This is a genomic window from Bacillus sp. UNC41MFS5 (assembly GCF_000686805.1).
In genome coordinates, this window is the sequence record NZ_JMLP01000012.1 from 1 (window position 1) to 115,343 (window position 115,343).

The following is a 115,343-nucleotide window of genomic DNA, read 5'->3' on the forward strand; positions in this document are numbered from 1 at the left end:
CACCAACTAGCTAATGCGCCGCGGGCCCATCTGTAAGTGTCAGCCGAAACCGACTTTCAGCTTTTCCTCATGAGAGGAAAAGGATTATCCGGTATTAGCACCGGTTTCCCGGTGTTATCCCAGTCTTACAGGCAGGTTGCCCACGTGTTACTCACCCGTCCGCCGCTAGACTCCGAAGAGTCTCGCTCGACTTGCATGTATTAGGCACGCCGCCAGCGTTCGTCCTGAGCCAGGATCAAACTCTCCAAGAAAGTTGATTAGCTCATAAAAGTTACGTTGGCTTAGTTTCATTTCTGAAACTAAAATTTATTGTTTGTTTGCACGATTTTGTTTGTTTAGTTTTCAAAGAACAATTTTACCGTCGCCCAGAAGCGACTTTATTAATATAACATAAGACATTAAATACTGTCAACATTTTTTAACCGTCACTCACGAAAACAATTTTTCAATGTCTCGCAGCGACGGTTATTAATATACCAAGTAATCCTTAAAAGGTCAATACGTTTTTATTGTTTTTACAATAATTTTTTATTAAGACGATAACCTCTATGAAAAACGCCCTGGCCTTTTGTTTCTATATTCACTACATCGATTAAATGTTTTTCAATTAAATATTCAAGCAATACTCCTAGGTCAACTGAGTATGGGATCAATTCTTGTTCACTCATAATTTCATTGAATAACCAAACTTCCCTGCTGCTTAGTACTTCTAAAAAATGACCTGTCCCCATTTTAGTTCTTGAATGAATCATAAACTCGCTTGCAAGGAACAATAGTTCTAGTCTTTTTTCAAGCGTTTCTTCACTATACACGAGCTCCTCGTATAATTTATAAATTTCAGGCTCTATCTGTTTCACTTGATTCCAAACAGTTAACTCTGGATGAAGCCCATTTTCTAACACGGCTAATCTTGCAAGATGATGCAGGGAATGAACAACATAATTGTATGCATCTAAAAACTGATGACCTTCAAATAAAGCTTTTCCATCCACATAGCGTCGAATCAATTTTGCAAATTCTAAACCTATTTTTATTTTGCGCCCATTAAAAGGGAAATCACGCAATTCTGTTTTTAAATTGGCTACATATTCGTTCCGGTCAAAAATGATTTTAGCTTCATACAGCCATTCAAATATTTTTCGATTCGATCCTAATAATATCCATTCATTCAACTGCTCTTCCGTGATGATATGCATGGCTGCCTTTTTATCGTGGTAGGTATAGTGCTTAATAAATAGGGGCTGCTCTGCTTCTTTGACAAGGACTAACAGGATTACATCAAATGAATCTGTTATATGACTTAACTTTTGTTTTTTTTGTACCATCAATACTCCTAGAGTATTCAATTGGCTCGCCCGTTCTTGATAAATAGGCCGAAGGATGTCTTCCATCTATCATTCCTCCATTTTTTTCAGGTAGCAATATAACTTCGACAATGAAAACAAATCTCCTTCTTTCTTCGGAGACAAATTTCGACATTCTTCATCCATGCTTTTTTCCTTCTTACCATAATTATGGTATAGTTTCTCTAGGAGGGAGTAACATGGCAAGATATTCGAGTAAAATAAATAAAATTCGTACCTTTGCATTATCATTAATTTTTATTGGTTTCATTGTTATGTATGGTGGGATCTTTTTTCGATCTTCTCCACTTATTATGACCATTTTTATGATTTTGGGCCTTCTTTTTATTATAGCAAGTACCATTGTTTATTTTTGGATCGGTATGCTATCAACAAAATCAATCCAAGTAACATGCCCTAGCTGCGGAAAGCATACGAAAATGCTTGGTCGAGTGGATATGTGTATGTATTGTCGTGAACCATTAACCCTTGATCCAAATCTAGTAGGCAAGGAATTTGACGAGTCATATAATAAAAAATAAGAAAATTAAAAGAGGAAGACTTAAACCATTTTGCTAAAAAGCTACTGTGGTTTGAGCCTTCCTTCTTTATTCTCAAATTATTTGCTACTTTCAGGTTAATGTACCTCTTTACTTGCACATTCCGGACAGGAACCATAGATTTCCATACGGTGATTTTCAACTTTGAAACCTGTTACATGGGAAGCTAAGTGCTCCACTTCATCTAAGCCTGGATATAGAAAGTCAACTATTTTTCCACACTTTTCACAGATGACATGATAGTGATGGGATGTAACGAAATCAAATCGGCTTGAGGCATCCCCAAATGTCAGTTCCTTTACAAGACCTACTTCACGAAATACTCGTAAATTATTGTAAACCGTCGCCACACTCATATTCGGAAATTTCCCTTCAAGGGCTTTATAAATATCATCTGCAGTAGGATGTGACATCGAGTTTATTAAATATTCAAGTATCGCATGACGTTGTGGAGTAATGCGTACCCCTGTTTCTTTTAAGGTATCCAACGCTTCTTTTAACTGATTCATCGCCATGCACCTTCTTTCTAAAAGATATTCTTACTTTATAATTGTTATAATTAATTTTACTAAGGAAAATGTACTTTTGTCAATATTGTTATCTTATTAACAAATAATGATTATTATCCTTTTCCATGTAAAGTCTTTTCAGGTGCCCTTAATTGAAAATTCACATAGCGTGAGGTCACAAACAATAAGTCGGAAAGTCGATTTAAATAAGCTAATACAAGTGGATTTATATCTTCACCTAATCCAACAGCACATCTTTCTGCCCTCCTTGCTGTTGTTCGCGCCACATGAAAAGCAGCACCTGCTGGATGTCCCCCTGGCAAGATAAAATTTGTTAACTCTGGAATTGCCTCATTCCATTCATCAATCTGTTTTTCCAATTCTTCAACATCTGATAATGCTAGTGCCCACTTTACTTCCATTCCTTTTGGTGTGGCCAGTTCTGCACCAACATGAAAGAGATTTGTTTGTATTTTATGATATATAGTATCAATTATTTCTTTTCCTTGAAAATTTTCCTTATATAAATAGCTAAGTGCAAGGCCAATCATTGAATTGGTTTCATCACAAGTTCCATATGCTTCCACACGTAAATCGTTTTTCGCTACTCTTTTTCCGTAAATTAGTGAAGTTGTTCCTTTATCACCGGTTTTAGTATAAATTTTCATTTATTTATCCCCCTGTTAATAACCGCGACTACAAGTCATTATTATTATGCAAGCATTTTTTTCATCATAGCACCTGTTAATATATTTAGAATACTCAAAAATATAGAAATTTTATTTAACTCCATAAAAAAAGGGGCCACTATGGACCCAAAATTTATCTGAGGAGGTATGCCCTAATAAAAGGATATTCAATCTCACGTTTCTTGCATTGGACAAATGCCTTCCCTTAACAAAATAGGCTTCCGTAAAAAATTAGCCCAACTGCTCTTTTATGTATGTTAACGCCTCATCCACATGGCCTTTAACTTTGACATTTCTCCATTCTTTAACAAGTTTGCCTTCCTTATCAATAATGAACGTAGACCTTTCGATCCCCATATATTCTTTACCAAAGTTTTTCTTTAACTTCCAAACTCCAAAAACATCCGCTAACTGATGTTCTGTATCTGCTAGAAGAAGAAAAGGCAATCCATATTTCTCGACAAATTTTTGATGACGTTCAACTGGGTCTGGACTTACCCCCAAAATAACGGCATCCACTTCAGTAAATTGTTGAATTTGATCTCGAAAATCGCATGCTTCCGTAGTACATCCAGGGGTCATATCTTTTGGATAAAAATACAAAACAACATTAGTGCCTCGGAAATTTGATAGATTTACTGTCTCACCATTATTGGCCTTCAACTCAAAATTAGGTACTTGCATTCCAATTTCAACCGTCATCTTTTACCACTCCCATGTAATAATTCCTTGAGGTAAGCGTAACAAAATTCCCCCATATAAAACAACTTTCCTGCATCGCTTATAATGTTTCCCGGTCGAACATAACTCGAGCTACAAACGCTGCTGGTAATGTATAACCAATCAACGCCTCTGTAACAGTAATAATCCTGCCTATCCCATGTGGAATGACATCACCATTTCCGACTGAAAATAAAGTCATCGCACTAAAATAAAAACTAGTTTCAAAAATATTCCTGTTAGCCTGATTATTAACTTCCATCAGTAAGGGCATGCCGATTAACTCAAAAAGTAAATAAATAAGTCCAAAGCCAAGAATGACAGTCAAATAAACAGAGCCTAAATACAAAAAATTATCAATTGATACTAACTTACCTTTAACTGTATTGGGAATAAAAAGCGTTCTTAAACTCATGAAGATGCAAAAAATAACGATTGGAAGTAGGAAAAAAAACACAATAAACCACCTCAAATTTAACTTCTGGTAGTTTATTTCTATGCTTGCTTGGACAATAAAATATCTGAAATAGCTAATTCCCTGCTCCTCTATATTTCTTAACACCTTGATTCCATATCATAACGGCAATCACGAAGAAAATAACACCGATTACAGGTGTTAAAAATGAATACCAAAACCATTCCTTTTTTCCAAGGAAAAAGGCAGCGGGGTAAACACCAACAAAAGCAAATGGCAGCACCCAGGTTAATACAAAGCGAATGAGTTTATTGTAAATATTTACTGGGTACCTGCCATAATTGCTAATATTGTACATCATCGGCATTAGCGACGTACGCGCGTCTGCCCAAAAACTAATGCAGGCAATCAAGATGAAAACTCCTCCATAAACAAGTGCCCCGCCGATGACAAAAAGGATAAAAAGAAATGGATCAAACCAATGCAATGAAAGGTCCAATCGGTTTCCAGCATAAAACATCACAGCAAGTCCAGTAACGGCTCCCAATAAAGACTCTAGTTCAAGCCTCTCAAGGATGATTTGAAAGAGGCTATGGATAGGTCTGGTTAGGATTCGATCCAATTCCCCCTTAACGATATACCGTTCATTAAAATCCCAAATATTAAAAAAAGCAGAAAAGACAGCAGATGGGACGAGAAAAAACCCATAAATAAAGATGATTTCATCCCGGCTCCAGCCATTTAGTAAATTGGTATGACCAAATACAACTAATATAAAAATAAAATTTATCGCTTGTGATAATAGATCTGAGAAAAATTCAACAAAAATATCGGCTCGATATTGAAGTCTCGTTTTTAAATACTGTGATAGGTATTGAAAAAACATCGAAATATAGAACAACTCTTACCCCCCTTGAATAATCAGTTGTTTCTTTGCCAAGGACCATAGAATTTGGATTGGAAAAAATAACAGGATTACCCAAATAAATTGTTGAGTGATTGCATCGATTGCCTGTGATTGAGAAAAGCCTTTGGTCACAATCATACTCGGAAAATAACTAATTCCTTGAAAGGGAAGATATTTCATCACATCTTGGGCCCAGCCTGGAAAAAAGCTAATCGGCAGTAACAACCCAGAAAACAGATCAATGACAACACGTTTGGCTCGAATCAGCCCAGAGTTATTATATATGAAGAAAGTAGTAATCCCTGTTAATAAATTCAACTCCGTATTAATAAAGAAACTCAACAAAATGGAAATGGCAAACAATCCCCAAACACTGAGATCCCACGTAAATTTAACAGGAAAGACAAAATAAACGATAATCAGCCCTGGAGCAGAAAAAAAGAATAGCCTGAAAATCCCTTCCCCTAGCCCTTGCATCACTTTCATCCCTAGGTAATTGTAAGGCCTAATTAATTCAACCGCTACTTTACCCTCCATAATTTCCAGGGCCATTTCACGATCAAGGTTGTTAAAATAAAATGCACGCGCCATCCAGGAAACAGCAACATAGGTAGTCATTTGTGTAACTGAAAGACCAACAATTTGCTCTTTATTCCCGTAAATCGCAGACCATAGAAAATAATATGCACCAATATTAATACTATAGATTAGAATTCCTGTGTAATAGTTGGTCCGGTATGCCAGCATCATTAGAAAGCGGATTCTAATCATCTCAAGATATTTGTCCACTTATACCGCACCCTTTTCATAAATATTTCTAATGATTTCTTCCGTCGATGTTTCATTTATTTTAATATCTTTTATTTTAATTGCAGCTACCACTTTAGCAATGACTTGAGAAATAAGTTCATCGTTATCTTCCATTGTAGCCGTAAAAATTTGCTCCTTTTCATCCAAATCCCATTTAATAGGAATATCACTAGTAAGGTTATGCACAACAGACATTTCGACATGTTCAAGAAACTGAAATTTAATTTCTTTCCCTTCCCCCCATTTCTCCTGAAGATTCTTTAATGCTCCATCATAAATGACCTTTCCTTCATCTAACATGATTACTCGCTCGCACAATGCCTCAATATCCGTTAAATCGTGTGTAGTTAAAAGTATCGTAGTTTGATATTTCTCGTTAATTTCTTTTAAAAAGTCACGAATCTTCAACTTTACGAGCACATCTAATCCAATCGTTGGTTCATCCAAAAATAATAATGGCGGATTGTGAATGAGCGCAGCAGCAAGTTCGCATCTCATTCTCTGTCCTAGCGATAATTTTCTTACAGGTTTATCTAGTAGCGGTTCAATATCTAATGTGTTAATTACATGATTCATGTGGCTGTTATAATCTTCATCGGACACCTTGTACACTTTTTTCAAGAGGCGGAATGATTCCTGAACGGCGATATCCCACCACAATTGGGAACGTTGTCCAAACACAACCCCAATTGTTTGGACAAATTTTTCCCGTTCTTTATGCGGGTTCATCCCGTTTACCATGATTTCTCCAGATGACGGCGTTAAAATTCCGGTCAGCATTTTAATGGTTGTTGATTTTCCTGCTCCATTCTCACCGATATAACCTACCATTTCGCCTTTTTTTACAGAGAAATTAATATCATTAACTGCAGGTACAATTTTATAATTTCTTGTTAATAAATCCCTAAATGCCCCTTTTAAACCTGTTCGGCTGGAATATGCCTTAAATTCTTTTCGCAAATTATTAACTTCTATTACACTTTTCATTTTCTCCCCCCGAAACAATGACCTAGAGATTTAGTTTAGCCAAATAAGGTTGATAAAACAACAAGCACGCTTTCATGAAAAATCCGAATAGTTAATCAGACAAAAATTAGCTAAAAAAGTGCTAAAATGGGATAGAAATGATTGAAGGAGGGAAATATATGAAATTTATTAATTCAGAAAGATTACATAATGAAGCACTTGAACATATTGTAGGCGGAGTAAACAGTCCATCACGTTCCTATAAAGCCGTTGGCGGTGGAGCACCCGTGGTAATGGAACGGGCTAAAGGGGCATACTTTTGGGATGTAGACGGAAACCAATATATTGACTATCTAGCTGCCTATGGGCCAATTATCACTGGTCATGCCCACCCTCACATTACTGAAGCAATTAAACACGCAGCAGAAAGTGGTGTCCTATATGGAACACCAACACCACATGAAGTTAAATTTGCAAAGATGTTGAAAGAAGCCATTCCATCGATGGAAAAAGTTCGGTTTGTAAACTCTGGTACAGAAGCTGTCATGACAACAATACGCGTTGCCCGTGCTTATACAGGCAGAGATAAAATCATTAAATTCGCAGGCTGTTATCATGGTCACTCTGACCTTGTCCTTGTTGCGGCAGGCTCCGGTCCATCTACATTAGGTACACCAGATTCTGCAGGCGTTCCAAAAAGTATCGCACAAGAAGTAATAACAGTACCTTTTAATGATATTGAACCATTTAAAGAAGCATTAACGAAATGGGGAGATCAAATCGCTGCTGTATTAGTGGAGCCCATTGTCGGAAACTTCGGGATCGTCGAACCAAACCCTGGTTTTCTGCAGCAGGTCAATGACTTAACCCATGATGCAGGTGCATTGGTCATTTATGATGAGGTCATTACAGCGTTTCGGTTTATGTACGGTGGTGCCCAAAATTTATTAGGAATCGAACCTGATTTAACCGTCCTCGGAAAAATCATTGGCGGCGGCCTTCCAATTGGCGCCTATGGTGGACGGAAGGAAATTATGGAAACAGTTGCCCCACTAGGCCCTGCCTATCAAGCAGGAACAATGGCAGGAAATCCAGCATCTATCCTATCTGGAATTGCCTGTCTCGAAGTCCTAAAACAAGAAGGAATTTATGATTACCTAGACCGTTTAGGTGCCATTCTTGAGAATGGGATTTTAGAGGCTGCTAAAGAAAATAATATCGACATAACAATCAATCGATTGAAAGGTGCTCTAACTATTTATTTTACAAAGGAAAAAATTGAAAACTATGTTCAAGCAGAAAACACAGACGGCGAAACATTTGCAAAGTTCTTTAAGCATATGCTCCATCAAGGAATAAATCTTGCTCCATCCAAATATGAAGCATGGTTTTTGACAATCGCACATACAGTTGAGGATATTGAGGCTACTTTACATGCAGTAAAAAACGCATTTTCTTTACTTTCGAACGAATAAATATACAATTTTTATGCACAAAAGGAAGTGGAAATCACTTCCTTTTATTTTTTAAAAGTCTTTGAAAACGTTTACATTAACATGTTCCCTCATTTATCCAACGCTTATTATCCACTATTTTCTTATCCAAAATAATGTATATTTATTTGATTTCTGAAAATTCTTATGATACTATTAAATTATTATTTTTTATATTTATCCTTTAACAATATACCCCGTTAAAGTGACAAACGAATAACAACCACGATGATATACTTAAACTTTTAGTTTCATAGGAGGTGAATGGCCTTAGCAGATTACTGCTAAAGCCTAATATGATGACACAAAAATGGACCCCTTCCCTATTCAAAGATTTCCACAAACAAGAACATGATGCTTGCGGAATCGTCGCATGTCTTGAAAAATCTAAGCGTCCAACTAGAAAAAATATTTTTGATTGTATAAACGCGCTTGTGACGATGAATCATCGCGCTGGTTTTATAAATGGTGAAGGCGACGGTGTCGGCATTCATACCGATATCCCAGTTGCGCTTTGGAAAGAAAAGTTGCTTCAGGCAGGCCAAGAACCAACGATTGCTGAAAAAGAAGAATTTGCTGTTGGCCATGTTTTTATTAGTCAAAAAGTAAACTGGAAAACTACCAAACAGGAATTACTTAATAAATTAGAGAAATACGGCTTTGATGTAGTATTTGAATCAGATCAAGTAACGGATTCTTCTGCACTTGGCCCAATCGCCATCCAAGAAAACCCTGTTTTCTGGCAATTTGCTTGTCTTTCTTCAAAAACTGGCCAAGAATTAACCAAGAGCCTTTTCGAAGTATTAATTGATTTTGAATCAAATGATCAAGTTCATGTTGCTTCATTAAGCCACAACCATGTCGTTTACAAGGTAATGGGTGCAGGAGATATTCTCCCGCGTTACTACCATGACCTTGCAAATCCACTTGTTGCTTCAACTATGACACTTGGACATAATCGTTATTCTACAAATACTTTATCAAGCTTTTTCAGAGTACAGCCTTTTAGTGTTCTTGGGCACAATGGAGAAATTAATACCATTGCCAAACTTCGTGATGAAGCAAGAATGATTGGTGTTCCACTCGTCAAAGATGGCAGTGACTCTCAAGATTTAAGCCGGACAATGGAAACATTAATTTGCCGCGAAGGTTTTTCATTATTTGAAGCAATCGATGTTTTATTCCCGCCAATCATCAATGAAATTAAGGCATATCCTGAAAATCTTCAAGATCTATATACCTATCTTAGAGAAGCTTGGGGGCATTTTGCTCAAGGTCCTGCAGGTATTATCTCAAGGTATGGTGATGAAGCGGTATTTAGTGTTGATGCACTAGGACTCCGTCCGCTATGGATGCTCGAGACAGAAAGCTCATATTTATTTTCATCTGAACCAGGAATTATCTCTTCGAGTGAATATGTTAATGAACCAAAGCCATTGGCACCAGGTGAAAAGGTTGGCTTCAAATGGAATGGTGAAACGCTGGAAGTTTATGAGCAAGATCGTTTTCAAACTGAAGTATATTCCCGTTTTTCTGAAAAGTTAAATATTAGTGAAGTTAGGGCTCGTTTGCTTCCTCCTTCATTAGGAAAAACAGTTACGATGACATATCCTGACAAAATCCATAATGGACAATATAAAGCTTTTGGCTGGGAACGAGATCATATTCAATTAATCGAACAAATGGCGGAAAAAGGTGTGGAACCAATTCGTTCTCTTGGTCATGATGCACCACTAGCTGCACTTAATCCAGAAAGAAAAAATATTGCTGATTATTTTAAAGAAAGTGTAGCAGTTGTAACGAATCCTGCCATTGACAGGGATCGTGAGACTGAGCATTTTTCAACACGTGTCATCATTGGAAAGCGTCCAACTCTATTCAATAAAATAAATAATGAAACTGTAATTGAGTTAACTACTCCTTTATTATTGGAAGGGAAAGCAGGCTTTGACTTATCTGAGAGTTTAGGTCAGCCAAGTTTTGATCAAGTTGTCTCCCATTTTCAGGCGCAAAAGCTTGTAACCTTTATTTCTGCTACCTTCAGCAAAGAAGAAAAGTTCGAGCAAGCGTTAGAAAGACTTGCAAATGAAGCCGTTCAGGCGGTTCAAGCAGGTAAAACTTTACTTATACTTGATGATGCAAAAGCACATCAAGAAGATTTCTATTGGATTGATCCGCATTTAGTAACATCAGTCATTGATCAAGCACTTGTTAAAGCAGAAATAAGAAGAGACTGTTCTCTAGTTCTACGTTCTGCTGCAATTCGTTCACTTCATGACATCATTACTGCATTTGGATTAGGAGCAGACTTAATCAGCCCTTACTATATGTTCCTAACGGTTCTTGACGAGACGTCAAAGCCTTTAACAAACCTATTTAGTGCTCTTACAAAAGGACTGGAAAAAGTAATCTCAACAATTGGTATTCATGAACTACGAGGCTACGGCCGCCTTTTCTCAAGTATCGGCTTACATGAGGATATTGCCAATCTATTAAACATTGTTAACTTTTTTGGTTCGAAAGAACTTGAAACTGATTTTGAAGCAATGAAACTTGATGCTTTATCAAGAGCCGAAGATTACCACAATGAAAAGGAAAGAGTCGGTAAGACTTTCCATCTCTTCCCACGGATTTGGAAGGCGATTGGTGAAATAGCAGCTACTGGTGATTACAATGTTTATCGTGATAAAATCACCGAACAAGAAACAGAGAATCCAACAACGATCCGTCATTTAATTCAGCTTAAACAAAGTAATAAACAGTTAGTACCAGCAGATGTCGACCTTCGTGTCGGTGACCATGATTTACCGTTCATTATTTCTTCCATGTCCTTTGGTTCACAGAATGAAACTGCATTTAGGGCCTATGCCGAAGGTGCAGACCGTTTAAATATGGTCAGCTTAAATGGTGAAGGCGGAGAAATTAAAGATATGCTCGGTAAGTATCCAAAAACTAGAGGACAGCAGATTGCCTCTGGAAGGTTTGGAGTCAATGCGGAACTACTTAACTCATCAAATCTATTAGAAATTAAAATTGGTCAGGGTGCAAAGCCTGGTGAAGGCGGCCATTTACCTGGTTCAAAGGTTACGGCAAAGGTTGCCGAAGCACGTAATGCAACCCTTGGATCAGATTTAATCTCACCATCAAATAACCATGATATCTACTCAATCGAAGATTTAGCTCAAATGATCCTGGAATTGAAAACAGCTAATGATCAAGCAAAAATCGCAGTTAAGGTTCCAGTTGTACCGAATATCGGAACAATTGCTGTAGGGATTGCTAAAGCGGGTGCTGATATTATCACTTTGAGCGGCTTCGACGGCGGCACAGGTGCTGCAAGAATTCACGCGCTTCAACATGTTGGATTACCGGTTGAAATTGGCGTAAAAGCTGCCCATAATGCCCTGCTAGAAAGCGGCCTTCGCCACAAAGTAGAACTCTGGGCTGACGGCGGTATGAAAAGTGCAATGGACGTTCTGAAAATTATGCTTCTTGGTGCTAACCGTGTTGGCTTTGGGACATTATCGATGCTTGCCATTGGTTGTACCACCTGCCGTGGCTGCCATTTAGATACTTGTCATGTTGGTATAGCAACTCAAATTGAATCAGAAGCTCAGGCGAAAGAGCACGGTCTAAGACGTTTTGTGCCTCGCCAATTGGACTTAGCAGTACAAGGTATTATGAATCTCTTTACTGCATTTGCAACAGAATTAAAGGATCTTTCAGCTTCAATTGGAATTCGCAATCTGCAAGATGCAGTAGGTCGCTCTGATTTATTAGAGCAAGTGAAAGGCCAGGGTCAACTAAGCCTCTCCTATTTGCTGAAACCATTAGAAATCAGTCAATTTGCAAAAACCGAAGCATCAAAATCAATTGAAGAAGTTCAAATGCAAGTTGCTGTCGGGGCGGAGTACCTTGATGGCAGTGTAGATCAATTACACTCTTCTCGTGAATTCACAAGTGTCACTTCTGAACAGCGTGTGCTAGGAAGCCGTGTATCTTGTCACCGTGTCCGCGGCAGACTTGATGGCTCATATAAGCAATTACCATCCGTCCAACTAAAATATAAAGACGGTTCCATTCCTGGAAACGGCTTAGGCGCGTATAATAGTGAAGGAATCGAAATCACCGTTAATGGTGGCGGTCAAGACGGCGTCGGAAAAACATCCTTTGGTGGAAATATCCAGATATTAAAATCCAAAGGAAAGAATGGTCATTATTATAATGGTTCCGTAGGGAAAGGTTTTGGCTATGGAGCTCAAAAAGGACTTCTTATCGCCCAAGGAAATGCAGATGCAAGAGCAGGAATTCGTCTTTCTGGGGCCGATTTAATCATCGGAGGCACTGTTAAAAAACCACTTCCGGAAAATGAAGCGGGTAATATCGGTTCAAATGCAAATATCAAAGGGTTTGCCTTTGAATATATGACAAATGGCCGCGGCCTTGTGTTAGGAGACCCAGGTCCATGGATTTGTGCCGGAATGACAGGCGGGGTTGTTTATATTCGTCAACAGCCTGAGATGAGATTAACGAAAGAAGCAATTCAAAAAAGAATTGCTAAAGGCGCAAAGGTTTCCGTGGTTGACTTAAATGAGAAAGGCAAACAGGATATTAACGAGCTATTAAGTCAATATACTGATTTGCTTGAACAGAATGGTCAGGCTGAAGAAGCACAGCAACTTCGCGCACTACTAACAAATGTAGAAAATCACTTCGTGCAAGTTATTCCTGTCAAAGAACAAGCTGATCCATCTGTATCTACAGAATGATTTATAAATAATAAGTTTAACGACGTCCGCTGTTTTAGCGGACGTTTTTTATTCCAACTTTTTCTTAAAAAATATCAGAAAAATTCATATGATATCTCTTGATAATATGGGTTAATCCATGTATAGTAAAATTTTGCTTAAGAAAACCTTTTGAAAGGAAACCAATTAGAATGAAGTTAGGTGCCCGCATATTAAAAACGGGAATTGCTATTGTACTCTCACTTTACTTGGGTCAGTTGTTACACTCTCCCTCTCCGGTATTCGCTGGCATTGCAGCCATATTTGCGATTCAACCAACCATTTATCGTTCCTATTTAACGATTATTGAACAAATTCAAGGAAATCTTATTGGGGCATTGCTTGCAGTCGTTTTTGTTCTTCTCTTAGGAAATCACATTATTGTCATTGGATTAGCAGCCATTATTGTCATTGCCATTAATTTAAAGCTTAAACTCGAAAATACAATTGGATTATCGCTTGTTACATTAATTTCGATAATGGAAACCCCTGGCGGGAATTTCATTCCATTTGCTGGGATCCGCTTTTCTACTATTATGATTGGGGTATTTTCTGCTTTTTTAGTCAATCTTGTGTTTATGCCGCCAAGGTATGAAAACAAACTTTACTTCAAAATGACGAGCACGACTGAAGAAATCATTAGATGGATTCGGTTAAGCACACGTCATGACTTCGATCATAATCTTCTAAAAACAGATATTGTTAAATTAAAAGAGAATATCATTCAAATGGGCCTGTTCTACACGATGTATAAAGAAGAACGCAGCTATTTTAAGAAGAAAAGCTTAGAAAAATCGCGTAAGCTTGTTATTTATAGACAAATGCATTCAGCTGCCAAAAAGGCTCTTGATACATTAAAACGACTTCACCGTTTTGAGAATGAATTATTACATCTTCCAGAGTCTCTTCAGCAGGCCATTCAGGAACAATTGGATTGTCTCATCTATCATCATGAACAACTTATGCTTAGATTCATTGGTAAAATTCCAACTCCTCCTACTGATTCGGAAAATAGTGTTTGTTTAAATAAAAAGCAATTATTTGATTTGTTTTTACTCCACCAGCAAGAATTCACTGGGCGTGACCACCCGCATGTATACCATACAATGCAAATCATAGCCTCGATTATCGATTATGGTGAACAGGTTGAGCACTTAGATACTTTGATCACAAGTTTTCATTCGTATCATCATAATGAAGTCTCAATTGAGGAAGACATTTCATAAAAAAACCGAAACAGATTATTCTGCTTCGGTTTCTTTTTTATAGAATCAAGATATATTTTTTGAACTACGTTAGCATTCTAGCTCCAGAGTCCAGCGGCTAGTGGACTTCGCTCTTCTCCCTCGATAAGTCAACATCGAATCGCTATCGCTCTCCGTGTTTCCTTTATCTTAGTCGAAGCGCTCCAGTCCATACGCCGCTAAACGGACTCTTCCGCTTTATTTTCTAATTGCTGGACTTGAAAAAGTTTATAGTAATTCCCTTGTTTCGCCATTAACTCGTCATGTGTCCCTATTTCTACGATTTGACCATGTTCAATCAGGACAATTCGATTGGCATGAGTTATGGTTGACAATCGATGTGCAACGATAAAGGTGGTTCTATCCTTAGCTAACGCTTCAAGTGATTCTTGAATTGCATGCTCACTCTCCAAATCCAGGGCCGATGTTGCCTCGTCAAGTATTAAGATAGGCGGATTTTTTAAGAAGACACGGGCAATCGCAACTCGTTGTTTCTGCCCTCCTGAAAGCTTAACTCCTCGTTCGCCGACCCTGGTATTGTACCCTTCTGACAAGTTCAAGATAAACTCATCAGCATTAGCAGCTTTTGCAGCCATATAGACCTCTTCTTCAGATGCATCTGGCTTCGCCAATAAAATATTATCCATTACCGATTCACTAAATAAGATATTATCCTGAAAAACCACACCAATTTTGTCCCGTAAAGATTGAACCTTAAAGTTTCTGATATCTACCCCATCTAATGTGATTCTTCCATTTGTCACATCGTAAAAACGGGGAATCAAACTAACAAGTGTCGACTTTCCTCCGCCGCTCATCCCTACTAGGGCAATCGTTTCTCCTTTTTTTACATGTAAAGTAATATCTTTCAAGACTCTCTCTTCGTCGGCTTCGTAGCTAAAAGACACATTTTCAAATGAAATGTCACCATGTACTTGACTACACAGTTGTGCATCTGGAGTGTCAACGATATCATACTTCTCATCTAAAAATTCAAACACTCGGTCCATCGATGCAAATGATTGAGTAATCGTTGTAGAGGAATTAACCAATCTTCGCAGCGGATTGTAAAGCTTATCAATATAGGCAAAAAAGGCAACCATCGTTCCGAGGGATAGCTGGTCCTGAATGACAAGATAGGCAGAATAGCCAATAACTATTAAAGGGGCAATATCCGTAATGGTATTAACCGCGGAAAAAGCCTTGGCATTCCAGCTAGTGTGCTGTAAGGCCTTTTCTAAAAAGTTTTTATTCTGTTTATCAAATTGACCCTGCTCAAAATCTTCTATTGCAAAACTTTTTATTACTGGCATGCCTTGTACACGCTCATGTAAATAGCTTTGAACCTCAGCTAGTGCTTGTGACCGTTTCCGTGTTAGATTTCGTAAATTCCCGAAGAAATATCTAATCGAAAAGGCGTAAAGCGGAAATAACAATACCGATACAAAAGTTAGTTTAACACTCATTGAAAACATTAGAATAATTGCTATGATGATTGTGACAATATCGAGCCAAAGATTCATTAATCCGGAGATGACAAATGTTTTCGTTTGTTCAACATCATTAATCACACGTGAGATTATTTCCCCTGCACGATTATTTGAAAAATATTTAAAACTTAATTTTTGAATGTGAGTATACATCGTATCACGAATATCATAAAGAATTTTACTTGAAGTCCACTGGGCAAAATATTGACGGTAATATTCGATCGGCGGCCTGAGGATGACAAAAACAACAAGCATAATTACTAGAATGAATAAGAGCTTTTCAATCTTCTCGTCATGAGATAGAGTATGACTGCCAACAATGTCATCAACAACATATTTAATCAATAGTGGAATCATAAGCGGAATAGAAAATTTAATTACCCCAATGATGATTGTCCCTATCACCTGAAACCGATACGGTTTTACAAATTGCAGATACCTTAGAATACTGCTCAAAATAGCCCTCCTTTCAAAAAATAATAAGAAGCCAGTGATACAATTAATTAGTTTCTTACTATAATAAAATCACATAGTTTGCTTCCTTTCCACAAAAGCAAATAAAAACCTGTTGATTACATCAACAGGCGCGTAATATCCTCTTTCCCCATCTAACGTCTGTATGTTAAATAACGTTCATACCAAATATCAATAAAATCTGGTGCAAATGGGCCATTCCGTTGGCGAATCCATTGAATCAGTTTTTCCACATTCCTTTTTAGGATATGATCAATTGGATCCGGATAATTCATTTCACGGCGATGACGTTCATACTCATCTTCGTCTAGTAAATTAAAAGTCATATCTGGAAACACCTTAATATCTAGGTCATAATCAATATACTTTAGTGCTTCGCCATCAAAAATAAAAGGGGAACTGATATTACAGTAGTAATAAATACCATCCTCACGAATCATTCCAATTACGTTAAACCAGTATTGTGAATGGAAATAACAAATGGCTGGTTCTCTTGTTATCCACGTTCTGCCATCTGATTCTGTCACTAGTGTTCGGTCATTGCCTCCAATAACCAAATTCTGTGTCCCTTTTAATACAGTTGTTTCTTCCCAGACGCGATGGATGTGCCCATTATGCTTATAGCTATGTATTTGCATTGGTTCACCTTCGATGGGTACGCCCATGTTTCTCCCCTACCTTCATTCCTGAACGCTTTGTAACCCTATTTTAAACCGTTAGCTAAATAATGACAAAAGGTAACAAAGTACAATTCCTATTTATTACTATTATTATAACGGTTGAGAACAGATTTTAAAACAAAAGAGCCATATTTCGATGGCTCTTTGTAAAAATTTGCGAATTTTTTAAGAAGATTCTTTGTTTTTCCACCTAAAAGGAAGGTGTTAAGTTCATTTCCCGATAAGAATTGATTACTTCTTCTGTCTGCTTTTCAAAAGTGGACTGGATCTCTTTTAACTCATCTTTCATCAGCCGAATCTCTGATTGTATACTTTCAAGATCCGTTGACTTCTGCAACATTTGAAGCTCTACTTCGATTTGTTGACAACGCTCAAGTTCTCCTTGAAGATATAATAATTTCTCCATCGTCACCAATTGTTCGGAAACTAATCTGTTAAAATGATCCATTTCCCTCACCGCCTTCTTATTAGTTCCTAATATGTATTCTTGAACAAGTCGTATTCTCCTTTGAAAATTAATGTAGACATTAGAGAAGTTTTGTCGAAACAGCAGAAAGAAGACACTCTATTCGAATCTAGAGTGTCTTCTTTTTGTTAAGTATAATTAGCTTTGACCAAATTGGCCATTGCCTTGGTTTTTACGTGCTTGAGATTGTTGGTTTTGTTGTCTTACTTCAGCAGCATTAGTTTCACTCGCAAATTCAGTTCCGAATGAGCCAGCAGCAGCCGAAGAGCTTGCAGCAGCCGAAGAGCTTGCAGCACCTGCTGCACCAGAAGCAGATTGAGCATTTTGAGCTCTTACTTCAGCAGCATTTGTCTCGCTCGCAAATTCAGTTCCATATGAGCCTTGAGACCCAGATTGAGATTGAGCGTTTTGTTGTCTTACTTCCTGGATGTTAGTTCCAGCTGAAGTTTTGTTTGGCTGTTGATTGAATTTTGCCATGTTAATCACCTCCACGAATATAATGTATCCATGCTTCGTGGAGATTATCCGCAAAAAATATTATTTAAAAATAATTAAACGAGTAATGAAATTCCACCATCAATAATGATGGTCTGCCCCCTAATCATGCTCGATTCATCTGATAAAAGGAACATAACACAATTTACCATATCCTCAATTTCCACCATTCGTCCTGCAGGAGTTTTTTCTTTGGCCTCTTGAAGCAGTTCTTCACGATTTGGAAAATGCTTTAATGCTTCCGTATCGACTGCGCCTCCTGAAACTGCATTAACGACGATATTTTTAGGAGCTAATTCAACCGCCAAATATCTAGTTAGTGCTTCTAAAGCCGCCTTAGAAACGCCAACGACTGTATAATTTTCTAAATAGCGGATAGAACCCAGGGAACTAATGCTAACAATTTTTCCACCGCCAGTTCGTTCCATTAATTTTGCAGCTTCCTGGGCACAAAACAGCAAGGCTTTGCTATTAATATTTAAAGTCCAATCCCAGTGATTTTCCTCAAGCTCCATTACTGGTCGTTGTACGCCAGAGGCTGCATTATTTACAAACACATCCAGACGTCCGAATTCTGCATCAATTTGGGTGAACATATCTTTTATTTTCGCTACGTCGCCTACATTTGCTTTAACAACGAGTACTTTTCTGCCTAATGCCTCTATTTGCTCCGCTGTCTCTAGAGCTGATTTTTTACTTCTAGCGTAATTAATGACAATATCATATCCTGCTTCAGCTAATCGAAGAGCAGTCGCCTTACCTATTCCCCTGCTGCTTCCAGTGATGAGTGCTACTTTTTGAGTCATCAAACTATTCCCTTCTTTGTTATATATATTTGATCAATGTCTAGCTTCATCGCCCAACGGCTAGTGGACTTCGCTCTTTTCCCTACGATAAGTCAAAGGGCTCCAGTCCATACGCCGCTAAACGGGCGCCTGCGCTTTTCTATTTATTTTATCTTTTCCACGAATAGAAGACAATTAATATTAAACAATAAGAGTAAATAACCTTGGAAAGGAAGAAGTGCTAATGTATGTAGGACGTGATATGACCGAACTGTCGATGATGTCGAAATCGGATTGGAAAAGCAGTGAACTTGCTTTTTTCCACCACTCTTTGCAGCAAATTGCCCCCTATTTAAATAGTGAGGGACAAACAATCCATCGTGAAATTATTGAGGAAATCGAAAGCCGGGGAGGCATGAATAGACAAGAGGCAGATTATACCCATGGGACAAAAACAGTATACGATTGAAAAAACGCCGCAGCCCTGCGGCGTTCATTCCTATTGGCGTTCTAAATAAAGCTTAAGCATTTTTTGGTAGGATACAGGGAAGGCAAATTCTTTCATTTCTTCTAATGAAACAAACTTCCACTCGTCACTTTCCTGAAAATCAGATTGGAACGCACCCGTATATACATTAATATTCCAGACCAAATGGGAAAAAACATGTTCAAGCTGCCCAATAATTTTTTCAAGTTTTACTTTTATTTTTAGGGTATGCTCAAATAATTCAACAATCTGCTCCCGATCATTTTGTAAGGGGTGATGAATTTCAACATTAGGGAACTCCCATAAATTTGCAAGCAAACCTGTTGCCGGCCGCTTGTGGATTAATACTTTTCCATTACCATCTAAAAGGATTGCGGCAGCGAGTTGAACATCTCGTGTCTTGGTCTTTTTTGTCTTTATCGGAAGTTCGTTTTGAACTCCCTCTTCGAATGCTTGGCAATGATCTCGAACAGGACACAATAAGCACGAAGGAGAGGTTGGCGTACAGATTAACGCTCCCAATTCCATTAAAGCTTGATTAAAAGAGGATGGGTCTTCATGCGAAATTAATTCTCGTACTGCTTTTTCAAATATTTTTCGTGAGGATGATTTTGCAATATCTTCCCATATTGAAAGAACTCTTGAAAACACCCTCATTACATTTCCGTCTACGGCAGGTTCAGGGATCCCGTAAGCGATACTTAATATCGCCCCTGCAGTATAGGGGCCAACTCCTTTTAGCCCGGCGATTTGCTCAGGACTGTTTGGTACAATTCCGCTATACTTCTCATATACTTCCTTAACTGCTGATTGTAAGTTTCGAACCCTAGAATAATATCCAAGCCCTTCCCATGCCTTCAATACTTTATCTTCCTCTGCATCTGCAAGATCTTCTATAGTAGGAAACCACTCAATAAAACGATTAAAATATGGAATGACCGTATCCACTCTTGTTTGCTGCAGCATAATTTCTGAAACCCATATTTTATATGGGTCTTGGTCTTTTCGCCAAGGTAAATCACGTTGTTCGTGTTTAAACCAGGTAATTAAATCTGATTGAAAAGCAGATTTGTTGATTTTCTCTATATTCTTTAGTTCAATAATCATAACTTTTGTTCCTCCAGATGTAGTTAAACTGTGTGAAAAAAGGCATTATAATAAGTAATGTATTTGTTTTACGATAAATCACTGGAGCATGTTTGACAAGAATTATATTTGAAGGAGGATTTCCTTTTGGATACAGGAACACACGTTGTTATGGGTATTGCTATTGGTGGTTTAGCAACTCTTGACCCTGTAGTCGCTAGCAGCCATGCCACCACTACTAGCGTCTTAATTGCTACGATTGCCGGATCTCAAATACCTGATATTGATACGGTTTTAAAGTTAAAGAATAATGCCATTTACATTCGCAATCATCGGGGCGTTACCCATTCCATTCCAGCTGTGATTTTGTGGCCGCTTCTCTTAGTAGCCGTTATTTATCCGTTTTTCACTGGAGCTAATCTATTTCATTTATGGGCTTGGACATTTGCAGCGGTCTTTATTCATGTATTTGTTGATATATTTAATGCTTACGGAACACAGGCTCTCAGACCCTTCTCGTCAAAATGGGTCGCACTGGGAGTCATCAATACCTTTGACCCGATTATCTTTGGAATTCATATTCTTGGGATTATTATTTGGGTATTAGGAGCTGATCCCGGCTATACCTTCTTGGTCATGTATGCCATTATTGTCGGATATTATATCATGCGCTTTAAGGCAAAACATCGTGTAATGGCTGAGATAAGAAAAAAAATACCAGATGCAACGGAAATAATTGTCGCACCAACAATGAGGTTCCATCAATGGAGAATTGCTGCCATGAATACCAAACAGTTCTTTGTAGGCAAGGCTATTAATAATGAAGTCGAGATCTTAGATCACTTTAACCGAATACCCGTCCCTAAAACTCCAGTAATTGAGGCAGCAAAGAAGGATAAGAATCTGTCAGCATTTTTATCTTTTTCGCCAGTCTATCGGTGGGAAGTGGATGAATATTCAGATTTTTACGAAGTGCGCTTTATTGATTTACGTTACCGGAGCAATGGCCATTATCCGTTTGTTGCTGTCGTTCAATTAGATTGTGACTTGAAACCGATTAGTTCATATACTGGCTGGGTATTTAGTGAGAAGAAATTACGAAAAAAATTGAGCATCATTCCAAGTTAAAAAAGCGCAAGCGCCCTGGTCAGCGGCGTATGGCCTGGAGCGCTCCAACCGAGATAAAGGAAACACGAAGAGCCGGAGGTGATTCGATGTTGACTTATCGTAGGGCGGAGAGCGAAGGACACTAGCCGCTAGGGCGCTGGAGCTAGACAGTAATCTAAGTTCAAAAATTAATACTTTCTTATCAGTTAAAAAAAAGCGGTGACGAAAAGTCACTCGCTTTTTCTAGTTTAAGCTATTTTTTTCTTGCTTTAGAAAATCCTTGTATTTAGGGTTGGTTGCCACAAATTCGTGTAGCTTTTCCCCATAGTTTTCAATCCATTGCTTGACAATTCTCTCAGTCATGTCACTGCCCTTATATTCTCTGCCTGCTTTTGCGTAGGTGGTTTCAAAATCTTCCCAAAGAAGTTCAACCCATGTTCTGGCTTGGTTATAGCTTAGTTGGTTATTTTTACTTAATAGCAGATTTGCTAATTCATCATGGTAACTGTTCATGTGCACACCTCATTGCCAATTTCTTTTAACATAACCTAAATTAATAACGCAAATACTATCGTTACGTGGAAAGCATTGAGAATGCTTTGCTTTCCACGTGCTATCATTCCCTTTTGGAGGTATATCATGAGAAATAAAGAAACTGGATTCCCAAATCAAAATAACAATAAGTTCGAGGGAGAACCACGGGCTAAAGCAGAATATGCATCAAAAAGAGCAGATGGCACGATTAATACTCACCCACAAGAGCGCATGCGTGCATCTGGAGAGCGCGACGATGAATCGCCGCAAGTATATAAGTAGATAGCCTTAACGACCTTAAAAAAGACAAGCCAGAGGTTTGCTCTCTGGTTTGTCTGTCCTAGCATTATTACTACTTTTTTAGCAAAGAAATTGGTAAGGCCTCTTCATGACCATCCCCCTTGAGACGATAACCCCATGCAAACACACCGTTTAAATAGTCAATTTTAAAATATTGGCCTGGGTTCCCTTCTAATTCATAAAGCTCACCTGGTTTAAACTCATTCGGGTCCATTAGGTATGCTTTTGCCATTTGTACCTTTCGTTCAAGGACGGCAAACTCACTCACCATCCCCATTTGTTCTGCTTTTCTTGCTTGCTCTTGAAGGATGCCAATTTCCTGCCGTAATTCATGTTCTGTCATTGTACTATAGCGTTTATCCTGCTGCATTGTTCATTCACTCCCTCTTAATCCCTTTATTTTAGTATAGTAATTTTTATATAATTAATAAAGGTTGAAATTAATGAAGGAGATTATATATGAAAACAATCATTATTACAGGGGCTGGTTCTGGGTTAGGCAAAGAATTGGCACACCTCTTTTCACAGAAAGGGTATCATCTTTTGCTTACCGGGAGGACTGTTGATAAATTAACAACTTCAAGGGATGAAATTATTTCTCTCGGAGGAAAAGCTGATATCCTGCCATTAGATATTCAAAACGCAGATGATGTTTCGAAAAAGATAGAAGATATCAGCGATACATATACTTTGTGCGGATTAGTCAATAATGCAGGGGTAGGACATTTTGGTCCCTTTGTTGATATCGGTGAACAGCAGATTACGGAAATGATAACTACAAATGTTCTTGGGACTATTTTGATGACAAAAGCAATATTACCTCATATTCTTAAGTCACCTGATGGGAGAATAATGAATATTATTTCTACAGCTGGTTTGCGTGGAAAAGTCAATGAAGCGGTCTATGCAGCCAGTAAATTTGCGGTAAGAGGTTTCACTGAAAGTTTGCAAAAGGAATATGAAAATCACAGCATTAAAATAAATGCCGTTTATATGGGCGGTATGGACACTCCATTTTGGGATTATACCAACCATGTCAAAGACACATCCCGTTTCCGCACCCCAAGACAAGTGGCTGAAATTATTATGGAACAAATTGATCAAGACACCATTATTATCGAGAGTAAAAAATCATGACCGATTGGGTCATGATTTTTCTAATTCTGCTAAATATGCTTCAATGAGTTCTATTGGGAAACCTTTTCGATATAAGGCTTGCTTCATCTTTTGGTGAAATTCAAAGCCACTGTATTTACTGTATTTGCGGGCTGCCTTCTCACCTTGAAATCTGATGGCATCCATATCCTCATCACCATCGTTGTTTACTGAAACTTCATTAACGGCAATATTAATGATATCGTAAGAATAACCTTTTCTAAGAAGCAGGTTCTCCAGCTTTTGTTTTTGGATTTTTAATGATTCTTTAGCGCTCTTTTCGTAAAACTTTTCGCTTATTTTTGCGGCTTTTTCAATTTGCTGCTCTAAAGGATATTCCTCTAAGGCAAGCATGAGTGTTCGCATGTCAATTCCTTTTTCCTTTAATTCCATTTTAATTACAGTTGGACCTTTATCAGTGGTATTGGCTTGGGTTCGCACGTAAGCCAAGGCAAATTCTTCATCATTTATGTATTTTTGGGCAGTTAGTTTATGGATAATTTCATTAATGACTGGTTCTTCTATTTCCTTTGAAAAAAGGTAATCCTTGATTTCTTTTTCCGACCTCATCCTTCTGGATAAATAATGAATGGCCTTGTTGTAAGCTTTACGAATGTCATCTTGATACTGAATTTCAATTAAGGAGAAATTGTCCAGTTCCATTCCTTTTTTCAATTGAAATTTAATAAGAACATTACTGTCGACACTGAAGGCGTATTCCTCGCCTTTTCCCTGTCCATAATCCATAAATATATTGAAGCGGTCCTGATTTTTCTGCTGTGTGGTGATCTTTGTAATAATAGCCATGTCATTCACCTCAACAATACTTTACCATATTCCTGATAAAATATTGTAAGATAAAACGTATTAAGGGGGCGAAAAAATTGAAAATTACCATTGCGGGTGGAACAGGCTTTGTGGGGAAAGCTCTTATGAACCATTTGTTGACATACAATCATGAGGTAATTATTTTAACTAGAAATGTAAAAAACACAAATGGAAACAATCGAATTCGTTATGTTCAATGGCTAAGTGAAAATTCAAGCCCTTTACAAGCACTTGAAGGTACTGATATTTTTATTAATCTTGCCGGTGAATCGATTAATAGTGGCCGTTGGACAGAACAAAGAAAAGAAAAAATTTTATCCAGTCGTTTAGAATCTGTTAACGCACTGCTAGACATCATTTCTAAATTAAACATTAAACCAAGAGCACTGATTAATGCGAGCGCCATTGGCATTTATGGAACATCTTTTGAAAAAACCTTTACGGAAAAAGAAACCCATGGATTTGGGAACGATTTTTTGTCAAAAACAGTTCAGCAATGGGAAAACGAGGCGAGCAAAGCTTCTCAATTAGGAATACGCACCGTTTTTTGCAGGTTTGGAATCATCCTGGATAAACACAACGGTGCCCTTCCTAAAATAGCCTTTCCTTATCAATCATTTTTTGGCGGGCCAATCGGGAATGGACAGCAATGGATGTCATGGATTCACATTGAGGATGTAATTAATGGAATATGGTTTATTATCGAAAAGGAACAAATAGAAGGTCCCATTAATTTTACCGCACCATCTCCAGTAACAATGTCTGAATTCGGAAAAACACTATCAAACGTATTACACCGTCCCCACTGGCTTCCTGTCCCTAGTATTGCCCTTCGACTGCTTCTTGGTGAAATGAGTACATTGGTTGTGGATGGGCAAAAAGTATTACCAGAAAAGCTTTTAGAAAATGGCTATCCATTTAAGTATTCAAATCTAAAATTGGCATTAAAAAATATATTTTCTTAAAAACCGTATCATTCCTTTCTTAAAAGGTAAAAATGGAAATAAGTACATAAAGTGCTTCTATTTTTTACCACATAGCTTGATGACGATTAACTAAAAAACGTTGAAAGGAATGAGCAAAATGGCGGAAAAGAAGAAAAAGGATAAGGACCGCGGAAAATACTCTCTAACAAGTATGCAAGAGGTATCTTATCAAAGAGAATTTAAAATGGCAGATCGTGCTGGCGGGTTTCACGACAAGAAAACGAGACTATAGTTATCGAAAGGTTCTGCTGAAGTATTTTCCATTCATGGTTCCCTTTTAAGTTGTAAATCATAGTAAAGGGAGCAATTCTGCTCCTTGGATGTTAACAATGAAAGGGGTTTTTAGTAATGGGCCGTATGCATAATGGAACTGGTAATAGTAACAAAAGTTCACTTCCACAAACACCTAAGAACCTAAAAATAACAGATGGAAATGACGTAGAATACTCTGCAGAATTTGCAGACCATGCAGATCTTGAGGCACAGGCACGTGCTAATGCTGCGAATCAGCGTGTACAATCAAAAAGCAATAAATAATTCTTTACGTAAATGAATCAAAAAAGGAGCAGGGCATCCTGCTTCTTTTTTGATGATTAAAGGGAAAAAGCTTTATATCGAATTCTGCAAATCCTCATTATTTTTAGACACTAATGTTTCGAAGTCATCTGTAAAGGAGATTATTTCTCCCCATTCCATTAGTTCCTTATCGGAAATTTTCCACGTATGTTTTTCGGCATCATTTCTAATAACCGCAAAATGAAAACGGTCAGTTGAATAGACCTTAAACCCTTTCTCCTTACATTGTTCAATGAAAAAGAAATCCTCAGCTCGATTAACTTTTTCAAATGGAACTAGTTGACAGACATCTTTTCTAAACATTAATGTCGCTCCAGCAACAGTTTCTGTGATTGAATTCTCATTACCTGGTACATGGATCAGCGCTTTTTTATTTTTAAAATAGATATATAAAGAGTTTTTTCCGATAATAGAAATATCTTTATTTTTAAAAGCAGCCATCGAACTTTTAATGTAGTCAGGCCCATAATAGTCATCGTCATCAAATTTTGCAATAATATCATAATTTGATTTCATGATCCCAAAATTTAAGCAGTCACCTAATGTTGCATTTTCGTGTAGTTGATAAATCTGGACATTACGATATTTCCTAGCCTTAGTAATCCATCTATCCATATTCATAGAATCCTTATTTAGGATAATGATAAGCTCTTTATTCTTCCAGGATTGCTGTTTATAATTTTTAAAAACATTATTGATATTCTCTTCTCTTATAGTACAAGTAATAATGGAAACCACACTCTCACTCCTTTAGCTTGGAGAATTATTTTATGAGTTCATGACCTTTTCTAAAAGGGAGGTTAAATTAGTAAACTTTTTAAGAGTTTTAATAGAATTAATTTCTTCTTGAAGCTCTTTTATGTCGTAAGAGCCAAAGCCTGCAGCTCCTAAGATATTTATGTGACGAATGTCGATTTGAAGTAAAAGGACAATTGTTTCAAGAATGTGCATGAATTTTTCTTGGAAATTTTGAAATTGCTCTGGATATGATTGAATGAGTAATTTATACTCGCTTAATACCTTACTCATCGTTAATAAATCTGCAAGACCTGAAATCTCTAATCCGAGAACAAGAACATCGATGTCATGATGCTTTGAAATAAACAGCCCAAGGTTGTTAATTGCCTCTTTCCATTTGCTTTCGCCTATAGGGTGTTCTTGATGATACGTGATCAAATCATTTCTAGCAATATATGTGGCACCCATTTTATATAAACGATATCCTAGTTCCCAATCTTCGTAACCGTACTTGACAAAGTCTTCATCGAACAATCCTGCCTGGGTAATAAACTCTTTTTGAATGGAAACATTCCCTGTAAGAAATGCCATCCATGGAAAGGAAAACCCTTCTAAGTCAGCAGCAAAATTGTCGGTTATCGATTGGAACCATGGGTATGTTACAACTCCTATATCCTTGAAAGCTTTTCTTGCAATATCGCTTTTTCCCAATAACGGGTACGGTTGTTCAATTGGATTTTTAAATTTTTTAAACCTAGAATTAAGCAAATTATCTTTTTTTGCTAAAGTTGCAATTGTGCTTATTTTCTCTGGAGTAAATTCAGGAAAGATACATGAATATATGACTTTTGAATGCATTGCCCCTGACAAAATATGCTTATTTTTTGATTGGTGGAATTTATGATGTTTTTCAACAAAATCAGGTTCCGTTATCATTTCTGCATCAAGAAAAATAAGAGTGCTCCCTCTTGCTTCACGAATGCCTAAATTTCGAGCCTTCGCTCTTCCTAGGTTCTTTTCATTACGTATATATTTGAAATGATAGGGAGGCTTATAGACTTTTATCTTTTCTTCCGTTGGGTCAGTTGAAGCATCATCTATAAAGATAACTTCCATTTTTGAAGGATTGAATGTTTGATTTTCAAGTGAGAAAAGAGTCAGGAGATTTAGTGGATATTTATTTAGGGAAGGAATAATAATACTGACTTCAATACCTTGGCTATTATTTACTTGGGTTTCTTTATTAAGTTTCTCTTTAGAGCTTGTGTCCTTGTTATTTTGGGACTTATTGGTTTTTGGATTTACCTTCTGCGGTTCTTGTTCATTGACAGTCAGAGTTAGCCAAACACCGTATAGCCCTTTCTCGTTTCCTGTAAGCTTTTTATTCAAAAAATTATTAAAATCTTGTTCAGTCCGGCAATGATCCCAAAGTCTAATTTCGTAAATATTACCATTAAAGAATAGACCTGGCAGCCCTCCAATCATCCCAGATGGGTAGACATCGTTTTCAGGGCTTCTTTCACCTTTTTTTACAAACTTCCCATTAATGAATAGCTGCGGCTCTCTTTCATCATAGACAACAGCAATGTGAATGAGATCATTAATACTGGCTTCATAGACTAACACCGCATATATATTCTCGTTAGTATGCTCATAAACCGTTATTCCATTTAGTCCAACTGAAACACTAACCCCAGCATCATGATCGGACATCCCCTGTCCGGGCCCAATCAAATAATTTTTTCCATATCCATCAACTGCCTTATCCCGAGATTGTTTATCGATATGATGAACATTTTCAGGTAATACCCAAAACTCATAGGTAAATGTATTTTTCAGATTCGTTAATAAACGTCCATTTAAACTATTCCAAAACATGACGCACCTCTTCTTTACTTTTATGAATAACTAGTCCATTTAGTTAGCTTTTACACAATATGAATCCTATTTGATTTTGACTAAACTCATCCCCATTTATTGGTTATTTTATTTACTTTTTTCAAAGAAAACTATAAATACTTCCACTTAGGAGAGTGATATTTTCATACAAAAAAAAAGAGCACTTGAATGCTCTTTTTGGGACTGGATAACATATTTCTTGATTACAGGACAGCAAAAGTAATATCATCATTTTTAAAGGCTGTTTCATGTTCCCCTAATATTTGAAAGTAACACGTTGCTTTCTGTTGATTAATTAACTTTTCAACTTCTTCCCTTGTTGCTTGGATAATTGCTGTCTCCTCAGTAGCATTAGATACAAATATAATCGAAGGGTTTTTATAGTTCTTGGAGAGACCCTGAATTAACCAAAACTCTTTAACCTCTTCTTGTTTCTCTTTAGAAAAGGCTGCAGCTGTTGTCAATTTGAGATTTTTATTTGTGGGCTGATTTTGACAGACAAAGACCAAATCTTCAATCACTGCACTTGCAGTTGGAAACATTCCAGCACCTGGTCCTTGTAAAGTAATACTACCAACAATATCTGAATGGACATTTACTGCATTCTCTACGCCTTCAATAGCATAAAAAGGATGAGACTTTCCAACAAGGACTGGTCTAACGGCTGCGATAATTTGACCACCTATCCTACTAATCCTGGCAATATGTTTAAATCTATAACCAAGTTTATCAGCTGCTTCGATTAACTCACTTGTAATTGATGTAATCCCTTCTCGTTCAACCTCCTCCCAATTTGGTTCCTCTCCAAAAGCAATTCTGCTAAGAATCATTGTTTTATAAAAGGCATCAAAGCCTTCCACATCATTAGTTGGATCAGCTTCGGCAAAACCCTTCGCTTGCGCTAAACTTAAGGCTGAAGCAAAGGACTGCTTTTTCTCACGCATTTCCGTTAAGATGAAATTCGATGTCCCATTTAGAATACCTTGAACGTGACGAACACGATTAACATTTAATAACTGCCTTAAGGTTTGAATAACAGGTATACCACCCGCAACAGTTGCTTCGTAACCTACCGAAACATTATGCTTCTCCGCTAACCCAAGCAACTCATTTCCGTGATGTGCAAACATTTCTTTATTTGCTGTAATGACGTGACAACGGTTTTGAATTGCTTGTTTTAAATATGTAAAGGGGGGTTCTTTGTCAACGATTGCTTCTACAATCACATCAAGTTGAGGAAGGCTTAAAATTTCATTGAAATCCGAAGTAATTAAAACATCTTTATCTATATTTCTCTTTTTCTGCTTATTTCTAATAAGGACGGCTGCAACCTCGACCTTTCTCCCTAACACTCCCTCAAGCTCTTCCGCATGGGATTGTATCGTTTTATACACACCTTCTCCGACTGTTCCAAAACCTAGAATTGCTACTTTAATAACAGACATGTTGATCCACCCTTCATTAAATTAGTCACGACCAAATAGTAAAAACCCTCTTCATAAGAAGAGGGTTAGATTCCTCCTCTTATCTGTCAGGTTAAACTACCTGCAGGAATTAGCACCTTTTCAAGAAATACCTTGATGGTTGCCGGGCTTCATCGGGCCTAGTCCCTCCGCCGCTCTGGATAAGAGTTTTATATAATTGTTTCATTAAATTTCCAAGTTATAAAAAGTATTTTAGTTGAATCCTTTGTAATTGTCAATATTATTAGAAATTTCTTTTTTTACAACGGTAATAAGGATACCTTCTCTTTGTCCCCCAAACGGTCTATCATTTCTAACCACTCCTCCGGTTTATTTGAAAGAATGGAATAATAGGTCGTAAGGAAATCCTTTACAAGATTAGTTGGTAGAGAATTAAGCTCATCGTCTAAAGGCATGAAACATAAATCAAGCCCTTTTACAGCTTCCCCATTATTTTCCCAGGAAGGATGAACATATGAAAAATCTATCCGCTTGTAACCCAGATGTGAAAGCACTTCACGTCGCACATAAGGATCCATAACCTTTACGCCGCCAAATTCGTGATGTTCAACTCTGTACGGGTCGTATATTTCTGCAAACATTCCGTATAGCTCATTTCCATTTTCATTGGCTAATTGTTGTAAATCCTTTAACCGGTTTTGAGCTAAAAATCGACCAAGGCTTAGGCCAGGTTTACTTATAATCGTAAAATCTGTCATGGCAATATTCCAATCAGGATAGTACCGGTATTCAGTTGCACCTAAGACCTTATCACCATCGACTGCTACAAATACGCGAATACTAGGATCTTCTAATGGCTCTTTCCATAGTTCATACTCCAGCACTTCTTCAGGAGGGAAAATTTCTCCCATTAAGTTATGAAGCTTTCTAAAATTTGGATCATCTATACTTGTGATTCTAATATAATCCATTAAGATTTACCTCCTGTATATATAAAAGGATTTTTCCATTCCATTAATGCCGCATAATTGCAGGATTCTTCATCCTCGAGATAGTTTTCTACAACCCCTACTGGCACACGGCCACAGCGCAGTAAGAAAGTAATAACAGGATCCTTTAAATCACCTTTAATGGTTGATGCTAAATATAGCTCTGGTGTCATGTGATTGGCTGCTTTATGATATCCTGGCATTCTTCCGCCACCTAATAATCGTTCTAAACCTTTCTCGATCACTACATGGTACATCGCATGCATCATCAATTTTCCTAACCCTAATTTGCGGTACCTAGGGCGGACACTGATATCAACGATATACAAGGTATTTCCCCTTGGGTTATGGTTTCGGATGTATCCATGGTCAGTGATTTCTTCCCACGTATGGTGGTTTATATCGCTTGGATCAAATTCGATAGTTAAGCCTGTTAACGATCCTGCTAATTCACCATCCACCTCCACACATAGTGCACCATCTGGAAACAGGGACACATGATTGGTTAATTGCTCTTTATTCCACCATAATTCGGATGGAAAAGGAGGTGGGAAGCACTCGGATTGAATCTTGATAAGATCGTCAAAATCCTGTTTTGTATAATTGCGAATGATAACAGGCACTGGCCGTTCTTGGTCATAGACGTAAAATTTGCTTCGATACATACATAACCCAGCCCTTCTGTTTACTTTTCCCAGTCTGTGTATAAATCCGTTCTGCGATCACGCCAGGTTGTAACCGATCCTCGTTCTCTTACTTCATATAACAAATTTAAATCCAGGTCGCCTGTCACAATCATGTCATCGTTAATTTCACCTTCAACCAATATGCCTTTTGGAGGAAATGGAATATCGTTTGGAGTAATGATTACCGCTTGACCAAAATTAGCGCGCATAAAGTCAACGGTCGGAAGTGAACCAACTGTTCCTGTTAAGACCACATATATTTGATTCTCGATTGCACGTGCATGGCTGGTATAGCGAACACGGTGAAAACCATGCCGATCATCTGTACAAGATGGACAGAAAATGACATCAGCACCTTTGGCCTTTGCCATCCGCACGATTTCAGGGAATTCAATATCATAACAAGTTAGGAGGGCGATTTTTCCTTTTTCTGTTTCAAAGATTTGAAAGGAATCCCCTGGTGCCATATTCCATTCATTGACTTCGGTCGGTGTAATATGGAGTTTTGCCTGCTCACCAATCCTCCCATTTGGATAAAATAAATGAGCGGTATTATACAGCTTGCCATCCTTTTCAATCACGTGCGTTCCCGCAATAATATGCATGTTTGTATTTTTAGCAAAATTAGAAAATAGCTCTCTATATTGTTCAGTAAATCTCGGCAGATCATTGATGCTTAGACTTTGTCCTTGTCCATTCCCAATCGATAATAGCTGGGTAGTAAAGAACTCTGGAAAAAGAACAAACTCTGCCCCAAATTCCTCCGCAGTTTTTATATAATGTTCACATTGTGATGCGAATTCTTCAAAGGATTGAATCGTATGTAGGTGGTATTGCACGACAGATACACGAATTTTCATCATTTCCCTCCACTCAATTGTAAAAATTTCTCATAAAGAGATTATCTAATAATTTCGATATAAATACAATTTATTCAAACTAAAAGCCTGCCAAATGGCAGGCTTCTAGAATTTCATCTTTATCGCTGCAGTTTTCCCTCTGCAAGCTTGATTTGTTTCTCAACTTGCTCTGGTGATGTTCCACCAAAGCTATTTCGAACTGCCACCACATGCTCTGGAGCCAATACCACATAAATATCTTCCTCAAATAAAGGACTAAATTCTTGATATTCTTCGAAACTCAAATCGAGCAAAAATTTGTTATTCTGGATGGCATATAAAACAATCTTTCCGATTACTTCATGAGCATCACGGAAAGGCAGACCTTTTCTCACCAAGTAATCAGCAATATCTGTAGCATTAGAAAAATCATTGTTAATTGCCTTACGCATTATATCTTTATTAACGGTCATGGTTTCAATCATCGGCGCTAGCAACATTAAAGAACCTTCAAGCGTTTCAACTGTATCAAACATACCTTCCTTATCTTCTTGTAAATCCTTGTTATAAGCGAGAGGTAAGCCTTTAAGAACGGTCAGCAAGCCGATTAAATTACCATAGGTCCGGCCTGTTTTTCCACGGAGCAGCTCAGGAACATCTGGGTTTTTCTTTTGCGGCATAATACTTGAACCTGTGCAGAACGAATCGTCAAGTTCCACAAACTGAAACTCCTGACTTGACCAAATGACAAGTTCTTCTGATAATCTGGAAATATGAGTCATGATAATCGAACCGATTGATAAAAATTCAAGAATAAAGTCACGATCACTAACAGCATCCATACTGTTTGGATAAACCGTTTCAAACCCTAACAATTCAGCGACACGTTCGCGGTTAATCGGAAAGGTTGTTCCTGCCAATGCCCCTGAACCAAGCGGGAGCCAATTGATGCGCTTCAAACTATCAATCAATCGCTCTTTATCACGTTCAAACATCCAAAAATACGCCATTAAATGATGGGCGAATGAGACAGGCTGGGCCCGCTGCAGGTGTGTATATCCAGGTATTAAGGTTTGGACATTCTCTTTCGCCTGCTTAATTAATGCCTGTTGAACATCTTCCACTAACTTAATAATTTCCGTCGTTTTTGTTCTTAAATACAGATGCATGTCGGTAGCCACCTGATCATTACGACTGCGCCCGGTGTGAAGTTTCCCACCGACCGGACCGATTTTTTCAATTAATAGTTTTTCAATATTCATATGGATATCTTCGTCTTCTACTAAAAATTCAACCTGATTATTATCAACCAGCTTTTTTATGGTGAGAAGACCATCCTTAATTTTCTCGGAATCTTCAACGGGAATGATGCCACACTCCCCCAGCATTTGCACATGAGCGAGGCTTCCAGCGATATCCTCCTTGGCTAGCTTTTGATCAAAGGATATTGAGGCTGTGAATTCCTCTACTAGCTTATTGGTTTCTTTTGTAAAACGGCCGCCCCATAACTTCGACATATAGTGTTCCTCCTTACCCCTAACAACAGTGCCCTCGAAAAGGACTCGAGGGCAATCCGAATTATTTTAAAATTGATTCCTTTTTATTTACTTCTGAATTGACCTTTGTCGGTAAACCCCAAATTTTAATAAATCCTACGGCTGCATTATGATCAAACGCATCGCCTTTAGAATAAGTTGCAAGTTCCTCATTGTACAGGCTGAATGGAGACTTTCTGCCAACAACCGTATGATTCCCTTTATGAAGCTTGACGCGAATGGTACCTGTAACCGTCTTTTGCGTTTCATTAATAAACGCATCAAGTGCTGGTTTGATAGGAGAATACCAAAGTCCTTCATAAATGATCTTAGCCATTTGCTGTTCAACTTGTGTTTTAAATTGAGAAACCTCACGAGTTAAGGTTAAAAACTCTAATTCTTTATGAGCATTGATTAAAATGAGTGCAGCAGGATTTTCATAGACTTCACGAGATTTAATCCCTACTAATCTATTTTCAATATGGTCGATACGGCCTACACCGTGTTTTCCGCCAAGGGCATTGATAGTTTCAATTAATTGTACAAGCGGAAGTTTTTCACCGTTAAGAGCAACCGGGACGCCCTGTTCAAATTCTATTTCAACATATTCAGCCGCATCAGGAGTTAACTCGATCGGATTCGTCCAATCGAAGGCTGCTTCTGGTGCCTCAGCCCACGGATCTTCCAGCACTCCTGCCTCACATGCACGGCCCCAAATGTTGGCATCAATTGAAAACGGGTTATCTAAATCAACGGGAATTGGAATACCGTTTTCCTCAGCATATTTGATTTCTTCGTCACGAGTCATTCCCCATTCACGAACAGGAGCAACGACCTTTAGACTTGGGTTTAAAGCTTGAATGGAAACTTCAAAACGGACCTGGTCATTTCCTTTCCCTGTGCAGCCATGGGCAACAGCAGTTGCTCCCTCTTTTTCTGCTACCTCCACTAGTAATTTAGAGATTAATGGGCGAGAAAGAGCTGATGATAATGGATATTTTCCTTCATATAAGCAATTAGCTTTTAAGGCTGGTAAAATATATTCCTTGGCTAATAATTCCTTTGCATCGATCATATAAGCTTTTACCGCACCAACATTTAGTGCTTTATTTTTAATTGCTTCTAGATCTTTACCTTCACCGACATCTAGACCCAATGCAATCACATCGTAACCATATTTTTCTTGAATCCATTTTACTGAAACAGATGTATCTAAACCGCCTGAATAGGCTAGAACGATTTTTTCTTTTGTCATTTTTATAATTCTCCTCTTACTATCACTGTATTTTTATCCAACCGATAGAATTATTATACAACAAGTTCCATAAAAAGTGAAACTATTATTCTAGTAAAAGTTTTAAAATTGCTTTTTGTGCATGTAAACGGTTCTCAGCTTCATCAAAAACAACTGATTGAGGACCATCAATGACCTCTGCTGTTACTTCTTCGCCACGGTGTGCCGGCAAACAATGTAAAAAGATAAAATCATCTTTTGCAAACTTGCACAGTTCTTTATTTACTTGGAAACCTTGGAATGCTTTCAATCTCTTTTCCGTTTCTTCTTCCTGCCCCATGCTGGTCCAGACATCTGTTACGACGACATCTGCGCCTTTGATAGCTTCTTGCGGATCATTTGTAATTATAAGGGAACATCCAGTTTGTTTTCCCACTTTGATGGCATTTTCGGTTATTTTACCATTAGGCAAATAGCCTGCTGGACTAGCAATGCTAATATCCATGCCGACTTTCATGGCACCCTCCATTAAGGAATGGGCCATATTGTTATTGCCGTCCCCGATATAGCATAACTTTAAGCCAGCCAATTTCCCTTTATGCTCTAATATTGTTAATAAATCTGCTAACACTTGAGTGGGATGCTGAAGGTCGGTTAAGCCATTAATAACCCGTACTGTTGCATGTTCAGCCAATTCCTCTACTGAATCATGTGAAAAAGTTCGAATCATTAATCCATCCACATAACGGGATAACACTTTAGCCGTATCTGATATGCTTTCTCCTCTTCCTAATTGAATATCCTTTGAACTTAGGAATATCGCATGGCCACCGAGCTGCAGCATTCCTACTTCAAACGATACTCTTGTACGGGTTGAGGATTTTTCAAAAATCATTCCTAAAACCTTTCCGGCTAAATACGGATGTGGTTTGCCTTGTTTCTGGAGTTTCTTCATCTCTACCGCTTCGTTTAAAAGATAGAGGATTTGATTTGTACTGAAATCAGAAAGCTGTAGGAAATCTTTTCCCTTCAGCTTCTGCACAGTTTTATTACTAACATCAAATAAATTAATAGCCTCACCCATGAACGGCACCTCTCTCTTCCAACTTGTAATATTCATTCACAGATCGTACCCCATAATCGGATTGCACCTCTTTTTCAAGGCCAATGATTGCTTCAATTGTATCTAAGTGTGTATATACGGGTACCTTGTAGCGAACAGCATGTTCGCGAATCTGGAAACCAAATTTAATTTTATTCCGACCTTGATTCGGTATGTTAATAACAGCTTTCATGGACTGGTTCCGGAAAAGATTAAGGACCTCATCATCGCCCTTAATTACTTTTTCAACAGGAATTCCCTTGTCTTGAAAATAGGCAGCTGTCCCTTCTGTTGCAGCAATCTTGTATTGTTTTTTTACAAGTTGTTGCATGATTGGAAGTGACGCTTGCTTATCTCGATCGGCGATGGAACAAAAAAGATAATTTTCCTCTGACTGACCACCTAGGGATGGAATAGATTTTTCAAGAGCCTCTTGATAGGTTACTCCCATACCAAGTGCCTCACCTGTAGATTTCATTTCAGGTCCGAGCACATGGTCAACACCTTTAAGTTTACTAGATGAAAACACAGGTGATTTAACCGAAAAATAATCAGGTTCATCCATTAGTCCCTTTGTTGTACATAAATCGGTGAGCGTTTCTCCTAATTGAACACGCGTTGCCCATTCGATCATCGGTATTCCTGTGACCTTGCTCATAATTGGTACCGTTCTGGATGAACGAGGATTGACTTCAAGTACATTAACCTGTTCTTGATAGATGACAAATTGAATGTTCATGATTCCAATTACCGGTGCAGAGTTAGCGATTTTCCCGGCGTAATCAATTAATGTTTCTTTCACTTTATCTGAAAGTGATACCGGCGGAAACACTGAGATACTGTCACCTGAATGGACACCAGCTTTTTCTATATGTTCAAAAATTCCTGGTACGACGATATTTTCCCCATCACAGATGGCATCAATCTCGCATTCTAGTCCAGGTAAATATTTATCTACTAATAAAGGCCACATGGAGGCTTGCGAATTTTTCTCAAGCTGCGCTATATATTGGTTCAATTCCGCTTCTGAAAAAATCGTAAACATCGATTGGCCGCCTATAACATAGGATGGTCTCACTAAAACTGGATATCCTAACGCTGCCGCTGCTTGTTTCAGTTCTTCGGGGTGTGTAACGGTTTGTCCTTCAATATGTGGAATATTTAAATCCTCCAACAGCTGATAGAATTCTTTTCTATCTTCTAAACGATCGACATTTTCCACGGTCGTGCCTAAGATTTTTACACCCTCTTCTTCTAATGCATGGGCTATATTAATTGCTGTTTGACCGCCAAACTGAATCAATACACCATCGACCTTTTCTTTTTCGATGACATGGAGCACATCCTCAGCTGCTAGTGGTTCAAAATAAAGGCGGTCCGCAACCGAATAATCGGTACTAACTGTCTCAGGGTTATTATTTATAACCACTGCCTCGTATCCTTTTTTCTTGATTGCTTTTGCTGCATGTACCGAGCAGTAATCAAATTCAATTCCTTGCCCGATTCGAATCGGACCTGAGCCAATAACAAGAATCTTTTTCTTGCTTGTTACCTCAACCTCGTCAAATCCATGCCAGGTAGAATAATAGTAAGGAGTGACGGCATCAAATTCTGCCGAACAAGTATCAACCATCTTATAGCCTGGTTTCCAGTTCAGTTCTTTCCACTTGCTTCTTATTTGTTTCTCTGGAATGGCATATATTTGAGATAATAGCTTATCGGCGACATTATTTCGTTTTGCATCTTTAAGCAAGGAAACAGGAACATCACTCCAATTATAGGAAGCCAATTCCGTTTCTAACGTAACGATTGAGCTAATTTTGTGTAAAAACCATGTATCAATCTCGGTAATTTGTTGAACTTTTTCAAGTGAAATTCCTCTTCTAAAGGATTCTGCAATGATGAAAAGCCTCTGGTCATTCGCTTGTTCAAGAAGTCCAATTAAGTTCTTTTCATCCATTGTTTTATTTCCCTCGAGACAAAGCCCATAAACATTCATTTCCATCGAGCGAATAGCCTTGTTTAAGGCTCCTTCAAAGGTCCGATCAATCGCCATTACTTCCCCAGTCGCCTTCATTTGCGTTCCTAAAGTACGATCTGCTTCAGGAAATTTGTCAAAAGGGAAGCGAGGTAGTTTCACCACAATATAATCAATCGCTGGCTCAAATGAGGCAAACGTATTACCTGTTATTGGGTTCACAATCTCATCCAAATGATACCCAATCGCACATTTCGCTGCCATCCGGGCAATTGGATAACCAGTTGCTTTTGATGCAAGTGCTGATGAACGGCTCACCCGTGGATTTACTTCGATAATATAATACTGATTCGATGCTGGATGCAGGGCAAACTGGATGTTACAGCCACCGATAATCTTTAATTCTTTAATTACTTTTATTGAAGAATCACGAAGCATTTGATACTGGACATCTGTCAATGTTTGCGATGGAGCGACGACAATCGAGTCACCTGTATGAACGCCAACTGGGTCCATATTTTCCATATTGCAAACAATGATGCACGTATCATTTGCATCTCTCATGACCTCATATTCAACTTCTTTCCAGCCTTTAATACTTCTTTCTACTAATACTTGATGAATTGGACTAGCAGCTAAGCCTTTTTTTAGAACAGTTTCAAATTCTTCTTCATTGTAAGCAAAGCCGCCGCCATCTCCTCCAAGTGTATATGCTGGACGAATAATGACTGGATACCCAATTTCTTTAACGAAAGATACCCCTTCCTCGAAGCTGTGAATAATAGCTGATTCAGGAATGGGCTCTCCAATTTCAAGCATCAAACTGCGGAACTTCTCTCTATCCTCGCCATTTTTGATGGACTCGACAGATGTTCCTAATAATTCCACATTGTATTTACTTAAAATGTTTTGTTCGTAAAGTTCAACGGTTAGATTCAAGCCAGTCTGGCCGCCTAAGGTGCCAATAATTCCGTCTGGTTTTTCTTTCTTGATAATTTTTTCAATGGTTTCCACATTAAGCGGTTCAATATATACCTTATCGGCAACCGCTTCATCCGTCATGATGGTTGCCGGATTATTATTAATTAGAACGACTTCAATGCCTTCTTCTCTCAAGGCTATACATGCTTGTGTACCCGCATAATCAAATTCTGCCGCTTGCCCTATGACAATGGGACCTGATCCAATCACTAGTACTTTTTTTAAGGTTTTATTTAATGGCATATACTGTCTCTCCCATTGATGCTATCTGACTTACGAAATCTTTTAAGATATACTCTGTATCGCTTGGCCCCGGATGGGCTTCTGGATGAAATTGTACGGTTTGAATTGGAAAATTCTTATGCTTCAAACCTTCAATTGAACGATCATTTACATTACGGTAAGTGACATCAAATACTTTGTTGTCTATACTTTCATCAACCACAACATAGCCATGGTTTTGTGCAGTGATTTTTACCTTCCCAGTAAATAGTTCTTTTACTGGATGATTGCCGCCGCGATGTCCATAAGCAAGTTTTGTTGTTTTTGCTCCGTATGCTAAAGCTATTAATTGATGCCCCAGACAAATTCCTAGTGTAGGATAGTTTTGGCTTATCTTTTTTATTTCTGGGAACCATTTTTTCAAATCCATCGGATCTCCAGGACCATTACTGAACAGGACACCGTCTGGATTCAAAGATTTTATTTTTTCATAAGACGTATTATATGGAACAATGGTAACCGCACAGTTTTCATCTAGCAGGGCGTTAAGAATCGACTTTTTATATCCAAAATCCATGAGTACCACATGCGGTCCGTTATTTTTAAAGGATTGAATTTTCTTAGTCGATACCTTCTCCACCCAAAATGAACGAATATCTAATCCTAAATTTTCGTTATCTTTTGTTTTGCTTAAATACCCTTTTACTGTCCCCCGGCTGCGAATGGTTTTTACTAAAAGTCGAGTATCAACTCCCGCAATCCCAGGAACTCCTGCGTCTTTAAGCTTTTCAGAAAATTTATTGATTGATTGATAATGGCTTGGTGTTTCACATAAATCACCGATGATGACCCCAGACAAAGCTGGTGTGATACTTTCATTGTCAATTGCATTAATTCCATAATTTCCGATGATCGGATAACAGAATGTAATGATTTGACCAGCATATGATGGATCAGTGATAATCTCTTGATACCCCGTCATGCTAGTATTAAAAACCACTTCCCCGAGAGAATCTTTTTCAGCACCAATTAGTACTCCTTCAAAGACTTCGCCCGTTTCCAAAGTAAGGTATCCATTCTGCAAACTACTCACGCGCCTTTCTCAATACTTTGGAAAGTTTTTTCCAATGCTTTAATAAATTCATTTATTTCTTCAGATGTAACAGTTAACGGTGGTAAAATCCTTACCACATTTGGACCAGCAGTTAGGATCAGAAGGTTGTTTTCTAGTGCTTTTTGAACGATTTCTAGGGCATTCGTATCAACAACAATTCCTTTTAACAGTCCTAGTCCGCGGATGTCTTTTATAAATGAATAGTCTTCCTTCAAGACATGCAGTTTTTTATCTAAGTATGTTGCCATTTCATTTGCTTGATTTAATAGGTTCGTGTCATGTATATGTGAAACCGTTGCGACTCCAGCAGCTGTGGCTAATGGGTTCCCTCCAAAAGTACTGCCATGACTGCCTGGGTCAAAGCCTTTGGCTGCCTCTTCTTTTGCGATAATCGCTCCAATCGGAAAACCTGAGCCAAGGCCTTTGGCAATACTAATGACATCGGGCTCAATTCCGTATTGTTCATAAGCAAAGAATGTACCTGTTCTGCCAATCCCTGTTTGGATTTCGTCAACCATCAGGAGTATTTCTCTTTCCTTACAAATCTTCGCTAACTTTTTGACCCATTCATGGTTTGCGGGAATGACTCCACCTTCACCTTGAACGAGTTCTAGGAGAACAGCTGCAGGCTCAATCGTATAGAGCAACTCCAGCGCTTCTTCATCGTTAAATGGCAGATAACTAAACCCTGACACTAACGGAAAAAATCCCTGCTGAATTTTTTCTTGTCCTGTTGCCGATAAGGTTGCTAGTGTCCTTCCATGAAAGGATTGCTGAAAGGTGACAATTTCAGGTACTTCTTTTCCCATAACTTTGTTGGCATATCTTCTTGCTAATTTTATCGCTGCTTCATTGGCTTCGGCTCCACTATTACAAAAGAAAACCTGGTCTCCGCAACTATTGGTCGTTAGAAGCGCCGCTAGCTTCTCCTGATTTGGAATGTTATAGAGGTTGGAACAGTGCCAAAGGTTCTGTAATTGCTCCTCAAGTGCATCCTTTACAACATCAGGGACATGCCCTAGGTTACAGGTGGCTATACCCGAAGTGAAATCTAGATATTGTGTTCCCTGTTCATTCCAAACATAGCTTCCTTTCCCTTTAACAAGTGTGACAGGGAAGCGGCTGTATGTTGCCATCACTGGCGAGGTCAGGGAAGTGGAATTATTGATTGACATTACGCGATCCCCTCTTCTAAGACAATTTTTGTGCCGGTCAGTTTACCATTTGTATAATCTATTAAACTGCTTTTTTCAGAACCATTAATGATACTAACTTCGGGTATATTGTGGACAAGACCATCAATGGCAGCTTTTACTTTAGGTATCATCCCACCATAAATAGTTTTATTATTTATCAGTTCCTCGATGGTTGCCTTTGAGACTTTATCAAGTTTTGTCTTGGCACCATTTTTTTCAACCAAGATTCCAGGTATATCACTTATGAAGCAGAGATTTGCACCCAATGCTTTGGCAATCGCTGAAGCAGCAATATCGCCATTAATGTTATATCGCTGTCCGCCAGCATCGATGCCGACTGGAGAAATGACTGGAACATTACCTTGGGCAATGATTCCTTCGATTACTTTATGGTTGACACCAATTACTTCACCGACGAAGCCTAATGTATCCGCATTTTCAGTTGGTTCAGCTTGTAATAGGGAACCATCTACACCACTTATGCCAATCGCCTTTCCCCCAACTTCGATTATGTTTCGGACAACTTGTTTGTTGACGGAGCCGCTCAATACCATTTCAACAATATCTAATACTTCATGATTGGTTACTCTAAGACCATTCACAAAAGTGGTATCCACGTTAAGGTTTTTTAATAATGAAGTAATTAGTGGTCCGCCGCCATGAACAATGATTGGTGTCCATTCGCCTGATTCATGAAGTGAAACTATGTCTTCATAAAAGGACCTTGGGAGATTATCTAACACACTTCCGCCGCACTTAATGACTATATATTTCATTTTCTCGTCCCCCTCTTACGTGCGGTAGGATGCGTTGATTTTCACATAATCATAAGTTAAGTCGCATCCATAAGCTGTAGCGCTATATTCACCTTGGTTTAATTCAACACTCAATTTAACAATTTCCGATTCTAAGTATTCTTTTACTTCTTCCTCAACAAAGTGGCTTGGCAAACCATTCTCAAATACTGTGAAAGGTCCAATCGCCACTTTTACCGCGTTTGGTTCAACTGGTACACCACTGTAGCCAATAGCAGTTACAATTCTACCCCAGTTTGGATCCGTTCCATAAATAGCTGTTTTAACAAGGTTCGAGGATATAATAGCTTTGCCGACTGCACTTGCTGCATTTTGACTGTAGGCGCCATTAACTTGAACTTCTACTAGTTTTGTAGCACCTTCACCATCTCTTGCAATTTTTTTAGCAAGTGACTCACAAACAATTTTTAATCCTTGCTTGAAAAGCTGCCATTCTGGGTGATCTTTTGTTAGTTGAGTATTCTCTGCTAATCCATTGGCCATTACAAGAACCATGTCATTTGTACTTGTATCACCATCAACGGTTATCATATTGAAGGTTTGATTCGTTATCTCTCGAAGTGCTGCCAATAGGTCATCATGTGCAACGTTTGCATCTGTTGTGACAAATCCAAGCATGGTGGCCATGTTTGGGTGTATCATTCCAGACCCTTTAGATGCTCCCCCAATGGAAACAGTTTTTCCATCAATTTTAAATTGAACTCCGGTATGTTTGACACATGTGTCTGTTGTTAAGATAGCATTTTTAAAGTGATTTTCATCTTGATTCTCTTGATTTAAGAGTTGTTTTATCCCTGTTAACACCTTTTCCATCGGTAAAAGTTCTCCGATGACTCCTGTTGAAGTAACAGCTACGAGATGGTCTTGTAATCCCAACTCGTTTGCAAAACTTTTTTGCATCGCGAATGCATCCAGTAATCCCTGTTCCCCTGTACATGCATTGGCATTTCCAGAGTTCACGATAATGGCTTGAACCTTGTTTTCCTTCGCGATACTTTCTTGTGTAACCAATAATGGAGCTGCTTGAAAGATGTTAGTTGTATATACTCCTGCAGCCGTTGCAGGAACCTCTGAAACAATGTAACCTAAATCAAGTCGTTTTCTTTTAATTCCACAGTGCATTCCGCCTGCTTTGTATCCCTTTGGTAAGGTAACACTACCTTCTTCTATAATTACGATTTCATTCGTCGATGTAGCTTGCGTCAATTTAATTTCCCCCTTCAAATTCCCTTCGTTCTCCAATTTAACAAGGTAGTATTTTCTTATGGATACATCGGAATGTCAGTGAGCCCCGTTCGCACATCCCAGCCATTCATCAAATTCACATTTTGGATGGCCTGCCCAGCGGCCCCTTTAACCAAATTATCGATAACCGAAATGATCGTAAGTCGGTTCGTTCTTTCGTCAACATGAAGACCGATATCGCAATAATTTGAACCGGATACTTCTTTTGTTGAAGGTATATTCCCTTCAGGCCGCACTCTTACAAAATGAGCTTCATGATAAAACTGTTTATATAAATCTATTACATTATTTGTTGAAATTTTTTCTTTAAGATTCACATACATCGTGCACATGATTCCTCGTGTCATTGGTACAAGATGTGTAGTGAATGAAATCGTTAGTGGATTCCCACTTTCATCTGAAAGTACTTGCTCAATTTCCGGAATATGCTGATGTGCACCTAGTTTATAAGCTTTAGTGTTTTCATTGATTTCGGAGTAGTGAGCTGTTAATGAAAGTCCTCTTCCAGCACCGGATACCCCCGATTTTGCATCAACGATTATCGATTTTTCATCTATTAATTTTGTTTGTAATACTGGTATAAGACCTAGCGTTGTGGCAGTTGGATAACAGCCAGGATTAGCTATTAAATTAGCAGTCTTTATTTTTTCTGCATAAATTTCACTTAATCCGTAGGTTGCTTGTTGCAAATATTTATCCTCTGCTGGTGAATGCTTATACCATGATTCATATATATCACCCGACCTGAGCCGGAAATCTCCAGATAAATCAATACATTTAATACCATTCTCTATAAGCTGTGGAACATATCTGCTACTGACTCCCGAAGGTGTAGCCAAAAATACAATTTCGTTCTTTTCAGACAATCTATCAACATCAAATTTTTCAAGTGGTTGATCAGCAATATCAGAAAGGTGAGGATAAATTTCACTAAAGCTAGACCCTGATTGTGAGTTGGAAACAATTGAACCAATCTCCAAAAAGGGGTGTTTATTGATTAACCTCACTAACTCAATTGCTCCATAACCAGTACCACCGATAATTGCAGCCTTCAATTTATCCATCTCCTAAGTTGCTTTTATAATGAATTATTATACATATTTACATATAAATATTCAATGGAAAAATAGTTTAATTTTCTGTTTTTAATGAAAATTACTGCTTTATTTTTTGTAAACGCTTACATTTAACGATGGAAAATTATTCATTTTTTATGCATTTTTTGAATTAAAAAAGACAGTGAACGGTAAAGTTCACTGTGCTGTAAAAACTTAATTATAAGAATTAGCGCCTATATTTATTGAGACATTTTACGTCTATATTTATATTGTTTCCATTGGAAATGAATGAAACATCCAACACAAAAACCTAAAATGGCTACAAATGCCGCGACTGCAACAAGGATGGTGAACACGTAACCTAAAGTAGTCCAACCAGTTAAAAAACTTATAAATCCTATTCCAAGGCACGATACGGCCAATTTCTGATTAAATTGCTGCTGCTCCCAATCTTCTGGGATATAGGACTTCGAGTCTTTTCTTAAGAATAATTTAGCAAATTGCATAACCGGATTAAATCCAACTAGCAGCCCAAGTAAACCCGAAATAAATGGTACCAATAAAAGCCACTCACTAACTGACAACCAAGTTAACACAACACTTATGACAATAACCCACTGGTTTGTTCTTACAAGCGGACGAGGTATGGAACGAGTATTTTCTGTCATGCTGATTCAATCCCTACCTTTCTTATTGGTTTTATATACTTAGAGTCATACTAACTTGAATGGATACGATTGTAAAGTTATTTATTTTCTATGTTAGGCAAGGGTTGAGTATGCTAAGACTCTTCATAGGTGACCCTTTTCTCCCTTGCTTATCGAGTTCGGTCGCCAAGATGACTTCTAAGCGTCCCTTCTCTCAGAATCTAAAAAAAACACTCAATTGAGTGTTTTTTTAGATTTATAGGCTTTCATGAAGAAGATTTAATACGCTTCTTAATTCCTTAACTCCCACCTGCCCAGGGGCAGATGCTTTTTTCGCTGCTCCAAAAGTTAGGGCTGACCCAAATACTTCGCCGGCTAATCGACTAATGACCCCCTTACCTGCCATAGACATGGTTATGAACGGTCGATCCGCATATTGCTCCTTCATTATATTTGTTGCTTCTAGGAGGGTGAGCACATCAGTTGTACAAGTGGGCATCACAGCAATTTTCGGTAAATCGCCCCCTAATTCTTGCGCTTTCGTTAATCGAGAGATAATTTCCTCTTTTGCAGGCGTCTTATGAAAATCATGGTTTGAAATGATAACCAAGACATTTTGGGCATGAGCACCTTCAATTATTCTTTTTACATCCTTTTCATCATTGAATAATTCAACATCAATGATATCAATCAGGCCAGTTTCTGCAATGATCTTGTTTAATTCAAAGTAGAAAGAAGTGGAAATTTCCTTATGTCCGCCTTCTTTATGACTTCGAAAAGTAAAGATGAGTGGTGTATTAGGCAGGAGTGAGCGAACTTCAATCAGCGCCTCTTTCACTTTTTCAATAACTTCTACATCCTCAAAAAAGTCGACACGCCATTCAACTAGATCTAAGTCGATACTTTTTAGAAATTTAGCTTCTTCCATTAATTGTGCAATGGTCTCGCCCACCAAAGGCACACAAATTTTTGGTATTCCTTCCCCAATTGTGAGGTTTCTAACAGTAACAGTTTTAGGCATTTGCCCCACTCCTTGCTTAATCTTTTGAAATTTCTATGAGACTATTCACCATATGAAATTAATTCTCTAACGATTTGGTCCGCAATTTCCTCCGCGCTTTTATGATCAGTGGAAATCTGTACATGATGGTTCCTGTAAATATCTTGTCTTTTATAAAAAAGCTCTTCCATTTCTTCAATTGACTTTCCTTTTAACACAGGGCGACTATCAATAATTAACTCCAATCGATCCTTCCAGGCTTCCAAAGATAGTTCGAGGAAAATAACAATACAAGATGCTAAACATATCTCTCTAATCTCTTGTTGAAGGAAGGCGCCTCCACCTACAGAAATAATTTTTTGCTTCTGTTCTGCTAGACTTGCAATTAAACTTTTTTCCCTATCTCTAAATTCAGTCTCACCAAATTCAGCAAATATCTGGGACACCGGCATGTTATACTCTTTTTCAATTCTTTCATCAATATCAATAAAATCACGATTGAGTATAGTAGCAACCTTCTTGCCAATCGTAGTTTTCCCAACACCCATAAACCCAATAAACACAATACTCTTGTCACTCATCTCCAAAATACCCAGACCTCCCGTTGGTTAAAACAAATTATTAAGCATAATTATAATGCTATTTTGAGATTTAAGACAATTTTTTTGGAAAGAATGATTTATTGGTGCCTGACACCAAAAAAAGAGACCCGCATAGGAGTCTCTATATCTATTGTTTCATTTTCGGGTCAAGGATATCCCTTAGTCCATCGCCCATTAAGTTAAAGCCTAGGACGGTCAGCATAATAGCTACCCCTGGGAAGAATAATGTCCATGGTGCCTGGGTGATATAGTTTTTGGAATCGGCAAGCATTTTCCCCCATTCAGGTGTCGGTGCCTGTGCCCCCATTCCAAGAAACCCAAGGGCTGCTGCCTCTATAATAGCGGTAGCAATCGCTAAAGTAGCTTGGACGATTACTGGTGAAATACTATTAGGTAAAATATGCCGAAGAAGAATTCGGGTATCTTTCATTCCTACCGCACGGGCCGCCATAATATATTCTTCTTGTTTAACACTTAAAACTTTCGAACGAACAAGCCGTCCAAAATTCGGGATATTAATAACCGCAATTGCAATCAGTGCATTTTGCAATGATGGTCCCAAAATTGAAACAACCGCAATCGCCAAAAGAATACTTGGAAAGGCTAGCATAATATCAAAAATACGTGAGATAATTGCATCTACCCAGCGGCCGTAGTAACCAGCAACAATACCAAGGAATGTCCCTGCGACAACAGACCCTAAAACAGAGAAAAATCCTACCCATAAAGATATTCTTGAGCCATAAACAATTCGAGAAAATATATCACGGCCAAAGTCATCAGTCCCAAACCAATGATCACTTGAAGGCGGGAGCATTCGGTCGGTTAGGACTTGTTCTTTATAACTATATGGAGCAATAATCGGGGCGATTATTGCAATAATGATAAAAAAGACAACAATCCCTAAACCCGCTAATGCTAATCGGTTTTTATAAAATGAAATCCATGCTTCCTTCCAGGGAGGTGTCAGCTTTTCTTCAACAATTACCGTCGTTATATTTGCCGGTTTTTTTGCAAGTTCCGCCACTTTTAGTTCCCCTCCTCTTATTTCGTATATTTAATTCGTGGATCTACAAACACATACAATAAATCCACGATTAAATTAATAAGAACAAAAATTGCTGCAATTATTAAAATCCCTGACTGTATAACCGGATAATCACGGTAGCCGATCGCATCGTATAGATATCTTCCGATTCCTGGCCATCCAAAGATGGTTTCCGTTAGAATAGCTCCTCCCAGTAAAAGACCTGTTTGCAGCCCGATAATCGTTAAAACAGGAATGACAGCATTTTTTAAGGAATGCTTATACACAACCCAAAACATGCTCAGTCCCTTTGCTCTCGCTGTACGAACATAATCTGACTTCATCACCTCAAGCATGGTTGCCCGAGTCATTCTAGCAATAATCGCCATTGGAATGGTAGCAAGTGCAATGCTTGGCAGGACCAAATGCTTTAGGACTGTAATAAACTGATCGGTTCTTCCTTGTAATAAAGTATCTATTAAATAGAAATTAGTAATCGCTGAAACGGGGTCTCTTACATTCTCTCTTCCCGTCGTCGGCAGCCATCCTAATTCAATAGAAAATACCCATTGTTCCATTAAACCAAGCCAAAAAATCGGCAAAGATACACCAATTAGAGCTAGGATCATTGCAACATAATCAAACCAAGATTTGGAGAACCAGGCACTGATAATCCCTGCATTTACTCCGACAATGATGGCAATCAACATAGCTACGACAGTTAGTTCTGCCGTTGCTGCTAAGTAGGGCCATATTTCTTCATTAATAGGACCTCTTGTTCGGAGTGAAACTCCTAAATCCCCATGAAGCAGGGAATTTATATAATCTGCGTATTGTATGTACCAAGGCCTGTCCAACCCTAATTCCTTTGTTAACGTGGCAATTGATTCTGCTGTTGCTCTCTGTCCAAGAATTACCTGAGCGGGATTTCCTGGAATAGCATGGATAATAGCAAAAACAACAAGCGTCATCCCAATTAAAACAGGTATTAACGAAAACACCCGGCGGACTGTATATGTTAACAATTTATTCACCTCACTGTAAAGCATCAGCGCCCTTCTAGACGCTTCCGCAAAACCATTTTTTACAAAATAAATTGAATGTGCTTAGCTAACAAAAGGGGAGGCTATACTCCCTCCCCTTTCAGCCATGATTATTTAAATTCAACTTTTGTCAATGCTTCTGATCCAGTTGGGTGTGGTAAGTAATTTGCCACATCTTTACCAGCTGCTAACAGTGGTGTAGAGTGAACAAGTGGAACCCACGGAGCATCATCATGAATAATAACTTGTGCTTCTTCGTAAAGTGCATTACGCTTTGCTTGATCAATTTCTGTTTGTGCTTTAATTAAGACGTCATGTAACTTGTCATTGCTGTATTGGGAATAGTTGTTACTTCCAATGCTGTCTTTATCAAGCAATGTGTATAAGAAGTTATCAGGGTCACCATTGTCACCTGTCCAGCCAAGCATGAACATATCAAATTCACCTTTTGCTGCTTTATCTAAGTAAGTAGCCCAGTCCACAGATTGGATTTTGGCTTTGACGTTGATTTTGCTTAAACTCTCTTGAATAACTTCAGCCACTTTTTGTGCTTCTGGCATATAAGGGCGCGCAACAGGCATTGCCCATAAGTCGATTTCAAATCCTTTTTCGTATCCAGCTTCTTTCAACAATGCTTTAGCTTTCTCTAAATCATATGGATACGGCTCAACTGACTTATTATAGCCTTCAATGGATGGAGGCATTGGATTAACAGCCGCTAGAGCTTTCCCACCATAAAATGCATCAATAATCGACTTTTTATCGACAGCGTAGTTGATAGCTTGACGAACTAACTTATTATCAAATGGTTTACGAGTAGTTGTTAAACCAATATAACCAACATTCATTGATGGACGTTCGATTACTTGGAGGTTAGCATTTGATTTAACTGTAGCCTCATCTGAATTATTCAGTCCATCCATAACGTCAATCTCGCCATTTGCAAGCGCGTTAAGACGTGCAGTATTTTCAGGGATTACACGGAAAATAACTTTGTTTAACTTAGGTAAACCTTTTTGCCAGTAGTCAGGGTTCTTCTCAAGCGTAATTGTATCGTTCTCTTTCCATTCAACGAATTTAAATGGACCTGTACCAACAGGATTTTGTCTAAACTTGTCACCGAATTTTTTAACAGCCGCAGGGCTTGCAATTCCAAACGGAGACATAGCCAGGTTCTTTAAGAATGGAGCCTGTGGACGTTTTAAAACAAATTGAACAGTATTCGCATCTAAGGCTTTAACTTCTTTAATAACGTGGCCCTCATCCTTTTTAAATCCACCAAACATAGTGTAATAAGGGAATTTATCAGCATCCCCATTCATCCATCGATCAAAGTTAAAAACAACCGCATCTGCATTAAAATCAGTACCATCATGGAATTTAACGCCTTGACGAAGCTTGAAGGTGTAAGTTAAGCCATCAGGTGTCACTTCCCACGATTCAGCAAGTCCTGGATTAATAGTAGTATCTTGATCACCATATTGGATTAATGTTTCATAAATGTTTTCTGTTACTTTGAATGCTTCACCTTCAGTTGTTGTAATCGGATCTAGAGATGTAGAATCTCCACCACGACCATAAACTAGTGTATCCTTTTTCGATCCGCCACTTGTGGCAGGATCTTTCTTGCCGCCTGCTTCTTCATTCGTTTTGCTGCTACAGCCAACTAAAAACATACTGATGGCTAATAGAGAAATCAATAGCAGTTTAAAAGATTTCTTCTTCATAAGCTTTTTTAACCCCCTATATTTTTGTTTTCTTTATCATAAATGCTGCAAATCACTTGTTATACAAGTGACATGCGACAAAATGACCGTTCAGGTTTTGTTCCGCTGGTCTAGTATTTTTACAAATATCCATCACCTGTGAGCAGCGTGTATGGAAGGCACAACCTGAAGGAGGATTTGCTGGACTTGGTAATTCTCCTTCTATTAAAATTGTTTCCCTCTTTATATCTGGATCTGGTATTGGTACAGCTGAAAGAAGTGCTTTTGTGTATGGATGCTTTGGATTCTCATAAAGCTCCTCACTTTCAGCTAACTCTATTAATCTTCCTAAATACATCACGCCCACGCGATCACTAATATGGCGTACTACCCCTAAATCATGAGCGATAAAAATGTATGTAAGCTGGAATTCTTTTTGAATATCCTTCATCAGATTTAGAACCTGAGCCTGTATCGATACGTCGAGCGCTGACACAGGCTCATCCGCAATAATTAGTTTCGGTTTCGTCATTAACGCTTTTGCAATTCCAATCCGCTGACGCTGACCACCGCTGAATTGGTGTGGATATCTCTTGGCATGGTAGCTGCTTAATCCTACGACTTCAAGCATATCTCTCACTTGCTTTTTACGTTCCTCTTTAGTCCCAATTCCATGGACAATCAACGGCTCTTCAAGAATCTGTTCGATAGAATGTCGTGGATTGAGCGATGCATAGGGATCCTGGAACACCATCTGGATATCACGCCGGGTTTTTCTTAATTCCGATTTTGACATACTAGTAATCTCTTGATCTTCAAAAACAATTCTTCCCTCACTCACTTCAATTAAACGCATGAGCAGACGACCAGTTGTCGATTTACCGCAACCGCTTTCACCAACGATGCCCAATGTCTCTCCTTTTCTAACGTAAAAAGATACATCGTCTACCGCTTTGACCTCTCCTTGTTTCCTTCCAAACAGGCCGCCGGTAATCGGAAAGTACTTTTTTAAACCATTAACTTCAAGAAGTAATCCTGACATGGTTGTCACTCTCCTTCTTCAATGTATGTAGGAAACAGCGCACTTCATGTCCGTCTTTTTCCGTCTTAAATAAATCCGGTGTTTCTTCCTGGCATTCGGCGAATGCATCTGCACACCTTGCGGCGAATCGGCAGCCCTTATGAATTGTCCCTGGAGTAGGAACTGCGCCAGGAATACTATACAGTCGTTCCGTTTTCCCTCTTAAATCGGGTACAGATTTTAACAGGCCCTTCGTATAAGGATGTTGAGGATTTTTGAGAATCGTTCGAACATCACCCTGCTCCACGATTTGCCCGGCATACATAACAATTACTCGTTCACAAATTTCAGCCACAACCCCTAAATCATGGGTAATAAGAATGATCGTTGTGTTTGTCTTTTTATTTAAATCCTTCATTAATGCAAGGATTTGTGCTTGAATTGTCACATCGAGTGCAGTTGTTGGCTCGTCTGCAATTAACACCCTAGGATTGCAGGCCATTGCCATGGCAATCATAACCCTCTGCCTCATTCCACCCGAAAGCTGGTGGGGATGATCTTTAATAATTCCTTCTGCCCTTGGGATTCCAACCAGTTTTAATAATTCAATACTGCGGACCATTGCTTCTTTCTTCGAAAGGTCTGTATGTAAGCGAATCGCTTCTATTAATTGATTGCCAATCGTAAACAGCGGATTTAATGATGTCATGGGTTCTTGAAAAATCATAGAAATCTGATTACCACGGATTTTGCGCCACTCTTTTTCAGATAAATTTTTCAAGTCTTTTCCTTCAAAAACAATTTCGCCATTCTCGATTTTCCCTGGTGGTGAAGGAATCAGCCCCATAGCCGTTAGAGAAGTGACACTTTTACCACTCCCTGATTCACCAACGATTCCTAATATTTCGCCATCCTTTAAATCAAAACTGATACCATCCACAGCCGGAACGAATTTTTTCCCTGATTGAAATGACACCTTTAAGTCTTTTATTCGAAGAATAGGATCCTTTTCCACATTTGCACCTACCTGTTCATTCGTTTGTTTTATGTATTCTTTTTTATCAGAAATATAATAATATAATAAATTTTAAAATTATTATGACATATATAACTTTAGTGGCACTATCCAAATTTGTCAATTACGTGAAAAAAGTTCAAAATATCCCAGTACTACAGAGTCGCGTTAATGTAATAACGTATTTTATTGTGTTTTGTACCTAATTTTTCGTTTAAATATTAAAATACTAAAAAGTATATAAAGGAAATAAAAAACCCTGCAAGACTATCGCTGTCTTACAGGGAATCTTAATACAGTTTTTAGTTTTTGCGCATCAGTCTTGCGAGGGTCAGATAGATAAATTTCCCGGTGGATTTTACTTGTTCGAATATAGCCATTTTTCTCGCAAAAGAACTCCATTTTAGTGAAACTTTCTTGTTCATTATCGTAAGGCCCGATATGCATAATTTGGCAGGAAAGACCGTCTGTTTGTTCGCCAAATATCGCTTTATCAAGATATGGATATGGATTTGGCTTTTTCTTTTTCGTTTGCTCCACAAATTTCGCAAATAGATTCTTGGTTAAAAATTCAAGTTGTCGGATCATAATCGTGTATTTGTAATTACTCTTGTCTTGTACCGACTTAGACTTATCGATTAAATCCCAAATACCTTCAAGAGGAAAGACAGTATACTCATAGTATCCTTCAGGCACTTCCTTACCTTTATAAGACATTTTCACAGCATAACTAAGACTGTATAATGCTTCAGTTGCTCTAGCAAATTCCTCACCGTTTGGGTCGCCAGTGCCACTAATCATAATAAATGGCATCTTAGGTACATCAATAATTACTGGTACAGTTTTTGGAAGGTAAATATGCTTATACGTTTTCTTATACTCAACTTTTGTACCCATCGTTTATCTCCTGTTTCTATTATATATGCTCGTTAAAGTTGCCTATTGATCTCCGCTCCATGAAGTATGGTGCCAAAATCAACAATATGCTTTAACATTTACATTATAAAAGATTATTTTTTCATACCGGTATAAATATGAATGGCATCTCTTAGGAACGCTGCTGTACCAGGCTGTTCCTTATCATAATAAGCGGTAAATCTTTCATCATCCACATACATTTGTGCAAGACCCGCATGGGCTTCCTTACTATATTTATTCCAATAGTAACATAACCATTGTTTATGGAGATCTGCTGCTTTTTGGGCTAAATCCCCTGCAGGGTCTCCAGTTTTATAGGCCTCAGCAAGAGTTACTGTGACAAGTTCAGCTAACTTGGTAACCTCCTCATATTGCTCTTCAGTCATATTCTGCAGTTTTGCGTTGGATTTAATTACTGCATCATCGCCGTATTTTTCACGAATCTCTTTTCCATACTTTTTCTCGTTGTCATCAATCATTTTTTTCTTAAATCCCTCGAACTTTTCTTTATTGGACATTTTCATTCTCCCTTCTTTTACTGCAATTGTCTTATCCACATTTGCAATTAACACTTCTAATTGTTCCTTTTTCTCAAGGAGTTTCTTCCGATGTTCTTTCAGTGCAGCAGCACCGTCAAAGGAAGGAGCCGTTACGATTTCTTTTATGTTCTCTAAACTGATTCCTAATTCCCTGTAGAATAAGATTTGCTGCAAGCAATCAACTTCTGCTTGACCATAGATTCGGTATCCTGACGAATTAATTCTTGCCGGCTTAAGAATCCCTATTTCATCATAATACCGAAGTGTCCTGGTGCTAACTCCTGCTAGACTTCCAAGCTTCTGCACAGTATATTCCATTCGCTCACCTCCTTGTTAAACTAACGATACACCTTTACGCAACGTCAATGTCAATAACAATAAAGCCTATTTTTTTAGAAAAAGGTGCCTGACACTACAGATGGACATTTGTCCATCTCTAGTGTCAGGCACCAAATTAATTTGGAGGATTTTTTTTAGTATAGTTTGCTCTTTTTAAACCAAAATTAAAGATAAGGATTTATCTATCACTCTAGTAGAGTGAAAAGTCCCTTTTCTCTGAATGTATTTATTATTTCAAAAAAACTTTCTTTTCCGATCTAAATTAACTAAAATTCAGTATTGGCAACGTTTACAACCTTTCATAACTTCTTTTCCTAAAAAATGTTTTTGACAATTCAAAACTTAAGAAAGTATTATAATATAATATAAAGGGAGGTAATAACATGTCAAACATCAATAGACAGAAAATTGTGGATAGTGTGCCTCAAACAGGATTTTTCGGACATCCTAAAGGACTATCTACCCTTTTCTTTACTGAATTCTGGGAGCGTTTCTCGTACTATGGAATGAGAGCCATCCTTGTTTTCTATATGTATTACGAAGTTTCTAAAGGTGGTTTGGGCATTGATCAAAATCTTGCACTTTCGATTATGTCCATTTACGGATCACTTGTTTATATGTCTGGAATCATTGGCGGCTGGTTGGCTGACCGGATCTTCGGTTCTTCTAAAGCCGTGTTCTACGGTGGAATCTTAATTATGTTTGGACATATAGCGCTTGCAGTTCCTGGCAGTGTTGCTATGTTCTTTGTATCCATGGTATTGATTGTACTAGGTACTGGGATGCTTAAACCGAATGTTTCTTCCGCAGTAGGTGAATTATATAGCGAAAAGGACGAACGTCGTGATGCAGGTTTTACTATTTACTACATGAGTATAAACCTGGGTGCATTCATATCTCCATTAATCGTTGGGTCAATAAGCAACTTCCACATAGGTTTTTCTATTGCAGCAGTAGGTATGTTCTTAGGATTAGTCGTATTCAGTGTTACTAAGAAAAAAAATCTTGGCCTTGCTGGAACAATGATTGCAAATCCATTGGCACCAGCAGAAAAGAAAAAAGTCTTCACGATGATTGGTATTGGTGTAGTTATTCTTGTTATCTTATGTGCAATACTGATACCAAACGGTCTTTTAACTTTTGCTAGCTTTATTAATATTGTCACTTTCCTTGGTATCTTAATCCCAACGATTTACTTCGTGGTCATGTATCGCAGTCCAAAAACTACTGCCGTTGAACGTTCAAGAATTATTGCCTATATTCCGTTATTTATTGCAGCTGTTATGTTCTGGGCCATTCAAGAACAAGGCTCAACCATCCTTGCCAATTATGCGGATAAGAGGACTCAATTAGACTGGATGGGAATTAAGATTTCACCAGCATGGTTCCAATCTTTAAACCCACTATTCATTATCATCTTCGCACCAGTATTTGCTTGGATCTGGGTTAAATTAGGAAATCGTCAGCCATCAATTCCACAAAAGTTCTCATTATCATTATTATTTGCTGGTTTGTCATTCTTAGTTATTCTTATCCCGGCTTATCTTGGCGGCACAGATTCATTAGTAAGTCCACTATGGTTAGTTCTTAGTTATTTAATCGTTGTATTTGGTGAGTTATGTTTATCACCGGTAGGATTATCAGCAACAACTAAATTAGCACCTGCAGCATTCTCAGCACAAACAATGAGCTTATGGTTCCTAGCAAGTGCTGCTGCACAAGCATTGAATGCACAAGTTGTTAAATTCTACACCCCTGAAACAGAAATGACTTACTTTGGTGTGATTGGTGGCGCATCCATCGCACTAGGTATTATCCTATTAATGCTATCACCGAAGATTCAAGGATTCATGAAAGGGATAAAATAATCAAAAAAGTGCCTGGTCTTCTCATCCATTGGTAAATGGATGATGAAGGCTGGGCACCTTTTTTATTTGTGATAAGATATAAATAGTGATTGGAGGTATACCTATGTGTTTAAAGGATAAAGTGAAACACCTTCCCTCTTCCCCCGGAGTGTATTTAATGAAGGACACCAACGGACAAATTATTTATGTCGGAAAGGCAAAAAACCTTAAAATTCGTGTGCGTTCATACTTCCAAAATTCAAAGGCCCATACTCAAAAAATCATTAAGCTAAAAGCCAGCTTAAAGGATTTTGACTATTTTCTTACTGACACAGAATTTGAAGCATTTATGCTTGAATGTGAATTAATAAGGGAATTGAAGCCTATTTTTAATCGAATGATGAAAAGCCCTCAATCCTATGTCTACATCAGGATACGCATGGATGGAGATTATCAAAGACTTGATATTTGTAAGAACCCAGATAAACCAGATAGTCTATATTTTGGACCCTACACCAACAAACACACAGTAGAAAAGGCACTTCTAGGAATAAAAGATTTCTATCAGATAAACTGCAGCACTCCTTCATACCAACAAGCAACTCCGTGTATAAATTATTCCATAGGTTTGTGTCTGGGGATGTGTAAGGGAGGGACAGCACTCAATGAGTACAATGAAAGAATGAACAAAATTCTTGCATTACTACAAGGCTTTGATACAAGTCTACCTAGCATTATGGAGCAAAAAATGATCGAGTCCTCTGAAAAATTCGATTTCGAAGCGGCGGGAAAATATAGAGATACCTTGAATGCCATCCACTCACTTCTTAATAAAGAAAAAGTCATTGAATTTACGGAAAGTAATAAAAAGATTGCTGTTATTGCCCCATTAACAGACCGGACTTTTAAACTATTCCTGATTCAGAAATACAAAATTCTTTTCACAGAAAAGTTTAACTGGTCCGATTCAGAAGCTGTTCATAAAACAATTAAGAACAGCATATTAACTATTTTTAAAGCATCAGCAAATAATTCTTTTAATAAACTTAGCAGAGATGAAATTGATGCCGCACAGATTATCTATAGCTATTTAAAAGGAAGCAACTGTACGTATATTATAATTTCGGAACAATTTCTTACACCCTCACATGCATCTGAATTAGATAATCAAATATACAAGTTAATGCAAACCTATATGGTTAATCGATAGATTAAAAATCGCTCATTTGGGTTATGTTCATGAACATAAGGAAGAATTATTTCTTTTTTTAATTCAAACATGGTGTCATTTTCTAAATAATATATATAATCATCTGATGGATAATATAAAATAATTTCAACATCCCGTTTCGCGTTTTCAACCGAAAGTAAGATATTATTAATGATTTTCATGAAAATTTGAATGGAAAAGGGATTAAAAAAGTAAAATCGATTATCTAATGGATTGATCTGATACTCTTCAGCTAGACAACAATGAAAAAAAATATCACCATTAATAGAGTGGGTCGTTTGATGATATTTTTTTCGATTTTCAATTGCTTCCTGATAAAAATCCCTACTCATTTCAATTCCAATAACTGTTGCATGAAAATGGTAATGGATAAAAAAGTTTAAACGTCCTTTGCCACACCCAAAGTCAATAATTCGGTCATTCCGGCTTACTTGATAGTGAGTAAATAATTCTTCGAGCGCACTATAAGGAGTGGGCTCATAACGATGGTAATGAAATGACTTATGAAATCCCTTTTGGTCCCCTCCCGTTTTTATCCCCATCAATTTATCATAATGATATTCTTTCATCTGATACTCCTATTTAAACAAGTTCATCCCCCACTTTTACGTGAGGGATTTCTTTTTACGCTACCTTTATTGCTTTTCCAAACGGAACTCTTGGCAATATAGCACCAGGTACAAGCCAAATCATTTCATAACTAACATTTTCAATATCTTCAGAAATAAAGCCAGTTACATCCGTAATGTAAAACAGTGTATCAATATTCTCTTCTTTTGCCCACTCAAGCACCAAAGTATATGAAGATTTCCCATGTGTATGGTATTTAATTGTATCACTTTTAATGGGGGTCGTACTTCTAATTTTAAAATCTGCTTGGACTAATATGGTGTCCGGTTTAACTTGTTCAAACAGTTTTACTATGTTATTGATTAAAATGCTTGGGGCTTCATTCGTGGAAGTGTCAACAGCTAAGGCTACCTTTTTATCTTGACGCTGTTGAATCATTGATAGTATCGTTTTGTGCCATTTCAACACAACCAACTCCTTTGGAATGAATAAGTGAACCATCTTATTTTGGTTTAATAACAAGGAGGTTATGATTGGATAATAGCGGTAATCAGTGAGAAGGTTGCAGGTAAAAATAATGGCCCACCTTGGTATGCCCTAAATGAGCTTATGCTAACTTAATCCTTCTTTTCATTCAGTTCATCAATCAGCTGCTTGGTTCGTTTTGCGTTTCCTTCTGCGAAGTTTTCGAGACGTTCCTTTAGTTCATCATCATCATGAATTCGCTCTGCGGTTATAAGATAGGTCCGCATTAAATCTTCTTCTGTTTCAATAGCATCCGCAAGAACGTCTTTAAGTACTTCCTTTTCTTTATTCTTACCATTAAACATATTGAACTCCATTTGAAAAACCTCCTTTTCACCTTTATCGTTCTCTTTTCTATTTCAAGATATCCAACTCAGATATAATATCTTCAAACTTGCCAACTTTGATTAAATCGTGTAAGATTAAATCGTAGGCGACCTAATTTCAAATAAATGTATTCATATATTAAGGGGGAAGTTAAATTGACAACAGTTTATGACTTTAATGTAAAAATGACAAATGGTAAGGATAAATCAATAATGGATTTCGAGGGTAAACCATTACTTATCGTGAATACTGCTAGTAAATGTGGTTTGACACCCCAATTCAAAGGACTTCAGGAATTATATGAAAAATATAAAGAAGATGGTTTGGAGATTTTAGGCTTTCCATGTGACCAATTCAACAATCAAGAATTCGCTGATATTGAAGAAACCACTCAGTTTTGTCAATTAAATTACGGTGTAACATTTCCAATATTTGCAAAAATCGATGTTAATGGCGCTAATGCCGATCCGCTATTCACGTATTTAAAAAACCAAAAACCAGGAACACTTACCAAAAATATCAAATGGAATTTCACAAAATTTCTAGTCGACCCTAATGGTCAGGTCATTGAACGCTATGCACCTACGACTGAACCAAGCAAGATTGAGAAAGATATAAAAAAATTATTGTCATAATCATTTAAAGTAAGGTGATCAGCATGGAACACTTCATGGTATTAAAAAACCAACTATGCTTTGCCGTTTATGAGACAGCAAGCGAATTTAATAAGTTATATTCTAGTGCACTTCAGCCCTACGGCTTAACCTATCCTCAATACTTGGTTCTATTAGCATTATGGGAAAATGATGGTGTTTCTGTAAAAGACATAGGAGAAAAATTGAGTCTCGGGACTGGAACATTGACTCCTATGCTTACAAGAATGGAAGCGAACGGTTGGCTTCGTAAAGAACGTTCAACAGTAGACGAACGAAGGGTCCATATCTACTTAGAAAAAAAAGCTCTTGAAGAGAAGCAGACTATAGCAAAAACAATCAGTGACAAAATACAATCCTGTCATATTGAACTCGAGGAATATAAACAATTGATGGAACGGCTGAATCAATTGCATAGTAAGTTGAAAATCGAGAACATTGTAAGTAAATAAGTCCATATACAAAAAACAACACTCAATTTTCCAGTGTTGTTTTTTGTAATAATTGATTATTAAACAATTCCAGTTATCAAATATACGGCAATGATGAAGAAGGCTGCGATTGTTTTAATAATGGTAACAGCGAAAATATCGCGATAGGATTGCTTATGTGTTAATCCTGTAATTGCAAGCAAGGTAATAACGGCACCATTATGCGGAAGTGTATCCATACCGCCGGAAGCCATGGAAATGACCCGGTGCATTACTTCAAGTGGAATTCCAAATTGGGTTGCTAGTTCAATGTATTTATCTGCCATAATTCCTAGAGAAATCGCGATACCAGCCGAAGCTGATCCAGAAATTGCAGATAGAACATTGGTCGTAACTGCCCCATTTAATAATGGATTCGTAAATAATTTGGCGATTCCATCTCTTGCTATTGTGAAACCAGGAAGATTCGAAATAACGGCACCGAAACCATATTCTGTTGCAGAGTTCATGATGGCTAATAATGCACCCGCAATACCTACATTCATGCCATCTTTGAAGTTCATCACAATCGGTTTACGATTATATAATATAGTGGTAAGAATACCAAAAATAAGGGCAATTTCAACTGACCAAATACCGACAACTTGAGGTGTTTCAATGTTCGGAAAATTTAAGCCAATTTTAGAAAAATCAAAACCATTAGGATACCATTTTGGAATGAAAGTAGTTAACACTTTATTTAACACACCAACAAGCACAACTGGCACAAATGCCAAGATTTTACGTCCAATACTTTCATTTTGATCCAAATCAATGTCGATTTGTTTTTCTTTTATTGTGCCAAAGCTATAATAATCTTCGCCGGCTATTTCTGCCTTTTTACGACGTGAGTTTAAATACAACATTCCGAGTACGAAGATAAAAATTGCACCAATAATCCCAAGCGTAGGCGCAGCATAAAGATTGGTTTTGAAAAATGTAGTTGGGATAACGTTTTGCACCTGTGGTGAACCTGGAAGTGCGTCCATCGTAAAGGTAAATGACCCTAATGCAATCGTTCCTGGAATTAACCGTTTAGGAATATTAGATTGTCTAAACAAGTTTGCAGCAAATGGGTAAACAGCAAAAGCAACAACGACTAAACTTATACCGCTGTATGTTAAAATCGCACACAATAAAACGATGACTAACATTGCCCGTTTACGTCCCACTAATTGAATTAAGGTAGAAGCAATGGAACGGGCTAGTCCAGACATTTCTACAACTTTTCCGAAAATAGCTCCCAATAGGAAAATTGGGAAGTAAAGTTTAATATATTCCACCATTTTTCCCATAAATATGTTAGAGAAAAACGGAAGTACCCAATCTGGGTCTGTTAAGAGTACCGCAAATAACGCACATAATGGCGCAAACATGATAACTGAAAACCCTCGGTATGCGATAAACATTAACATTCCGAGTGCTAATAATATAATTACTAATTCCATATAATTTCTCCTCTAATCCTTGGATGTTAATTTCAACTAAGATGAAATTGTGACGGGTCTCTCTCTATCTATCTTTAGGTTTAAACGCTTACACGCGCAGTAAAAATAGAAAAAATTATTATTACAACATATGATAGTTGATGGAAGGGGGCATACTGCCCTCCTCCCTTAACTCTATTCTATTAATCTCTTTGTAGTGGGCTTTATATTTTATGCCAAGACTATTTTTGCCTTGTTTTTAGCAATTTCTGCTGCCACTTCAACGATCATATCCTCTTGACCGCCAACAACTTTACGCTTACCTAATTCAATTAAAATATCACGTGAATCAACACCAAATTTTGCCGCAGCACGTTTTGCATGAAGCGCAAAGCTTGAGTACACACCTGCATATCCTAGTGTTAAACTGTCTTTTGTGATTTCTTGTGGTACTTGTAAAATTGGTGCCACAATATCTTCGGCCAAGTCCATCATTTTATATAAATCTACTCCAGTTTTGATTCCCATCCGTTCACAAACTGCAACTAGTACTTCTGTTTGTGTATTTCCTGCTCCAGCACCTAGACAGCGAACACTGCCGTCAATTCGAGTAGCTCCTTCTTCGATTGCAGCAAGTGTGTTAGCCATCGCAAGAGATAGATTGTTATGACCATGGAAACCAACATTAACACCAATCGATTGTTTAAGAGCACGAATTCGTTCCCGAACCTGGTCAGGAAGTAAGTAACCTGCAGAGTCAACAACATAAACAGTGTCAGCTCCATAGCTTTCCATTAGTTTTGCTTGTTCTACTAATTTAGCAACTGGTGCCATATGGTTCATCATTAAGAATCCAACTGTTTCCATTCCCAGTTCTTTGGCATAGGCAATGTGTTGCGGTGCTACATCAGCTTCCGTAACATGTGTTGCAATACGTGCCATTTTTGCTCCTAAATTTGCTGCTTCTTTTAATTCATGTAGAGTACCGATCCCTGGTAAAAGAAGAACAGCGATTTTGGATTTATCTGCAACAGATACTGCTGCTTCGATTAATTCCATTTCGTTTGTCCGTGATAATCCATATTGCAACGAAGACCCTGCTAAACCGTCTCCATGAGATACTTCGATATAAGGTACGTTAGCATCATTTAATGCCTTTACAATTTTAAGAACTTGATCAACTGTATATTGGTGATTGATAGCATGGCTTCCATCGCGTAAGGCTACCTCTGTGATAAGAATATCTTTTCCATTTGTCATTATTATTTACCCCTTTCTACAGCTCAAACTGTTTCTTTCGTTAATAGTTTTTTAGCAAACGCTTCAGCAATTTTTACGCCTGCTGAAGTCATGATATCTAGATTTCCTGCATATACAGGCAAGTAATCACCAGCACCTTCCACTTCTAGGAAGATGGTTACCTTATTTCCTTCAAAAATAGGTTCTGTGCGAAGTCGATAACCTGGAACATATGCTTGAACCACTTTTTCCATTTCAGCAATAGATTTTCTAATTGCCGCTTCGTCCATTTTCCCCTCTTCTACTAGCGTATAAACAGTATCACGCATCATAATTGGTGGTTCTGCAGGGTTTAAAATCATAATTGCTTTCCCTTTTTTGGCACCACCAACTTCTGCAATCGCACGAGAGGTTGTTTCGGTAAATTCATCAATATTGGCACGTGTTCCCGGGCCAGCACTCAAGCTTGCAATTGTCGCAACGATTTCTGCGTATTCTACAGGAGCTACGCGGTTTACTGCATGGACCATAGGAATGGTCGCCTGACCACCACAAGTAATCAAATTGATATTATCTTTATCTAAATGTTCATCAATATTAACGGCAGCACATACATATGGGCCAACAGCTGCAGGCGTCATATCAATAACTTTTATTCCTGCTTCTTTTAATACCTTTGCATTGTAGAGATGCGCTTTGGCAGAAGTTGCATCAAAAACGATGTCAGCTTCTAAGTTTGGGTCTGCAAGGAATCCATCAATCCCTGTATCCACACCTGCATATCCCATTTCTTTTGCACGGCGTAACCCGTCTGATTGCGGATCAATTCCAATGACTGCTGTTAACTCTAAAAATTCCGAGCGTCCAAGTTTAATCATTAAATCTGTACCAATGTTTCCTGAGCCAAGAACGGCAACTTTTACTTTTGACAAAATAATTCTCCTCCTAAAAAATATTGTATTGATTGTTTCTATCTAGTCTTTCTATAGGTTGTTTTTACCTTGATACCCTAAACAATTTGAAATCTCAGCTGCAGCCCGTTTAATTCCTGTTATTACTTGAGGTAACTTATTTTCATCAAGTCGCATTTTAGGTGCAGCACAGCTAATAGAAGCGATTACATTTCCTTGATGGTTAAAAATTGGAGCAGCAATACATTTCAGACCTAACTCAATTTCCTCATCGTCAACCGCATAACCTTGCTCACGAATGCCATGTAACTGTTCTTTAATCTCCTCAATATTTGTCATCGTGTGTTTCGTAAACGATTCTAAAGTGATTGATGATAAGATTCTGTTTGCCTCATTTTCATTTAAATGAGCAAGGATTGACTTCCCTACCCCAGTACTATGAAATGGAGCTCTTTTCCCGATATGAGAATAAATAGTAAGGGCACTATGTCCTTCTACCTTTTCAATGTATATAATTTCATCTCGTTGTAAGGAAACTAAGTGAACGGTTTCATTTAGTTCATCGACTAAGTCTCTGATAATTGGCTTTGCAACTTTCGCAATATCAAGATTTTTTTCAACAAAATTGCCAAGTTCAAAAAGTTTAATCCCCGGCTTATACTTTAAATCTTCAGGATTTTGTTGAAGATACCCTCTATGTTCTAGTGTCTTGATGATGCCGTGGACTGTGCTTTTTGATAAATTTAGACTCTCACTAATCTCTTTGATACTTAGTTCTGGTTTGGTTACCAAAAATAATTCAAGGATATCAGCAGCTCTTTCAACTGATTGAATTAAACGTTCTGACACAAGCTTCCTCCTTATGTTCGGCATTATCGAATGCCATTCGCATTTCTCAAGGACAATTTAATAGTAACTCTCGTACATTATTCTGTCAATATTTTAGATGATTTAGTTAAATGGTTTAATTTCCCTTCGTTAATATTCAAAAAAGAAGCCTGATTTCTAATAGAAATCAGGCTTCTTTCACAGTATATCAAATTGTTTAAAACCAGTTGTATCCGGGATAAAATCTAAGGTTTTATGATTGAAATAATGGCACTCAGTATTGTCAATGATGAAGTGGAGGCCATCCTTAATAATTTCTGTATCGTTAGACTGGATTGTTTCTTCCAACGTCACTTTTACTTTCATAAAACAACTTTTTCGCATTTGCAGCCGAATCAATTGTTTTAAGCCGGCTAACGTTAATCTATCTTGTAATTCAGCTTTTGCATGTTCAGTTAATATAAACACGTAACCACCCCCGTCTTCATTAAATAAGGATGCACAAAAATAATGCTACCTATCTAAAGGTTAGCATTATCTTGTACTTCTAGTAAATTACACTGCTTAAGTACCACAATAGGTTCGGTAAGGCTGGTTAGATTGTTCAGGAAGGTTACAGTATTCAGCTTGTTCAGGGGAATGCGAGTATGGATTTGAAAGAACATCAAGCAGCTTCTCCATTACACTGTAGTCTTCTTGATCCACGGCAGCATCAAGTGCAGCCTCCACCCGGTGATTACGAGGAATTACCGCGGGATTGCTGCTACGCATTAACTGATAAGAATCAGCGGTTGATTCCTGCTGTCTGCCAAGTCGTGTCTGCCATTGCTGAAACCACTCTTTAAATTCTGGTGTCTCCACTAAGAGCGTTTCATCCAGCTTTTCAATTGTTAAGGCTCGGAAAGTATTAGTATAATCTGCCTGATACTTCTCCATTATACCGAGGAGGTTTTCAACAATGGTTGCGTCCCCATCTTCTTCATTAAAAATCCCCAATTTTGCTCTCATTCCTGAAAGCCAATTGCTTTGGTACAACTCCATATATTTTGAAATCTCAGCCTGAGCCAGTTTAACAGCCTCTTCCTGATTGTCATGGATAAGCGGCAGAAGGGTCTCTGCAAATCGAGCGAGATTCCAACCAGCAATATACGGTTGATTGCCATAAGCATAGCGGCCTTGAGTATCAATAGAACTAAATACTGTTGCTGGGTCATACGTATCCATAAAGGCACATGGCCCATAATCAATGGTCTCACCGCTGATGGTCATGTTGTCGGTATTCATTACACCATGGATAAAGCCAACCAGTTGCCATTTCGAAACAAGCGAGGCTTGTTGTTTAATCACTTCTCGGAATAGAGCAAGATAACGACTCTCATCTGTATCAACATCTGGATAATGGCGCTCTATAGTATAGTCAGCAAGAGCCCGAAGTTCTTCGACCGTTCCCCATTTCGCAGCAAATTGAAAAGTACCGACGCGCAGATGGCTGGATGCCACACGAGTCAAAATGGCACCAGGCAGGGTCCTTTCGCGGAATACTGGTTCTCCGGTTGTCACAACTGCTAGACTACGGGTGGTCGGAATCCCGAGCGCATGCATGGCTTCGCTGATAATGTATTCACGCAGCATCGGTCCAAGTGCTGCCCGACCATCGCCACCGCGGGAGTACGGTGTCCTTCCTGGACCCTTGAGTTGAATATCAACTCGTTCCCCTTTTGAAGTAATTTGTTCTCCAAGCAAAATAGCCCGGCCATCTCCTAATTTCGTGAAATGCCCAAATTGATGCCCGGCATATGCTTGGGCAAGCGGCATTGCTCCCTTTGGTATTTGGTTTCCAGCAAAAACTGCTTCGCCAATTTCACTATCGAGTTCCTGAACCTTCAAACCTAAGTCAGCTGCCAGTGAACGATTAAGAATAACTAACTCGGGTGATTGCACTAGTGTTGGTTCAGTCCTGGTAAAAAATATGTCAGGCAGACGGGAATAACTGTTATCAAAGTTCCATCCAATTTTTGTTTTTTCTGTTGCCATCGTATCCCCCTTTCTTGTTTCTAGTATGTAATTTAGGATTCCCTATATTTTAATGCTAATCCTTTTAAGAAATTCCGAGCGAATTTATCGCCGCACTCTTTATAATTTTTATGTCCTTCTTTTCTTAATAGAGCCCCGAGTTCACCTTTTGTTACTGTTATTCCTGCATTTTCGAATATTTCGAGAAGATCCTCAGTCGTTAATGCCAGCGCTATTTTTACTTTCTTCAGAAGGAGATTATTTACGTTTGCGCTTTTCTTTATTGACGATTCGGGTGTATCAGGTTGTCCTGGTTTGGGCTCTTGTTTGCCTCTTTTATAAATAATAAGACCGTTTAAAAATGAATCGAACATAATGTTATTACATTTTATTTGTTCGTCATACTCAGCCTCATCATCTGATTTTGTGAGAACCTTTATCACCTCAGGAACGGTTACTTCCACACCACCAAGTTTAAATATTTCTGCCATCTCTTTATTTTTTAACTCTAGTGCATATCTCAATCGAATCAGTATATCATTATTATCCATCTAAAATCCTCCTTTAAAGTTTTGTGTCCATATTCAAACCGTCATTTTCCAACTTGATAATGCCAGCCAGTTCTCTCGCTCTTCATAATCGGGTAGTATTTTACCAACAAGGCGCCAAAAGGAACGATCATGATTAAGATGGACCATATGGCACATTTCGTGAACAACTACATAGTCAATCACCTGCTGTGGTGCCATCGCCAACTTCCAATTAAAGGTTAACTGCTGCCTGGAATCACAGGTTCCCCAATTGCTGTTATTATCTGAAATACGGATAGACCGTGGTTTTGTTTTAAAATGCCTTTGATAAGAACGAATACTCCGCTCTACTAACTTTTTACATTCTTGATAGTAAAATCGTTTTAAGGCTTGTTTTATTTTTGCATCCTCTAGTTGTTTAACATATATTTTTAACATATCCCCTTCAAACACTACATAGTCTTGTAAGATATTTATATCTTGAGAAACCTTAATAGGATATTCTTTCCCTAAATAAAGGAAGATTTCACCATGATTATAGATCTTCACTTTTTGCCCCAGAAGTCTATCCTTCATTTCCTTCGATTTTTGTTGGATCCAATCCCATTTTTCCTCTATTAATTGAAGTACACGTTCATCAGTTGTTCCTTTAGGGGCCTGGACTTCAACATTGCCATAAACATCTATAGTAATGCCCAACGATTCACGTTTTTTATAGACTATCTCAAAACTCATGGTCTGACCTAAATAATTATGTATCATTTAATCACCTGCATTATGACAATAGGTAAAATGCAATAAAAATACTACTCTAGCCCTGATTAGTGTATGCCAGTGTATGGGATTTGTCCATGAGAAACGTTTTAAAAAACAATAAACTAAGAACATAAATAAAGAAAGGCAGATGAATCCGCCTTTCTTCACTATTTATTCAATTCATGCCATTGCTTAACCAGACGCTTTGGTGCAGCACGTAAATAAGCTTCTTGAATTAGATCGGTCAATTCTTCCCAATTTTCCTCATCGGGATTTTGAATAGATACCCAGCCGTGTTGCCCTATATACGGGGTTTTGTAAAAATGCTCTTTTTGGAGCAACAATTCTTGAGTCTCCCGATCTGACTTGAACGACAAACTGAAACCTTTTTCACTTTCACCTGAAATCACAAAGGATTTTCCATTGATTTTAAAAGTATTGTGACCGAAACCATCGATGTGTTCAACAGCTTCTGGCTGAGCAAGACAGATTTTGCGCACAGTTTCAAGCATGCCAGACGAATCTAGTGATTTCATGTTTTTATTCACCTATCACCAATCTATTTTGCATTCGCATCTGGTTGATGAATTCCGAATATATTTCCTTCAGTATCAATGTAGTATCCTTGCCACGCCATTCCAGGCAAAGCATATTTGGGCAATGCGACTTTGCCGCCATTTTCAATAATCTTAGCTTCCGTGGAATCGTAGTTTTCCACTCCCATTGTGCATGCAAATCCATTTAGAGGTTGGTTAGGTACTGGCGGAGCACTTTGACGCTGCATCAACGCACCATTGATTCCAGGTTCATCTTCATTGCCAGTTACTGCTCCAAAGTAAGGCATTCCTGCAAAATCACTCCAATCTTGAAATGACCATCCGAATACCTCTCCATAAAACTTTTTGGCCCGTTCCATATCATCCACATGAATTTCGAAATGAACTAATCTCCCCATAATTACCTTACCTCCTAAGAGTCTTATATAACCTCTTTATTATAGGACATGCATGGAAAAATATTCAATCAATTGAAAAAATTTTATTTCTAGTGTGCGATTATGACACTACTTCTTTCTCAAAACTTAAGTCTGCTTTCTTTTTTCTAGAAAATAAATTTGCAAGAGCATCTGGAAGAGCCATCAATGCCGGCACAAAGATAGGAAGCAGTATAAAACAAAGGATGACGAGGCCTGAAATTACAGCTATGGCCAGTTCAGATAAAAGTATTATTCCCGCAGGCATTAGTGTGGCAAAGGTACCGCCAAGAATGATAACTGCTGCTATAATGACACCGCCTATTTGCCTTGAAGCCAATACGATGGCCTCCTTGGCCGCCATATCAGGGTATTCCTTAAATCGCATCATTAAAAATATACTATAGTCTACTCCCAGAGCTACAATGATGATAAAGGAGAAGAATGGGACAAAGGATGAAATACCTTCAAGCCCCTGCAAATCTATGAAAATATAATTAATGATGAACATGGCTGCATAGTACGCCCCAACTAGCGATGCCGTAATAAAAACCGGTGTCCAAAAAGATCTTATAACAAAGAATAGTACAAGCAATACTCCGATAATGACAATCGCTGTTGTTTTATTTAAATCTCTGGTCAACACATTATTCATATCGTTTGTAGTCGCACTTGGTCCGGATGTTCCACTCTTTGCATCAGAGAGAACGGTGCCTTTCAATCCATCAGAAACTGTTTGATTGATTTGTTCAACAGTCTTTAGAGCATTCTCAGAATATGGATCATCATTTAAAACAACCATAAACTTAGTAATTTTTCTATCTTTGGACATGAACGTATCAAATGATTTTTTAAAGTCCTTGTTTGTCAAAGCTTCCTTTGGAATAAAGAAGGTTTTATTCGTATTAAGCTGTGTTAAGTACCCATTCGTTTGTCCCAGACCATCCGAAATTTGCTCTAAACCGTTGTTGACATCTGACAGTTTTTCTCCAAAAACACTGAATCCATTGAGACCGTCTGCAAGCTGCTGCTGCCCTGATTTCATCTGGCCCAGCCCATCCGTTACACTGTTCATATTCTTAACAATCGTGCCAATCCCTGAAGATGCTTGATCAAGTCCAGATTCAAGTTTTTTTAATCCATCTGCCATTTGCGATAAACCGCTGCTTATGGCCGTTAGATTTTTATTGGCTTTTCCAAAACCAGCCGTAACGGCATTATAATTAGCATTTAATGCTTGGATTCCTTCAGGTGTAATTTGACCTAATGAAGATGATAATTGATTGATCGTTTGCTTCAATGCAAGATAATTAGAATCACTTTGAGACTCTGCATAACTGCTTCCTAATGCATTTACCATTGATTCCATTTGCGACACAGCACTTTTTACCCCAAGAAGAGCCTGCGATGCATCTTGATAGTGGGTTCCCATCTCTTTATATCCCGTCTGCATCTTCCCATAATTTTCAGCGAGCAATGCAACACCACTGCTCATTTTGGAGAGATTCGTTTCAATGGCAGCAATACCGTTAGTGATCGTTTTTGAATTACTTGAACCATCGTCAATACCCGTTTGGATTTGCTTTAATCCATTGGTTAATGCATTCATTCCATCTTCAAGCTTTGCCGTGCCATCCACCATTTGACCCACTTTGGAAAAATCCGCTGATCCGAATCCATCTTCTGCTTGTTTCAATCCATCATGGATTTGGTCCACACCATCTTGAGTTTGGGATAAGCCATCCGTAACAGACCCCATTTGACTGTCAACGTAAAAATCGTCAATTGGCTTACCTTGAGGCTGTGTTATGGAAGAAACCTGCTTCACTCCCTTAATGCTCTTCAATCTTTCCGTTATATTATCAATGACTGAAAGAGATTCATTATTATCAAGTGCCTTGCCAGTATCAATGACCACAGTTGCAGGCATGGCCTGACCTTTGCCAAAATGTTCCGCAACCAAATTAATCGCTTTTGATGAAGGATATTTATTTCCAAGTTCCCCTATGGTATCGAAGTTAAGCTTTTCCTGATGTAAAAATATCATTGGTCCTAATATTAATAGTATGATAACTGTGGATATAATCGGATGCTTTACAGCAAAGGAAGATGTTTTTCCCCAGAACTTGTTTTCCTTATGACCATTTACACTCTTGGATGGCCAGAATAGCTTTTTACCTAGCACCTTCATAATAAATGGTGTTAGGGTCAATATTTCAAGCAATAATATGGTTACCCCGATGACAACCACCACACCAGATCGATAGATTGGAGATTCTGCAAAAATGAGAGCAAGGAACGCAATAAATACAGTGAGTATGCTGTAAGCAATGGTTTTACCTGCTGTTTTATATGTGTTTACGATTGATTCATCTATAGAGTGTCCATGGGATAGTTCTTCCTTAAATCGATTAAAAAGAAGGATGTTATAATCCGTACCAATCCCAAATAGGATAAGGACCAGGAGCATTTGGGTAAGACTGGTTATTGGAAATCCTGCTTTATCAATCAATTGAGCTGCAATTCCCATCGAACAAAGATAGGAAAAAGCTACAGCCACTAAGGAAATCAAAGGTGTAACAACTGACCTGAATGCTAGAATAAGGACGACTAATATAAAAATAACTGTTAATGCTGCACTCTTTTCGACACCTGCTTGAGAAGCCTTCAAATAATCATTATTGATAAAGTCTTCACCGCTCAGATAGTATTCAACAGGTACATTATCCAGTTTGCTTTCAAACTGTTTTTCGATATCATCTACTTCTCGTCCTTTTTTATCAAGCTTAAAACTCACCATCAGTGTTGTACCATCTTTAGATACAAGTGAGCTTTTTGCTTCGGGGATACTGAAAGGATCCATGATGTCTGCAATTCCAAGCTCAGATTTGCTATCGCTAATGGATTTCACAGCCTCACCAATTTTTTTCAATTCATCATCTGATATTTTATTTTTATCGTAAAAAACGATGAGGTTGTTGACCCCTTCTGTTGTATCCATCTTTTTTAAAATCGTATCTGCCTTGACTGAGGGGCTGTCACTACTTGTTCCTTGCTGCCCTTGTTGCCGCAGTATGGCATTGATGTCTGGTTGAATGACTGTAAGCACAATTGTCACTATCAGCCAAATTGAAAATATTGCCCAGCGGCCTTTAATAATCTTTCTCACCTTGTATCCTCCGTTATTTTAGAAATTTATTTTGTTTTTTCAGGAAAGTACAAAACATCAAAGAATTCATGATTATCCATTCCTTCTGCCTCCATTTTTTCCTTTACAGCAGATACCAATAATCTCATACCCTTTTCAACCATTTCCTGCTCATCTGGGTTTAAGAGACTTAATACATCTACTAATGACTTATTTGCTATTTCCGATATGTCCTCATTTATTCCTTTTGACAATTCGTTTGAAAGTGAGATTTCCACTGAACGTTTATCTTTCGGGTTAGGAGTTTTCACTAGGAAACCTTTGGATGTAAGTCGTTCAACGATATCTGAAACCGTACTTTGGGTCATCTTGAGGTTTTGAGAGAGATGTTTAATAGTAATTTTTTTATGGGCAAACACTTCTCCAATTACTCTTGCTTGGGGAATTGTGACCCCCCGTTCTTCGGAATGTTTCTGCAGACTTTTCATAATATAGCTTTGCAATAAATCGATAGATTCACGAATAAAATCGGCTTTATCCACCATTCACTAACCACCTTATAAAAAAATAGCACACGATACATCCCATAAGATACATCGTGTACTATCTATCGTAGATTTATATATCAAAATTGTCAATGGTAAGGTGCTCTTGCCAAATTACATAAACAAAGGCAACAACCCATTTTTAAACAAGAACTTTGTTCATGCTGCTGCTTTCTCTTGAAGCATGGCATATTAAAACGTAAATATTAGAAATCTATCGTAATAGAAAAAATTTTTAAAATAAAAAAATTAGGGTGACCACTAAGCCACCCTAATTTTTCGTTATCTTACTAAACATGGACGCTTGTTATCGAATGTCCAGCCTGGAATCAAAAACTTCATCCCAACAGAATCATCACGAGCTCCCAATCCCATGTTGTTATATCGTTCATTTGCTTTTAATATTTGATCCATATCTACTTCAATACCAAGTCCTGGTTTGTCAGGAATATAAAGATCGCCATCAACTATCTGGAATGGCTCTTTTGTTAACCGCTCTGTACCTTCCTGCCAAATCCAGTGTGTATCAATTGCTGTGATATTGCCAGGAGCCGCAGTTGCCACATGAGTGAACATTGCTAGTGAAATGTCAAAGTGGTTATTCGAGTGTGAGCCCCAAGTTAATCCCCATTCATTACACATTTGAGCTACACGTACAGAACCCTGCATTGTCCAGAAATGTGGATCGGCAAGCGGAATATCAACAGATTGTAATGAAATGGCATGGCCCATTTGTCTCCAGTCTGTCGCAATCATATTAGTAGCTGTTGGCAGGCCTGTTTGTCTTCTAAACTCTGCGATAATTTCTCGACCAGAATAACCGTTTTCAGCACCACATGGATCTTCTGCATACGTTAAAATCCCATGCATATCCTTACATAACTCAATAGCTTCATTTAAGGACCAGGCACCGTTTGGATCTAATGTAATTCTAGCATCCGGAAATCTTTCTTTAAGAGCTTTAATTGCTTTTATTTCTTCCTTGCCCTCTAAAACGCCGCCTTTTAACTTAAAGTCTTTAAAGCCATAGAGCTTTTGGGAAGCTTCTGCAAGCCTAACAATTGATTCCGGTGTTAATGCTTCTTCATGGCGGATACGATACCATTCAACCTCTGAATCTAGATTGCTATAATAAGGTAAATCTGTTTTATTCCGATCTCCAATATAGAACAAATAACCAAGTGTTTTTACTTTATTACGCTGCTGTCCTTCTCCTAAAAGAGCGGCAACTGGAACATTTAAATGCTTTCCTAGTAAGTCTAATAAAGCAGCTTCAATGGCTGTTACGGCATGAATGGTAATCCGTAAGTCAAAGGTTTGCTGACCACGGCCGCCTGCATCGCGACCGGCAAAGGTTTTTCGGACGTTATTTAGGATATTATGATAAGTGCCGATGGATGAACCTATCACTAATTCTTTCGCATCTTCGAGGGTTTTTCGAATTCCCTCACCGCCGGGTACTTCCCCAACACCAACATTTCCATTGCTATCCTTTAATATAACGATATTCCTTGTAAAATAAGCACCATGGGCCCCGCTAAGATTAAGCAGCATACTGTCACGGCCTGCAACAGGGTAAACATCCATTTCGGTTATAACAGGGGTAACGCTTACAACATTCTGCACTAAATTCATTTAGAAAGGTCTCCAATCAATAGAGTATAGTATTTTTTACGGGTAAAAAATTTCATTATTGATCATTGCTACTTTAATAGGGATTATGCATTCCTGCATAACCCCTTTTATCTTATGACTTTACAAAAACTGTTTTAATGGAAGTGAAAAATTCGATAGCTGCCCGTCCCTGCTCCCTTGAATGCGAACTGGACTGCTTCATTCCACCAAATGGGGCTTGAAGTTCAACTCCTGCACTCTCTGCATTAATCCGAACAAGTCCAGCCTCCATATCGTTAATAAAGGACATCATACTTCCAATATTTGTGGTAAAAATAGATGCGCTTAACCCAAACTCGGCATCATTAGCAAGCTCTAGCGCTTCTTCCATTGAATCTACCTTCATTAAAGCCAGAACCGGTCCAAAAATCTCCTCACGGGCAATCGTCATGTCAGGTTTAACATTCTCAAAAACCGTCGGCTCTACAAAAAATCCATTTTCCAGCCCTTGGCCGCTGGCAATTTTCCCGCCGTGCAGCAATGCCGCTCCTTCTTCAGTACCCTTCTGAATATATGACAGAACTGTTTTTTGCTGGTTCTCATTAGCACATGGCCCCATCCAGACCCCATCTAACATTCCGTCGCCAACCGATATCTGCTTCACCTTTTGCAACAGCTTTTCTTTAAATGCCTCATATACATCGCTTTCAACAATGACACGGCTGGTTGCGGTACATTTTTGCCCAGTCGAGCGCAATCCCCCACTGACCGTAGCCTCGGCAGCCAAATCAAGATCAGCGTCTGCTGCAACGATCACAGGGTTCTTACCTCCCATTTCCAGCTGGTATTTGGCTCCACGCGCTAGTGCTGCTTGGCCAATTCTTTTTCCTACCCCATTGGAACCTGTAAAGGTAATCCCGTTGATATCTGGATGATTAGCAAGCCCTTGGCCGATAACAGATCCAGACCCAGTTATCATATTCAGGACACCTGCTGGGAATCCCGCATCAACAAAACATTCGATTACCTTCGCGCACGTGACTGCCGTTTCCGTAGCAGGTTTAATCACCACAGTGTTTCCATAGATGAGAGCTGGAGCCATTTTCCATATTGGAATCGCGACAGGGAAATTCCAAGGGGTGATGACACCAACCACTCCCAATGGTACTCGAGTGGTAAACATTAATGCTTCACTATCAGAGGAAGGAATCACATCACCAATCGAGCGCATTCCTTCACCCGCATAATATCGAAGGATCGCTACTCCTCTTGCGGTTTCCCCTTTGGCTTCAGGAAATGTCTTTCCCATTTCTTTGGTCATCGTCTCGGCAATCTCATCGAGCCGGCTTTCCATTATCTCCGCTGCCTTATGTAGATAATCCCCACGTACACTTCCAGCAAGCTTTCTCCACTTTTTTTGCGCTACTTTTGCGCTGGCTGCCGCCTGGTCTAAATCATCAATCGAAGAATCTTGAACGTATCCTACTACCTCATTCTTATTGGCCGGATTAATACTTGGCAGTACGTTACCCGTACCAGCAGAGATCCACTGTCCATTTATATAATTTAAGTAAGTTTTGGTTTCGGTTAATGTATTCATCGGTACCTCCTATACGGTTGCTTTATTACTTTCCTTTGGAAATCTATCAAACGCTGTTTTTATAATCTGTTCAAGCTGTTGGTAGTGTTCCTGCTCCACTGGAATGATCGGCGGACGAACCATGTTCCCTACAGGGAGCCCTACAATTTTCATTCCCGCTTTAATCAAGGAAACCGCATACCCTTTTCTTTGTCTGCGGATTCGGCTTATTGGCAAAATCACTTGCAAATAAAGATCATTCACTAACTCATTATTTTGATTTAGCAGCGCTTCATAGAACAACTTCGAAATATGCGGGATATAATTTGAAATCGCAGAAGAATAGGAGTCAAAGCCCAGATTCACATAAGCAGGCATTGTCACTTCAGCCATAGGCATTCCATTGAGCCAGCCTAAGCGATTTCCGATTGTTTGAGTTAATTCAATGTTGAGTTCCATGTTTCCAAGCCCATCTTTTAATCCAACAACCTGTGGGTATTCAATCAAGCGTTGAAGCGTTTCCAATGTTAACACACAATTGTCCCGTTGATAGACAATAGCATTCAGATCGGTACTTTTAATGATGGTACTTAAATATTGATATAAGCCTTCTTGTTCAGGCTCGATTAAATAAGGAGGCAAGACCAAATATCCGTCTGCACCCATTCTCTCAGATAGTTCGGCAAATTGTACAGCGTGAGCAATATTACCTCCAACTCCGGTATAAACAGGAACCTTCCCTTTGGCAACAGATAAAGCAATTTCTACCTTTTTTTCGTACTCTTCAAAGCTAAGTGCGTGAAATTCACCCGATCCGCAGCCAATAAATATGGAACTTAAACCTTCGTCAATCAAGAATTTAATGTTCGTTTCTAGTGCCTTCTCATCAATCTTTCCAGAGGCATCCATCGGAGCAACTGGAAATCCTAATATTCCTGTAGGTGCTTTTCTTTCAGTGGCTATCATTGGTTTTACCACCTTTCCTTTTTTGTTATTTTGTCTATATGTATAATTGTAAGACAAATTAAAAATATTGTCAATTATAAATATTTAGATTATTCTATTGTTTAAGAATTCATTAACTATATAAATGTTATAGATTTAACCATTTAATATATTATTCTAGCTATTTTCACAAGATAAATAACACTCAGGTAATGTTGCAGGAAATAATTCGTAAAGACTTTATCCAATTTAATAGAAAATACGCACAAAAAAACGGCAGCGTTTAGGCTGCCGTTTTTTACTCTTTCTCTTCTTGATGCAGTTGTAAAACCTTTTGCCGAACAAAATCAAGATGACGATACATCTGGGTAAACGCCTCGAAAGGATCATGTTTAGCTAATGCGTGGTAGATGGCCAAATGGTGTTCAACGGTCTGGTCACGTTCCCTATATTTAATCACACTGTCCGTTTTGTTATGTGTTAACAGCAAAGAATTAATCATTCCTTCAACGACTTGGTTGTTCGCACTTAAGGCAATGATCCGATGAAATTCTTTATCATATTGGCCATAATTATTGTCAGTACTATTCTCTATTCGGTCTATTGTCTCTTTTAATTTTTGCAATTGTTCATCCGTGATCTTTTCAGCAGCAAGCGTCACTAACCCCAACTCCAATGCCATCCTGGCTTCCATCACAGCGGGAATGTTATCCGCAGATAAAGCCAGCATAACCGAAAAAGGTTTCGTTCCAACCTTATTATTAAAAAAGGTTCCTTCCCGCGTTTTCCGTGTTATGATTTCAAGTGTTTCTAAAGAACTAAGAGCTTCCCGTAAGACAGGCCGGCTAACCTCTAAAATCTCCATCAATTCCATTTCCGAAGGCAATTTATCCCCAGGTTTCAGCTGGCCGCTAACTAATAATTGAACAATCTGCTCAAGAACTTGCTGAGATAACGTACTACGATTGACTGACTTAACAACTACCTTTGGTGATGATTCACCCATTATACCCCTTCTCTCCTGAAGTAAGTCTAGTTAGCATAATTGTAAGACAAATAATTCATAATAACAACCTGATTTATGGTAACATCAAATCGTTTAAAAGAAAGACTGGCCTTTAACTAGGGCCAGCCTTTCTCTCTCCTGAAATTCTATTATGCCTGTTTGCTTAAGCAGGTTGTTTTTCTTCTTTCAATTCAGCAGGTAATTCTATCCGTTCTACCTTGTTCACAACGAAAATGTAAGATAAAGCTCCTATTAACAACATTACACCAATAAAAACTAAGGCAGCACTAAAGGAATGCGTTGCACTCAAAATATATCCAACCACGATAGGAATCACGATACCGGCCAAGTTACCAGATGTATTAAAGATTCCGGCGCTCAGTCCAATAATTTCTTTTGGTGACATATCCCCAACTAGTGTCCAGGTTAGCCCTGCCATTCCTTTAGCAAAGAAAGCAACTGACATGATAATCACGATGAGTGCTGGAGATGAGGTATAATTTGCCAGGATAACAACACTTGAAAACAAAAATCCTATGATAATCGGTGTTTTACGTGCTATAGCCAAAGATTTGCCACGCTTTAGCATTAAATCGGATAAGTAACCGCCAACCATACCTCCGAAGAATGCCGCTGCAAAAGGAATGGAAGCCACGAAGCCAACTTTTAGCATCGACATATGTTTTTCTTGTACAAGATATGTAGGGAACCAGGTTAAGAAAAAATAAACAATTGTATTTAAGCAGAATTGCGCAATATAAATTCCGATCATTTGCCGGTTAGTCAACAACAGTTTGGCATGGGCCCACTTGATTTTGACCGGTTTATCCCCTGCATTCGCCAAGCCGCCGCCCGCCTGGATATAATCAATTTCTGCTTGATTCGCTCTTGGATGATTTTTAGGTTCGCGGATCACTTTAAACCAAAACAGTGCAATGACAAGCCCAGCTGCTCCTGCCACATAAAAAATCATTTGCCAGCCATATGTTTGTAAAATCCAAGCCAGAACAGGTGTAAACAAAGCAAGTCCAAAATATTGAGCTGAGTTATATGTAGCCACTGCCCGACCACGTTCATGCTGCGGGAACCACATAGTGGTTAATCTGCTATTCCCCGGAAACGACGGTGCTTCTGCAAACCCTACTGCGAACCTAAATATAAGTAACATAAGAAAGCCGGTAACCCATCCTTGAAATAATGTAAACAGTGACCAAACGATTAAACCTATTCCATAAACAACACGAGCTCCAAATCGATCGAGCATCCATCCGCCTGGTATTTGCATAAATGCATAGGACCAGTTGAACGCCGAAAAAGCAATTCCCAATGACACCGCGTCTAAATGAAGATCCTTGGACATCAATGGGGCAGCAACGCTTAGTGCAGATCGGTCGATATAATTGATTGCAGTCGTAATAAATAATACAGTCAAAATAAGATAACGTACATTCGTTTTGTTTGCAATCGCTTTCAATTCTTTCATATTGCTATTCATAAATTCCCCTCCTAGTAAAAGTACAATTTAGATAGTGCTTCCAAGACTTTAATAAAAACGGTTACAATACAGAGTAAATCATTGGACCATCCTTTCCTCCTTTTTTTATTATCTATTAGTCTATATGTATAATTGTAAGACAATTATACATATAGGTCAATATTATTGTAAGAATAAATAGAATATTTTAAAATTAGGAAATTATTCATTTTAAGGATGGTAATCTATTAGAATCTAATTTTTATAGCTTTATATATCAGAGGATACACAAACAAAATAACCCTTCGGTAATCCCAAGATTGTGCATATAATAATTTATCATTCTCCTTGATAAACTAAATATTAAACAAGAACTTTGTTCATGCTGCCGCTTTGATAACCCACTAAATCCAACGTTATATATTTGTAACCGAATTCTTGAAGTTTCTTTACAATCGAGTCATGATTTTCAAGTATCGTCTTCATAGAAGCGGGTTCTACTTCGATTCTAGCAATATCCTGATGTGTTCGTACCCTTACCTGGCGGATATGAAGAGATTTTAAATATTCTTCCGATTTTTCAACCTTTGTAAGCTTTTCTTTTGTAATAAACTCACCATAAGCAATTCTTGAAGAAAGACAAGCAAATGATGGTTTATCCCAAGTCGGTAAATCAAACTGACGTGAAAGCTCTCTTATTTCATTCTTAAAAAGGTTAGCTTCTTGTAATGGCGCACGAATTCCTTTTTCCTTCGCTGCTTGCATGCCTGGGCGATGTTCATTCAGATCATCCGCAATGGCCCCATAGATGACATTATGAAATCCCTTTTCCTCCAAAACCGGAAGTAAATGATCAAATAAACTACTTTTACAAAAATAGCATCGATTCCTATTGTTTTCTGCATAACCAGGAATAGCTAGTTCAGAAGTTTCAATGACTTGGTGTTTGACACCCATTTGAGTGGCATGTACTTTAGCTTCTTCCAGTTCAAAAGAAGGATACGTTTCAGAGTCTGCTGTTACGGCCAGAACCCGGTCTATCCCTAAGACGTTCACCGCAGCCTTTAATAAGAATGTACTATCTACCCCTCCTGAAAAGGCCACAACCACTGATTCCATTTCACGGAGAATAGACGCTAATTTCTGATATTTCCCTGTAAGCATTGTCCCATCTCCCTTTACTCTCTTTTAAAAGAGATTCCCATTTCCATTAAAACTCATATATTCTGGTTCACTTAATATTTCAATATTTGGATTCATCTTTGCTTCATCTATCAAGCATTCAGAGATGAACATATGTTCAAGCTCCAGCGTATTTTTAATCCGAATAATCTTCATCTGGTAATAGTCAACGTCAAAACAAGTTTTCATGGCAGCTCTTATCGCTAAGCTGTCATTTTCCATAACCATAGGAATTTTTACACTTTGTGCCAATTTGTTTGTCAAGGGGTTCGGGTAAGTGGACTCAAATGATATCTTATCAAAGAGTCTTCTTGAGCAAATATCAGCATTAGCCATTCCGTTTGCATTCCCATGAGACTCTTTTGTAAGATCCAAAACGGCTAGTCTTTGTGCCAGCGGATTATATTTTAAGGATCCTGAGTAATTCCTTCTAATGATATTAGGATCCATGCCGCTGCCTGAGATGTTTTTACCCATTTCATCCACGATAAGAACATCACATTTTCCGAACATGATGCTGGGCATAAGCTCGTGTGCTTCTTGCAGTAATCCCGGCTCCTCATCCATAATCCGTTCCTTTGGTATGGCAACAATTTTATAAGTTTCATCATAGGCGTTTTCTATCATTCCAACCGCAAAGATGATGTTTGATTTTTCTAAAGTCTCTCTTGCGATCTCTTCCACTCTGAATGGAATATTTTCTACACCGGCTGAATGAATGATTTCAGCACCCACTTGTTTACCAAGCCCAACCGCGATCATTTTGGCCAAGCCGCTTTCATAAGGCGCCCTAAAGGATGTATGAGGCTTAATTCGGCCAGTAATAATAATCGCATCCGCTTTCGTATGCGCATTCTTATCAATATGTACCGGGAGTCCATTTTTAGAGACCCCAATCTGAACAACTTCCATACTAGAAACAATGGGGGCTCCTGTAGATTCTTCAGTTATACCTAGCTCGGCAAGTATTTCTGTTTGTCCTTCTCCTGTTGCTCCACCATGGCTCCCCATTGTTGGAACGATAAACGGGTGAGCTCCTCGTTCTCTAACCGCGGTGACAATTTCTTTAACGATACAAGGCATATTGGCAATTCCTCTACTGCCCACAGCAATAGCAACCCGGTCACCAGCCTTGATTCTTCCGATAATTTCTTCCTTACTAAGTTCTTTTCTTGTAACACCAGTTACATCTGCAATCGTTTCTCTTGGGAACCGCTGTCTGATTTTAATCATTCTTGGGATGTTGATCCCTTTGAATAATTTCTCCATTTTAAATACCTCTTTTCAAAGGGGAACAACATCTATTGTCCCCCTTTACAAAAATATATTTATCTTTTAATCAGGTTATTGGTGCTGGATTAAATAGAGTAAAATCATTATAAATTTCGTATTTTTCTGCCAAAGTTTGTTTTCTTCCACTGGCAACATCGATAATTTCGTTGAATAATAGAGTTCCAATTTCTTGAATGGTTGCTTCGCCTGTTGCAATTGGCCCTGCATTTACATCAATCAAATCTTGCCACATATTTTTCATATCATTTCTTGAGCATACTTTAATGACTGGTGCTGCCTCTAATCCATAAGGAGTTCCTCGTCCTGTCATAAAAACTTGAAGCGTGATTCCACTAGATAACTGGCACGAACCACAAACAAAGTCACTAGCTGGAGTTGCAGCAAAAATCATACCTTTTTTCGTTGGCCTCTCTCCTGGTGAAAGAACTTCTACAATCGGAGATGATCCAGATTTAGCAATCGAACCCATTGCTTTTTCAACAATATTCGATAGACCACCTTTTTTATTTCCAGGAGTTGGATTTGCTGAACGGTCAACTTGTCCATTATTCAGGTATTGATCATACCATGTCATCTCGTCAGCTAGTTTCTTCCCAACTTCTTCATTCACACAACGCTCTGCAATAATATGGACACCGTCTCGGACCTCAGTTACTTCAGAAAACATAACGGTTGCACCAGCATTGACAAGCATATCGGCAGCATATCCGGCGGAAGGATTCGCTGTTACACCTGAGAAAGCATCACTTCCACCGCATTGTAAACCAATACATAATTGAGAAAGAGGCAGCTCAACACGAACTCTTTCATTCAATTTTTTTAATTTGTTTTCTGCCATATTCATAATTTCTGCCATGATCGCATCATGGCCCTTTTCGTTTTGAAACGTGACCACATTTTCTGGACTGTTATATTCCGCATCCAATAACATTTCTAATGTTAGTTTTTCACATCCCAAAGAGATAATCATCGTCTCTCCACCGAAATTCGGATGTTTGACCATGTTTTGCAGCATTCGAATCGGGATTATTGCTTCAGGGGCATTGATGGCGACACCGCATCCATAGGCATGATTTATCGCTACAACATCATCAACATTTGGATATTTTGGAAGAAGTTCTTTTTTAATTCTCTTTACCGCGTTATTTAAAACACCTGTTACGCATTGAACAGTTGTGACAATTCCCAATATATTTCTTGTTCCTGCGTATCCTCCGTTTTTGTTTGGATAACCCATAAACGTTCTTTCTGGCGGTTCAGGTAAATCTGTCACCAAATTGGTTGCAAACTCCATTTCATCCAAAGATGGCGGAACGGGAAGTTGCAACATATGTTCATTGATCCAGTCGCCCTTTTTAATAGAATGTAAAGCATATCCTAAAGTAACGCCATATCGGATTACTGGTTCACCTTCTTCTATATTGGATAATGCAATTTTATGCCCTTGGGGAATATCCTGGTTGGCTAGAATATCATCGATGACAATGGTTCCTGCTGGAATGGCATTTACAGTAATGGCAACGTTATCATTATCATTAATTTTAATCACACGATTTTCCACTGCGTTACCTCCTAAACTCTTGTTCTATTCTCAAAACCATTGTACTCTTAGATTGTATATAAAGTAAAAGTGATTATTTTTAGAATTCTATAAGAAAAACTAAGAGTAATGAGGAGACTTTCAAATGGATTTAAAACAGTTGGAATATATGATTAAAATCGCTGAGGAAAACAATATTACAAAAGCTGCTGAAAAACTTTTTATCACTCAATCAGCATTAAATCAGCAACTTTTAAAATTAGAAAAAGAGCTGGGAACGCAACTTTTTGTTCGTTCAAGAACCAATTGGCATCCGACACAAGCAGGAGAAATTTATATTGAGAATGCAAAAAAAATGGTACGTATTAAAAAAGACACTTACAATCAAATTAATGATTTATTGGATATAAAAAAAGGAAAACTTAGTATTGGCTTAACACCCGAACGAGGTCCTGAAATGTTTGCATCTATCTATCCTGCTTTTTACAAAAAGTATCCAAATATAAAAGTAGAACCCATTGAACTGCCGGTGAAACAACAACAACATGAAATATCAATGGGGAATCTTGATATTGGATTTTTAACATTGCAAAATTTTCAAAAAACAAATGATGAATATATCTATTTCTGTACGGAAGATATTCTTTTAGCAGTTCCCCAAGCACATCCGCTTGCCCATTTAGGAGGAAAACTCGGTGATAAACTTCCTGAAATAAGCTTAAACCATTTTACAAACGATACGTTTGCCCTTATGCAAAAAGGATCAACTCTTCGAGAAATTTATGATTATCTCATTACTGACGTAGATTTTACTCCAAATATATTGCTAGAAACAAGAAGCGGCCATAACTTATATAACATGGTTGCTGAAGGAATATGCTGTTCCATCATTCCAATGGCTTATGCCCAACATAACTCTAACGTCTCTTACTTCTTAATTCAGCAAAAGCCTGTTTGGGAAGTATGTGCATCTTATAAAAAAGGAACCTATTTAAGTAATCCTGCAAAAGACCTTATAACGATTGCCAGTTATTATTGGTCCAATAGATTAAAAAAATGAAGGAAGGGACTTTTGCTGTCCATAACTTGGGATGTTAAAAGGAAAGAGTTTGCCCACTCACAGGCAAACTCTTTTTTGATTAATTTAATTTCTCTCCGTTCGTTGCAATCAGCTCCTTATACCAATAAAAACTTTGCTTGCGAATACGGCGTAAGTCTTTCAAATCAAACTCATCACGGTTCACAAAGATAAAACCGTAGCGCTTGCTGCATCCTTGATGGGTACTGATTAAATCAATCGCTGACCATGGGCAAAAGCCGAACACTTCAACTCCATCAGTGATTGCCAATTGCATTTGCTCGATATGCTTTCGTAAGAAGTCTATACGATATGGGTCATTAACCACATCGCCCTCTTCTAGCTTATCGAATGCTCCTAAACCATTCTCGGTTACAATCAACGGCAGGTTATAGCGGTCATATATTTCTCTTAAAGTAGTTCTAAAACCGGCAGGGTCAATCTCCCAGCCAAACTCATTCTTTTTCAGGTTTGGATTGGTTGCTCCTTTATAAACACCTGACTCGCCAATGGTAATATGTTGGTCTCCTGTATGACCGACATCAGAGACGTCTTCTTCACTTGCCGCAACCGTTTGGGAAGTATAGTAGTTAAATGCAATAAAGTCAGGCTTCGCACTTGCTAAAACTTCCATATCTCCATCAAGAATCGTTGGAACATAGCCTTTTTCTTCAAAGTAGTTCCAAGCAATTGTATTATAGCGGCCGAATACAGCCATATCTAAGTAAAGCCAGTTGCGAATCGCTGAATAATTATGGGCAGCCATAATATCCTCAGGTTTTGAGCTAGCTGGATAGATGGATACAATGTTTGGTGCCGGGCCAATTTTTGCATGTGGCAGCATTTGATGACACAAGTTCATCGCCTTTGCCTGAGCCACAAGCATATGGTGGTTTTGCTGATATAATTCTTTCTTAGGGTTTTCTAAGTTAGGATCAACCGTTCCAATCGCATCACCGTGAAGAATCATCATGTTTTGTTCATTAATTGTTAACCAATAGTTCACGCGGTCACCGAAATTTTCGAAAAGGGTTTGAGCATAGACTTCAAATGCATCTATCGTTTCACGGTTTGACCAGCCGCCTTTTTGCTGAAGGGCATATGGCAAGTCAAAATGATACATGGTAACAATTGGTTCGATACCATGGGAGACGATTTCATTAATTAAATTATTGTAAAACTCGATTCCCTTAGGATTCAGTTCACCAGAACCATTTGGATAGAGTCTTGTCCAAGCAATCGAAAAGCGATATGCTTTATATCCCATCTCGGCTAATAAGGCAATGTCTTCTTTATAATGATGATAGTGATCGCTGGCTACTTTAAAATCGGTAGTGCCTTCCGGATACTTAGCCATATCGATGACAGATGGACCTTTTCCGTCTTCATTCCAAGCCCCTTCGATTTGATAAGCAGATGTAGAACCGCCCCAGAAAAAATTCGTCGGAAATGGTTTAAGTTTGTTATGTTTCATTTTCATTACCTCCATTTGAGTTATCTAAAAAATAAAAGCCGGAAACCAATATGGTTTACCGGCATGATTAGGATTAAAGTTGTTCGCCGTTTGTGGCAATTACATCTTTATACCAGTAGAAAGACTTTTTCTTGCTGCGTTCTAATGTTCCGCTGCCGTCGTCATGTCTATCAACATAAATAAATCCATAACGCTTGGACATTTCTCCAGTAGATGCACTAACTAAATCAATACATCCCCAAGGAGTATAACCGATTAGGTTAACACCATCTTCGATTGCTTCAGACATCGCTTTAATATGATCTCTTAAATAATCAATGCGATAATCATCGTTGACTGAGCCATCTGCTTCTACTTTATCAATTGCACCAAGGCCATTTTCTACAATAAATAAAGGTATTTGATAGCGGTCATAGAGTTTGTTTAAGGAGATTCGTAGACCTTCTGGGTCAATCTCCCAGCCCCAGTCACTGGCTTTAAGGAAAGGATTTTTCACACCACCGATAATGTTACCAGATGAACTTTCTTCGTGTGATTTTTCTTTCTTTTCAGTGCGGGACATATAATAACTAAATCCAATATAATCAACCGTACCCTCTTTAATGATCTCCAAATCTCCATCTTGAATCTCTAATTTAATTCCATTTTCCTTAAAGTAACGTTTGGCAAAAGCAGGATATTCACCACGAACTTGGACATCTCCACAATAGTAGTTAAAAATTTGCTCTTCTCTCATAGCATGCATGACATTTTCAGGATTGCTATCGTAAGCATATACTGGAGCATAAACAAGCATGCATCCAATCTGCGAACCAGGAATCATTTCGTGTCCGATTTTTACAGCTAAGGCACTAGCCACAAATTGATGATGCAGTCCTTGGAAACTTTCTTGTAGACGTGCTTCCTCGCTTGAGGCAGAAAAACCTAAGCCGAACAGTGGGAAATGTGTCGCTCCGTTAATTTCGTTAAAAGTCATCCAATATTTCACTTTATTTTTATATCGATCAAATATGGTTCTTACATAACGCTCAAAAAACCCAATAAGTTTTCGATTTTTCCAAGCACCATATTCTTTTATAAGGTGTAAAGGTGTTTCATAGTGAGAAATGGTTACTACTGGTTCAATACCATGTTTGTGTAACTCATCAAATACCCGCTCGTAAAAAGCTAAGCCTTCTTCATTTGGAGTTTCTTCATCCCCTCTTGGGAAAATACGTGACCAAGCAATAGAAAGACGGAAAACCTTAAAACCCATTTCTGCGAAAAGAGCAATATCTTCTTTATAACGATGGTAAAAATCAATTCCTTCGTGGTTTGGATAGTGGTATTTATCTTGCTCAATCTCATAATTAAAACCAGGTTTCATAAGAAGTTCTAAGCGGACCTTCCCACCAGGAAGCACGTCTGCAAGATTTAAACCTTTACCGCCTTCTTGGTATGCTCCTTCTAATTGGTTAGCTGCGGTTGCTCCGCCCCATAAAAAGCCTTCTGGAAATTTACGATTCATAATAAGTCACCTCAAAATTTTTTTATAAAGTCCATTAGTTAGCGTTAGTTATTACTTCTATTTATATATAGAAAGTCAGGGGAAATTGGTTCCCCTACTTTCATATTATTGCAATGCTAGGAATGCTTCACGTACATTGATTTCCCCTTGTTTAACTGGTTCAATTGTTTGATAACGGTCAGGATTTGTAATAATGACTGGAGTAATTAAGTCATATCCTTCTGCCTTAATCGCATCCATATCGAAAGTTACAAGAGTTTGACCTACTTCAACGAAGTCGCCGTCATTCACATGTGCAGCGAAATGTTTTCCATCTAGTCTTACTGTTTCCAAACCAACATGGATTAGGATTTCTGCTCCATTATCACTTGTAATGCCGATTGCATGCTTCGTTTTAAAAATTGTTGTTACTCTTCCAGTAACAGGAGAAACTACTTTTCCTTCCTGCGGCTGAATCGCTAAACCTTTACCCATAATTCCTGATGAAAACGTTGGGTCATTAACTTCGGTTAATGCTTTAACTTCACCTTTTAACGGGCTAAATACTTTTTCTGCTGCCACTACTAATTCAGACTTTGTGTCAACTGTATTTGTTTCTTCTACTGTTGTAGTCTCTTGCTCTTCTTCACCTTCTACATCTTCAAAGCCCATAATAAAAGTAGCGATGGCACCTGCTGCGAAAGCAATTGGTAAACCAATAATTGCTAATACAAATGTTGATCCGATAAAGGAAGCGATACCAGGTAAACCAACGTTACCACCAAGAATGAAATATTTAACACCTACTGCACTGTAGTATGCTCCACCAACAGCACCACCAATTAATCCACCGATGAATGGTTTCTTAAGGCGCATGTTAACACCATACATAGCTGGTTCTGTAATACCCATAAGTGCAGTTAAACTAGTTGTCATTGCTAATGATTTAAATGATTTATTTTTTGAACGTAATGATACGGCAAATGTTGCTCCTGCTTGTCCCATATTTGCAGCAAACATTGAAGGCAAGATAAAGTCATATCCTTTAGTTGCAAGGTTGTTCATTACAATTGGAGTAAATGCATAGTGCATACCTGTCATAATAATTAATGAGAATGTACCACCTAAGATTAAACCTGCAAAAATCCATCCATATTTAAATAATGCCCCAATTACTAAAGAAAGCCAGTTTCCAAGAATGGCACCAAGTGGACCAACTGCGATTAATGTAACTGGTACAATGATAAGTAAAGTGATAGTTGGAACTAAAATAAGCTTAAACATACTAGGAATAACTCGGTCAACCCATCTTTCAACATATGACGCAATCCAAATCGCTAGTAAAATTGGAATTACCGTTGAAGAATAAGTGACTGCAGTTACAGGGAGTCCAAGAAAATGAATCGGTTTACCAGCACCTAATAAAGCTGTTATGGTTGGATGCAAAAGCGCCGCTGCAATAGTTGCCGCTACATAAACGTTACTGCCAAACTTTTTCGCCGCACTTACTGCTAAAATAATTGGCAAGAAGTAAAATGCACCGTCACCAATAGCGTTTAAGATGGTATATGCTTGACTAGTGTTTGTCATCCACCCAAAAGCCATCGCAATGGCTAAGATCCCTTTGATCATACCGGCACCGGCAATCGCAGGAAGAAGTGGTGTGAATGCCCCAGAAATTACATCAAAGATTGCATTTATTGGATTTTTGCTCTTGGAAGATTGCTTGTTCTTGCTATCCATTTTAATCGCGCTATTTTCAAGAATAGCATTATATACTTTTGGAACATCATTTCCGATAATAATTTGGAACTGGTCACCGCTTACATTCGTACCCATGATTCCAGGAACTTTTTCTAATTTCTTACGGTCTACCTTACTTTGATCTTGTAAATTAAAACGTAATCTTGTCATACAGTGAATAACATTTTGAACGTTGCCTTCTCCACCGACTAATTCGATGATGCTTATGGCTGTTTTTTTGTAGTCCATGGTTATACCTCCAGATTTTTTGTAAAAAAATAACCTGAGTAACATGAGATGGAATGACCAATGGTCCCACTCGTGTTCCTCAGGTTTTGCCTGCATTACCAGTAACAATCCTGTTATAAATATGAATTTGGTTAAAACTTGCCGAAGTCACTTGTAAGTTCTGGCCAGTTCCTGCAACTGAACTTCGGCTCATGGAATAAAAAAAACCTAAATTGTATGCTATGCACTATAAAAGTGAGGAACATACAATTTAGGTTTTGCCTGCTAATCAGTAACAATCCTAAAAAATTAATTAATTTGTACACCTATAATAGCATCCGCTTTCATTCTAAGTCAACGCTTTCTTTCAAAAAATTTTTAGGATCTATTTACCAAGAGTTCAATATGAATGGTAAGGTAGGCCATTTCTTCCTTTGTCAGCTGATGGTTATCAGAATACCGTTATTACTGAAAATACTCATGAAGCTATTGTTCCGAAAGCATTCTACTTAATCAAGAATGTCTCTCCTTTTTCATCAAATGCATGCTTAAAATCAAATGCAAAAGGAGTGGGACCATGTTGAATATAATAGTTGTATCTCTTGAATGCCTCCTCCCATGAGACATCCTTCACCCCTTCTGTCCACCATACTACATAAGAAAGGTGATTCTCTGGATATGACTCGATCCATCTGCTCCTATTTCGTAATGCTTGCATATGCTGTCCCGAATAGGTAAATCGATATAACGATTGAAGGCTTCTCCATACTGTTAGTGTAAGAATTGGAGAACCCTTTCCCTTTACGGTTTCTTCAGGGAAAGGGACTCCTTCAGGTGAAAACGCCTCTATAAGTCCTGATTTAGTTGCCTGTCGATATACTTCATTTCCCACTTGAAAAAATTCACGAGAGGCAGGGTGGTCATAGGAGTGGTTTAGCCTACCAACAGTATAGATTGAAACTAATGCCATAAACAGCCCTCCATCTATAGTCTTTTCCTAAGGTATATTCAATTAAAAATTTGAAAATTCCTTCTTCAGCTAACCAGCTTCCATAGTGGAACAAGAAAAGCTACCAAAATGACAGCCACCATCTTCAACTCTTGCCCCCAATTAGTTTAATTTCAATTTTCCACAAACTTATAGATATTGGTTTAATTTCATTAATTGGACAATCAAATATTGCACAGGTAACGGATGATTTTTTAATTTGATGCCATAATGCTTGTCCATATCCAAATGTCCTATCTGATTTCTGTCAGCTAAAAAAAAACGATTGTTCTAATTGAACAATCGTAACCCATTAGGAAAATAATTATTTTACAGCCAAGGTGAAATTCGTATCCATTATAATTTCGTAAATGCTTTTCAGGAGGTAGACAAAGGCAACACCCAATAGTTAGGGTTAGTTGCCTTTCTTTAAAATGAGTTGCGAGATACACTCCACATGCGCCGTATGGTGGTCACTACATTAAATTGTATGCGGATTTGTAAAACGATAATGGATTACAATTTCTGAATTTTCTTTCACTTCAATCCGTTCAATGATTCGATGTAGTAATTCTTCATTTAGTTCATTAAATTCGAGAATCCTATCCACGTATTTCATTATTTTTGCCGTTGACTCATAGTGATCACTTCGATCATTGAGTTGCTTTTTTAAAGTCACTAACTGTTGCTGCAGGTCTTGAACCTTTAAATTGTTCTCATCTGCAACTTGGCGGTAATCTTCCTGGTCTATTTTCCCCTGTGCCAATAATCTAAGAAGGTTTTTATTTTCTGTTTTTAATAATTCAATTTCTTTACCTATTTTTTGTTCCTTTTTTTTCAAATCATTCTCAATACTTTTTATTTTTTCACTTGCCTTTATAACAAAATCCGTTTATTTACTGCAACAGATGACATTTCTCTTAAATCTTCTAAAATAAAATTCTTAAGCTGTTTTTCCCTAATTAAATGGCTGGTACACGCATCAATCCCATGCTTGCGATATCTTCCACAAACGTATCCCTTACGATCATGCAGATACCATAATGAGGTAGCGCAATCCGCACAATAAAGCTGTAGCATTTCCAGACTTAATATAAAAGTCAGCAAATCTCTTTTGTTTAATTTTTAGGACTCCCAAAAGTAGCACCTCCATATGATCATCAAAAATAGAATGTACGTTTCATATACCTAATATATCATAATAACTCCACATCATATGTAAAAAAAAGGAGGTGATTGTAATTTTTGTTATTTTTAATTAGGGTTTTACCACATTTTATTAAGTAATCTTTATAAGACTTTGTTACTCCATAGTAGAAATGCTATTCCAAATTTTTTGGACTACATTAATAAAAGATTGAATTGTTACTACCTTTTCTTTTTCCTTCAACGTAATGATAGAGGTATTTACTTTTACCTTGTTCTCAGTAACTAGGATCGGGACTAAATCACCATTGCTAATTTCTTTTTTTATGCAGGCACTGATTCCCAACCCTAACCCGATATTTTTTAATACGGCCTTTTTGATTCCATCTAAACTTCCAAATTCTATTACGTTTTTTGATAAGAGTTTCGATTGACTCAAATATTTACTCATCATCGTTTCATAATATTCGTCAGCTTGATATTTAATTAAAGGAAATTTCGTAAGTAATTGGTCTTCCGGGTACCTAGCATATAAATCTTTAGAAACCACTAGAACCATGTCGTTCTCTGCAATCACGATGTTTGTAATTCCATTTTTACTTAGCTCGCCCGAAATAATCCCTATATCGTATTTGTTTGATTCTATCCCTTTTATAATTTCATCCCTTTTACAGGAAATTAACTTAATCTGTACATGGGGATATAGCTTCAGGTACTCAGATATGACATAAGGAAAATAATTCGCACAATAGCTTTCACCAGCGGCAATCGTTACATTGCCATACGAATTTGAAAGTTCGGTGAATGATGATTCAATCTCCTCAACTATGGAAAAAAGCTGATCCGTATATGATTTAAGGATTTCACCTGCAGGCGTCAAAAAGGTTTTCTTTCCAACACGTATAAATAGCTCCTGTTTCAATTCTTGTTGGAGCGTCTGAATTTGTGCAGTTACAGCAGGTTGAGAGAAGTTTAACTGTTGGGCAGCCTTTGTAAAATTTAAGTACTCTGCTGCGAATTTGAAAGTTTTCAGATGTCTTAATTCCATTAAAGTCGCTCTCCAAACTATCAAATTTTTTGGACTGGTGCATATTAGTATAGTGCTGAATATCAATAAAATAATGTTATGGTTACCATAATGTCTTTGGATTTTACATTAAAATCCCCTTCATTGATATTTTGGGAATGTTATTACAATCTTGTACTGTTTGTATCACTTTTGTAGGTTTGTAATATTTAGCTAATAATAGAGTTACAACAAGACCAACGCCTCCAATATTATAAAACATAACGCGCCAGCCCCAAGTATCTGCTTTTAAACCAATAAAGTATAAAGTGAGCGCCGACCCTATTAACTGAGCAACAAATAAAATGGACTTCATTCTTACCTGAACTTCTCTTTTGAAAATTTCTGTAATAGCTACACAAAAAAAAAGGTGTTAAAATTGATAAATTTCAATTTTAACACCCTCCATTTGAATAGACTTTAATTAATAATTAATCATTAAATTCGATGACTGCTCTACCAACATTTACACAATTGCAGTCATGGAAAGAGTCAAATGCTAGATTAATATCTTCTAAGGCAATCCATTCCAACACGAGCTCATCCAGTTTGAATTTCCCATCTAAATACATTTGTGCGATGTTGCAGAAATTACGGAATGGCTTCACATTACCATAAAAGCTTCCTTTCAACACTGTGCCAACTCGATGGAATATTCAACGTTTTTCAGGATTTGTTTTACGTCACAAGCTATAATTTTAGAAGCACCTGCGATACGCGCTCCTTGAATCGCATTAACGCCCGCTCCGCCTCCGAAGATCGCGACGGTAGAGCCAGGTGTAACACCGGCCGCATTCACTGCTGCCCCAAAGCCTGTTGCCACGCCGCATCCGATCAAGGACGCTTGTGCCAAAGGCATTTCATCTGGCAGCTTGATACATGACATTTTTCGGAACAACTGCATACTCTTCAAAAGTGGATAATATTGAATTGTGATAGACTTTTTTTCCATTTTGACTCAATCTGGTAGTACCCTCTTACAGCGTTCCTTCAAACATTGGACCAAATGCAGATTCGCATAAGTGAACTCCCCCGGTCACGCAAAATTCACATGTTCCGCAATATGGAACCCAGCTTAAAGCTACTTTATCGCCTACTTTTACGTTGGTGACATTTGCTCCAACCGCTTCAACAATTCCCGCTCCCTCATGTCCAAGAATTGTTGGTGCGGGCGTAGTCGAATCATTTAAAGAGTTTAAATCACAGTGGCACACACCTGTTACTATAATTTTCACTAGAACTTCATTCTCTCTTGGTTCTCTAAGTTCTCCGTGTTGAATGGATAAAGGTTCGCCGATTTCAGGCATTTTTTGCAATGAGTTCATCTGGTTTAATTGATTTTCTAGCTTCCTTCTTTACTGACATTCTAAAGATTAACGTCATGAAGATAGCGAGGATAGCCGCGCTGGCACAGAAGATGAAGTATCCATTATATCCACCGTTAGGTCCGTATGTTTTAAACAATACAATATTGACGATAGGCATTAAAATATCAGGTGTATAGCCTATAAATGATACAACTCCAATCGCCAGACCGAGTATCTTTTCATCTACCTTACAATCTCCAAGTAACGACCAGTAAAGACCTCTAATGGTATAAATCATTAAACCTATCATGACGACTTGGATTTTAAAGTAAATTAGAGGCATCGTAATTGGTAAGATTGATATAGCAATTAAAAAAGTGGCAGCTAACCCTAAGGCGATCATGAGGATACTGCTTTTCCCAAATTTATCACCTAAAAATCCGCCTAACAACCCGCCAATCGGCCGCATCCAAAGCATTAATACAGTCACTTCACCTACAGTTGCGGCATCAATTTTGATGTTCGTTTGTAAAAATCCACCCTGATAATATACGGCCCAGGTCACAATATAAGACATAAATATGATGCCGCCTAGCAGCCATATGAACTTATTACTGAATAGTTGTTTGAAATCGTTCACATTAATTTTTTTACTGGTTTCTGCCGCTTTAGAAGAAGATTCTTTTTTAATAGAAGATTTGTCTTCTTTAACAAAAAATAAAATGAGTACTGATACCAAAATAAGCGCAGCAGAGTACATGTAAACCACAAATTGTAACGCTTCTTTCTTATGAACCAATGCTGTACTGTCTCCCAAAACGTTTGTAAAAATAAATAATGCTATACTTGCCAATATGGCCTCTACTAATCCACGGCCACCATCTAAAGCACCAAAAAATCTTCCTTCTTCTTCCTTTTTAGAAATTAACTTTACAAGTTTTAAATGAGCTGCCCAAAAGGTGAATACGGAAAAAAATCCCCAAATACCAAATATCACTAAAACCATTGAATAGCTCGGAACTTGAGCAAACCATAGTCCGGTAAGTCCACAAACCAAAAGTGAAATGAATAAAAGTTTTTTTGCGGAAAATCGATCAGCAAGCCAGCCACTTGGAGAGTATCCCACAAGATAAGCCACACCTAAAACGGAAAAAATGCCATTTAATTGTTTAAGAGTTATTCCGTATACTTCCAAAATCGTTTCTTGATAATTTGTTTTTAAATAGATAAGTGGAAATATCGATCCTGCTGCTAAAACAATGAGGAAAAATTGAAAATACCTTTTATAATTTTTCTCTGCCACAAAATCACTCTTTTCTTAACTAAAAATGGGATAAGATAGTTTTAAAATTTCATCGGTATGAACTCTCACCTTTTTAACGACAGTATCGTTAATGGTATTGTAGAGTACGTGATTTTTTTGGTTCGGTATAAACGTTTGTTGAGTTTTAACCATTTTACTTGCAGCCTCATAAAACTCTTTGTAAATCGATAGATGTTGGCAGACACATATAGCAGCTCCTAAACACGCACTACTGCTGCCTGCACGTCTGTGAACTGGCAATCCAAAAAGATCCGCAATAATTTGCATTATCACATCACTTTTGGAGCCCCCACCTATTACGACTAAATCATTTAACTGTACGTCTATTTCCTCTAACATATCATCAATATTGTTTTTAATATTAAAAGCAATCGCTTCCAAAATTGAACGGTAGATATGGTATTTTGTATGGCGCTGATCAAAACCAATCATGACACCTTTTCGATATGGTATAGATGGTGTCGATAACCAGTCTAAAATGGTAATCAGACCGTCACTGCCGACTGGAACATCTTGTGCTTTCATATTCAAGTATTCCTCTTCCAATACACCTAGTTTTCTTGCTTCTGTAACGAGTTCTTCACCAATCAGCTTTTTAAACCAACTCACGGTCCACATACCACGTCTTATTCCATTTGATTCATAAACATATTTAAATGGAATACATGCAAGCGTTGGAAAGAAATTAAGGGCATTTTCCTTAAATTCATTTCGTAACAGCATGGACGAAATGAATGTTCCAAGCGAGATCATGATGGTACCTTCGTCCTTAATTCCGGAACCCAGCGCCTCTACAGCTTTATCGTTAGCTGTCGCTACTACTGGTATATCATGATGGAAACCAAACTCCTCGACCAATTCTTGTCTCAGCATTCCCAGCTTTTCGCCTGGTTTTACAAGATCAAATACCATGTCTCTTTGCAATCCATTTGCCTCAAATACTTCCTCGTCTTTCGACCAATCCAACGTTTCGCGGTCCAATGGCCAGTGAACTTCATAATTGGAAGCAGTGTCTTTAAATTCCCCTGTCAACCGAAAGCCTAGATAACCAGAGGTAGTCGTCACATACTTTACTTGATCATCAGAATGCACATATGGTTTGTTAAGTCTGGAATCCATCCAGCTTATCACAGGATAAGCTAGATGGCCCTCTTCCTTTAATAAAACACGACAACATCTAATGGTACAAAGTCCAATTCCAGCAATGTCTTTAGGATTGCCAGTAAAATGGGCTAGACAATTTTTAATAGCTCCGTACACACTGTCCCATAAATCATCATCGGGATGGATGACAACCCCTGGCTCAGGTGATAGAGTTTCTTTTAATTGAAAAGATCCGAAAGCAACTTCATTACCTTCAACATCATAAATGGCTACTTTTGTACTTTGCGAGCCATTATCAATCCCCATTACATACCCGTTCATATAATCACCTTTTATTAACCTTTTATATATTTTATGCCCTCTTCTTGAGGGAAGATTGTACCAAAATTCATGATGCCATTAGGGTCAAAAGCTTCTTTTAATTTTTCTAACATATAGTAAGCAGATCCATGCTCTTCTTCTGTCCACTCGGTACGATATTTTCCAATACCATGGTGATGGCACATGGAACCGCCAAGTTTCAATGTTTCTTCAATAATAATGGAATGGATTGGATGATGATAAATTCTCATTTCATCCTCTGGTGCACAATTAATATTATAGTTATAAACAAAGTACATATTGGTTCCATTTAGGTAACTATGGGATGAGTGTCCACCAAGCATGGTTATATCTTCAATTCTGTCAAACTCTTCCATAACTCTTTTCATTACATTGTGATAAATCTTTGTAATGTTTTCCCAGTCAGCTGATACTTCCGTTGTAAAACCATCATGCTTATGATGATCAACCATTGTTTGGAATTCACGATCAATGTGTCCCTGCGTCCAATTCAAGTTATTAAACCAATTTTCGATTAATTGGTCTTCAACTTTTTCAACGATTCCATCTTGGAATTTAGCAACCGCTTCTTCAATTGCTTCATTCGTTGCCTTAACAATACCAGCTGGCCCTTCTGTCATAAAAATCAACACACATTTGTCTTTATAGAAATGAGAGAAATGTTGTCTTGCGTCTTCTTCAGAATAAACACGTGCCACAGATGGTCTAAAGCCGTTTGTAATCACTTCTCTTAAAACTTTAATACCCGTATCAACATCTTTTAATAAATAACCATGAAACACATTGTTTTTAGGATAGTATTTAAAAACTTTCACCGTAACTTCTGTGATATAACATAATGTTCCTTCATTGCCGATGACAATGTGTCGAATATCCGGTCCTCCAGCTCTTCTTGGAACATTTTTGATTCGAGAAATGTGACCGTTTGGAAATACACATTCTAATCCAACAACCATATCTTCAATCGCACCGTATAAAGTGGAGAATTGTCCAATACTTCTTGTTGCCAATAATCCACCAAATTGTGCAACTGGTTTAGACTGTGGAGAGTGACCAGTTGTGTAACCAATTTTACGCAGCTCATCTTCCAATGTTTGTAGTTTTACACCTGCTTGGACAGTTGCTTGCATGTTATATGTATCGATTTTAATGATATTATTCATTCTTGACCCATCGATAACCATAGCGATTTCTTTCCAGTTTTCCAGACCGCCTTCTGTAGCTGTTTTTCCACTACGAGGAATCACATTGATCTTGTGTTCATTACAGAACTGCAGAAGTGCCTGTACTTCTTCTGTAGAGTGTGGATATACTATCGCCATTGGCATTGGAACGTCAAGGACCTTTTTAGCTTTTGCATATTTTTGATATCGGTCAGAAGATGCATCATATAATGCTTCATGATCGGTAATTATTTGTTCGATTGAAATAATTACCTCTAATTCTTTTAACAATTGTTCTTTAATCTTCGTAGTTTCTTCTTTTAATAATTGTTCATTCGCCATCGCAGCATTTCTCCTTTTATCTATTTCTATATTTCGTTATCGTACTAAGTATCCGCCATCAACATTCACGAGAGTTCCATTTACATAATTGGAAGCGTTTGAAGCTAGATATACAACTGTACCCATTAAATCTGAGATATTTCCCCATCTATTGGCAGGAATATGATCTAAAATTCGTTGATTGGCTGCAGGATTCGCTCTAGTCTCTACAGTAACGGCAGTAGCAAAATAGCCAGGTGCAATACCGTTTACTTGAATATTGAATTGAGCTAATTCATCACAATATGCTTTTGTGAAGCCTGCTAAACCGTGTTTCGTTGCCGCATATGCAGGTGACCATTGGCCTCCAAGGTAGGAAAACAAAGAACAAGTATTAATGATTTTCCCGCTTTTTTGTGGAATCATATACTTCGCCACTTCATGAGATAATTCAAACGCTGCAGTTAAATTGATTGAGACCATTTTATCCCATTGAAGTCGAGTAAACTTCGTCACATCTGGTTCATTGATACAAATGCCTGCGTTGTTCATGAGGATATCTATTTTTCCAAATGTATTGATACATTCTTCTGCAATTTTTTTACAAGCACCCTCTTGAGTAACGTCTGCAATCATCAAATGGTACCGGACGCCTTCTGCTTCAATCATGTTTTTCGTTTCACCATTGTCATCAGCGATGCTGACTGCAAAAATGTCTGCCCCTGCTTTTGCCAGTGCTAAGGCAAAGCCTTGCCCCAATCCTGAATTTCCTCCAGTGATAATGGCTACTTTTCCTTTTAAGCTAAAAAAATTCATTGAGAAATCTTTTATATCGGTTTTATGAGCAGTCATGTTTAACCTTCCTCTTAAATGTTTTTTATTATTTACAACGTTAATTTACTATAAATACCTCCAAATGTAAACGGATTCTTAAGAAAATTTTCTATTTTTTTTTAAAAAAAATAATATTGTGGAAAATTTTCCACTATGGTATACTTTCATTAAGCACTAAAATGAGAAGAGAGGGAAAGATCATAAATATTAATTTAAATAAATTAAATGAGCTGGAGCTTTCGGTTCATAATAAACTTTCTGAAATTATTAAAGAAAAGGATCATATAAAAATATTAGAGGCCGCTGAGTATTGTAATGTGTCTTCTTCAAAAGTATCCAAACTTGTAAGAAAACTTGGGTTTGAAAGTTTTAAACAATATAAACAATTTTTTGGCGGTCAGCTAATCATTCAGGAAAGCAAAAAAACTTCAAGTGAGCTTGAACGATTAAAACACTTTATAGATAATTTTGACCCCACATTAGTGGATGAGTTTTTAACTCTTTATAAGAAGTACAACAGAATTGTGCTATTTGGATTGGGTCCATCCTTTATTTGTGTAGAATACTTTGCTTATAAGCTTGCTCTTGTTTCTGGAAAACATATTTTAGTGAGCCAGGGAGAAGATTATGCGAAGCATTTAGTGGATGAGGACACGCTTTTAATTGTTTTTTCCGTAACCGGCAAATTCGCCTCTTTTGAAAACCTTTTCAACGGAGCAAAGTCTAAAGGGGCTGAAATATTGTTGATTTTGGAGGAATATGACAATTCTCAAACTTTACAAGTAGATAATATATTTTACTTAGCCAAATCTGCTCAAAATGGAAAATTGTTACCTTATGAAAAAACTCGAACTGTATTCTTTATTTTTATAGAAGAAATTATTGCAAAATTAATGGCAGAACGAGACGCATTAAAAAAGGATGAATAAAAGAACAGACCGTCTGGCCATGAGACGGTCTGTTTTCTTATTTTATATAGTTAATATACTGTCAGACGTATCTGCTAGTTCCTTTTGTTCTTGTGATGAAAACTCAACCACTGTTCTGCCAACGTTGATGCAATTACAGTCCTGAAAGCTGTCGAATGCTTTTTAAATGTCATTTAGCTGGATATGATCAAGGACGAGTTCATCCAGCATAAATTTGCCATCAAGATAAAGCTGGGCAATGATAGGGAAGTCGCAATAAGGCATTGTATCTCCATAAAAGCTGCACCTTAGTATTTTACCGACGCGATGGAAGCCTCCTGCTGGCAAATTGAGTGCAATAGCTGGGTTGAAAACTCCCATTACCACAACGGTACCGCCATTTCTTGTTCCTTTCCAAGCACTTTCTGTCGCTCCTGTGTGGCCGGAGCAGTCGATAGCGAAATGAACACCGAATCCGCGCCTGTCAGCTTTTTTAAATCCTCTTCTGTACTTTGTTCTGCAACATTAACCGTATGTGTAGCCCCGAACTTTTTCGTGATTTCAAGGTTAGCCGGCTTCATATCACACGCAATAATTTTGGCAGCACCTGCAATACGAGCCCCTTGAATCACATTGACACCAACCCCGCCGATACCAAATACCGAAAAGGTAGAACCTGGTGTTACTTTTGCAGCGTTAACGGCATCACTGTAGCTTGGCTGCTAAGGTACGGAGACGACGTAATACCAGGTTCACACAAAAGTGATTGTATTGGGGAGAAACTGGCGAAAGCAGGCATAGGTGAGCCTCTTGATTTCCTGGCACGAACTCCCTAAACTCGCCTGCGGAGCAATGTGTTTGTCGCTAAGGGGAGAGCCAAGGATATAATGGCCTTACTTCCTCCTTTGGAAAGCAGCTCTTCGGAAGTGCTCAGGGAATTAACGGCATCGAAAGTTTTGATGGACATCACCTTGAAGGATGTATTACAAATGTTAAGCGGGGACGCCCATGCTGCGGCCGTTCCAATGGTCACTATCGATCCTGCCGCAAAAGGTTAGAACTGCTGCAGACGATTTCGTATATTATTCAGACCGCAATTTTTAAGAAGGATAAAATGATTGGCCAAAACAGTGATAAGCTGACAAGGGGTGTACTGTGGATTAGAACCCTTCGCCTATTTCCTACCCCGATGGAATTGCGTTCAATGCAACCTCAAAACATTGTTATCGGGTGGAAGTCACTGATGAAGAGACAACCTGGATTAAAAAATGCCCAGTTACTTATTCATTTAGCTAAACGTTCAATTGGCACTAAGCAAGCACTTGATGCTTATAAATTTCATCTACAACAATTACTAGAGGAATTTGACCTCGCAACAACACAACTCGAAAGAGTTGAAAAACAAGTCACAGAAGTACTTAAACAAATTCCTTATGCTAATCAATTGCTTTCCATTAAAGGAATTAGTGAGATTTCATTGGCTGGTATATTAGGGGTAGCAAGAGATTTAAGTGGCTTTGCCCACGGCAATTCTTTACTTCGTCATGCAGGATTGCACCTAGCTGAGGCAAGCTCAGGAAAGTGGAGAGGGCAAATCGTCATTTCTAAACGTGGAAGATCAAGGCTTCGGCAGCATTCCCTTCAGCTTCGTATCCTGCTCTTATATTACTGGCCGCCGCATTTCCTGATTCAATGAAATAATCCGCAAATTTCTTTTGCTTAATATTTAAGTCCCCCATTAGTAACACCATCCCCGTTGTCTTATTTAAATTAAAACAAGAATGTATGTTCCTGTTTTTATTATATCACAACAACAAAAATAAGCCTCCCTGAAAAATCAGAGAGACTTTTTTACACACGGCCACATTTATTTTTTGTCTTTCAATATTAGTAGTGAACAGCACTCCACATGTGCCGTATGCGGGAACATGTCCACTGGTTGTATATACTTTACTTCATATTTCGCGCTTAACGTTTGAATGTCCTTCGCCAATGTTGAAGGATTACATGAGATGTAAATGAGCTTTTTTGGTTCTGCCTGAAGGATGGTTTGGATTAATTGCCCCTCAAGACCTGTTCTAGGTGGATCAACGACAATGACATCGGGCTTCCAACCCTTTTTGACCCATTTAGGCAGGACTTCTTCTGCCTTTCCAGGTACATATTTTGTATTGGTCAATCCATGCCGCTTTGCGTTTTTCTTCGCATCCTCAATTGATTCTGGGATGACGTCCATTCCACGGACTTCACCTGCCTGGTCGGCGAGCCATAACCCGATGGTTCCCACTCCACAATAGGCATCTACTATTTTTTCTGTACCTGTCAAAGCCGCTGCTTTTTTAACTTCATTATAAAGCTTTACCGTCTGCACAGGATTTAACTGAAAGAAGGTCCTTGCAGAAAGCTCAAATTGAAGGTCTCCTAGTGTTTCTTGGATAAATTCTTCACCCGCTAACGGAAGAGTTTCCTCACCAAAAATAAGGGACGTCTTTTGCCCATTTATGTTCTGAACAATTGATTTCACATTCGGTAGGCGTTTTTGGATTTCTTGAATGATGATGTCTACTTTTGGTAATTCTTTTTGTGTTGTGATTAGGACTATTTGTAGTTCGCCTGTCTGAATGCCAACACGAGTAACAATGGTTCGAACAATACCTTTTCTAGATTTTTCATTATAGATAGGAATTTTTAATTCCTCTAAAATCCGTTTAACCACTGATGTCGCTTCATTTGTTTGTGAGTGCTGGACCGCACATTCGTCAATATTAATCAATTGATGGGAATTAAGGCCATAAAGCCCCGCAAGAACCTTACCATCCATTGCCTTTACTTGAAAACTGCTCTTGTTTCTATAACCCCACGGGTCTTCCATTCCAACGGTTTCTCTTATATCAAGTTTGCTCATGTCCACATTGGTATGGCGCTCCAATGATTGAATGACGATATCACGTTTTTCCTTCAACTGTTGGTCATATTGCAAGTGCTGCAATTGACATCCTCCACATTGATCGTAAACTGGACACAGTGGCAGAACACGATGCGGGGATTTAATACGAATTTTTTTGACTTTTGCTTCAGCAAATTTCGGGCTAATCTTCGTTGCCTCTACGACCACTTCTTCACCAGGAAGGGCACCTGGTACAAAGACAACCTGCTTTTTAAAATAACCTACTCCCTCACCATTAATCCCAAGTCGTTTGATGGTAAGCGGAAAGGTTTGCTTCAGTTCAATTTTGATATTTTGATCAGTTTTCATCAATTTCACTCCATAATATTCCATAAATTCATATAAATCGTTTCATTTTAATTTTCCCCGTATTATAGCATGATTCACACAGAAAAACCGAATTCCAAAAAGAAATTCGGTTTTCATGGGTGTTACTTATCAGCTGAATTTATTTTTTTCTTCGGGAATTTATCTAGGCTTTTAAACTTGTAGCCTTTTTTCTTTAAGTCCTGAATGACCTTTTCCAGAGCATCGGCATTGTCTTTTGAGACAGTGTGTAATAGTAAGATACAGCCCGGATGGACCTGTCTCATGATATTGTCGTAGGAATATTGCCAGCCTCTTTGCGAATTCACATGCCAATCGACGAAAGCGAGTGACCAGAATACATGTGTAAAGCCCTCTTCATTAGCAATCTGCATCGTTCTTTCACTAAATACCCCCCGGGGCGGACGAAGGTATTTCATTTCTTTTTGACCAGTTAATTCTTTCGTTTTGACGCGGACCTTTTCGAGCTCTTCACGAATCCTTTGATCACTTACGGTTGTCAGATCTGGATGATGCCACGAATGGTTCCCGACAATATGCCCTTCTTTTACCATCCTTTTTACGATATCCTCTGCCGAAAGCAAGTAATGTCCAGTGACAAAAAAGGTAGCAGGTACCTTTTCCTTTTTTAAGATATCAAGAATTTGCGGGGTATAACCTTGTTCATATCCGTTGTCGAAGGTAAGGTAAAGTATCTTTTTATTAGAGTCACTTTTATAAAAAGCACCATATTTCTCAATCAGCTGATCAAGTTCGGGACCAGCTTCTGCTGGCTGCTCATTTACCCCTTTTTTAAAGCCCCAATGGATCGGCTGATTGGACACAGCCGCATATGTACTCTGCGGTATGAATAAAAGCAGCATACTGAGGATGCATAATAATCGTTTCATCCATGTTCCCCCTATTTTGTTTTTTTTAGTGTTTGTTTAAATGGGAAAATGATTATTAGTATTTATAGGAAATTTTGAGGCTGATGGTAGACGCGGCCTTTCGTGGTTCCTGTAAAAGGGAAGCATAATGAAGATAAAAAGTACGTGGTTATTCTTGTAGATGGAAGGTGAAGGAATGTACGTATCTCCATATTTGTAAATGAGGAATGATTTAGTAAGAAATAATCTTTAATTGCAACTAAATGTGCATCGAGGGATATAAAATAGCAATGTGGACATACCCAAATTTTCCTATTATAGCTCATTGGAAACTGAAAGCAATTGGGGCATTGGACACCTGTAATTATTTCTAACATTTGCATGCCAAATTTCTGCATTATGTCTGTAATTAATGGGGTGTGGCTTTTTAAAAGAAGTCTTTTAATTTTCTCAATGGTTTTAGGATCAAGGAGAGTCTTATTATGTTGATTGTAAAATACATCTATTTTTCCAAGTAATTCACTCACTCGGCAAATCTTTTTTTCCGCAATTGCGTATCCAGGACTAATGCATAATTCAGTTGAGGATTTACAAATAGCTACTAGCGAGTCAATTGGCATTGGAGGGATTTTGTGTTTTTCAAGAAAGTACGTCAATAATAAGTTATGGCGGTGGGCCTGTGCGATTGGATTATCATAGACTATTCTTTTGTCCATATAATCTTGAATCATTTGATTTTTTTCGATAGTTAATTTTCCGGAGTGATTTTTGCCATCAATCATAAGAATTCCTCTTGGGGAAAGCAGCAATGCATCGATTTGAAAGTACCCGTCACCATACGGGAGGCGCAAGTCGTGGAATATGTAGAACCTTTTAGAGGGAATTTGTCCTAAATAATAGCGTATTTTCCTTTCACCATTATATCCAGATCGTAAATTTTTAATGAAAGTCCTTAATTCTAATAGTACGGGATGATTTTGTGGCGTCCTTTTTTCCAATGCCTCGGCTTTCTTTAAATTAAGGGGAACTGATAGGTCTTTAACAAACAAATTAATACCTCCTTGGTTACGGTTTCGCTTATTTATAGCATGTATTAATGAAAAATTGTATGAATTTTTTATGAATTATAATTTTTCCAGCTGCCTATGCCGGGGAATTTTTCAAAATAGGAGATAATTATACAATTTGAAAGGTTTATTTTACAATTTTTCAATTTATTTTACATAAATAGGAGTTAATTCAACAATAATTGGAAATTAACTTCCAAGCCCTAGAAAACAAGTTAGTTATTTTACAAAATTGAGGGGTATTTTTTCAAAATAGCGTAGTAATTATACAAAAGGTGGAACTAAATTCCTTTTCAATAAAAAATAAGCGCCCGCAACCCGAGCGCCTATCCCACAACTCTCTATTTAAAAACCGGTTCCTTAAACTGTGCTAATTTCTCTAATGAAGATTTATCAACGTCGGCATGCAGGCTGTTTCCGTGTGAGTCCATTGTCACTACTGCTGTGAAGCCCTCTACACGAAGGTGCCACATCGCTTCTGGAATACCAAATTGCATTAAATCGACACCTTCAACAGATTTGATACAATCTGCATAATATTGAGCAGCGCCGCCAATGGCATTTAAGTATACCCCGCCATGATTTTCCAATGCAGCTAACGTCTTCGGTCCCATACCGCCTTTACCGATAACAGCGCGGATGCCGAATTTCTTCATGATATCACCTTGGTAAGGCTCCTCACGAATACTTGTTGTTGGACCAGCTGCCTTTACATGCCAAGCACCGGCTTCATCCTTCAACATAACCGGACCGCAATGATAAATAACTTGTCCATTTAAATCCACTGGTGCGTCATGATCACTTAAATATTTATGAATCGCATCTCGGCCAGTGTACATCATGCCGTTGATTTGAACAACATCGCCGACTTTAAGAGAACGGATTTGTTCTTCAGATATTGGCGCCTCTAAAGTGATAACCCCTTCAGATGTAGCTGCCGTTTCCTGCACCGCTGCTTCTCCTTCAGAAAAATCAATGAACTCCCCGTCTTGGTACATCCATTCATTAATTTCACCAGTCTCAGCATTGACACTCACACCCAAACGACGGAATGCCCAGCAATTGTACGCAACAGAAACATAGAAACTAGCAGGAATGCGGTTCATGACACCTACCTTACAGCCTAAGAGTGTCGCTTCACCACCGAAGCCCATCGTACCGATTCCTAATTTATTTGCATTTTCCATTACATACTCTTCTAACTTACGAAGGTCTTCATTTGGGTTCACATCTTCCACAGAACGGAATAACTGTTCTTTCGCTAAATCGTATCCAGAAGAACGGTCGCCGCCAATACCAACACCGATAAAGCCAGCGCTGCATCCCTGACCTTGAGCCTGATAGACGGAATGCATAATGCACTTACGGATTCCATCAAGATCACGTCCGGCACGGCCTAATCCGTCTAATTCACATGGAAGGCTGTATTGAATGTTTTTATTTTCACAACCGCCGCCTTTTAAAATCAGACGAACGTCGATATAATCTTTTTCCCATTGGTCAAATTTGATAACAGGCACACCTGCACCAAGATTGTCCCCACTGTTTTCACCAGTTAGGGAATCGACCGAGTTCGGGCGAAGCTTCCCTTCTTTCGTTGCCAACACAATGGCATTACGAATCGCTTCTTTAATTTCTAATTGATTCACACCTACTGGCGTTTTAATCTTAAAGGTTGGTAAACCTGTGTCCTGACAGATGGGTGACACTTGATCGTCTGCCATTTTGATATTGTTTGTGATTGTCGCAAGGCTCATTGCGGCACTTGTTCCCGCATTTTCATTTTCTTTAGCCCATTTTACAGCCCGGCGGACATCCTTAGGAAGTTTTGTTGATGTTTCAACGACTAGCTTATACATGCTTTCTTGAAATTTAGAAATATTCAATTCGAGTACCCCTCTCCCCATGTTCCCCATTAATATTTTTCAAATTTACAATTTTTTGCACGCTTATATTATACTCCTATAACCACTAGAATTAAAGGATTAGTCTGCAACCGCTGCCAGGTTAATTGAGGAAATCCCCATGTAAATATTGGATTCCCTATCTAACCCTATTAAAAAGAGCCTGTTGATTAAACAGACTCACTCACTTCACGGTTATTAAATTCTTTACATTTAGATTCCATATCATCTAACATCGAAATTAAACGGTCAATATCTTCAAGATCTGTATCTTCTGGATCAATCGCATCGAGGACATCAATGAACATGTTTAAACGTTGTTTTAAAAAATTCACTTGTGTATTTTTATCTTCAATCGGGCTGCCCAAGTTGTTTCACTCCTTTCGCTAACGTTCTCATCCTATCGAAAAATTGCTATTTTGACAATCGATTAATAATATTTTGCCCAACTTTTTAAAGTTGAGGCTCTGTTATACTGGCTGTTGATTTCCACTTCAGGCACAAGCGGTTCGCGGGCGGTCCGGGGAGCCTCCTCGGCGCTAAAGCGCCTGTGGGGTCTCCCCTGCCCCGTCCTCCCGCAGGAGTCTTCGTGCCTTACGTTCCAATCAACTTGCTACGAAATCAACAGTAGCCTTTAACAGAGCAAAAAAAAGAAAAGACTCCTGCAACCAGGAGTCTGCTTTTAGCGTGGTCGTTCTGACGCTGCAAATCCAAAGGAGACATAATCTTGAACTGGAATCCATGCACCGATTCCTTGAGAGGTGACATTTTTAATCACGATAAATTTTTTGCTACCTTTTAACATTAAATAGACTTCACCGTAGGTTACCTTACCTTTTTCATTCACACCTGGTGCATAGGCATATAAGTAGCCCAATCGGTTCGGTGGAATGTTATAAATATGGTCATTCTTCGTTCCTGCCCCAATAATTGTATCGAACGCAAGTGGAAGATGTGTTTTTTCCATCGCCTTCAAAAGCATCATTTTTTTTACCGCTTCAGCACTGGCGATTTTAGCAGTCAGCCCGCCTCTGATAATCTTTTGCGACTCCTGAACATATTTGATTTGATATGGGACCTTGCCGCCACGATTATCAAAATAATTGGTGTTTATTTTTTGAAACTCCCAATTTGGAGAGGTTTCTGTTGATTCATAATTCAGGGGCCACTGACCTAGATAGACGATGGCACGATAACCTATGGCGAACGGCGTGCTATTAATACTCGATTCATTTAGCATCCGGATTAGGTCAGGGTTTTCGATTTTCACCCTTGATGAGTTAATCAATTTTTTAGTTAAATCACTTGGTTGTAATAATGGCAGATCCTGTGTCGAATTTGGATAGGTGTTCTCTTTGGTAATATTTCGGACCGAGGCTGGTACTTGATATTTTACCGAAACTTTTTGCGCTTGACCCTTTTGTGCGAAGGCTGAGGGAATAAAAGTTAACATTAATAGCAGTGTCATCAGGATAGTGACATTTTTCTTCACGAGTTAAACTCCTTTCACTAATAGCATAATCAGTCTGCTAGTAGTTTTTTCGGAGTTGATTATTTTTATCCATCCTAGTAAGTAATTTCAATATTTCGTCTGTAGACGCAACATTAATTTCTCAAAAAATGGAAAGAACAATTGGATGGCAGGTCCTACTGTGAATGTAATGATAATGGTCCCGTATGAGATAGGTCCATGTAGTAAAAAGGCAGGAATCAATGCTGTAATCTCTCCAATGGTTTTCGCAACCATTAAATTAACTCGAAAGCGTTCTTTAATGGCTAACATAAAATTATCAATTGGACTTTGAGGGAATTTTGCCTGAATGTAGATAGCTGCACCAAATCCGATAATCAAGATTCCTACTAATAGCATGGCTATTTTAGCGATGAGTTGATTGACTTGAAATAAATTAAAAACAGTTCCCAGCCAAAAATCGACTAATGAACCTATGATGATAATCGTTAGAAGTGAAAGAAGATCAGGTCTTTTCTTTAATAAGAGAGAGACCAGTATAACTAAAATAGCCCCATCAATCATTACCCATTTACCTACGGATAAACCTACCTTTTCTGTTAAGACTACATTAAGAGCATCCCATGCACCCACACCAATATCGGCTACTTCAATAGTCATACATACACCAAAAGTCATTATACTAAGTCCAAAAATAAAAAATAAAAACCGAATTAATAATCTCATTCGTCGCTCCTTCAAGTTAGAGAAAAGTAACATAAATGTAATATTCAGAACATTTACAAAATTAAAATTTAATACTATAATATACTTAACTTATCAACAAAGGAGGGCCGTAATCAATCTGCTTCCATTACCTATTATCCATAAGGAGGTTGGGATCCCCGTCTTATATGAGATTCAACACTCGTGTTCATGTATCTAAATAAACATGAAGGTTGGTGATTGATGGCCCAAAGAAAAGCGATTGATTTTTACCCTACTAAATGGTTATTTTATCATTATAGCTCAAGCTTGACGATTAACCCCGTACATTGAAGAACTGAAATGAAACTTAAAACTTAAATTTAATAATAAAGACTCTATACCCACCGGGCTTAGAGTCTTTATTTTTTTACAATAACTAGAGTAAGTAAAAGCCGATTCCCATAATGACATAGGCAGCGAGCAGTGTTAACCCTTCAAACCAATTGGATTCTCCGTCGTTGGAGATAACAACCATAAGGAGCACCGATGACACCATCGCAATTAGCTCTTGCCAGCTAAATAGTAGTGGCATGGTGGTATCAAAGAAAAGAGAAGCAAGCACAAGAACAGGTAATACGAACATGGCCACCTGCAATGTAGAACCAATCGCGATTTCAACTGCAATATCCATTTTGTCTTTAAATGCCATGACAACGGCAGATGCATGTTCTGCTGCATTCCCTACTATAGCCACGATAATGACACCGATAAACAATTCAGACCAACCAAGAGTTTCTCCTACATATTCAAACGTATGGACTAGGTGCTCGGAGATGTATGCGACTGCTATTGTAGCAATGAAGAGAACGGCAATAGCTCTCCCTTTCCCCCATTCTGGTTCTTCTTCCTCATGAACGATTTTTTCGGTACTTGGCTGGTAAACGCCTCGATGTGTAACCAGCTTAAAAAATAGGGCAGCAAGATAAAGGAGAATCAAAATAACTGAAATCCCAACACTTAAGGAAAGAGTTTTTGTCTCATTCATATTAATCGAAAAAACTTCCGGAATGACAAAGGCAATGATAACAGCAAACATTAACAATCCCGAATTATGCCTAGCATCGTAGACATTAAATGTTTGTCGCTTAAATTTTAAGCCCCCGATAAAGAATGAAAGCCCTGCCACAAGTAATAAGTTTCCTAACACGGAACCCGTTAGTGAGGCCAGAACAATTCCAACAAGTCCAGCTTTCAACGAAAAAATTGAAATAATAAGTTCAACTGCATTTCCAAAGGTTGCATTTAACAGTCCGCCAATCCGCGGTCCTGCAACAATTGCTAGACTTTCAGTTGCCCTTCCCATATAACTGGCTAGTGCCACGATTGTTAAGCAATAGATAATAAATAAAACAATATTTGACCAATGCATCATTGAGCCAATAACGGACAGCGGCACCCCAATGAATGTCATAAGCATAAAAATTCTGTTCACCATATATTCCCTCCATATTCTTATTATCTAACGAGGATATTTTCTTTTAGACTTTTCCTTTTGTTCCTTAATTTACCTAAAATTATTGTGATTGTCTAGACATGGAACTTTTACTTGCAAATTGGCAATTTTCTCGTTACCATAATTTGGGAACTATATAATTTTATATTGAATGAAACTTGTAGAATTGAGGACGTTCTATGAAAGAAATGAATTTGCGCTTTTGGATCCTTGTTAGTATCGTTGCGATTTCTGGATTTTCGCAAGGAATGTTGCTGCCTCTAATTGCTGTAATTTTTGAGAAAAATGGGATTTCACCTTCATTAAATGGGTTAAATGCGACAGCACTTTATATTGGAATTCTCCTTGTGTCTCCTTTTATGGAAATGCCTCTCAGGAAATACGGTTATAAACCAGTGATTATTTATGGTGGAGGACTCGTAATTATTTCGCTCGCACTATTTCCTTTATGGCAGACATTTTGGTTTTGGTTTACCCTCCGATTACTGATTGGAATAGGCGATCATTCACTTCATTTTGCCACACAGACCTGGATTACATCATCCTCCCCAGCAGAGAAGCGGGGACGAAATATTTCTTTTTATGGATTATTTTTTGGAATTGGCTTTGCCAGTGGGCCATTAATGACACCATTAGTAAACGTAAATCAATCTCTGCCTTTTATTGTCTCCTCGATCCTTTGTTTTATTGGCTGGATTTTTGTATTTATGCTTAAAAACGAACGACCTGAACAAGAAGTTGGTATCAATTCCTTCCAATCAACCATCAAACAGTTTAAGAAGGCTATAAAATATGGATGGGTTGCTTTCCTTCCGCCATTTACTTACGGATTTTTAGAATCCTCCTTAAATGGCAGTTTTCCTGTCTATGCATTAAGAATGGATATAAACGTCACCAATGTTTCCATGTTGTTGACTGCATTTGCCGCCGGCAGTATTATTACCTCACTTCCTTTAGGAATTTTGAGTGATAAGTATGGTCGGCGAAATATCTTAATAGCGATACTTTTTCTTGGATTTTTTAGCTTTACAGCCGCAATCTTCCTGGAACATTCCTTTATTGGACTGTTTGTTGTTTTTCTTATTTCCGGGATGATCGTCGGTTCAACATTCTCGCTTGGTATCAGCTACATGACAGATTTACTTCCAAAAACTCTACTTCCGACTGGAAATTTGTTATGCGGGATTTTTTTCAGTCTCGGCAGTTTAAGCGGACCCATCATTGGAGGCTTGTTTATAAAATTCATAGAAAATGTAAGTTTCTTCTATATCATTAGTACGATGCTCTTAACCTTATCCATTATCATCTTCACATTTGGTAAGAAGACTAATTTGGTATTTGAACAACAAAATTCATAAAAGGATAATTATGGAGCAAATTCATATCTTATGCATAAAATATGTGGTAAGATTAAATAAATAGAAACATTATAAAGACTGTGCTGTCATCACTTTGATGACAGCTTTCGTATTTTTTAAGGGTATTGACTTTGATTATTCTTATCAATTAGCAATTGGAGGGGGGAAGAACAGTGAGTTCCGAAGCAAAGGCGATAACAAAGAGTGTAAACAAATTAGGGTTCATCGAAAAAATCAAACCACATGCAGAACTAATTGCAGCAGGCCTAAGCGGTGGTTTTATTGCAGCTGGCTGGTTATTTGACAAATATGGAAATGGTGCTGATTCCATAATTGTTTACCTGCTAGCATTTGTAATTGGTGGTTTCGCCAAGGCAAAAGAAGGCATAGAGGCTACCTATGAAAATAAGGAATTAAACGTGGAAATGCTAATGATTTTTGCAGCAATAGGGTCCGCCATTATTGGTTACTGGACAGAAGGTGCCATGTTAATTTTTATTTTTGCCGTAAGCGGGGCACTCGAAACTTATACTATGAATAAAAGCCATAAGGAAATATCCTCATTAATGAAACTGCAGCCAGAAGAGGCTTTGCTCATCTCTGACGGCAGTGAAAAGAGAGTTCCTGTTTCAATGCTTCATATCGGAGATTTGATTTTAATAAAGCCCGGTGAGCGCATTCCTTCTGACGGGATGATTGTCAAAGGACAAACCAATATTGACGAGGCAGCTATTACTGGCGAATCTATGCCTGTATCTAAAGGCGATAGGGAAGATGTTTTTGCAGGAACTGTTAACATGACAGGCTCAATTACTGTCCAAGTGACAAAAGCGAGCCATGACACTCTTTTTCAAAAGATAATTCAGCTCGTACAATCGGCTCAAAGCGAAAAATCTCCTTCACAACTATTTATTGAACGCTTCGAAGGAACCTATGTTAAAGTGGTCCTTTCTGTTGTGTTATTGATGTTTTTTCTACCGCACTTTATCTTAGGCTGGAGTTGGCAAGAAGCCTTTTATCGGGCAATGATCTTATTGGTGGTTGCTTCTCCATGTGCCCTTGTTGCTTCCATCATGCCTGCAACATTATCGGCCATTTCCAATGGAGCAAGACGTGGAATCCTGGTAAAAGGCGGGGTACATCTAGAGAATTTAAGCCATTTGGGTGCCATTGCATTTGATAAAACCGGGACATTGACAAAAGGCAACCCAGAAGTAACGGAAGTGATTGTAAAGGATGGACTTGATAAGGATACCCTGATTTGGAAGGCAGCATCGATTGAAAGCCATTCTAACCATCCGCTTGCAACGGCAATTGTGAAATATGTAAAATCAAACCTTAACAAAGAACTCCTCCATCCTGACAGTCTGGAAGATATACCTGGATGGGGTGTAAAAGCCACCATTAACGGGGAGAATTGGAAGATTGGTAAAGCAGCGTTTGTAGACCAAGAGCTTATTGAAGAGTTTGCGGATGGAAAGATTAAAGAACTCGCTGCTCATGGCAATACGCTTGTATTTATTGAAATTGATAGTGAGTTATGTGCAGTAATTGCCATGAAGGACGTGGTTCGTGAGGAGACTAAGCTTGCGATTGATCACCTAAAAAAGCAAGGGATCCGTACGGTTATGCTGACAGGTGATAGTGAAAAAACGGCACGCGCAATAGCATCTGAAAGCCATGTTGATGAATTTTTCGCGGAATGCTTACCAGAGGTAAAAGTTGAAAAACTAAAGAAGTTAAAAACAAAATATGAAACTGTGGCAATGGTAGGTGACGGAATCAATGATGCACCTGCACTTGCTATCGCCAATGTTGGTATTGCCATGGGTGGTGGAACTGACGTTGCTCTTGAAACTGCGGATATTGTCCTAATGAAAAATGATTTACCTCGAATTGCTGAGGCCATTGATCTTTCTAAGCGAATGAATAAAATCATTAAACAGAATGTTATATTCTCGATAACTGTTATCATGGTCTTGATTTCGTCAAACTTCTTTCAGATCCTTGATTTGCCTTTTGGAGTCATTGGTCATGAAGGCAGTACCATCTTAGTCATTCTTAACAGCCTGCGATTGCTTAAATAGTACAGGAGCTAGATTAAAAAACCGGATGAACATTCATCCGGTCTTTTTGTTTATATAAGGAAAAGCCCATTAGTGATAGCCATTTGAACCGTTTGCTGAACCGGAAGTTTTATTTCCTTTGCTTCCTTTGCCCTTTTGCTTTGTCCCGCCATCTTTTTTAGTTTTCTTTGTCATAATAAGAACCTCCTTGGTGAAATTAGCCTACCACCTTAGTTTGAACAGATAGGCAAATTTCATGAAGGTAACTATTAGCAATTCTTACGGTTTTTCTCACTATAAAAGGCATTTATTTCTCCACCTAAAATAATAATAAATGCCGAAATGTATAACCAAATCATTAAGACAATGATTGCCCCGATACTCCCATAAGTAAGAGAATAATTACTTATATTTCCAACGTAAAACGTTAATCCAATCGAGGATACAATCCATCCAATTGTTGCAAAAGCGGCACCTGGAAAGGCACTGCGGCATTTTAATTTTACATTTGGTGCAATCCAATACAACACTGTAAAAATAAGGAACAAAATAATCGCACTAACAAGCCAACTTAATGTATTCCAGAGCTTAATAAATTCTGTAGTGTAGCCCAATTGAGAAAATAAAAAAATACCTATTTCTCTGCCGAACACAGGGAGAACAATAGCGAGAATTAATACCAAGATCATCCCAAATGTTAATAATATAGCCATCCCTCTTGAAACAATAAATGAACGGCTTTCCTTTACATTGTATGCCTTATTAAATGCCTTGACGATCGCATTAATTCCGTTCGATGCCGACCAAATGGTGCCAATAATCCCGAACGAAAGCAACCCGCCATTCCGATGGTTCATGATATCATGGACATTTTTTTCAATTAAATCCATTGCCTCGCCTGGTGCAAAATCTTTCACTACTCCGAGCATATCCTGATGTGGAATCGGAATATAGGGAAGAAGTGTAAATAGAACAATCAGGAGCGGAAATAGGGACAATAGAAAATAATAGGCCAGCTGCGCACTTAAGCCTGGCAGATCATCTTCATCGACCCTATGCCAAAGTAATCGTAGTAGCGACGAGCGGACATTCCCCACCTTTTCCATGTCCATCCTCCTTCTAATTAGTTCTTTCGTCTTCTCCTAACACTTCTTCTAAAAGAAGTGCTTCGTCACTCTTCGAGAAAGTATCC

Annotated in this window: 112 protein-coding genes, 1 rRNA gene, 1 pseudogene and 1 riboswitch (1 of these 115 running past the window's edge); of the genes and pseudogenes, 20 read left to right on the plus strand and 94 right to left on the minus strand. The window is 38.1% G+C overall.

Going from position 1 to position 115,343, the window contains the following annotated elements; translation table 11 throughout:
• A 16S ribosomal RNA gene (locus tag BR30_RS0106710) occupies window positions 1–251 on the minus strand; the annotation flags it as partial.
• 264 nt (window positions 252–515) lie between these two features.
• Window positions 516–1,391: a nucleotidyltransferase-like protein gene (locus tag BR30_RS0106715; protein ID WP_026564334.1), complete on the minus strand. Its 876-nt coding sequence runs from the start codon at window positions 1,389–1,391 to the stop codon at window positions 516–518.
• 152 nt (window positions 1,392–1,543) lie between these two features.
• Between BR30_RS0106715 and BR30_RS0106725 the strand changes: the two genes are divergently transcribed.
• A complete protein-coding gene (locus tag BR30_RS0106725; RefSeq protein WP_026564335.1) occupies window positions 1,544–1,885 on the plus strand; it encodes a YgzB family protein in 342 nt (113 codons plus the stop codon).
• A 95-nt stretch (window positions 1,886–1,980) separates the two neighbouring features.
• On the opposite strand, the gene perR is transcribed toward BR30_RS0106725, so the two are convergent.
• The 7 genes from perR to BR30_RS0106760 all read right to left on the minus strand — a co-directional run bounded on the left by perR (window position 1,981) and on the right by BR30_RS0106760 (window position 6,940).
• On the minus strand, window positions 1,981–2,418 hold the full coding sequence (gene perR / locus BR30_RS0106730) for a peroxide-responsive transcriptional repressor PerR (protein ID WP_026564336.1): 438 nt from the start codon (window positions 2,416–2,418) through the stop codon (window positions 1,981–1,983).
• A 107-nt stretch (window positions 2,419–2,525) separates the two neighbouring features.
• Window positions 2,526–3,080, minus strand: coding sequence for a cob(I)yrinic acid a,c-diamide adenosyltransferase (locus tag BR30_RS0106735; RefSeq protein WP_026564337.1), 555 nt, complete (start codon window positions 3,078–3,080; stop codon window positions 2,526–2,528).
• A gap of 252 nt (window positions 3,081–3,332) precedes the next feature.
• Entirely contained in the window at window positions 3,333–3,803 is a 471-nt protein-coding gene (gene bcp, locus BR30_RS0106740; RefSeq protein ID WP_026564338.1) for a thioredoxin-dependent thiol peroxidase, read from the minus strand.
• A gap of 79 nt (window positions 3,804–3,882) precedes the next feature.
• The gene (locus BR30_RS0106745; protein ID WP_331280769.1) at window positions 3,883–4,278 is read right to left on the minus strand and encodes an ion channel; all 396 of its coding nucleotides are present in this window, start codon (window positions 4,276–4,278) and stop codon (window positions 3,883–3,885) included.
• 73 nt (window positions 4,279–4,351) lie between these two features.
• Window positions 4,352–5,137, minus strand: a complete 786-nt coding sequence (locus tag BR30_RS0106750) for an ABC transporter permease (protein WP_026564340.1) — start codon at window positions 5,135–5,137, stop codon at window positions 4,352–4,354.
• A gap of 3 nt (window positions 5,138–5,140) precedes the next feature.
• Window positions 5,141–5,932, minus strand: a complete 792-nt coding sequence (locus tag BR30_RS0106755; protein ID WP_026564341.1) for an ABC transporter permease — start codon at window positions 5,930–5,932, stop codon at window positions 5,141–5,143.
• Window positions 5,933–6,940: an ABC transporter ATP-binding protein gene (locus BR30_RS0106760; protein ID WP_026564342.1), complete on the minus strand. Its 1,008-nt coding sequence runs from the start codon at window positions 6,938–6,940 to the stop codon at window positions 5,933–5,935.
• Between the two features lie 158 nt (window positions 6,941–7,098).
• Here BR30_RS0106760 and BR30_RS0106765 point away from each other — a divergent pair, with 158 nt between their 5' ends.
• The 3 genes from BR30_RS0106765 to BR30_RS0106775 all read left to right on the plus strand — a co-directional run bounded on the left by BR30_RS0106765 (window position 7,099) and on the right by BR30_RS0106775 (window position 14,425).
• A complete protein-coding gene (locus tag BR30_RS0106765; RefSeq protein ID WP_026564343.1) occupies window positions 7,099–8,394 on the plus strand; it encodes a glutamate-1-semialdehyde 2,1-aminomutase in 1,296 nt (431 codons plus the stop codon).
• 317 nt (window positions 8,395–8,711) lie between these two features.
• A complete protein-coding gene (locus tag BR30_RS0106770; RefSeq protein WP_026564344.1) occupies window positions 8,712–13,181 on the plus strand; it encodes a glutamate synthase-related protein in 4,470 nt (1,489 codons plus the stop codon).
• 170 nt (window positions 13,182–13,351) lie between these two features.
• Window positions 13,352–14,425 (plus strand): FUSC family protein, encoded by a 1,074-nt coding sequence (locus tag BR30_RS0106775; RefSeq protein WP_026564345.1) that lies wholly within the window; start codon window positions 13,352–13,354, stop codon window positions 14,423–14,425.
• Between the two features lie 197 nt (window positions 14,426–14,622).
• Here BR30_RS0106775 and BR30_RS0106780 read toward each other — a convergent pair whose 3' ends face one another.
• The 5 genes from BR30_RS0106780 to fabL all read right to left on the minus strand — a co-directional run bounded on the left by BR30_RS0106780 (window position 14,623) and on the right by fabL (window position 18,854).
• Window positions 14,623–16,389 carry an ABC transporter ATP-binding protein gene (locus BR30_RS0106780; RefSeq protein ID WP_026564346.1) on the minus strand — a complete coding sequence of 589 codons (1,767 nt, stop codon included), beginning with the start codon at window positions 16,387–16,389 and terminating at the stop codon, window positions 14,623–14,625.
• Window positions 16,390–16,541: 152 nt separating this feature from the next.
• Window positions 16,542–17,072, minus strand: coding sequence for a nucleoside tri-diphosphate phosphatase (ntdP, locus tag BR30_RS0106785; protein ID WP_026564347.1), 531 nt, complete (start codon window positions 17,070–17,072; stop codon window positions 16,542–16,544).
• Window positions 17,073–17,277: 205 nt separating this feature from the next.
• The gene (locus BR30_RS0106790; RefSeq protein ID WP_026564348.1) at window positions 17,278–17,535 is read right to left on the minus strand and encodes a YgaB family protein; all 258 of its coding nucleotides are present in this window, start codon (window positions 17,533–17,535) and stop codon (window positions 17,278–17,280) included.
• A gap of 156 nt (window positions 17,536–17,691) precedes the next feature.
• A complete protein-coding gene (locus tag BR30_RS0106795) occupies window positions 17,692–18,030 on the minus strand; it encodes a gamma-type small acid-soluble spore protein (protein WP_026564349.1) in 339 nt (112 codons plus the stop codon).
• Window positions 18,031–18,104: 74 nt separating this feature from the next.
• A complete protein-coding gene (fabL, locus tag BR30_RS0106800; RefSeq protein WP_026564350.1) occupies window positions 18,105–18,854 on the minus strand; it encodes an enoyl-[acyl-carrier-protein] reductase FabL in 750 nt (249 codons plus the stop codon).
• Between the two features lie 223 nt (window positions 18,855–19,077).
• On the opposite strand from fabL, the gene BR30_RS0106805 reads away from it, so the two are divergent.
• Complete coding sequence (locus BR30_RS0106805) at window positions 19,078–19,302, plus strand: hypothetical protein (protein WP_026564351.1); 225 nt, start codon at window positions 19,078–19,080, stop codon at window positions 19,300–19,302.
• Between the two features lie 30 nt (window positions 19,303–19,332).
• On the opposite strand, the gene mutY is transcribed toward BR30_RS0106805, so the two are convergent.
• Window positions 19,333–20,427 carry an A/G-specific adenine glycosylase gene (gene mutY, locus BR30_RS0106810; protein WP_026564352.1) on the minus strand — a complete coding sequence of 365 codons (1,095 nt, stop codon included), beginning with the start codon at window positions 20,425–20,427 and terminating at the stop codon, window positions 19,333–19,335.
• Window positions 20,428–20,553: 126 nt separating this feature from the next.
• Here mutY and BR30_RS0106815 point away from each other — a divergent pair, with 126 nt between their 5' ends.
• Entirely contained in the window at window positions 20,554–21,534 is a 981-nt protein-coding gene (locus tag BR30_RS0106815) for a metal-dependent hydrolase (RefSeq protein ID WP_026564353.1), read from the plus strand.
• A 222-nt stretch (window positions 21,535–21,756) separates the two neighbouring features.
• Here the strand turns inward: BR30_RS0106815 and BR30_RS0106820 are convergent, their stop codons facing one another.
• Complete coding sequence (locus BR30_RS0106820) at window positions 21,757–22,026, minus strand: YfhJ family protein (RefSeq protein WP_026564354.1); 270 nt, start codon at window positions 22,024–22,026, stop codon at window positions 21,757–21,759.
• Window positions 22,027–22,149: 123 nt separating this feature from the next.
• Here BR30_RS0106820 and BR30_RS0106825 point away from each other — a divergent pair, with 123 nt between their 5' ends.
• Window positions 22,150–22,329 (plus strand): small, acid-soluble spore protein K, encoded by a 180-nt coding sequence (locus BR30_RS0106825; RefSeq protein ID WP_186328776.1) that lies wholly within the window; start codon window positions 22,150–22,152, stop codon window positions 22,327–22,329.
• Window positions 22,330–22,399: 70 nt separating this feature from the next.
• Here BR30_RS0106825 and BR30_RS0106830 read toward each other — a convergent pair whose 3' ends face one another.
• On the minus strand, window positions 22,400–22,717 hold the full coding sequence (locus tag BR30_RS0106830) for a YfhH family protein (protein WP_026564356.1): 318 nt from the start codon (window positions 22,715–22,717) through the stop codon (window positions 22,400–22,402).
• A gap of 89 nt (window positions 22,718–22,806) precedes the next feature.
• Between BR30_RS0106830 and BR30_RS0106835 the strand changes: the two genes are divergently transcribed.
• The gene (locus tag BR30_RS0106835) at window positions 22,807–23,484 is read left to right on the plus strand and encodes an SDR family NAD(P)-dependent oxidoreductase (RefSeq protein WP_026564357.1); all 678 of its coding nucleotides are present in this window, start codon (window positions 22,807–22,809) and stop codon (window positions 23,482–23,484) included.
• 9 nt (window positions 23,485–23,493) lie between these two features.
• On the opposite strand, the gene recX is transcribed toward BR30_RS0106835, so the two are convergent.
• A complete protein-coding gene (recX, locus tag BR30_RS0106840; RefSeq protein ID WP_026564358.1) occupies window positions 23,494–24,309 on the minus strand; it encodes a recombination regulator RecX in 816 nt (271 codons plus the stop codon).
• Between the two features lie 77 nt (window positions 24,310–24,386).
• Between recX and BR30_RS0106845 the strand changes: the two genes are divergently transcribed.
• The 3 genes from BR30_RS0106845 (at window position 24,387) to BR30_RS0106855 (ending at window position 25,853) form a co-directional block, all read left to right on the plus strand.
• Window positions 24,387–25,295, plus strand: a complete 909-nt coding sequence (locus BR30_RS0106845; RefSeq protein ID WP_026564359.1) for a TIGR01777 family oxidoreductase — start codon at window positions 24,387–24,389, stop codon at window positions 25,293–25,295.
• A 118-nt stretch (window positions 25,296–25,413) separates the two neighbouring features.
• The gene (locus BR30_RS35700) at window positions 25,414–25,548 is read left to right on the plus strand and encodes a YfhE family protein (RefSeq protein WP_081825373.1); all 135 of its coding nucleotides are present in this window, start codon (window positions 25,414–25,416) and stop codon (window positions 25,546–25,548) included.
• 116 nt (window positions 25,549–25,664) lie between these two features.
• A complete protein-coding gene (locus BR30_RS0106855; RefSeq protein ID WP_026564360.1) occupies window positions 25,665–25,853 on the plus strand; it encodes a YfhD family protein in 189 nt (62 codons plus the stop codon).
• Window positions 25,854–25,925: 72 nt separating this feature from the next.
• Here BR30_RS0106855 and BR30_RS0106860 read toward each other — a convergent pair whose 3' ends face one another.
• The 25 genes from BR30_RS0106860 to BR30_RS0106980 form a co-directional block, all read right to left on the minus strand.
• Window positions 25,926–26,630: a glycosyltransferase family 2 protein gene (locus BR30_RS0106860; protein WP_026564361.1), complete on the minus strand. Its 705-nt coding sequence runs from the start codon at window positions 26,628–26,630 to the stop codon at window positions 25,926–25,928.
• Window positions 26,631–26,660: 30 nt separating this feature from the next.
• Window positions 26,661–28,508: a glycosyltransferase gene (locus BR30_RS35155; protein ID WP_051633500.1), complete on the minus strand. Its 1,848-nt coding sequence runs from the start codon at window positions 28,506–28,508 to the stop codon at window positions 26,661–26,663.
• Between the two features lie 224 nt (window positions 28,509–28,732).
• Entirely contained in the window at window positions 28,733–29,974 is a 1,242-nt protein-coding gene (locus BR30_RS32805; RefSeq protein WP_051633501.1) for a homoserine dehydrogenase, read from the minus strand.
• Between the two features lie 76 nt (window positions 29,975–30,050).
• Window positions 30,051–30,160, minus strand: a riboswitch (SAM riboswitch).
• Window positions 30,161–30,252: 92 nt separating this feature from the next.
• Window positions 30,253–30,924 carry a hypothetical protein gene (locus BR30_RS0106875; RefSeq protein ID WP_026564362.1) on the minus strand — a complete coding sequence of 224 codons (672 nt, stop codon included), beginning with the start codon at window positions 30,922–30,924 and terminating at the stop codon, window positions 30,253–30,255.
• Window positions 30,924–31,607: a GNAT family N-acetyltransferase gene (locus BR30_RS0106880; RefSeq protein WP_026564363.1), complete on the minus strand. Its 684-nt coding sequence runs from the start codon at window positions 31,605–31,607 to the stop codon at window positions 30,924–30,926. The genes BR30_RS0106875 and BR30_RS0106880 overlap by 1 nt, the downstream gene beginning before the upstream one ends.
• A 20-nt stretch (window positions 31,608–31,627) precedes the next feature.
• Window positions 31,628–32,488 carry a carbon-nitrogen hydrolase family protein gene (locus BR30_RS0106885; protein WP_026564364.1) on the minus strand — a complete coding sequence of 287 codons (861 nt, stop codon included), beginning with the start codon at window positions 32,486–32,488 and terminating at the stop codon, window positions 31,628–31,630.
• 119 nt (window positions 32,489–32,607) lie between these two features.
• Window positions 32,608–33,984, minus strand: coding sequence for an argininosuccinate lyase (gene argH, locus BR30_RS0106890; protein WP_026564365.1), 1,377 nt, complete (start codon window positions 33,982–33,984; stop codon window positions 32,608–32,610).
• A 61-nt stretch (window positions 33,985–34,045) separates the two neighbouring features.
• Complete coding sequence (locus tag BR30_RS0106895) at window positions 34,046–35,257, minus strand: argininosuccinate synthase (RefSeq protein WP_026564366.1); 1,212 nt, start codon at window positions 35,255–35,257, stop codon at window positions 34,046–34,048.
• Between the two features lie 85 nt (window positions 35,258–35,342).
• Complete coding sequence (gene argF, locus BR30_RS0106900) at window positions 35,343–36,320, minus strand: ornithine carbamoyltransferase (RefSeq protein ID WP_051633502.1); 978 nt, start codon at window positions 36,318–36,320, stop codon at window positions 35,343–35,345.
• Window positions 36,313–39,540 (minus strand): carbamoyl-phosphate synthase (glutamine-hydrolyzing) large subunit, encoded by a 3,228-nt coding sequence (gene carB, locus BR30_RS0106905; RefSeq protein ID WP_026564368.1) that lies wholly within the window; start codon window positions 39,538–39,540, stop codon window positions 36,313–36,315. The genes argF and carB overlap by 8 nt, the downstream gene beginning before the upstream one ends.
• Window positions 39,527–40,603 carry a carbamoyl phosphate synthase small subunit gene (locus tag BR30_RS0106910; protein WP_026564369.1) on the minus strand — a complete coding sequence of 359 codons (1,077 nt, stop codon included), beginning with the start codon at window positions 40,601–40,603 and terminating at the stop codon, window positions 39,527–39,529. Before BR30_RS0106910 ends, carB begins: the two co-directional genes overlap by 14 nt.
• Window positions 40,604–40,608: 5 nt before the next feature.
• Window positions 40,609–41,808, minus strand: a complete 1,200-nt coding sequence (locus tag BR30_RS0106915; protein WP_035445187.1) for an acetylornithine transaminase — start codon at window positions 41,806–41,808, stop codon at window positions 40,609–40,611.
• Complete coding sequence (gene argB / locus BR30_RS0106920) at window positions 41,808–42,605, minus strand: acetylglutamate kinase (RefSeq protein WP_026564371.1); 798 nt, start codon at window positions 42,603–42,605, stop codon at window positions 41,808–41,810. The genes BR30_RS0106915 and argB overlap by 1 nt, the downstream gene beginning before the upstream one ends.
• A gap of 15 nt (window positions 42,606–42,620) precedes the next feature.
• Entirely contained in the window at window positions 42,621–43,850 is a 1,230-nt protein-coding gene (gene argJ / locus BR30_RS0106925) for a bifunctional glutamate N-acetyltransferase/amino-acid acetyltransferase ArgJ (RefSeq protein WP_026564372.1), read from the minus strand.
• A 56-nt stretch (window positions 43,851–43,906) separates the two neighbouring features.
• Window positions 43,907–44,944 (minus strand): N-acetyl-gamma-glutamyl-phosphate reductase, encoded by a 1,038-nt coding sequence (gene argC / locus BR30_RS0106930; RefSeq protein ID WP_026564373.1) that lies wholly within the window; start codon window positions 44,942–44,944, stop codon window positions 43,907–43,909.
• Between the two features lie 242 nt (window positions 44,945–45,186).
• The gene (locus BR30_RS0106935; RefSeq protein ID WP_026564374.1) at window positions 45,187–45,615 is read right to left on the minus strand and encodes a DUF4395 domain-containing protein; all 429 of its coding nucleotides are present in this window, start codon (window positions 45,613–45,615) and stop codon (window positions 45,187–45,189) included.
• A 235-nt stretch (window positions 45,616–45,850) separates the two neighbouring features.
• The gene (gene aroD, locus BR30_RS0106940; protein WP_026564375.1) at window positions 45,851–46,615 is read right to left on the minus strand and encodes a type I 3-dehydroquinate dehydratase; all 765 of its coding nucleotides are present in this window, start codon (window positions 46,613–46,615) and stop codon (window positions 45,851–45,853) included.
• Window positions 46,616–46,656: 41 nt separating this feature from the next.
• Window positions 46,657–47,175 carry a shikimate kinase gene (locus BR30_RS0106945; RefSeq protein ID WP_035445211.1) on the minus strand — a complete coding sequence of 173 codons (519 nt, stop codon included), beginning with the start codon at window positions 47,173–47,175 and terminating at the stop codon, window positions 46,657–46,659.
• A gap of 148 nt (window positions 47,176–47,323) precedes the next feature.
• Window positions 47,324–48,223 (minus strand): nickel transporter permease, encoded by a 900-nt coding sequence (gene nikC, locus BR30_RS0106950; protein ID WP_026564377.1) that lies wholly within the window; start codon window positions 48,221–48,223, stop codon window positions 47,324–47,326.
• Between the two features lie 17 nt (window positions 48,224–48,240).
• Window positions 48,241–49,248 carry an ABC transporter permease gene (locus BR30_RS0106955; RefSeq protein WP_026564378.1) on the minus strand — a complete coding sequence of 336 codons (1,008 nt, stop codon included), beginning with the start codon at window positions 49,246–49,248 and terminating at the stop codon, window positions 48,241–48,243.
• A 128-nt stretch (window positions 49,249–49,376) separates the two neighbouring features.
• Window positions 49,377–50,993, minus strand: coding sequence for an ABC transporter substrate-binding protein (locus tag BR30_RS0106960; RefSeq protein WP_026564379.1), 1,617 nt, complete (start codon window positions 50,991–50,993; stop codon window positions 49,377–49,379).
• A 52-nt stretch (window positions 50,994–51,045) separates the two neighbouring features.
• Window positions 51,046–52,014, minus strand: a complete 969-nt coding sequence (locus BR30_RS0106965) for an ABC transporter ATP-binding protein (RefSeq protein ID WP_026564380.1) — start codon at window positions 52,012–52,014, stop codon at window positions 51,046–51,048.
• Window positions 51,995–53,008 carry an ABC transporter ATP-binding protein gene (locus BR30_RS0106970; RefSeq protein WP_026564381.1) on the minus strand — a complete coding sequence of 338 codons (1,014 nt, stop codon included), beginning with the start codon at window positions 53,006–53,008 and terminating at the stop codon, window positions 51,995–51,997. The genes BR30_RS0106965 and BR30_RS0106970 overlap by 20 nt, the downstream gene beginning before the upstream one ends.
• Before the next feature lie 267 nt (window positions 53,009–53,275).
• Window positions 53,276–53,905: a GyrI-like domain-containing protein gene (locus tag BR30_RS0106975; protein ID WP_026564382.1), complete on the minus strand. Its 630-nt coding sequence runs from the start codon at window positions 53,903–53,905 to the stop codon at window positions 53,276–53,278.
• A gap of 113 nt (window positions 53,906–54,018) precedes the next feature.
• Window positions 54,019–54,783, minus strand: a complete 765-nt coding sequence (locus BR30_RS0106980; RefSeq protein WP_026564383.1) for a MerR family transcriptional regulator — start codon at window positions 54,781–54,783, stop codon at window positions 54,019–54,021.
• 404 nt (window positions 54,784–55,187) lie between these two features.
• On the opposite strand from BR30_RS0106980, the gene BR30_RS0106985 reads away from it, so the two are divergent.
• Together BR30_RS0106985 and BR30_RS0106990 are read left to right on the plus strand one after the other, a co-directional pair.
• A complete protein-coding gene (locus tag BR30_RS0106985) occupies window positions 55,188–56,672 on the plus strand; it encodes a peptide MFS transporter (RefSeq protein ID WP_026564384.1) in 1,485 nt (494 codons plus the stop codon).
• A 103-nt stretch (window positions 56,673–56,775) separates the two neighbouring features.
• On the plus strand, window positions 56,776–57,861 hold the full coding sequence (locus BR30_RS0106990) for a GIY-YIG nuclease family protein (protein WP_026564385.1): 1,086 nt from the start codon (window positions 56,776–56,778) through the stop codon (window positions 57,859–57,861).
• Here BR30_RS0106990 and BR30_RS0106995 read toward each other — a convergent pair.
• The 3 genes from BR30_RS0106995 to BR30_RS0107005 form a co-directional block, all read right to left on the minus strand.
• Entirely contained in the window at window positions 57,843–58,451 is a 609-nt protein-coding gene (locus BR30_RS0106995; protein WP_026564386.1) for a methyltransferase, read from the minus strand. The two genes, BR30_RS0106990 and BR30_RS0106995, sit on opposite strands and share 19 nt — an antisense overlap.
• Before the next feature lie 55 nt (window positions 58,452–58,506).
• Entirely contained in the window at window positions 58,507–58,917 is a 411-nt protein-coding gene (locus BR30_RS0107000; protein WP_026564387.1) for a VWA-like domain-containing protein, read from the minus strand.
• 152 nt (window positions 58,918–59,069) lie between these two features.
• Window positions 59,070–59,294 (minus strand): hypothetical protein, encoded by a 225-nt coding sequence (locus BR30_RS0107005; protein ID WP_026564388.1) that lies wholly within the window; start codon window positions 59,292–59,294, stop codon window positions 59,070–59,072.
• A gap of 165 nt (window positions 59,295–59,459) precedes the next feature.
• Here BR30_RS0107005 and BR30_RS0107010 point away from each other — a divergent pair, with 165 nt between their 5' ends.
• Both BR30_RS0107010 and BR30_RS0107015 read left to right on the plus strand, forming a co-directional pair.
• A complete protein-coding gene (locus tag BR30_RS0107010; protein WP_026564389.1) occupies window positions 59,460–59,939 on the plus strand; it encodes a glutathione peroxidase in 480 nt (159 codons plus the stop codon).
• A 23-nt stretch (window positions 59,940–59,962) separates the two neighbouring features.
• Window positions 59,963–60,409 (plus strand): MarR family winged helix-turn-helix transcriptional regulator, encoded by a 447-nt coding sequence (locus tag BR30_RS0107015; RefSeq protein ID WP_026564390.1) that lies wholly within the window; start codon window positions 59,963–59,965, stop codon window positions 60,407–60,409.
• A gap of 59 nt (window positions 60,410–60,468) precedes the next feature.
• On the opposite strand, the gene BR30_RS0107020 is transcribed toward BR30_RS0107015, so the two are convergent.
• From BR30_RS0107020 to garD, 20 genes are all read right to left on the minus strand, one after another.
• Window positions 60,469–61,875 carry a GntP family permease gene (locus BR30_RS0107020; RefSeq protein ID WP_026564391.1) on the minus strand — a complete coding sequence of 469 codons (1,407 nt, stop codon included), beginning with the start codon at window positions 61,873–61,875 and terminating at the stop codon, window positions 60,469–60,471.
• Window positions 61,876–62,085: 210 nt separating this feature from the next.
• Entirely contained in the window at window positions 62,086–63,114 is a 1,029-nt protein-coding gene (gene dmpG / locus BR30_RS0107025) for a 4-hydroxy-2-oxovalerate aldolase (RefSeq protein ID WP_026564392.1), read from the minus strand.
• A 23-nt stretch (window positions 63,115–63,137) separates the two neighbouring features.
• Complete coding sequence (locus tag BR30_RS0107030; RefSeq protein WP_026564393.1) at window positions 63,138–64,025, minus strand: acetaldehyde dehydrogenase (acetylating); 888 nt, start codon at window positions 64,023–64,025, stop codon at window positions 63,138–63,140.
• Between the two features lie 51 nt (window positions 64,026–64,076).
• Window positions 64,077–64,853 carry an IclR family transcriptional regulator gene (locus BR30_RS0107035; protein WP_026564394.1) on the minus strand — a complete coding sequence of 259 codons (777 nt, stop codon included), beginning with the start codon at window positions 64,851–64,853 and terminating at the stop codon, window positions 64,077–64,079.
• A gap of 177 nt (window positions 64,854–65,030) precedes the next feature.
• On the minus strand, window positions 65,031–65,300 hold the full coding sequence (locus tag BR30_RS0107040) for an iron-sulfur cluster biosynthesis (RefSeq protein WP_026564395.1): 270 nt from the start codon (window positions 65,298–65,300) through the stop codon (window positions 65,031–65,033).
• 96 nt (window positions 65,301–65,396) lie between these two features.
• Window positions 65,397–66,866, minus strand: a complete 1,470-nt coding sequence (locus tag BR30_RS0107045; RefSeq protein ID WP_026564396.1) for a protein adenylyltransferase SelO — start codon at window positions 66,864–66,866, stop codon at window positions 65,397–65,399.
• Between the two features lie 32 nt (window positions 66,867–66,898).
• Window positions 66,899–67,396: a YehS family protein gene (locus BR30_RS0107050; RefSeq protein ID WP_026564397.1), complete on the minus strand. Its 498-nt coding sequence runs from the start codon at window positions 67,394–67,396 to the stop codon at window positions 66,899–66,901.
• 33 nt (window positions 67,397–67,429) lie between these two features.
• Window positions 67,430–68,137: a M48 family metallopeptidase gene (locus BR30_RS0107055; RefSeq protein ID WP_026564398.1), complete on the minus strand. Its 708-nt coding sequence runs from the start codon at window positions 68,135–68,137 to the stop codon at window positions 67,430–67,432.
• Window positions 68,138–68,298: 161 nt separating this feature from the next.
• Window positions 68,299–68,667 (minus strand): MmcQ/YjbR family DNA-binding protein, encoded by a 369-nt coding sequence (locus tag BR30_RS0107060; protein ID WP_026564399.1) that lies wholly within the window; start codon window positions 68,665–68,667, stop codon window positions 68,299–68,301.
• 23 nt (window positions 68,668–68,690) lie between these two features.
• Window positions 68,691–69,086 carry a VOC family protein gene (locus tag BR30_RS0107065; protein ID WP_026564400.1) on the minus strand — a complete coding sequence of 132 codons (396 nt, stop codon included), beginning with the start codon at window positions 69,084–69,086 and terminating at the stop codon, window positions 68,691–68,693.
• 100 nt (window positions 69,087–69,186) lie between these two features.
• Window positions 69,187–72,273, minus strand: a complete 3,087-nt coding sequence (locus BR30_RS0107070) for an MMPL family transporter (protein WP_026564401.1) — start codon at window positions 72,271–72,273, stop codon at window positions 69,187–69,189.
• A gap of 26 nt (window positions 72,274–72,299) precedes the next feature.
• On the minus strand, window positions 72,300–72,797 hold the full coding sequence (locus BR30_RS0107075) for a MarR family winged helix-turn-helix transcriptional regulator (RefSeq protein WP_026564402.1): 498 nt from the start codon (window positions 72,795–72,797) through the stop codon (window positions 72,300–72,302).
• A gap of 282 nt (window positions 72,798–73,079) precedes the next feature.
• Entirely contained in the window at window positions 73,080–74,432 is a 1,353-nt protein-coding gene (gene gudD, locus BR30_RS0107080) for a glucarate dehydratase (RefSeq protein WP_026564403.1), read from the minus strand.
• A gap of 112 nt (window positions 74,433–74,544) precedes the next feature.
• Window positions 74,545–76,011 carry an alpha-ketoglutaric semialdehyde dehydrogenase GucD gene (gene gucD / locus BR30_RS0107085; RefSeq protein ID WP_026564404.1) on the minus strand — a complete coding sequence of 489 codons (1,467 nt, stop codon included), beginning with the start codon at window positions 76,009–76,011 and terminating at the stop codon, window positions 74,545–74,547.
• A 9-nt stretch (window positions 76,012–76,020) separates the two neighbouring features.
• Window positions 76,021–76,956: a 5-dehydro-4-deoxyglucarate dehydratase gene (gene kdgD / locus BR30_RS0107090; protein WP_442852960.1), complete on the minus strand. Its 936-nt coding sequence runs from the start codon at window positions 76,954–76,956 to the stop codon at window positions 76,021–76,023.
• 277 nt (window positions 76,957–77,233) lie between these two features.
• Window positions 77,234–77,941 carry a FadR/GntR family transcriptional regulator gene (locus BR30_RS0107095; RefSeq protein ID WP_026564406.1) on the minus strand — a complete coding sequence of 236 codons (708 nt, stop codon included), beginning with the start codon at window positions 77,939–77,941 and terminating at the stop codon, window positions 77,234–77,236.
• 163 nt (window positions 77,942–78,104) lie between these two features.
• Window positions 78,105–79,436 (minus strand): MFS transporter, encoded by a 1,332-nt coding sequence (locus tag BR30_RS0107100; RefSeq protein ID WP_197032300.1) that lies wholly within the window; start codon window positions 79,434–79,436, stop codon window positions 78,105–78,107.
• Window positions 79,437–79,778: 342 nt separating this feature from the next.
• Window positions 79,779–80,579: an ATP-dependent sacrificial sulfur transferase LarE gene (larE, locus tag BR30_RS0107105; protein WP_026564408.1), complete on the minus strand. Its 801-nt coding sequence runs from the start codon at window positions 80,577–80,579 to the stop codon at window positions 79,779–79,781.
• Between the two features lie 24 nt (window positions 80,580–80,603).
• Entirely contained in the window at window positions 80,604–81,866 is a 1,263-nt protein-coding gene (locus BR30_RS0107110) for a nickel pincer cofactor-dependent isomerase, group 22 (protein ID WP_026564409.1), read from the minus strand.
• A gap of 70 nt (window positions 81,867–81,936) precedes the next feature.
• On the minus strand, window positions 81,937–83,451 hold the full coding sequence (gene garD, locus BR30_RS0107115; protein ID WP_026564410.1) for a galactarate dehydratase: 1,515 nt from the start codon (window positions 83,449–83,451) through the stop codon (window positions 81,937–81,939).
• Between the two features lie 124 nt (window positions 83,452–83,575).
• Between garD and BR30_RS0107120 the strand changes: the two genes are divergently transcribed.
• Window positions 83,576–84,490 (plus strand): LysR family transcriptional regulator, encoded by a 915-nt coding sequence (locus BR30_RS0107120; RefSeq protein ID WP_026564411.1) that lies wholly within the window; start codon window positions 83,576–83,578, stop codon window positions 84,488–84,490.
• A 79-nt stretch (window positions 84,491–84,569) separates the two neighbouring features.
• Here the strand turns inward: BR30_RS0107120 and BR30_RS0107125 are convergent, their stop codons facing one another.
• The 15 genes from BR30_RS0107125 to BR30_RS0107195 all read right to left on the minus strand — a co-directional run bounded on the left by BR30_RS0107125 (window position 84,570) and on the right by BR30_RS0107195 (window position 99,052).
• Window positions 84,570–85,982, minus strand: a complete 1,413-nt coding sequence (locus BR30_RS0107125) for a glycoside hydrolase family 1 protein (RefSeq protein ID WP_026564412.1) — start codon at window positions 85,980–85,982, stop codon at window positions 84,570–84,572.
• A 73-nt stretch (window positions 85,983–86,055) separates the two neighbouring features.
• Window positions 86,056–87,489 (minus strand): glycoside hydrolase family 1 protein, encoded by a 1,434-nt coding sequence (locus BR30_RS0107130; protein WP_026564413.1) that lies wholly within the window; start codon window positions 87,487–87,489, stop codon window positions 86,056–86,058.
• Window positions 87,490–87,594: 105 nt separating this feature from the next.
• Window positions 87,595–89,460 carry a beta-glucoside-specific PTS transporter subunit IIABC gene (locus BR30_RS0107135; protein ID WP_026564414.1) on the minus strand — a complete coding sequence of 622 codons (1,866 nt, stop codon included), beginning with the start codon at window positions 89,458–89,460 and terminating at the stop codon, window positions 87,595–87,597.
• Window positions 89,461–89,944: 484 nt separating this feature from the next.
• Window positions 89,945–90,409, minus strand: a complete 465-nt coding sequence (locus BR30_RS0107140) for a DUF3291 domain-containing protein (RefSeq protein ID WP_026564415.1) — start codon at window positions 90,407–90,409, stop codon at window positions 89,945–89,947.
• 499 nt (window positions 90,410–90,908) lie between these two features.
• Complete coding sequence (locus tag BR30_RS0107145) at window positions 90,909–91,268, minus strand: DUF4368 domain-containing protein (RefSeq protein WP_026564416.1); 360 nt, start codon at window positions 91,266–91,268, stop codon at window positions 90,909–90,911.
• Window positions 91,269–91,303: 35 nt separating this feature from the next.
• Window positions 91,304–91,507 (minus strand): recombinase zinc ribbon domain-containing protein, encoded by a 204-nt coding sequence (locus tag BR30_RS35705; RefSeq protein ID WP_081825374.1) that lies wholly within the window; start codon window positions 91,505–91,507, stop codon window positions 91,304–91,306.
• A gap of 223 nt (window positions 91,508–91,730) precedes the next feature.
• Window positions 91,731–92,621, minus strand: a complete 891-nt coding sequence (locus BR30_RS0107155) for a LysR family transcriptional regulator (protein WP_026564417.1) — start codon at window positions 92,619–92,621, stop codon at window positions 91,731–91,733.
• 103 nt (window positions 92,622–92,724) lie between these two features.
• Complete coding sequence (locus BR30_RS0107160; RefSeq protein ID WP_331280772.1) at window positions 92,725–92,991, minus strand: hypothetical protein; 267 nt, start codon at window positions 92,989–92,991, stop codon at window positions 92,725–92,727.
• A gap of 79 nt (window positions 92,992–93,070) precedes the next feature.
• Complete coding sequence (locus tag BR30_RS37685) at window positions 93,071–93,271, minus strand: hypothetical protein (protein WP_026564419.1); 201 nt, start codon at window positions 93,269–93,271, stop codon at window positions 93,071–93,073.
• A complete protein-coding gene (locus BR30_RS37690; protein ID WP_026564420.1) occupies window positions 93,268–93,591 on the minus strand; it encodes a hypothetical protein in 324 nt (107 codons plus the stop codon). Before BR30_RS37690 ends, BR30_RS37685 begins: the two co-directional genes overlap by 4 nt.
• 25 nt (window positions 93,592–93,616) lie before the next feature.
• Window positions 93,617–93,964, minus strand: a complete 348-nt coding sequence (locus tag BR30_RS37695; protein WP_026564421.1) for an alcohol dehydrogenase catalytic domain-containing protein — start codon at window positions 93,962–93,964, stop codon at window positions 93,617–93,619.
• A complete protein-coding gene (locus tag BR30_RS0107180; protein ID WP_026564422.1) occupies window positions 93,939–95,249 on the minus strand; it encodes an MFS transporter in 1,311 nt (436 codons plus the stop codon). The genes BR30_RS37695 and BR30_RS0107180 overlap by 26 nt, the downstream gene beginning before the upstream one ends.
• Before the next feature lie 15 nt (window positions 95,250–95,264).
• A complete protein-coding gene (locus tag BR30_RS0107185; protein WP_026564423.1) occupies window positions 95,265–96,695 on the minus strand; it encodes an FGGY-family carbohydrate kinase in 1,431 nt (476 codons plus the stop codon).
• Window positions 96,696–96,709: 14 nt separating this feature from the next.
• The gene (locus BR30_RS0107190; protein WP_035445192.1) at window positions 96,710–98,221 is read right to left on the minus strand and encodes an FAD-binding oxidoreductase; all 1,512 of its coding nucleotides are present in this window, start codon (window positions 98,219–98,221) and stop codon (window positions 96,710–96,712) included.
• Window positions 98,222–98,257: 36 nt separating this feature from the next.
• Window positions 98,258–99,052 carry an SDR family oxidoreductase gene (locus BR30_RS0107195; protein ID WP_197032301.1) on the minus strand — a complete coding sequence of 265 codons (795 nt, stop codon included), beginning with the start codon at window positions 99,050–99,052 and terminating at the stop codon, window positions 98,258–98,260.
• 116 nt (window positions 99,053–99,168) lie between these two features.
• Between BR30_RS0107195 and BR30_RS0107200 the strand changes: the two genes are divergently transcribed.
• Window positions 99,169–99,963 carry a MurR/RpiR family transcriptional regulator gene (locus BR30_RS0107200; RefSeq protein WP_231507643.1) on the plus strand — a complete coding sequence of 265 codons (795 nt, stop codon included), beginning with the start codon at window positions 99,169–99,171 and terminating at the stop codon, window positions 99,961–99,963.
• 162 nt (window positions 99,964–100,125) lie between these two features.
• On the opposite strand, the gene BR30_RS37700 is transcribed toward BR30_RS0107200, so the two are convergent.
• Window positions 100,126–100,323, minus strand: coding sequence for a hypothetical protein (locus BR30_RS37700; protein WP_155928466.1), 198 nt, complete (start codon window positions 100,321–100,323; stop codon window positions 100,126–100,128).
• Window positions 100,323–100,574, minus strand: a complete 252-nt coding sequence (locus tag BR30_RS37705; RefSeq protein ID WP_026564428.1) for a zinc-binding dehydrogenase — start codon at window positions 100,572–100,574, stop codon at window positions 100,323–100,325. Before BR30_RS37705 ends, BR30_RS37700 begins: the two co-directional genes overlap by 1 nt.
• Before the next feature lie 264 nt (window positions 100,575–100,838).
• Here BR30_RS37705 and BR30_RS38800 point away from each other — a divergent pair.
• A pseudogene (locus BR30_RS38800) lies at window positions 100,839–101,605 on the plus strand (transposase); the annotation flags it as partial.
• On the opposite strand, the gene BR30_RS38805 reads toward BR30_RS38800, so the two are convergent.
• The 9 genes from BR30_RS38805 to cax form a co-directional block, all read right to left on the minus strand.
• On the minus strand, window positions 101,547–101,693 hold the full coding sequence (locus BR30_RS38805; RefSeq protein ID WP_081825376.1) for a terminase small subunit: 147 nt from the start codon (window positions 101,691–101,693) through the stop codon (window positions 101,547–101,549). The pseudogene BR30_RS38800 and the gene BR30_RS38805 overlap by 59 nt on opposite strands.
• 116 nt (window positions 101,694–101,809) lie before the next feature.
• Window positions 101,810–103,198: a 23S rRNA (uracil(1939)-C(5))-methyltransferase RlmD gene (gene rlmD / locus BR30_RS0107225; RefSeq protein WP_026564429.1), complete on the minus strand. Its 1,389-nt coding sequence runs from the start codon at window positions 103,196–103,198 to the stop codon at window positions 101,810–101,812.
• 122 nt (window positions 103,199–103,320) lie between these two features.
• Complete coding sequence (gene pdaA, locus BR30_RS0107230; protein WP_026564430.1) at window positions 103,321–104,106, minus strand: delta-lactam-biosynthetic de-N-acetylase; 786 nt, start codon at window positions 104,104–104,106, stop codon at window positions 103,321–103,323.
• 62 nt (window positions 104,107–104,168) lie between these two features.
• Window positions 104,169–105,134 carry a nuclease-related domain-containing protein gene (locus tag BR30_RS0107235; RefSeq protein WP_026564431.1) on the minus strand — a complete coding sequence of 322 codons (966 nt, stop codon included), beginning with the start codon at window positions 105,132–105,134 and terminating at the stop codon, window positions 104,169–104,171.
• 359 nt (window positions 105,135–105,493) lie between these two features.
• Window positions 105,494–107,038, minus strand: coding sequence for a fumarate hydratase (locus BR30_RS0107240; protein WP_026564432.1), 1,545 nt, complete (start codon window positions 107,036–107,038; stop codon window positions 105,494–105,496).
• Between the two features lie 188 nt (window positions 107,039–107,226).
• On the minus strand, window positions 107,227–107,424 hold the full coding sequence (locus BR30_RS0107245; protein WP_026564433.1) for an SE1561 family protein: 198 nt from the start codon (window positions 107,422–107,424) through the stop codon (window positions 107,227–107,229).
• A 314-nt stretch (window positions 107,425–107,738) separates the two neighbouring features.
• Complete coding sequence (locus tag BR30_RS0107250) at window positions 107,739–108,509, minus strand: YfkD famly protein (protein ID WP_442852961.1); 771 nt, start codon at window positions 108,507–108,509, stop codon at window positions 107,739–107,741.
• A gap of 126 nt (window positions 108,510–108,635) precedes the next feature.
• Window positions 108,636–109,253, minus strand: a complete 618-nt coding sequence (locus BR30_RS0107255) for a YczE/YyaS/YitT family protein (protein WP_026564435.1) — start codon at window positions 109,251–109,253, stop codon at window positions 108,636–108,638.
• 397 nt (window positions 109,254–109,650) lie between these two features.
• Window positions 109,651–110,706: a calcium/proton exchanger gene (gene cax, locus BR30_RS0107260; protein ID WP_026564436.1), complete on the minus strand. Its 1,056-nt coding sequence runs from the start codon at window positions 110,704–110,706 to the stop codon at window positions 109,651–109,653.
• 200 nt (window positions 110,707–110,906) lie between these two features.
• Between cax and BR30_RS0107265 the strand changes: the two genes are divergently transcribed.
• Both BR30_RS0107265 and BR30_RS0107270 read left to right on the plus strand, forming a co-directional pair.
• The gene (locus BR30_RS0107265; protein ID WP_026564437.1) at window positions 110,907–112,085 is read left to right on the plus strand and encodes an MFS transporter; all 1,179 of its coding nucleotides are present in this window, start codon (window positions 110,907–110,909) and stop codon (window positions 112,083–112,085) included.
• Window positions 112,086–112,258: 173 nt separating this feature from the next.
• Entirely contained in the window at window positions 112,259–114,172 is a 1,914-nt protein-coding gene (locus BR30_RS0107270) for a heavy metal translocating P-type ATPase (RefSeq protein ID WP_026564438.1), read from the plus strand.
• Window positions 114,173–114,420: 248 nt separating this feature from the next.
• On the opposite strand, the gene BR30_RS0107280 is transcribed toward BR30_RS0107270, so the two are convergent.
• Complete coding sequence (locus tag BR30_RS0107280) at window positions 114,421–115,257, minus strand: YihY/virulence factor BrkB family protein (protein ID WP_197032303.1); 837 nt, start codon at window positions 115,255–115,257, stop codon at window positions 114,421–114,423.
• A 13-nt stretch (window positions 115,258–115,270) separates the two neighbouring features.
• On the minus strand, window positions 115,271–115,343 hold the final stretch of the coding sequence (locus BR30_RS0107285) for a YtxH domain-containing protein (RefSeq protein ID WP_026564440.1). The gene runs 299 nt beyond the window's last position; the window shows 73 of its 372 coding nt (coding positions 300–372); the start codon falls outside the window, past its right edge — the gene reads right to left on this strand; the stop codon is at window positions 115,271–115,273.

Coding starts and splice junctions, on each gene's coding strand:
- BR30_RS37700 (WP_155928466.1), bottom strand. CDS start 100,323: ATGGGAGTTTTCAACCCAGCTATTGCACTCAATTTGCCAGCAGGAGGC.
- BR30_RS0107120 (WP_026564411.1), top strand. CDS start 83,576: ATGGATTTAAAACAGTTGGAATATATGATTAAAATCGCTGAGGAAAAC.
- BR30_RS37695 (WP_026564421.1), bottom strand. CDS start 93,964: ATGAACTCATTGCAAAAAATGCCTGAAATCGGCGAACCTTTATCCATT.
- BR30_RS0106795 (WP_026564349.1), bottom strand. CDS start 18,030: ATGGCAAAATTCAATCAACAGCCAAACAAAACTTCAGCTGGAACTAAC.
- BR30_RS0107060 (WP_026564399.1), bottom strand. CDS start 68,667: ATGAAATCACTAGATTCGTCTGGCATGCTTGAAACTGTGCGCAAAATC.
- BR30_RS0107110 (WP_026564409.1), bottom strand. CDS start 81,866: ATGGAGAAATTATTCAAAGGGATCAACATCCCAAGAATGATTAAAATC.
- argB (WP_026564371.1), bottom strand. CDS start 42,605: ATGAAATATATAGTCATTAAGTGCGGCGGAAGTGTGTTAGATAATCTC.
- BR30_RS0106995 (WP_026564386.1), bottom strand. CDS start 58,451: ATGAAAGAATATCATTATGATAAATTGATGGGGATAAAAACGGGAGGG.
- BR30_RS0106935 (WP_026564374.1), bottom strand. CDS start 45,615: ATGACAGAAAATACTCGTTCCATACCTCGTCCGCTTGTAAGAACAAAC.
- BR30_RS38805 (WP_081825376.1), bottom strand. CDS start 101,693: ATGGTGTTACTAATGGGGGACTTAAATATTAAGCAAAAGAAATTTGCG.
- BR30_RS35705 (WP_081825374.1), bottom strand. CDS start 91,507: ATGCTACAGCTTTATTGTGCGGATTGCGCTACCTCATTATGGTATCTG.
- carB (WP_026564368.1), bottom strand. CDS start 39,540: ATGCCATTAAATAAAACCTTAAAAAAAGTACTAGTGATTGGATCAGGT.
- BR30_RS35155 (WP_051633500.1), bottom strand. CDS start 28,508: ATGTTTTGGAATAGTTTAAATGGACGTTTATTAACGAATCTGAAAAAT.
- BR30_RS0107195 (WP_197032301.1), bottom strand. CDS start 99,052: ATGACTGCTCATAAAACCGATATAAAAGATTTCTCAATGAATTTTTTT.
- BR30_RS0106975 (WP_026564382.1), bottom strand. CDS start 53,905: ATGGGTACAAAAGTTGAGTATAAGAAAACGTATAAGCATATTTACCTT.
- BR30_RS0107280 (WP_197032303.1), bottom strand. CDS start 115,257: ATGGAAAAGGTGGGGAATGTCCGCTCGTCGCTACTACGATTACTTTGG.
- BR30_RS0107015 (WP_026564390.1), top strand. CDS start 59,963: ATGGAACACTTCATGGTATTAAAAAACCAACTATGCTTTGCCGTTTAT.
- dmpG (WP_026564392.1), bottom strand. CDS start 63,114: ATGACAAATGGAAAAGATATTCTTATCACAGAGGTAGCCTTACGCGAT.
- larE (WP_026564408.1), bottom strand. CDS start 80,579: ATGCTTACAGGGAAATATCAGAAATTAGCGTCTATTCTCCGTGAAATG.
- BR30_RS0107140 (WP_026564415.1), bottom strand. CDS start 90,409: ATGGCATTAGTTTCAATCTATACTGTTGGTAGGCTAAACCACTCCTAT.
- BR30_RS0107125 (WP_026564412.1), bottom strand. CDS start 85,982: ATGAAACATAACAAACTTAAACCATTTCCGACGAATTTTTTCTGGGGC.
- aroD (WP_026564375.1), bottom strand. CDS start 46,615: ATGCCTAAAACTGTTACTGTTAGAAACCTCACAATTGGGGAAGGAATA.
- BR30_RS0107055 (WP_026564398.1), bottom strand. CDS start 68,137: ATGATACATAATTATTTAGGTCAGACCATGAGTTTTGAGATAGTCTAT.
- pdaA (WP_026564430.1), bottom strand. CDS start 104,106: ATGAAACGATTATTATGCATCCTCAGTATGCTGCTTTTATTCATACCG.
- BR30_RS0107265 (WP_026564437.1), top strand. CDS start 110,907: ATGAAAGAAATGAATTTGCGCTTTTGGATCCTTGTTAGTATCGTTGCG.
- fabL (WP_026564350.1), bottom strand. CDS start 18,854: ATGACTCAAAAAGTAGCACTCATCACTGGAAGCAGCAGGGGAATAGGT.
- BR30_RS0106775 (WP_026564345.1), top strand. CDS start 13,352: ATGAAGTTAGGTGCCCGCATATTAAAAACGGGAATTGCTATTGTACTC.
- BR30_RS0107075 (WP_026564402.1), bottom strand. CDS start 72,797: ATGGTGGATAAAGCCGATTTTATTCGTGAATCTATCGATTTATTGCAA.
- BR30_RS35700 (WP_081825373.1), top strand. CDS start 25,414: ATGGCGGAAAAGAAGAAAAAGGATAAGGACCGCGGAAAATACTCTCTA.
- BR30_RS0106790 (WP_026564348.1), bottom strand. CDS start 17,535: ATGGATCATTTTAACAGATTAGTTTCCGAACAATTGGTGACGATGGAG.
- ntdP (WP_026564347.1), bottom strand. CDS start 17,072: ATGGGCGTACCCATCGAAGGTGAACCAATGCAAATACATAGCTATAAG.
- BR30_RS32805 (WP_051633501.1), bottom strand. CDS start 29,974: ATGTCTGTTATTAAAGTAGCAATTCTAGGTTTTGGAACAGTCGGAGAA.
- recX (WP_026564358.1), bottom strand. CDS start 24,309: ATGGCTATTATTACAAAGATCACCACACAGCAGAAAAATCAGGACCGC.
- BR30_RS0106715 (WP_026564334.1), bottom strand. CDS start 1,391: ATGGAAGACATCCTTCGGCCTATTTATCAAGAACGGGCGAGCCAATTG.
- BR30_RS0106965 (WP_026564380.1), bottom strand. CDS start 52,014: ATGTCAGGATTACTTCTTGAAGTTAATGGTTTAAAAAAGTACTTTCCG.
- BR30_RS0106875 (WP_026564362.1), bottom strand. CDS start 30,924: ATGGATTATATTAGAATCACAAGTATAGATGATCCAAATTTTAGAAAG.
- BR30_RS0107005 (WP_026564388.1), bottom strand. CDS start 59,294: ATGGAGTTCAATATGTTTAATGGTAAGAATAAAGAAAAGGAAGTACTT.
- BR30_RS0106895 (WP_026564366.1), bottom strand. CDS start 35,257: ATGACAAAAGAAAAAATCGTTCTAGCCTATTCAGGCGGTTTAGATACA.
- argF (WP_051633502.1), bottom strand. CDS start 36,320: ATGGGTGAGGCTATTAATTTATTTGATGTTAGTAATAAAACTGTGCAG.
- BR30_RS0106735 (WP_026564337.1), bottom strand. CDS start 3,080: ATGAAAATTTATACTAAAACCGGTGATAAAGGAACAACTTCACTAATT.
- BR30_RS0106980 (WP_026564383.1), bottom strand. CDS start 54,783: ATGGAATATACTGTGCAGAAGCTTGGAAGTCTAGCAGGAGTTAGCACC.
- BR30_RS0107255 (WP_026564435.1), bottom strand. CDS start 109,253: ATGAGATTATTAATTCGGTTTTTATTTTTTATTTTTGGACTTAGTATA.
- BR30_RS0107100 (WP_197032300.1), bottom strand. CDS start 79,436: ATGAATAGCAATATGAAAGAATTGAAAGCGATTGCAAACAAAACGAAT.
- BR30_RS0107065 (WP_026564400.1), bottom strand. CDS start 69,086: ATGGGGAGATTAGTTCATTTCGAAATTCATGTGGATGATATGGAACGG.
- perR (WP_026564336.1), bottom strand. CDS start 2,418: ATGGCGATGAATCAGTTAAAAGAAGCGTTGGATACCTTAAAAGAAACA.
- BR30_RS0107020 (WP_026564391.1), bottom strand. CDS start 61,875: ATGGAATTAGTAATTATATTATTAGCACTCGGAATGTTAATGTTTATC.
- BR30_RS0106945 (WP_035445211.1), bottom strand. CDS start 47,175: ATGAGTGACAAGAGTATTGTGTTTATTGGGTTTATGGGTGTTGGGAAA.
- kdgD (WP_442852960.1), bottom strand. CDS start 76,956: ATGATAGCCACTGAAAGAAAAGCACCTACAGGAATATTAGGATTTCCA.
- BR30_RS0106880 (WP_026564363.1), bottom strand. CDS start 31,607: ATGTATCGAAGCAAATTTTACGTCTATGACCAAGAACGGCCAGTGCCT.
- bcp (WP_026564338.1), bottom strand. CDS start 3,803: ATGACGGTTGAAATTGGAATGCAAGTACCTAATTTTGAGTTGAAGGCC.
- mutY (WP_026564352.1), bottom strand. CDS start 20,427: ATGATTATTGAACTAAAGAATATAGAGAAAATCAACAAATCTGCTTTT.
- BR30_RS0106830 (WP_026564356.1), bottom strand. CDS start 22,717: ATGCAGCAGGATAAACGCTATAGTACAATGACAGAACATGAATTACGG.
- BR30_RS0107155 (WP_026564417.1), bottom strand. CDS start 92,621: ATGGAATTAAGACATCTGAAAACTTTCAAATTCGCAGCAGAGTACTTA.
- BR30_RS0107190 (WP_035445192.1), bottom strand. CDS start 98,221: ATGGCGAATGAACAATTATTAAAAGAAGAAACTACGAAGATTAAAGAA.
- BR30_RS0106770 (WP_026564344.1), top strand. CDS start 8,712: ATGACACAAAAATGGACCCCTTCCCTATTCAAAGATTTCCACAAACAA.
- BR30_RS0106915 (WP_035445187.1), bottom strand. CDS start 41,808: ATGTCAATCAATAATTCCACTTCCCTGACCTCGCCAGTGATGGCAACA.
- BR30_RS0107135 (WP_026564414.1), bottom strand. CDS start 89,460: ATGGACTACAAAAAAACAGCCATAAGCATCATCGAATTAGTCGGTGGA.
- BR30_RS0106725 (WP_026564335.1), top strand. CDS start 1,544: ATGGCAAGATATTCGAGTAAAATAAATAAAATTCGTACCTTTGCATTA.
- BR30_RS0106820 (WP_026564354.1), bottom strand. CDS start 22,026: ATGAACAGTTACCATGATGAATTAGCAAATCTGCTATTAAGTAAAAAT.
- BR30_RS0107130 (WP_026564413.1), bottom strand. CDS start 87,489: ATGAATCGTAAATTTCCAGAAGGCTTTTTATGGGGCGGAGCAACCGCA.
- BR30_RS0107045 (WP_026564396.1), bottom strand. CDS start 66,866: ATGGCAACAGAAAAAACAAAAATTGGATGGAACTTTGATAACAGTTAT.
- BR30_RS0106885 (WP_026564364.1), bottom strand. CDS start 32,488: ATGAAAATTCGTGTATCTGTCGTGCAATACCACCTACATACGATTCAA.
- BR30_RS0106855 (WP_026564360.1), top strand. CDS start 25,665: ATGGGCCGTATGCATAATGGAACTGGTAATAGTAACAAAAGTTCACTT.
- gucD (WP_026564404.1), bottom strand. CDS start 76,011: ATGAATACATTAACCGAAACCAAAACTTACTTAAATTATATAAATGGA.
- BR30_RS0107250 (WP_442852961.1), bottom strand. CDS start 108,509: ATGTTAACTTTTATTCCCTCAGCCTTCGCACAAAAGGGTCAAGCGCAA.
- BR30_RS0106960 (WP_026564379.1), bottom strand. CDS start 50,993: ATGAAGAAGAAATCTTTTAAACTGCTATTGATTTCTCTATTAGCCATC.
- BR30_RS0106805 (WP_026564351.1), top strand. CDS start 19,078: ATGTATGTAGGACGTGATATGACCGAACTGTCGATGATGTCGAAATCG.
- BR30_RS0106760 (WP_026564342.1), bottom strand. CDS start 6,940: ATGAAAAGTGTAATAGAAGTTAATAATTTGCGAAAAGAATTTAAGGCA.
- BR30_RS0107185 (WP_026564423.1), bottom strand. CDS start 96,695: ATGAACGGGTATGTAATGGGGATTGATAATGGCTCGCAAAGTACAAAA.
- BR30_RS37690 (WP_026564420.1), bottom strand. CDS start 93,591: ATGGAAAAAAAGTCTATCACAATTCAATATTATCCACTTTTGAAGAGT.
- gudD (WP_026564403.1), bottom strand. CDS start 74,432: ATGAATTTAGTGCAGAATGTTGTAAGCGTTACCCCTGTTATAACCGAA.
- BR30_RS0106835 (WP_026564357.1), top strand. CDS start 22,807: ATGAAAACAATCATTATTACAGGGGCTGGTTCTGGGTTAGGCAAAGAA.
- rlmD (WP_026564429.1), bottom strand. CDS start 103,198: ATGAAAACTGATCAAAATATCAAAATTGAACTGAAGCAAACCTTTCCG.
- BR30_RS0107095 (WP_026564406.1), bottom strand. CDS start 77,941: ATGGGTGAATCATCACCAAAGGTAGTTGTTAAGTCAGTCAATCGTAGT.
- argH (WP_026564365.1), bottom strand. CDS start 33,984: ATGTCGAAGTTATGGGGCGGCCGTTTTACAAAAGAAACCAATAAGCTA.
- BR30_RS0106985 (WP_026564384.1), top strand. CDS start 55,188: ATGTCAAACATCAATAGACAGAAAATTGTGGATAGTGTGCCTCAAACA.
- BR30_RS0106765 (WP_026564343.1), top strand. CDS start 7,099: ATGAAATTTATTAATTCAGAAAGATTACATAATGAAGCACTTGAACAT.
- BR30_RS0107050 (WP_026564397.1), bottom strand. CDS start 67,396: ATGGATAATAATGATATACTGATTCGATTGAGATATGCACTAGAGTTA.
- BR30_RS0106990 (WP_026564385.1), top strand. CDS start 56,776: ATGTGTTTAAAGGATAAAGTGAAACACCTTCCCTCTTCCCCCGGAGTG.